General features: G+C 49.1%; 95 protein-coding genes and 3 pseudogenes (2 of these 98 cut by a window edge). 31 read left to right on the top strand and 67 right to left on the bottom strand.

Annotation, left to right across the window (positions count from 1 at the left end; all coding sequences use genetic code 11):
* From ACE3MQ_RS11725 to ACE3MQ_RS11705, 5 genes are all read right to left on the bottom strand, one after another.
* A protein-coding gene (locus ACE3MQ_RS11725; protein WP_379392792.1) for a glutamine--tRNA ligase/YqeY domain fusion protein crosses the window boundary here: on the bottom strand, nucleotides 1-912 show its 5' portion. The gene continues 795 nt to the left of window position 1, outside the view; 912 of the gene's 1,707 nt are visible here — the first part of the coding sequence; it begins with the start codon at nucleotides 910-912; its stop codon lies off the left edge, out of view.
* A 253-nt stretch (nucleotides 913-1,165) separates the two neighbouring features.
* Nucleotides 1,166-1,675, bottom strand: coding sequence for a GNAT family N-acetyltransferase (locus tag ACE3MQ_RS11720; RefSeq protein ID WP_379392791.1), 510 nt, complete (start codon nucleotides 1,673-1,675; stop codon nucleotides 1,166-1,168).
* Between the two features lie 198 nt (nucleotides 1,676-1,873).
* On the bottom strand, nucleotides 1,874-3,961 hold the full coding sequence (locus tag ACE3MQ_RS11715; RefSeq protein WP_379392790.1) for a molybdopterin-containing oxidoreductase family protein: 2,088 nt from the start codon (nucleotides 3,959-3,961) through the stop codon (nucleotides 1,874-1,876).
* A gap of 210 nt (nucleotides 3,962-4,171) precedes the next feature.
* The gene (locus tag ACE3MQ_RS11710; protein ID WP_379392789.1) at nucleotides 4,172-4,993 is read right to left on the bottom strand and encodes a formate/nitrite transporter family protein; all 822 of its coding nucleotides are present in this window, start codon (nucleotides 4,991-4,993) and stop codon (nucleotides 4,172-4,174) included.
* Nucleotides 4,994-5,192: 199 nt separating this feature from the next.
* Nucleotides 5,193-6,554, bottom strand: a complete 1,362-nt coding sequence (locus tag ACE3MQ_RS11705) for an FAD-dependent oxidoreductase (RefSeq protein ID WP_379392788.1) — start codon at nucleotides 6,552-6,554, stop codon at nucleotides 5,193-5,195.
* Between the two features lie 236 nt (nucleotides 6,555-6,790).
* Between ACE3MQ_RS11705 and ACE3MQ_RS11700 the strand changes: the two genes are divergently transcribed.
* The gene (locus ACE3MQ_RS11700; RefSeq protein ID WP_379392787.1) at nucleotides 6,791-7,423 is read left to right on the top strand and encodes an SDR family oxidoreductase; all 633 of its coding nucleotides are present in this window, start codon (nucleotides 6,791-6,793) and stop codon (nucleotides 7,421-7,423) included.
* Between the two features lie 90 nt (nucleotides 7,424-7,513).
* Here the strand turns inward: ACE3MQ_RS11700 and ACE3MQ_RS11695 are convergent, their stop codons facing one another.
* From ACE3MQ_RS11695 to ACE3MQ_RS11640, 12 genes are all read right to left on the bottom strand, one after another.
* Nucleotides 7,514-8,326, bottom strand: coding sequence for a hypothetical protein (locus tag ACE3MQ_RS11695; protein WP_379392786.1), 813 nt, complete (start codon nucleotides 8,324-8,326; stop codon nucleotides 7,514-7,516).
* Between the two features lie 46 nt (nucleotides 8,327-8,372).
* Nucleotides 8,373-9,227: an ABC transporter ATP-binding protein gene (locus ACE3MQ_RS11690; protein WP_379392785.1), complete on the bottom strand. Its 855-nt coding sequence runs from the start codon at nucleotides 9,225-9,227 to the stop codon at nucleotides 8,373-8,375.
* Between the two features lie 395 nt (nucleotides 9,228-9,622).
* A complete protein-coding gene (locus ACE3MQ_RS11685; protein ID WP_379392784.1) occupies nucleotides 9,623-10,516 on the bottom strand; it encodes a M15 family metallopeptidase in 894 nt (297 codons plus the stop codon).
* A 53-nt stretch (nucleotides 10,517-10,569) separates the two neighbouring features.
* Nucleotides 10,570-11,973 carry a DEAD/DEAH box helicase gene (locus tag ACE3MQ_RS11680; protein WP_379392783.1) on the bottom strand — a complete coding sequence of 468 codons (1,404 nt, stop codon included), beginning with the start codon at nucleotides 11,971-11,973 and terminating at the stop codon, nucleotides 10,570-10,572.
* A gap of 115 nt (nucleotides 11,974-12,088) precedes the next feature.
* The gene (locus ACE3MQ_RS11675) at nucleotides 12,089-12,727 is read right to left on the bottom strand and encodes a ThuA domain-containing protein (RefSeq protein ID WP_379392782.1); all 639 of its coding nucleotides are present in this window, start codon (nucleotides 12,725-12,727) and stop codon (nucleotides 12,089-12,091) included.
* 41 nt (nucleotides 12,728-12,768) lie between these two features.
* The gene (locus tag ACE3MQ_RS11670) at nucleotides 12,769-13,602 is read right to left on the bottom strand and encodes a uroporphyrinogen-III synthase (protein ID WP_379392781.1); all 834 of its coding nucleotides are present in this window, start codon (nucleotides 13,600-13,602) and stop codon (nucleotides 12,769-12,771) included.
* 267 nt (nucleotides 13,603-13,869) lie between these two features.
* A complete protein-coding gene (locus tag ACE3MQ_RS11665; RefSeq protein ID WP_379392780.1) occupies nucleotides 13,870-15,108 on the bottom strand; it encodes a methyl-accepting chemotaxis protein in 1,239 nt (412 codons plus the stop codon).
* A gap of 207 nt (nucleotides 15,109-15,315) precedes the next feature.
* A complete protein-coding gene (locus ACE3MQ_RS11660) occupies nucleotides 15,316-16,134 on the bottom strand; it encodes a winged helix-turn-helix domain-containing protein (protein ID WP_379392779.1) in 819 nt (272 codons plus the stop codon).
* Nucleotides 16,116-16,505 (bottom strand): Fur family transcriptional regulator, encoded by a 390-nt coding sequence (locus tag ACE3MQ_RS11655; RefSeq protein WP_379392778.1) that lies wholly within the window; start codon nucleotides 16,503-16,505, stop codon nucleotides 16,116-16,118. Before ACE3MQ_RS11655 ends, ACE3MQ_RS11660 begins: the two co-directional genes overlap by 19 nt.
* 400 nt (nucleotides 16,506-16,905) lie before the next feature.
* Complete coding sequence (locus tag ACE3MQ_RS11650) at nucleotides 16,906-18,192, bottom strand: GerAB/ArcD/ProY family transporter (protein ID WP_379392777.1); 1,287 nt, start codon at nucleotides 18,190-18,192, stop codon at nucleotides 16,906-16,908.
* Nucleotides 18,193-18,204: 12 nt separating this feature from the next.
* Nucleotides 18,205-19,416: a Ger(x)C family spore germination protein gene (locus ACE3MQ_RS11645; protein WP_379392776.1), complete on the bottom strand. Its 1,212-nt coding sequence runs from the start codon at nucleotides 19,414-19,416 to the stop codon at nucleotides 18,205-18,207.
* 90 nt (nucleotides 19,417-19,506) lie between these two features.
* Nucleotides 19,507-21,306: a spore germination protein gene (locus tag ACE3MQ_RS11640; protein WP_379392775.1), complete on the bottom strand. Its 1,800-nt coding sequence runs from the start codon at nucleotides 21,304-21,306 to the stop codon at nucleotides 19,507-19,509.
* A 512-nt stretch (nucleotides 21,307-21,818) separates the two neighbouring features.
* Between ACE3MQ_RS11640 and ACE3MQ_RS11635 the strand changes: the two genes are divergently transcribed.
* From ACE3MQ_RS11635 to ACE3MQ_RS11620, 4 genes are all read left to right on the top strand, one after another.
* Nucleotides 21,819-23,384 carry an FAD-dependent oxidoreductase gene (locus ACE3MQ_RS11635; RefSeq protein WP_379392774.1) on the top strand — a complete coding sequence of 522 codons (1,566 nt, stop codon included), beginning with the start codon at nucleotides 21,819-21,821 and terminating at the stop codon, nucleotides 23,382-23,384.
* A gap of 153 nt (nucleotides 23,385-23,537) precedes the next feature.
* A complete protein-coding gene (locus tag ACE3MQ_RS11630; RefSeq protein WP_379392773.1) occupies nucleotides 23,538-23,864 on the top strand; it encodes a PadR family transcriptional regulator in 327 nt (108 codons plus the stop codon).
* Nucleotides 23,861-24,466 carry a DUF1700 domain-containing protein gene (locus ACE3MQ_RS11625; RefSeq protein WP_379392772.1) on the top strand — a complete coding sequence of 202 codons (606 nt, stop codon included), beginning with the start codon at nucleotides 23,861-23,863 and terminating at the stop codon, nucleotides 24,464-24,466. Before ACE3MQ_RS11630 ends, ACE3MQ_RS11625 begins: the two co-directional genes overlap by 4 nt.
* On the top strand, nucleotides 24,459-25,412 hold the full coding sequence (locus tag ACE3MQ_RS11620; protein WP_379392771.1) for a DUF4097 family beta strand repeat-containing protein: 954 nt from the start codon (nucleotides 24,459-24,461) through the stop codon (nucleotides 25,410-25,412). The genes ACE3MQ_RS11625 and ACE3MQ_RS11620 overlap by 8 nt, the downstream gene beginning before the upstream one ends.
* Nucleotides 25,413-25,500: 88 nt before the next feature.
* On the opposite strand, the gene ACE3MQ_RS11615 is transcribed toward ACE3MQ_RS11620, so the two are convergent.
* The gene (locus tag ACE3MQ_RS11615; RefSeq protein ID WP_379392770.1) at nucleotides 25,501-25,950 is read right to left on the bottom strand and encodes a hypothetical protein; all 450 of its coding nucleotides are present in this window, start codon (nucleotides 25,948-25,950) and stop codon (nucleotides 25,501-25,503) included.
* A 267-nt stretch (nucleotides 25,951-26,217) separates the two neighbouring features.
* On the opposite strand from ACE3MQ_RS11615, the gene ACE3MQ_RS11610 reads away from it, so the two are divergent.
* From ACE3MQ_RS11610 to ACE3MQ_RS11580, 7 genes are all read left to right on the top strand, one after another.
* Entirely contained in the window at nucleotides 26,218-26,373 is a 156-nt protein-coding gene (locus ACE3MQ_RS11610; RefSeq protein WP_379392769.1) for an RAxF-45 family protein, read from the top strand.
* Between the two features lie 105 nt (nucleotides 26,374-26,478).
* On the top strand, nucleotides 26,479-28,548 hold the full coding sequence (abc-f, locus tag ACE3MQ_RS11605) for a ribosomal protection-like ABC-F family protein (RefSeq protein WP_379392768.1): 2,070 nt from the start codon (nucleotides 26,479-26,481) through the stop codon (nucleotides 28,546-28,548).
* Between the two features lie 36 nt (nucleotides 28,549-28,584).
* Entirely contained in the window at nucleotides 28,585-29,247 is a 663-nt protein-coding gene (locus ACE3MQ_RS11600; protein WP_379392767.1) for a DNA-3-methyladenine glycosylase family protein, read from the top strand.
* 142 nt (nucleotides 29,248-29,389) lie between these two features.
* Entirely contained in the window at nucleotides 29,390-30,682 is a 1,293-nt protein-coding gene (locus tag ACE3MQ_RS11595; RefSeq protein WP_379392766.1) for a glycosyltransferase family 39 protein, read from the top strand.
* Entirely contained in the window at nucleotides 30,679-31,383 is a 705-nt protein-coding gene (locus tag ACE3MQ_RS11590; protein ID WP_379392765.1) for a glycosyltransferase family 2 protein, read from the top strand. The genes ACE3MQ_RS11595 and ACE3MQ_RS11590 overlap by 4 nt, the downstream gene beginning before the upstream one ends.
* A complete protein-coding gene (locus tag ACE3MQ_RS11585; RefSeq protein WP_379392764.1) occupies nucleotides 31,384-31,731 on the top strand; it encodes a DUF2304 domain-containing protein in 348 nt (115 codons plus the stop codon). It abuts the gene before it with no gap.
* Nucleotides 31,715-32,059 carry an EamA family transporter gene (locus tag ACE3MQ_RS11580; protein WP_379392763.1) on the top strand — a complete coding sequence of 115 codons (345 nt, stop codon included), beginning with the start codon at nucleotides 31,715-31,717 and terminating at the stop codon, nucleotides 32,057-32,059. Before ACE3MQ_RS11585 ends, ACE3MQ_RS11580 begins: the two co-directional genes overlap by 17 nt.
* A gap of 474 nt (nucleotides 32,060-32,533) precedes the next feature.
* Here ACE3MQ_RS11580 and abc-f (ACE3MQ_RS11575) read toward each other — a convergent pair whose 3' ends face one another.
* The 7 genes from abc-f (ACE3MQ_RS11575) to cidR all read right to left on the bottom strand — a co-directional run bounded on the left by abc-f (ACE3MQ_RS11575) (nucleotide 32,534) and on the right by cidR (nucleotide 42,091).
* A complete protein-coding gene (gene abc-f / locus ACE3MQ_RS11575; RefSeq protein WP_379392762.1) occupies nucleotides 32,534-34,411 on the bottom strand; it encodes a ribosomal protection-like ABC-F family protein in 1,878 nt (625 codons plus the stop codon).
* Nucleotides 34,412-34,781: 370 nt separating this feature from the next.
* Nucleotides 34,782-36,680: an ABC transporter ATP-binding protein gene (locus tag ACE3MQ_RS11570; RefSeq protein WP_379392761.1), complete on the bottom strand. Its 1,899-nt coding sequence runs from the start codon at nucleotides 36,678-36,680 to the stop codon at nucleotides 34,782-34,784.
* The gene (locus ACE3MQ_RS11565; protein WP_379392760.1) at nucleotides 36,677-38,404 is read right to left on the bottom strand and encodes an ABC transporter ATP-binding protein; all 1,728 of its coding nucleotides are present in this window, start codon (nucleotides 38,402-38,404) and stop codon (nucleotides 36,677-36,679) included. The genes ACE3MQ_RS11570 and ACE3MQ_RS11565 overlap by 4 nt, the downstream gene beginning before the upstream one ends.
* Complete coding sequence (locus ACE3MQ_RS11560) at nucleotides 38,401-38,886, bottom strand: MarR family winged helix-turn-helix transcriptional regulator (RefSeq protein WP_379393090.1); 486 nt, start codon at nucleotides 38,884-38,886, stop codon at nucleotides 38,401-38,403. Before ACE3MQ_RS11560 ends, ACE3MQ_RS11565 begins: the two co-directional genes overlap by 4 nt.
* Nucleotides 38,887-39,080: 194 nt before the next feature.
* Nucleotides 39,081-39,878, bottom strand: a complete 798-nt coding sequence (gene pdaA, locus ACE3MQ_RS11555; protein ID WP_379392759.1) for a delta-lactam-biosynthetic de-N-acetylase — start codon at nucleotides 39,876-39,878, stop codon at nucleotides 39,081-39,083.
* A 146-nt stretch (nucleotides 39,879-40,024) separates the two neighbouring features.
* Entirely contained in the window at nucleotides 40,025-41,077 is a 1,053-nt protein-coding gene (locus ACE3MQ_RS11550) for an oxidoreductase (protein WP_379392758.1), read from the bottom strand.
* Between the two features lie 123 nt (nucleotides 41,078-41,200).
* On the bottom strand, nucleotides 41,201-42,091 hold the full coding sequence (gene cidR / locus ACE3MQ_RS11545; RefSeq protein WP_379392757.1) for a cidABC operon transcriptional activator CidR: 891 nt from the start codon (nucleotides 42,089-42,091) through the stop codon (nucleotides 41,201-41,203).
* 139 nt (nucleotides 42,092-42,230) lie between these two features.
* Between cidR and ACE3MQ_RS11540 the strand changes: the two genes are divergently transcribed.
* Entirely contained in the window at nucleotides 42,231-42,611 is a 381-nt protein-coding gene (locus tag ACE3MQ_RS11540; RefSeq protein WP_379392756.1) for a CidA/LrgA family holin-like protein, read from the top strand.
* Nucleotides 42,611-43,294: a CidB/LrgB family autolysis modulator gene (locus ACE3MQ_RS11535; protein WP_379393088.1), complete on the top strand. Its 684-nt coding sequence runs from the start codon at nucleotides 42,611-42,613 to the stop codon at nucleotides 43,292-43,294. Before ACE3MQ_RS11540 ends, ACE3MQ_RS11535 begins: the two co-directional genes overlap by 1 nt.
* Before the next feature lie 197 nt (nucleotides 43,295-43,491).
* On the opposite strand, the gene ACE3MQ_RS11530 is transcribed toward ACE3MQ_RS11535, so the two are convergent.
* On the bottom strand, nucleotides 43,492-43,908 hold the full coding sequence (locus ACE3MQ_RS11530) for an exosporium protein C (RefSeq protein WP_379392755.1): 417 nt from the start codon (nucleotides 43,906-43,908) through the stop codon (nucleotides 43,492-43,494).
* Between the two features lie 107 nt (nucleotides 43,909-44,015).
* Nucleotides 44,016-44,990 carry a Gfo/Idh/MocA family protein gene (locus tag ACE3MQ_RS11525; RefSeq protein ID WP_379392754.1) on the bottom strand — a complete coding sequence of 325 codons (975 nt, stop codon included), beginning with the start codon at nucleotides 44,988-44,990 and terminating at the stop codon, nucleotides 44,016-44,018.
* A gap of 413 nt (nucleotides 44,991-45,403) precedes the next feature.
* Between ACE3MQ_RS11525 and gdhA the strand changes: the two genes are divergently transcribed.
* A complete protein-coding gene (gene gdhA, locus ACE3MQ_RS11520; protein WP_379392753.1) occupies nucleotides 45,404-46,786 on the top strand; it encodes an NADP-specific glutamate dehydrogenase in 1,383 nt (460 codons plus the stop codon).
* Nucleotides 46,787-46,902: 116 nt separating this feature from the next.
* On the opposite strand, the gene ACE3MQ_RS11515 is transcribed toward gdhA, so the two are convergent.
* Nucleotides 46,903-47,799 carry a LysR family transcriptional regulator gene (locus ACE3MQ_RS11515; protein ID WP_379392752.1) on the bottom strand — a complete coding sequence of 299 codons (897 nt, stop codon included), beginning with the start codon at nucleotides 47,797-47,799 and terminating at the stop codon, nucleotides 46,903-46,905.
* A 364-nt stretch (nucleotides 47,800-48,163) separates the two neighbouring features.
* Here ACE3MQ_RS11515 and ACE3MQ_RS11510 point away from each other — a divergent pair, with 364 nt between their 5' ends.
* A complete protein-coding gene (locus tag ACE3MQ_RS11510; protein WP_379392751.1) occupies nucleotides 48,164-51,262 on the top strand; it encodes a X2-like carbohydrate binding domain-containing protein in 3,099 nt (1,032 codons plus the stop codon).
* Between the two features lie 104 nt (nucleotides 51,263-51,366).
* Here ACE3MQ_RS11510 and cydC read toward each other — a convergent pair whose 3' ends face one another.
* From cydC to ACE3MQ_RS11490, 4 genes are read right to left on the bottom strand one after another with little or no spacing between them, the layout of a single operon-like run.
* Nucleotides 51,367-53,268 (bottom strand): thiol reductant ABC exporter subunit CydC, encoded by a 1,902-nt coding sequence (cydC, locus tag ACE3MQ_RS11505; RefSeq protein WP_379393086.1) that lies wholly within the window; start codon nucleotides 53,266-53,268, stop codon nucleotides 51,367-51,369.
* Between the two features lie 2 nt (nucleotides 53,269-53,270).
* On the bottom strand, nucleotides 53,271-55,013 hold the full coding sequence (gene cydD / locus ACE3MQ_RS11500) for a thiol reductant ABC exporter subunit CydD (protein WP_379392750.1): 1,743 nt from the start codon (nucleotides 55,011-55,013) through the stop codon (nucleotides 53,271-53,273).
* A complete protein-coding gene (cydB, locus tag ACE3MQ_RS11495; protein WP_379392749.1) occupies nucleotides 55,013-56,029 on the bottom strand; it encodes a cytochrome d ubiquinol oxidase subunit II in 1,017 nt (338 codons plus the stop codon). Before cydB ends, cydD begins: the two co-directional genes overlap by 1 nt.
* On the bottom strand, nucleotides 56,016-57,419 hold the full coding sequence (locus ACE3MQ_RS11490; protein ID WP_379392748.1) for a cytochrome ubiquinol oxidase subunit I: 1,404 nt from the start codon (nucleotides 57,417-57,419) through the stop codon (nucleotides 56,016-56,018). Before ACE3MQ_RS11490 ends, cydB begins: the two co-directional genes overlap by 14 nt.
* 363 nt (nucleotides 57,420-57,782) lie before the next feature.
* Here ACE3MQ_RS11490 and ACE3MQ_RS11485 point away from each other — a divergent pair, with 363 nt between their 5' ends.
* Nucleotides 57,783-60,014: a copper amine oxidase N-terminal domain-containing protein gene (locus ACE3MQ_RS11485; protein WP_379392747.1), complete on the top strand. Its 2,232-nt coding sequence runs from the start codon at nucleotides 57,783-57,785 to the stop codon at nucleotides 60,012-60,014.
* Between the two features lie 99 nt (nucleotides 60,015-60,113).
* Here ACE3MQ_RS11485 and ACE3MQ_RS11480 read toward each other — a convergent pair whose 3' ends face one another.
* The 4 genes from ACE3MQ_RS11480 to ACE3MQ_RS11465 form a co-directional block, all read right to left on the bottom strand.
* On the bottom strand, nucleotides 60,114-60,485 hold the full coding sequence (locus tag ACE3MQ_RS11480) for a nitrous oxide-stimulated promoter family protein (protein WP_379392746.1): 372 nt from the start codon (nucleotides 60,483-60,485) through the stop codon (nucleotides 60,114-60,116).
* Between the two features lie 15 nt (nucleotides 60,486-60,500).
* Nucleotides 60,501-62,156 carry a hypothetical protein gene (locus tag ACE3MQ_RS11475; RefSeq protein WP_379392745.1) on the bottom strand — a complete coding sequence of 552 codons (1,656 nt, stop codon included), beginning with the start codon at nucleotides 62,154-62,156 and terminating at the stop codon, nucleotides 60,501-60,503.
* Between the two features lie 4 nt (nucleotides 62,157-62,160).
* Nucleotides 62,161-62,949: an ABC transporter ATP-binding protein gene (locus ACE3MQ_RS11470; protein ID WP_379392744.1), complete on the bottom strand. Its 789-nt coding sequence runs from the start codon at nucleotides 62,947-62,949 to the stop codon at nucleotides 62,161-62,163.
* A 251-nt stretch (nucleotides 62,950-63,200) separates the two neighbouring features.
* Nucleotides 63,201-64,658, bottom strand: a complete 1,458-nt coding sequence (locus ACE3MQ_RS11465) for a catalase (RefSeq protein WP_379392743.1) — start codon at nucleotides 64,656-64,658, stop codon at nucleotides 63,201-63,203.
* Nucleotides 64,659-64,907: 249 nt separating this feature from the next.
* On the opposite strand from ACE3MQ_RS11465, the gene ACE3MQ_RS11460 reads away from it, so the two are divergent.
* Nucleotides 64,908-65,684 carry an alpha/beta fold hydrolase gene (locus ACE3MQ_RS11460; RefSeq protein ID WP_379392742.1) on the top strand — a complete coding sequence of 259 codons (777 nt, stop codon included), beginning with the start codon at nucleotides 64,908-64,910 and terminating at the stop codon, nucleotides 65,682-65,684.
* A 131-nt stretch (nucleotides 65,685-65,815) separates the two neighbouring features.
* On the opposite strand, the gene ACE3MQ_RS11455 is transcribed toward ACE3MQ_RS11460, so the two are convergent.
* The 3 genes from ACE3MQ_RS11455 to ACE3MQ_RS11445 are packed head-to-tail and all read right to left on the bottom strand — an operon-like array spanning nucleotide 65,816 to nucleotide 68,981.
* On the bottom strand, nucleotides 65,816-66,661 hold the full coding sequence (locus tag ACE3MQ_RS11455) for a carbohydrate ABC transporter permease (RefSeq protein WP_379392741.1): 846 nt from the start codon (nucleotides 66,659-66,661) through the stop codon (nucleotides 65,816-65,818).
* Between the two features lie 3 nt (nucleotides 66,662-66,664).
* Nucleotides 66,665-67,606 (bottom strand): carbohydrate ABC transporter permease, encoded by a 942-nt coding sequence (locus ACE3MQ_RS11450; protein WP_379392740.1) that lies wholly within the window; start codon nucleotides 67,604-67,606, stop codon nucleotides 66,665-66,667.
* 37 nt (nucleotides 67,607-67,643) lie between these two features.
* Nucleotides 67,644-68,981 carry an ABC transporter substrate-binding protein gene (locus tag ACE3MQ_RS11445; protein WP_379392739.1) on the bottom strand — a complete coding sequence of 446 codons (1,338 nt, stop codon included), beginning with the start codon at nucleotides 68,979-68,981 and terminating at the stop codon, nucleotides 67,644-67,646.
* A gap of 259 nt (nucleotides 68,982-69,240) precedes the next feature.
* On the opposite strand from ACE3MQ_RS11445, the gene ACE3MQ_RS11440 reads away from it, so the two are divergent.
* Both ACE3MQ_RS11440 and ACE3MQ_RS11435 read left to right on the top strand, forming a co-directional pair.
* Nucleotides 69,241-69,993, top strand: coding sequence for a response regulator transcription factor (locus tag ACE3MQ_RS11440; protein ID WP_379392738.1), 753 nt, complete (start codon nucleotides 69,241-69,243; stop codon nucleotides 69,991-69,993).
* Nucleotides 69,990-71,750, top strand: coding sequence for a sensor histidine kinase (locus ACE3MQ_RS11435; RefSeq protein WP_379392737.1), 1,761 nt, complete (start codon nucleotides 69,990-69,992; stop codon nucleotides 71,748-71,750). Before ACE3MQ_RS11440 ends, ACE3MQ_RS11435 begins: the two co-directional genes overlap by 4 nt.
* Before the next feature lie 72 nt (nucleotides 71,751-71,822).
* Here the strand turns inward: ACE3MQ_RS11435 and ACE3MQ_RS11430 are convergent, their stop codons facing one another.
* Nucleotides 71,823-72,647, bottom strand: a complete 825-nt coding sequence (locus ACE3MQ_RS11430) for a helix-turn-helix transcriptional regulator (RefSeq protein ID WP_379392736.1) — start codon at nucleotides 72,645-72,647, stop codon at nucleotides 71,823-71,825.
* 130 nt (nucleotides 72,648-72,777) lie between these two features.
* Here ACE3MQ_RS11430 and ACE3MQ_RS11425 point away from each other — a divergent pair, with 130 nt between their 5' ends.
* Nucleotides 72,778-74,064 carry a Gfo/Idh/MocA family protein gene (locus tag ACE3MQ_RS11425; protein WP_379392735.1) on the top strand — a complete coding sequence of 429 codons (1,287 nt, stop codon included), beginning with the start codon at nucleotides 72,778-72,780 and terminating at the stop codon, nucleotides 74,062-74,064.
* A 512-nt stretch (nucleotides 74,065-74,576) separates the two neighbouring features.
* On the opposite strand, the pseudogene ACE3MQ_RS11420 reads toward ACE3MQ_RS11425, so the two are convergent.
* A pseudogene (locus ACE3MQ_RS11420) lies at nucleotides 74,577-74,906 on the bottom strand (ABC transporter substrate-binding protein); the annotation flags it as partial.
* A 138-nt stretch (nucleotides 74,907-75,044) separates the two neighbouring features.
* Nucleotides 75,045-76,049, bottom strand: coding sequence for a Gfo/Idh/MocA family protein (locus ACE3MQ_RS11415; protein WP_379392734.1), 1,005 nt, complete (start codon nucleotides 76,047-76,049; stop codon nucleotides 75,045-75,047).
* Nucleotides 76,050-76,198: 149 nt separating this feature from the next.
* Here ACE3MQ_RS11415 and ACE3MQ_RS11410 point away from each other — a divergent pair, with 149 nt between their 5' ends.
* Nucleotides 76,199-76,330 carry a DUF4023 domain-containing protein gene (locus ACE3MQ_RS11410; RefSeq protein ID WP_379392733.1) on the top strand — a complete coding sequence of 44 codons (132 nt, stop codon included), beginning with the start codon at nucleotides 76,199-76,201 and terminating at the stop codon, nucleotides 76,328-76,330.
* Between the two features lie 85 nt (nucleotides 76,331-76,415).
* On the opposite strand, the gene ACE3MQ_RS11405 is transcribed toward ACE3MQ_RS11410, so the two are convergent.
* The 3 genes from ACE3MQ_RS11405 to ACE3MQ_RS11395 form a co-directional block, all read right to left on the bottom strand.
* Nucleotides 76,416-76,598: a hypothetical protein gene (locus ACE3MQ_RS11405; protein WP_379392732.1), complete on the bottom strand. Its 183-nt coding sequence runs from the start codon at nucleotides 76,596-76,598 to the stop codon at nucleotides 76,416-76,418.
* A gap of 107 nt (nucleotides 76,599-76,705) precedes the next feature.
* Complete coding sequence (locus ACE3MQ_RS11400) at nucleotides 76,706-77,434, bottom strand: DUF6081 family protein (RefSeq protein WP_379392731.1); 729 nt, start codon at nucleotides 77,432-77,434, stop codon at nucleotides 76,706-76,708.
* A 48-nt stretch (nucleotides 77,435-77,482) separates the two neighbouring features.
* A complete protein-coding gene (locus ACE3MQ_RS11395) occupies nucleotides 77,483-78,403 on the bottom strand; it encodes a prenyltransferase (protein ID WP_379392730.1) in 921 nt (306 codons plus the stop codon).
* 201 nt (nucleotides 78,404-78,604) lie between these two features.
* On the opposite strand from ACE3MQ_RS11395, the pseudogene ACE3MQ_RS11390 reads away from it, so the two are divergent.
* Nucleotides 78,605-78,759, top strand: a pseudogene (locus tag ACE3MQ_RS11390) (IS4 family transposase); the annotation flags it as partial.
* Nucleotides 78,760-78,909: 150 nt separating this feature from the next.
* On the opposite strand, the gene ACE3MQ_RS11385 reads toward ACE3MQ_RS11390, so the two are convergent.
* The 5 genes and pseudogenes from ACE3MQ_RS11385 to ACE3MQ_RS11365 form a co-directional block, all read right to left on the bottom strand.
* Complete coding sequence (locus ACE3MQ_RS11385; RefSeq protein ID WP_379392729.1) at nucleotides 78,910-79,662, bottom strand: iron ABC transporter ATP-binding protein; 753 nt, start codon at nucleotides 79,660-79,662, stop codon at nucleotides 78,910-78,912.
* Entirely contained in the window at nucleotides 79,659-80,723 is a 1,065-nt protein-coding gene (locus tag ACE3MQ_RS11380) for an iron chelate uptake ABC transporter family permease subunit (RefSeq protein WP_379392728.1), read from the bottom strand. The genes ACE3MQ_RS11385 and ACE3MQ_RS11380 overlap by 4 nt, the downstream gene beginning before the upstream one ends.
* Nucleotides 80,720-81,721 carry an ABC transporter permease gene (locus ACE3MQ_RS11375; protein ID WP_379393084.1) on the bottom strand — a complete coding sequence of 334 codons (1,002 nt, stop codon included), beginning with the start codon at nucleotides 81,719-81,721 and terminating at the stop codon, nucleotides 80,720-80,722. The genes ACE3MQ_RS11380 and ACE3MQ_RS11375 overlap by 4 nt, the downstream gene beginning before the upstream one ends.
* A gap of 30 nt (nucleotides 81,722-81,751) precedes the next feature.
* Nucleotides 81,752-82,765 carry a siderophore ABC transporter substrate-binding protein gene (locus ACE3MQ_RS11370; protein ID WP_379392727.1) on the bottom strand — a complete coding sequence of 338 codons (1,014 nt, stop codon included), beginning with the start codon at nucleotides 82,763-82,765 and terminating at the stop codon, nucleotides 81,752-81,754.
* 407 nt (nucleotides 82,766-83,172) lie between these two features.
* A pseudogene (locus ACE3MQ_RS11365) lies at nucleotides 83,173-83,474 on the bottom strand (transposase); the annotation flags it as partial.
* Between the two features lie 146 nt (nucleotides 83,475-83,620).
* On the opposite strand from ACE3MQ_RS11365, the gene ACE3MQ_RS11360 reads away from it, so the two are divergent.
* The 4 genes from ACE3MQ_RS11360 (at nucleotide 83,621) to ACE3MQ_RS11345 (ending at nucleotide 86,380) form a co-directional block, all read left to right on the top strand.
* Nucleotides 83,621-84,127, top strand: a complete 507-nt coding sequence (locus ACE3MQ_RS11360; RefSeq protein WP_379392725.1) for a hypothetical protein — start codon at nucleotides 83,621-83,623, stop codon at nucleotides 84,125-84,127.
* A gap of 103 nt (nucleotides 84,128-84,230) precedes the next feature.
* The gene (locus tag ACE3MQ_RS11355) at nucleotides 84,231-84,773 is read left to right on the top strand and encodes a PadR family transcriptional regulator (RefSeq protein WP_379392724.1); all 543 of its coding nucleotides are present in this window, start codon (nucleotides 84,231-84,233) and stop codon (nucleotides 84,771-84,773) included.
* A 114-nt stretch (nucleotides 84,774-84,887) separates the two neighbouring features.
* Nucleotides 84,888-85,619 (top strand): ABC transporter ATP-binding protein, encoded by a 732-nt coding sequence (locus tag ACE3MQ_RS11350; RefSeq protein WP_379392723.1) that lies wholly within the window; start codon nucleotides 84,888-84,890, stop codon nucleotides 85,617-85,619.
* Nucleotides 85,616-86,380 carry an ABC transporter permease gene (locus ACE3MQ_RS11345; RefSeq protein ID WP_379392722.1) on the top strand — a complete coding sequence of 255 codons (765 nt, stop codon included), beginning with the start codon at nucleotides 85,616-85,618 and terminating at the stop codon, nucleotides 86,378-86,380. Before ACE3MQ_RS11350 ends, ACE3MQ_RS11345 begins: the two co-directional genes overlap by 4 nt.
* 34 nt (nucleotides 86,381-86,414) lie before the next feature.
* Here the strand turns inward: ACE3MQ_RS11345 and menA are convergent, their stop codons facing one another.
* Nucleotides 86,415-87,371, bottom strand: a complete 957-nt coding sequence (gene menA / locus ACE3MQ_RS11340; RefSeq protein WP_379392721.1) for a 1,4-dihydroxy-2-naphthoate polyprenyltransferase — start codon at nucleotides 87,369-87,371, stop codon at nucleotides 86,415-86,417.
* 240 nt (nucleotides 87,372-87,611) lie between these two features.
* Here menA and ACE3MQ_RS11335 point away from each other — a divergent pair, with 240 nt between their 5' ends.
* Entirely contained in the window at nucleotides 87,612-90,278 is a 2,667-nt protein-coding gene (locus ACE3MQ_RS11335; protein WP_379392720.1) for an EAL domain-containing protein, read from the top strand.
* Between the two features lie 101 nt (nucleotides 90,279-90,379).
* Here ACE3MQ_RS11335 and ACE3MQ_RS11330 read toward each other — a convergent pair whose 3' ends face one another.
* The 3 genes from ACE3MQ_RS11330 to ACE3MQ_RS11320 all read right to left on the bottom strand — a co-directional run bounded on the left by ACE3MQ_RS11330 (nucleotide 90,380) and on the right by ACE3MQ_RS11320 (nucleotide 94,153).
* On the bottom strand, nucleotides 90,380-91,780 hold the full coding sequence (locus tag ACE3MQ_RS11330) for a diguanylate cyclase (protein WP_379392719.1): 1,401 nt from the start codon (nucleotides 91,778-91,780) through the stop codon (nucleotides 90,380-90,382).
* Between the two features lie 254 nt (nucleotides 91,781-92,034).
* The gene (locus ACE3MQ_RS11325) at nucleotides 92,035-92,562 is read right to left on the bottom strand and encodes a hypothetical protein (RefSeq protein WP_379392718.1); all 528 of its coding nucleotides are present in this window, start codon (nucleotides 92,560-92,562) and stop codon (nucleotides 92,035-92,037) included.
* A 289-nt stretch (nucleotides 92,563-92,851) separates the two neighbouring features.
* The gene (locus ACE3MQ_RS11320; RefSeq protein WP_379392717.1) at nucleotides 92,852-94,153 is read right to left on the bottom strand and encodes an NCS2 family permease; all 1,302 of its coding nucleotides are present in this window, start codon (nucleotides 94,151-94,153) and stop codon (nucleotides 92,852-92,854) included.
* A 248-nt stretch (nucleotides 94,154-94,401) separates the two neighbouring features.
* On the opposite strand from ACE3MQ_RS11320, the gene ACE3MQ_RS11315 reads away from it, so the two are divergent.
* Nucleotides 94,402-95,157 carry an SDR family NAD(P)-dependent oxidoreductase gene (locus ACE3MQ_RS11315; RefSeq protein WP_379392716.1) on the top strand — a complete coding sequence of 252 codons (756 nt, stop codon included), beginning with the start codon at nucleotides 94,402-94,404 and terminating at the stop codon, nucleotides 95,155-95,157.
* Between the two features lie 85 nt (nucleotides 95,158-95,242).
* On the opposite strand, the gene ACE3MQ_RS11310 is transcribed toward ACE3MQ_RS11315, so the two are convergent.
* The 7 genes from ACE3MQ_RS11310 to ACE3MQ_RS11280 form a co-directional block, all read right to left on the bottom strand.
* A complete protein-coding gene (locus ACE3MQ_RS11310) occupies nucleotides 95,243-97,498 on the bottom strand; it encodes an FAD-dependent oxidoreductase (RefSeq protein WP_379392715.1) in 2,256 nt (751 codons plus the stop codon).
* Nucleotides 97,499-97,528: 30 nt separating this feature from the next.
* Nucleotides 97,529-98,356: a carbohydrate ABC transporter permease gene (locus ACE3MQ_RS11305; RefSeq protein WP_379392714.1), complete on the bottom strand. Its 828-nt coding sequence runs from the start codon at nucleotides 98,354-98,356 to the stop codon at nucleotides 97,529-97,531.
* Between the two features lie 16 nt (nucleotides 98,357-98,372).
* Nucleotides 98,373-99,254: a carbohydrate ABC transporter permease gene (locus ACE3MQ_RS11300; RefSeq protein ID WP_379392713.1), complete on the bottom strand. Its 882-nt coding sequence runs from the start codon at nucleotides 99,252-99,254 to the stop codon at nucleotides 98,373-98,375.
* A gap of 895 nt (nucleotides 99,255-100,149) precedes the next feature.
* A complete protein-coding gene (locus tag ACE3MQ_RS11295; RefSeq protein WP_379392712.1) occupies nucleotides 100,150-101,481 on the bottom strand; it encodes an ABC transporter substrate-binding protein in 1,332 nt (443 codons plus the stop codon).
* A gap of 133 nt (nucleotides 101,482-101,614) precedes the next feature.
* Entirely contained in the window at nucleotides 101,615-102,439 is an 825-nt protein-coding gene (locus tag ACE3MQ_RS11290; protein ID WP_379392711.1) for a response regulator, read from the bottom strand.
* 47 nt (nucleotides 102,440-102,486) lie between these two features.
* A complete protein-coding gene (locus ACE3MQ_RS11285) occupies nucleotides 102,487-104,088 on the bottom strand; it encodes a sensor histidine kinase (protein ID WP_379392710.1) in 1,602 nt (533 codons plus the stop codon).
* Between the two features lie 463 nt (nucleotides 104,089-104,551).
* On the bottom strand, nucleotides 104,552-105,601 hold the full coding sequence (locus ACE3MQ_RS11280; protein WP_379392709.1) for a YeiH family protein: 1,050 nt from the start codon (nucleotides 105,599-105,601) through the stop codon (nucleotides 104,552-104,554).
* Between the two features lie 223 nt (nucleotides 105,602-105,824).
* Between ACE3MQ_RS11280 and ACE3MQ_RS11275 the strand changes: the two genes are divergently transcribed.
* Nucleotides 105,825-106,757, top strand: a complete 933-nt coding sequence (locus tag ACE3MQ_RS11275; RefSeq protein WP_379393082.1) for a LysR family transcriptional regulator — start codon at nucleotides 105,825-105,827, stop codon at nucleotides 106,755-106,757.
* 41 nt (nucleotides 106,758-106,798) lie between these two features.
* On the opposite strand, the gene ACE3MQ_RS11270 is transcribed toward ACE3MQ_RS11275, so the two are convergent.
* The 6 genes from ACE3MQ_RS11270 to ACE3MQ_RS11245 form a co-directional block, all read right to left on the bottom strand.
* Nucleotides 106,799-107,119 (bottom strand): ArsR/SmtB family transcription factor, encoded by a 321-nt coding sequence (locus ACE3MQ_RS11270; protein WP_379392708.1) that lies wholly within the window; start codon nucleotides 107,117-107,119, stop codon nucleotides 106,799-106,801.
* Between the two features lie 2 nt (nucleotides 107,120-107,121).
* Nucleotides 107,122-107,556, bottom strand: a complete 435-nt coding sequence (locus ACE3MQ_RS11265) for an SRPBCC family protein (protein WP_379392707.1) — start codon at nucleotides 107,554-107,556, stop codon at nucleotides 107,122-107,124.
* Nucleotides 107,557-107,849: 293 nt separating this feature from the next.
* A complete protein-coding gene (locus ACE3MQ_RS11260) occupies nucleotides 107,850-109,964 on the bottom strand; it encodes an alpha-galactosidase (RefSeq protein WP_379392706.1) in 2,115 nt (704 codons plus the stop codon).
* 155 nt (nucleotides 109,965-110,119) lie between these two features.
* The gene (locus ACE3MQ_RS11255; RefSeq protein ID WP_379392705.1) at nucleotides 110,120-111,436 is read right to left on the bottom strand and encodes an ABC transporter substrate-binding protein; all 1,317 of its coding nucleotides are present in this window, start codon (nucleotides 111,434-111,436) and stop codon (nucleotides 110,120-110,122) included.
* Nucleotides 111,437-111,558: 122 nt separating this feature from the next.
* Nucleotides 111,559-113,205 (bottom strand): response regulator transcription factor, encoded by a 1,647-nt coding sequence (locus ACE3MQ_RS11250; RefSeq protein WP_379392704.1) that lies wholly within the window; start codon nucleotides 113,203-113,205, stop codon nucleotides 111,559-111,561.
* Nucleotides 113,198-115,021 (bottom strand): sensor histidine kinase, encoded by a 1,824-nt coding sequence (locus ACE3MQ_RS11245; RefSeq protein ID WP_379392703.1) that lies wholly within the window; start codon nucleotides 115,019-115,021, stop codon nucleotides 113,198-113,200. The genes ACE3MQ_RS11250 and ACE3MQ_RS11245 overlap by 8 nt, the downstream gene beginning before the upstream one ends.
* A 176-nt stretch (nucleotides 115,022-115,197) precedes the next feature.
* Between ACE3MQ_RS11245 and ACE3MQ_RS11240 the strand changes: the two genes are divergently transcribed.
* Nucleotides 115,198-115,343: the 5' end (the start) of a carbohydrate ABC transporter permease gene (locus ACE3MQ_RS11240; protein WP_379392702.1), read on the top strand. 742 nt of this gene lie beyond the right edge of the window; 146 of the gene's 888 nt are visible here — the first part of the coding sequence; it begins with the start codon at nucleotides 115,198-115,200; the stop codon falls past the right edge of the window.

Genomic DNA, 115,343 nt, shown 5'->3' with positions numbered 1-115,343 from the left:
AGTTACCCCCCGGCGGCGCAGGCCGGATATCGTCGGCATCCGCGGATCATCCCAGCCATCGACGATGCCTTCGTCGACCAGTAATTTCAGCTTGCGCTTACTCGTCACCGTCTGCGTCAGGTTCAGACGTCCAAACTCATATTGGCGCGGAATGCTCGGCATTTCCGTCTCCTCAATGACCCAATCGTAGAAAGGACGCTGATCCTCAAACTCCGTCGTACAAAGGGAATGCGTAATGCCCTCGATCGCATCCTCCAATGGATGTGCGTACGTATACATCGGATAAATACACCATTTATCCCCCGTGTTGTGATGCGAAGCATGAAGGATTCGGTAAATGACCGGATCTCTTAGATTAATGTTCGGTGAAGCCATATCGATTTTGGCACGCAGCACCTTCTCGCCATCCTTGAACTCTCCCGCGCGCATCCGGGTGAACAAATCCAGGTTCTCTTCCACAGAACGGTCGCGATATGGGCTGTTCTGACCCGGCTCCGTCAGCGTTCCCCGGGTTGCGCGAATTTCGTCCGGGCTTTGATCATCGACGTAGGCTTTGCCTTTCTTGATCAGCACGATCGCCCGCTCATACATTTCCTCGAAATAATCAGAGGCAAAATGCAGCTCTTCCCAGTCGAAACCAAGCCATTTCACGTCTTCTTTAATCGAATTGACGTATTCCACGTCTTCTTTGACCGGATTCGTATCGTCAAAGCGCAGATGGGTACGGCCCCCGAATTCATCCGCTATCGTGAAATTGATCCAGATTGCCTTGGCATGCCCGATATGCAAATAACCGTTAGGCTCTGGCGGAAAGCGAGTCACGACCTCTTTCACTTTGCCGTTCTTCAGATCCTCGGTAATAATATTTTTAATAAAGTTAGGAGGGGTGCTGTTACTGCTGTTATACTCCACGGATATCAACCTTTCCTTATTTGATGAACCTCGTTCTGGCCCGATTTTTCTTCTTATAAATATACCGATAACTCCGCAATAGTTCAATGGCATAGGCACTCGGGCTTCTAGCGCCCCGCCAATCGCCCTTGGGAAGCAATTCCCGAAGCAGATTGCTCCTTATGTATATGATCAGGGCTTATCGTTTGATGGCAGCTTGTGAATGCAAAAATGGCAACGATAGAAGGGGACAGCTATAACGCTTTATGCGCCGCTAAACGGGATACCACATCAATATATCGTCTACATATTGCCCATCAATACAATATTCCGAAATCAGCCTGCCCTGCATTATAAATCCACAGCTTTCATAGAACGCAACAGCGCAAGGGTTCGTGCTCAACACGCGCAGAGACAGCTTCCTGATTCCCTCCTCTGCCGCCAGCCCCTTCATCGCCGTCATCAGTTTGCTGCCGATTCCAAGCCGCCTCCAGGAAGGATGGATCGCCATATAAATCTCATACACGTGCTGATGGCACGCCATAGCTGACGGTGCGGCAAACCCCAAATACCCGCACAATTCGGCATCGATTCCGGCAACAAGCTGGCCGCCTGGCGGACATTTTTGCAAGTATTGCTCCCGAGAAGTCCACACGATGGGAGACGGACTTGTCTTATTATTCCACACCAACGCATCTAGCTTCATTAATTGGCTCGCGTCCCGCATTTCGGATCGCCTGATCCACAGATTAGAATCCTGAGACCGATTTGATTCATCCGGCATTGCATGCTGCCATCCCTTCTATCGTCCGTATGATTTACTAACTATTATACCACTACATAGAATTGGCTAAAAAATGCGTCATATGCCATGTTCCGAAGAGAAATGCGTCCGAAACGAGCAGCCACATTCTGTATGAAGAGGAAAAAGCCCTTTCGGGCTTTCCTGCACATAAAAATAATGATCTAGTATCGCGCAATCTTATTCCTCCGGCAAGCACTTCCGTTGACGCTTTACCTCGACAATAGTCGAGAAGAAAGTCGCTCCATTTCCCATATCGGCCAGACGTTCTGGGGTGAGGGCATTCACGCGCTGACGCTTCCCCTCCTGCTCCCACCACAGTCCCTGGCTAACGACGGTTCCGGGCAGCATTTTCTCTGTCACCTGGGCTGTGACATGGAACTGGCCGCGATCATTCCATACGAGCACCTCGTCCCCGTCCGATATCGCACGAGCCTCGGCGTCCAGCGAATGGATTTGCAGTACGGGCTCCTTCTCCAGCGCCGCCAGTTTCTCCACATTGGCAAAGGTGGAGTTCAAGAAGCTGTGGTTCGGCGGGGAGATGAACATGAGCGGGTAAAGGGAAGCCTTGCCCGGACGCCGTTCACCATCATAGCCTTCAATGAGCGGAACATAGGTTGGCAGTGGCGGAAGTCCAGCCTCGGCCATCCGCTGCGAATACAGTTCGATTTTGCCGGATGGGGTCGGGAGTGTATCCAGATAGCGTTTCTGATGCTCCATATTCAGCTTAAGGAAACGGTGCTCCTTCAAACCTTCCAGTGTGACATGCTCAATATACGGGTTAGCCGGATGATCCAGAGCCTGACGAACCATGTCCTCCTCTGTATCTTGGAAGGCTTCCTCCTGAAATCCCATCGCTTGCGCGAGCAGCTTGAATACCTCCATATTGCTCTTGCTTTCTCCTTGTGGAGGGATGACGGGCTCTTGAAGCTGGATATAGTGATGCCAATACGACTTATATAGATCCGTATTCTCGAAGGTCGAGGTGGACGGCAGGATAATATCCGCATATTTGGCCGTATCGGTCATAAACAGATCATGCACCACTGTAAACAAATCTTCACGCCGCAAGCCTCGTTCCACTTTCTCCGTATCCGGCGCTACCACGGCTGGATTGGAGCAGTAGACAAACATCCCGCGAATCGGCGGATCCAGAGTCAGCAGCGCCTCGCCGAGCTGGTTCATGCTGACGACCCGGGCATCCGGGTTCGGACGAAGGTCGGGACGCGCCAATGCCGTTCCATTGAACTTCGCATAATCCCCGTTCGATTTGATCGCTCCGCCTCCCTCTACGAGCCACTGCCCTGTTAATGCGGGGAGACAAGCGATCGTCCGGATGTTCATGCCCCCATTGTCATGATGCTGAATTCCGTTGCCGATTTGAATGAATGCCGGGGACGTTTCCCCGTACATCCGGGCCAGCTCCACAATATGCTCCGCAGGAACCCCCGTAATCGCCGAGACCTTGTCCGGCGTATATTGCTTAACATGCTCACGAAGCTCTTCATGGCCGATCGTATATTGGGCAAGAAACTCCTCGTTGACTAGCCCTCGCTCAAACAGAACATGCATCATGCCGAGCGCCAGAGCCGCATCTGTACCTGGATGCAGTGGGATGAACCAATCCGCACGATCACCAGTTCGATTCCGGTGTACGTCGATGACGACCAGCTTCGCTCCCTGCTTGCGGGCTTTTTCGATCAATGACCACGCATGCATATTCGTGCTCACTGTATTTTGTCCCCATACGATGAACAGCTTCGCCTTGGCGGCGTCCTCAGGACTCGTTCCTCCCATAAATCCCATTGTGTACTTCCAGCCTACATTGCCAGCAACGCTGCAAATGCCCTGATCCAGGCGGGCCGAACCAAGTCTGTGAAAAAAGCGGCGATCCATGCCGTCTACACTCAGCGCTCCCATATTTCCGTAGAAGCTATACGGCATAATGCTTTCAGATCCATGATCCTGGATCAATGCCGTAAATTTCCGGGCGATCTCCTCAATCGCTTCCTCCCAGGAAATCCGTTCGAATTTGCCCTCGCCCTTGGCTCCTGTACGCCGCAGCGGATAGAGAATGCGCTCCGGATGATACACCCGTTCCGTCATGTTGCGGACTTTATTACAAATGGCACCCTTGGTAATCGGGTGCTCTGGATTTCCCGTCACCTTGACGATTTTCCCATCTTCTTTATGCAGTAACAGGCCGCAGGTGTCGGGGCAATCCAAGGGACACACAGCCGGAAAAATTCCATTCTGTTCGTGAATCATGTCATATACACACCTTTCCAAGCAAACAGTAAACAGTAAGTTAAGGATTATAATCAGATCTATCATATAGCTCTTTACAAATCGATGTAAAGGAGCAATTCCGTTCACAGTCTACTAGCGCCTTTAAGGACGCCAAACAAAAAAGCCTTTCCCATCCGGATTTTTACCATGGATGAGAAAAGCCTTTAGCCAAGTGTGTATAGAACAGAATTAAGCCAGCTTTCGAGCGCTGGCAGCAGCGGTTTTGGAGCTAGCCTGTTGGCTCCGGTCTTTCAGGTAAGCCGTCCAGTAAGCCCCCGCGACAAACAGGGCGCCTCCGGTCAAATTGCCCAACCAGACAGGCACGAAATTTCTAATATAATCTCCCCAGGAGAAATATCCTTCAAAAATCGCGGCAGGAATCAAAAACATGTTGGCGACCACGTGCTGAAAGCCGATCGCAACAAAAGCCATGGTTGGAAACCAGATGCCGAGAATTTTGCCGCTCATATTGTCAGCGCCATAAGACAGCCACACGGCGAGAGCAACGAGCCAGTTGCAGCCGATTCCAGATACAAAGGCCTGCAAGAAGCTATCGTCCAGCTTATGCCCGGCCATCGCTACCAATTTATCAAGATAGGGGCCGCTGGCTGTTAAGCCGACAACATGCCCGAAGAAATAAGCCACAAAGAGGGCACCCAGGAAATTAGCAAGGGTAATGAGCACAATGTTTCTAAGCATTTCCATGGTAGTAATGCGTTTGGCCATCCGTGCGAGCGGTACGGCCATCATATTGCCCGTGAGCAGTTCGCCTCCGGCGAGAAGAACGAGAATAAGGCCGATCGGGAACACGGCAGCACCGATGAAGTTAACAATGCTCCCCCATTCCTGGGGCGCGTTGCTGATCACCCGAATATCGAGCAAAAAGCCGAGAGCGATAAAGGCCCCGCCGAGAAATCCTAATATCATCACAGTCAGAAGCGGATTGCGCGCCTTCTGAACTCCCGTATCTACCGTTATTTCCGCAATTTGCTGGGGTTTGTAATAAGCCATGGTCATCATCTCCTCTATAACTAGACACTACTCTATCTATATCTCTATCTCTGCCTCATCATTATTGTATCGTGCCTTGCTGCGCCCGCAATGTAACATAAGTCACGTCAGACGGGAAAGAAGCCACCGGGCAAGGGGCTATGCTCCCTCGGACGGTGGCCTTGTCAGTAATCATTGAAATGCGGCTTTACAGCAGCGCCTAAGCGTGCACGATTTCACGTGACGGCACTTCAGGGAGCGCCTGCAGGCCAGCACTGTTCAGGAAATTCCATGGCTTGTTAAAATGCGGCTGGAAGAAGAAATCCACGAAGGCCAGCTCCTCCATTTTCATATCGTTCTGTATGCAGACGGAAATGGTATTTATCGATTGCGTCAAGTCTACCTTAGACATAATTTGAGCGCCGAGGATGCGTCTTGTCCCTTGCTCATATACGAGCTTCAGCATGACAGGCTCATGGGTAGGCATAAATTCCGGACGATAGCTGTCATTCACAAGCACTGAATCCACTTGAAGCCCTGCTTCTTTGGCCGCCGTCTCCGTCAAGCCGGTACCCGCAATATTGTTCTCGTAAATTTTAATGCCGGAGGTTCCCTGTGTTCCCATATATTTTACAGTTGGAGACACGAGATTGCGGGCGGCAAGAGTACCCATGCGCACGGCGTTCGTAGCGAGAGGAATATACGCATGATTTTTAAGCGGGTTGTAGTAAATGGCACAGCTGTCGCCTGCCGCATAGATGTCCCGTTTACTCGTGCGCATATACTCATCCACGATAATGGCCCCATTGTCCAGCATATCGACCTGCCCTTTCAGCAGCTCCGTATTCGGCTTGAAGCCGATGCACAGAATAACGACGTCCGCAGCATACTGCCCATGATCCGTAACGACGGTATTCACTTTGCCACCGCTACCCTCAAAGCGAACAACCTTCTCGCCAAGAGCCAGCGTTATTCCATGCTCGCGGAGCGAATCCTCGATCATGTCCGTATACTCCGCATCAAGATATTTGCTCAAGATCCGTTGTTCCGCATCAATCAGGGTCACGTTTTTCCCATTCATTTGAAAGGCCTCAACCAGTTCAATGCCGATGTATCCAGCGCCGACTACAACGATATTTTGCGCTTCTTGCCCTTTTTCAATAATCATGTTGGAATGGTTAAAATTTTTGGACAAGATGATGTTGTCCAGCTCAATCCCTGGAAATTGAGGTACAACAGGCCATGATCCCGTCGTCACGATAAGCTTATCGAAATGATCTACAAACTCCTCTCCAGTCTGCAAATTACGGGCAGTTAACCCCTTCCGACCGGTATCCACGGAAATGACTTCATGAAGCATCTTCGTCTTTACACCTAGCTCCGCAAGCTGTTCGGGCGATGAATAGAATAATCCTTGGGGATCCTTGACTACGCCGCCGACATATAGGGCAATGCCGCACGACAGAAAAGAAATATTATCATTACGCTCATACACGGTAATCTCTGCCTCTGGATAAAGCTGAGCTGTATTTACAATAGCTGCCGTCCCTGCATGCGTACATCCAATAACTGCTACTCTCATTATTTCTTCCTCCTTATAATCGCCCGATGTTATATATTGTTCAAAAATCGGGATGTTTATTGTGAAATGTATCACTTATAAAAACAAATAGTTGTGAAATCATTCACCTTGTATCCCTTATTATAGTGTGATCTTTTTCACAATGCAAGGGGCGATCCATATTTTTTTATTAGGGTAATGATAAATAACCCTGAAAATTGGATGATCCAGACTATCTAGAGACCGGAGGGCTGCCCATGTATACCGTTTTTGTAGCGGGAGCGCACGGAAGAACAGGTCGGCATATCGTTAAGGCGCTGCAAAGGAAAAATTATAACGTTAGGGGGTTAATTCGCAGTGAAACACAACGGAATAAATTACTTGAATGGGGGGCCAAACCGTATATCGGTGATTTGAGCTCGGTATTCTCGGAAGGATTGGAAGGCGCAGATGCCGTCATTTGCGCCGTGGGTGCAGGAGATAAAGGCGATCCCGAGGAAATCGACCATCTTGGAACCGTCCGTTTAATCGAGCAATCGTCTTTGCTCGGAGTAAAGCGATTTATCCTGATCAGCTCGATGGGTACGCTGGAGCCGGAGCGTATGCCGAAAATTCTCAAGCCGTATTTATTAGCCAAACGCCGGGCCGAAAAAGTGCTGGAGGAGAGCACGCTATGCCATACCATTGTACGTCCGGGGGGGCTCACGGATGATTTACCTATCGGCAAAGTATCGGTACAACATGAATTCACCCATTCAGGGTTCATTTCACGAAGCGATGTGGCACAAGCAGCTGTCCTTGCCCTAATGCTGTCTGAGACGGAAAATACCGCCTTTAATTTGATCGCCGGGGATACCCCGACAGCTCAAGCTTTACAGTCGTTGAAGTAATTAGCAGCATGTCGCGTGCGCCGCAGCATGCTGGTTGAATGCTGCTGAATGAACAGAAATCCAAATGAAAGCCGCCCCATTCGAGGCGGCTTACTTACGGCTGGATTCCATCTGCCGCTGCAGCAGCTCGTCCCGCTTCTGCTCCCTCTGCTGCTTGTTCAGCTTCGGACAGCTATAGCAGTATCCCAGCCCTGTTTCCGTGCGATAGGCAAGACAGCATGTCGGCTTTAGGGGCACTTTCTCGCCAGGCGAATAGGGATTATCCACCAAGATTTCCTTTAATGCAAACGGATTTCGCTTGATGCCAAACCAATCCGCGGAAAACGTCTTCAAAGCTTCATGGTCTGACCAAAGCCGCTCACGCTGCTCCTCGGATTCCAGTTTATTCGCGAGTTGCTTGAGATAATAAGTAATCCCTAAGGGAAGCTGCCCCCACAACTGCGTTACTGGCAGCTTAGATACGTCTGCCGCAGCCTCCATCACCGGCCTCAGCGTCTCCTTGTAAAAGCTGCCCAGTTGCTCTTCCCGCCACTGGCTGGCCTCCCCTTCCGGCCATGCGGACTCTGTATCGTCGTGCAGCACGAAAAAGATCGTCGGAAATTGATTCACCGGAACGATCTGTAATGTTAAATTATCCAATTGAAAATTCAACCGCGAATGTGTTATTGAAACCATGTACTGCATTGCCGTACAAAGAACTCGCCAGCTTGCCGCATAATACGTCGCTGCAACCTGATTGTCGAGCCCTTTGATTTCGGCTTGATACATAGTCAAAAGCCTCTCCATCCACTGCCGATCCAGGAGGGTCTCTCCTTTGATCGTGTAAATAGCCTGCTCTCTATTGCCACGAACTACGTGACATTGCTGCTCTAGAAATTGATAGTCGATAGCCGATCGATCCATATTTCCCTCCTGCTCCGATCTATCCGCATTTACGCATCATCCGCTACTATTGATACACAGCTACCTTTTCGCCTGTAAGAACGCTGTTGTTCGGAAGCTGTCCCTTGCTTCCCGCCACCCGATACAGCTCATACGGCAGACACAGCGGCACTCCGCTGCGGGGATCGGTAACGATGTCTGCTTCAATGCCAAAAACCTCACGCAGAACTGAAGAAGTCACGACTTCCGCAGGCGCTCCTCCCGCAATCGCTTGCCCTTTTTTGATAGCAATCATGTGGTGAGCATACCTTGCCGCATGGTTTAAATCATGCACGACCATCACGATGGTTCGGCTGGATTCTGCGTTCAGCTGCTCAAGCAGCTGCAATACCTCAAGCTGATGCGCCATATCCAAGAAGGTCGTCGGTTCATCCAAAAATAGAATGTCCGTCTCCTGAGCCAGCGCCATAGCAATCCAGGCCCGCTGTCGCTGTCCCCCGGATAGCTGCTCCAACGCCCGATCCGTAAACTCATTCATCCCGGTGGCGTCAATGGCCCAATCCACAATTTTCCGATCCTCCGATTTCAAGCTGCCGAATCCTTTCTGGTGGGGGAAACGACCGTATGACACCAGCTCGTATACCGTAAGGCCGTCAGGCGCCGTCGGATTTTGGGGCAGAATAGCCAGCTGCTTCGCTACTTCGCGGGTCGATTGCTTATGAATGGATTTCCCGTTTAACAGCACAGTTCCGCCTTTAGGCTGCAATATTCGGGCCATTGTTTTCAGTACCGTCGATTTACCTGAGCCGTTGGCTCCGACAAGAGCCGTGATTTTACCTTTGGGTATGTTGATATTGAGGTCTTCCACAATGAGACGTTCTCCATATGCAATGCTCAAGTGGGATGTATTTAATGCCACCATAACAATCTCCCTTTCCAAATTACGACTTTTTGATCATTTATATGAACACAACCCGACTATGATCTAACTAAAATCAATCCTCTGCTCTAAAGATACTGATAATCATTATCAGTTGTCAACTGTTTTATGAGCGACATCCCCAATTCGCACGAAAAAAAGGGGGATTCCCTTAGGAACCCTCCCTTGTAATTACATGTTTATGGCGTCGATTGGGCAAGCTTGCAAGCTTGATCCAGCGCATCATCCACTTTATTCAGCGCCAGCTCGCCTTCCTTGTTCACCATATGGTTATGCTCGGACATGTCCATACGACTCCTTAAAGTTTTGTTGGAGTTCGTAACTACATAACCCGGGAAAAAGAACAATGAATCAGCTTTCCAACGAGCCTATGAACTTTAAGGCGTCCCGGAAACGGGAACGGCATCATAATACTCCTCTAACGTAATGTCGCGTGCAAAAATATCCGCTGCTATCTCTTTGCCGACATAACGCAAATGCCAAGGCTCATACTTATAGCCCGTAATCGATTCTTTGCCTTCGGGATAACGAATGATAAAGCCGTATTCAGCGGAGTGCTGTGCAAGCCATTCGGCCTCCTTCGTCCCCCCAAAGCAGTCCTCGGCCGCGCATTTCCCATCGCTTCCCGATACGTCGATAGCCAGCCCTGTCTCATGCTCGCTATGCCCGGGGACAGCACTGTACGTCTTGGCTTTGGCTTCTCCATCCCTCTCCACATATCGGTTAAACAAAGACCTTTGCGTGCTGTGGGAACGGTAGGCGGATACCCCAGCCAAATATATACCGTCCTGTTCTGCCCCGGCGAACATTTCCTCCAGCGCCTTGGCGGCTTCACTGCGCATCATCCGCTTCTCGATCTTCTCTTTGAACGTAAAACGGACATCCGGGTAGACCAGATCGGAAGGCTCATAATCTTCCGGAAGCGCCAACTCCTTATTTACGAGCACGGCAACGCTCTCGGGATCGGCAGCAGCTGCCTTGTCCGCTACATTAGTGCCTTCCCCCGAATTTTGATCGGAATCCTGGCCGGAGTCTTCCCCTGGTTCCTCTGCGGCAGCCTCCTTGTCTTCGTTGTTATCCGATGGATTCGCGTTAGCTCCTGTAACAGCCGAATTGTCCGGCTTTGGCGAGTCCTCCTTGCTGCATCCGGTCATGACGGCCACTGCCAATAAACAAACGAAAATCACGGATAACCATGTCATTCGGTAATTCACTTTTGCGCTCTCCCCTTTGCTCCCTTCCCCATTAAGAGGGGTGACTTGTCTATTCATTAGAACGTACTCTAAAACCATTAAGTTTCAATTCGTTTCATGCTCAGCTGAATTTAACGGCCACGGCGGCCTCCGCGTCTCCCTCCACCGTCTCCACGCGGGGAAGAACCGGCTCTTGTGTTTGCATTCTTGCCGCCCCGAGCCCTCCCCGATGAGGAGGCTGTTCGTCCCCGGCCACCAGTGCTTTCAATGCCCTGGCCTCGTCGTCCCTCATTCGTTTTTCCACTCGTCTGCTTCCTGCCCTCCGGCCTTCTTCCTCTTCCGGCCGCATCTTTTGACTGACGCCTTCCTGCGGTCTGCTCTTTCACGACGACTGCTTCCCCACTCTTGTCCTGACGCTGCCGTCCCAGCTTCAAACCAATGCCCCGCTCAATATTGCGCAGCGCATCGATATCTCTTGGAGAAGCAAAGGTTATGGCTACTCCCTTCTCGCCAGCCCGGCCCGTTCGGCCGATCCGGTGGATGTAGCTGTCCACATCCTGAGGGATATCATAGTTAAATACATGGGTTACGCCTTCTACGTCGATCCCGCGTGCTGCGACATCGGTCGCCACAAGCAGCTCCAGCTTCGCTTCGCGAAATGCGCGCATGACCTGCTCCCGTTTCGATTGGGACAAATCGCCGTGTAGCTCGTCCGAGGCAAAGCCCGCCTCTTGCAAAGCCTCGTTCAGCTTGCTGGCCCGGCGCTTCGTCCGGCAGAAAATGACCGCCAGATAAGGACGATGCGTTCGGATCATCTCGATCAGCGCGCCTTGCTTGCCCCGATCCGTGCATTCTACTACAATTTGCCGAATGCTGTCCAAAGTAACTCGGGAGGTTTCTGCAATCCGAATATCCCGTGGCCGATCCATGTAAGTCTTGGCAAGCCGCTTCACATTATCCGGCATGGTCGCGGAGAACAGCATCGTCTGACGGTTCCTCGGAACCAGGCGAATAATGGCCTCCACCTCGGCGAGGAACCCCATATGCAGCATCTGGTCCGCTTCATCAAGCACCAGCATGCGCACGGCTCCCAGCGTAAGCGAACCGCGGCGCAAGTGATCCAGCAGGCGGCCCGGAGTACCGATGACCAACTGAGTGCCATTTTGCAATTTGCGAAGCTGCCGCTCTACGTCCTGTCCTCCGTATGCAGCCAGAATCGATATTCCTTCACGAGCGGCTGCCAGCTTTCGTGCTTCTGCGGTGATTTGGATCGCCAGCTCCCGCGTCGGCGTAATAATCAGCGCCTGCGCATCAGGACGATCAGCTTTCAGCTTGTCCATAATGGGCAGCAGAAAAGCCAGCGTCTTACCCGTTCCCGTCTGCGCTTGAACGATCACGTCCTCCCCTGCCAGCAGCACGGGTATAGCCGCCTCCTGTACCGGCGTCGGACGGCTAATGCCGTGACTTTGTAAGGTATGAATCAGCCCAGGCGCAATGCCCCATTGTTCAAAAGTTGTCAAATATATCCACCCCATCGTTTGATCATCCCTGATTTAAAAAGACCGAACCCGCCATCCAATCAGCGTCCCGGCCTTTTTAGGATCTATAATCCGTTATTTAAACATACATGTCGTCTATTAAAAAGAAGCCTTACCCCGGCGATCTTGCCGCCCACTTCGCAGCCTGCAGCACGATCTTGCGATATTCCGGATGCTGAAATACGGCTTGATCGCGCCCGGGAAGAAGATAGACTACGCGGCCGAGCCCATAAGAGTGTGCCCATGCTGCCGGATGCCACTCCCCGTCCATCTCATATTCCAGTAAAATCGTCGTTTCACTAAACGGGTCGAATTCAAATTGATACGGCTCGTCCTCAATTTCAAAGGATGAGATATTCAGCATGATATCATGCTCTGGAGCCGCGACGCGCATTTCCAATTTGCGCAAGGAAGGATGCGTCGTGTTTCTGGCGCCGATGAGCTGAGCGAGCTCGTATTTTTTCTGCAAAACAATGCCGTTATGAAGAATAAGCAATCCCCGCCCGCCACTGATGCAAGACAGAAGACCTGCGGTCTGTTTAGAAGATAGCTTCTCTCTCCAGCTGTCATGATAGGAAATACACAGATCAAACGACTGCAAGTTACTTTCCTCAAGCATATGATTGTTCTCTGTACATTGTACCGAAAAATGGTCATTTAAAATATGGGTAATTTCCCGATCCACCCCCTGCAGGGGATAAAATTTAGGATGAGTGTAATCTCCGATCAGCAGCGCTCTCTTCTTATTCATGATTTGCTCCTCCTGTCTGTTAAGTTCCCTTCCCGAAGGGCTTATTTGCCTGCCAGCAGGGGATCGCTCTCACCGGCGTAATAGCGGGCTAGTTCGACAATCATGCTGCCCATTCGTTCTTCCTTTGGAGCGACTACACGCGGAATTCCTGCTTCATATAATCCCTGCGCCGTCACTTTCCCCACGGCAACGGCGATGACATCCCCCTGCAGCGCAGTTATAAGATCATCAAATCGTCCGCGCTTCTCTGCATATTCCAGCAGAAATCTCACCTGCGGACTGCTTGTGAAGGATACGGCATCAATCCGTTCCTCAAGGATGTCATATAATAAACGATCTAAGGCCTCCTCTGGCGGAGCAATATGGCGATAAGGCAATATCTCCGTGCAGGAAGCCCCCTGCTGCTCCAGCCAGGCTACAAGCTTCGGGGCAGTATCACCGTATAACTGAAGCAATACCGTGGCGTCCTTCAAATCATATGCGCCAAGCTCACGGATCAGTCCATCCGTACTGCCGTCATCGTCGCGGACATGAGGGGAAAGTCCCCGCTTCTTCAGCACATTTACCGTCTTATATCCCCGCGCTGCTATATTCGACCTGGAAAGGTTGTCAAGTATTGAACCCAGAAGCCCCATCTCCTCGGCCATTTCAAACAGTGCATTCAGTCCGATTCCCGTCGTAAAAATCGACCAGTCCGGCGGATGATTGACCCACATCTGTATTCCTTGGCGAAGCTCCTCATCATTCAAAAATACAGTCCCCTGCGCCGGGCGGTATAAAGGAATCCCCCCCATATTCTCGATCAGCTTACCTAATTCCTCCGCACGGCGGGGCCCGGTAAGCGCAATTCGCTTGCCCTCTAATCTTCTAGCCACAATTCTACCCCCGTCTTAAGCTATCTAAAAAACAGCCTCTTTTATCATAAGCTTAAACGACACCGGGGCCTAAGTAAATCGTTCTATTGCATCTTTCTCGTTAGAATGAATTCCTGCTGGAACATTTATGCATCCAACTTTAGAATCATGACCATCTGATTGTAGAGATCCCATCAATAGAAAAAGGCCGCCCAACCCGTCATCTTCATGACTTGCAGGGCAACCTTGCTTCTGCTAGGTATAGCTTCCTTCTTGCTTGCTGCTCAATTATGAACGTAATTTGAACTTGCTGACCTTTTCCTCCAACTGCTGAGCGATGGAAGACAACTGGTTTGTAGAGGATGCGATTTCCTGAATCGAGGCCAACTGCTCCTCGGCTGCTGCGGAAATCGTTCCTATGTTTTCCGTGCCTTCCTCCGTAATATTACGGATTTCGGATATCGTTTCCGATACTTTACCGGCCCCAACCGTCAATTCATTGGCCGCACCGGCTACCTCTTCGATTTTGGCAGCTGCTCCCCGGACAGCTCTGCGAATTCGCGAGAAGCTTCGACCGGAAATATCGACGGCAACAATGCCCTCCTCAACGCCCTTTTTCGCATTTTCCATCGATTTCAACGCTTGCACTACTTCCGACTGGATTCCGCCGATCAGTTCCTCGATCTGATGGGCGTAGCTCTCCGAGCCTTCGGCAAGCTTGCGAACCTCAGCCGCAACAACGGCAAATCCACGCCCTTCCTCGCCGGCTCTTGCTGCCTCAATAGAAGCGTTCAGAGCGAGTAAATTGGTCTGCTGGGCGATTCCTGTAATGACACCGACGATTCCGCCAATATTCTCGGTGTGCTCGCTCAAGGTTTGAATCACCTTGCCAAGCTCATCAACCGTTTGGTGGATATGTTCAATTTTCTCTACAACGCTAATTACGGACGTATTTCCTTCTTCGGCTACTGCCGTCGTCTGCTCCATCGTTTCGGTTACATCCTGAATATGAACGGAAATGGCCGCTGCCTGACGCGATATATCCTCGACTCCATCTACGCCCCGGCCCATATTCTGCATTTGGCGCTCGCTTCCGGACGCAACCTCTTGAATCGTTAAAGTCACATGCTCGATCGCTTTGTTCGTCTGGTCTGCACTCGCCGATAACTGATTCGCAGACGAGGAGACCTGCCTGGTCGTCTGCATCACGCCAGCCATCATAACATTCAGATGATCGACAACATCCTGAAGACGCCTTGCCGCTATGCCAATCTCATCGCTTCGTCCGGCATCGCTGACACGTTCCGAAATATCGCCCTGGCTGATTTTCAGAATGGAGTCGCTTAGACGATGGAGCGGCCCCACAATGCCCCGAGTAAGCAGCCAAGCGACGAGCAGAGCATAGGCAATGGATATAGCCCCAATGATCCACCCTGAAGAATCATTGAATAATAGCATCAGCACAATAGGAACGACAGCAACCGATACACTAGCAATGAATAAAGAGAAGGTTACGCGATTTTTCATTTGTACAATTCCTTTCCTAAAAAAATGGGGATCGGCCTTTGAGCTATGAATTATGTATATGTTCTGATATTCGACATAAACCGAACATTCCCCTCTTGGAAAAGCGTAAAAAACCGTTCACCCAATTTTGTGAACGGTTTGATAAATCATTGTAGTTGTCGAACTTGCCCTGGGTTCGGAATCCAGCCAAATACCCGCGTCAACCTATTAATCGGCCAAACGGTATCCCACACCACGAACGGTCGCAATATACGTTGGGCTCACAGCTCGGTCGCCAAGCTTCTTGCGCAAGCTCTTGATATGCACATCCACCACATTGCTGCCCCCCGTAAAGGTAGTTTCCCATACGTCTGCCAGCAGCTCTTCCCGGGACAGGACGCTTCCCTCTTGATCCAGCAGCTTCACCAGCAGCTCGTATTCCGTCTTGGTCAGCTCGATCGCTGTACCATTTCGATATACCTGCATCTTCTTGCGATCAATCCATAAGTCCTTGTAAATGACCGTATTCGCTGTCGGTAAAGCTCGGGAAACAGCAGGCCGATGACTGCTCGTGCGAATGATCCGCTGGACATGATACAGAATCTCGTTCGGCGAAGCCGGCCAGACAAGAAGCTCCAAATTCATCAAGCTCTGATCCATTTGCTGGAGCATAGTATCACTAACAAGCAGCAGGGACGGAACATTCTCCAAGTCCTGCAGCATCCGCGTCGTAATCATTGTCGCCTCATCCTGGCCGCGATATGCCGTAAGGTCAAAAATGACCAGATCGGCAGCGGATGCGTTGCGGATGCCTTGTTCCCAGTGATGGAATACAAGAACATCAAAGCAGCCCACGGACAAATCTCTGACCAGTTCATAAATCTCACTTGGAAATGGGCTGACGAGGATAACACGTTGCGTAGTTGGACATGCCACAGGAATACCGTTCCCTAACTGCTCCTCGCTGTAAGAATGCTCGCTGCCAGGACGTCTGAACGGGGATAATGCTCCCAGCTGCACTCTTTTTGTTATTTCTTCTGCCTGCATGATTGGCACACCCCCCCAAATACAACATGGGCATGATGCACGTCATACCCGGTCTCCTTGGCTACCGCAGCACTCCATTTCTCCGGAACCTTCGTCATGACTTCATCCACTCTCCCGCATACTTCGCACAGAATATGCTGGTGATCGTCAAGCTTGGCATCATAGCGGCTGGCAGCCTCGCCCAGCTTCAATTCACGAATCAGCTCTTTATCTGTTAAATACCTGAGTGAATTGTATACCGTGCCGTAAGCGAAATTATATCCCTGCTCCACGAGACGATTCATGACTTCTGCGGCAGTCGGATGATCATCTGCATTGCGGACAACGTCATAGACCGCTTTACGCTGCGTCGTTAAATTTAATGATTTCATATATAGGATCATTCCTTATGATTTATTTTTAGAATTAGTATAAGTCTTATTATATGATACGTCAAGCATAGTCCTCTGCTTTATATATTTTCCGAACAACGTAAGCCCTGCATGGAAACACAAGATTCTTTTCATAATAAGACTATTACTTCTATAGAGAGGTGAGCTGTCCGTGCTAATGAAAAAATATGCCCTTACGATTCTGTTCTTCCTGTTATGCGCATTATACGGCATGTGGGTGGATATTCGCGTCGGCTTCTCATGGAACACCATATTCATTAACTTGAAGCATTCCTTTTTTACGGGATCGGAGAAGTGGGCGGCCGGGATGCTGCTAGTGCTCTTGATTGTTCCTGATCTGTACCATGCCCTCAAAGCCCCAAAAAACTCCCCCGCCCACTCAGCCGGCCCCGCCTCCAGCGCCTCTAGTACTGGCTCCAGCTCCGGCAATTTCGCATCCGGTGCCGGAACCAGCTTCAGCTCCAGCCCCGGTACCGGATCCACCGGCACCACTGTTTCCGGTTCCAGCTCCGCCTGTGTTTCCGGCTCCTCCGCTAGTTCCGACGCTGGCTCCGCCTCCGGATCCAGTTCGGCCTCTCAATAACGAAATGAGCTTATAAAGCAATGCCGCTATAAGAATTATGAACGGCAGTACGATATAAAATATGGGGTCAACTAAATACAGCATTTTGCTTCCTTTCATTAAATGCTCGCTGTATGAGCGGGTTATCATTGTAGTGGATACCAGGATAATAAGGGTCATCGGGTAAATGAGCTTTTGATGCGGAATGTTAAAAATATTGGATATGCCAATCACAGCGGCATAAAAGTAAATGCTGATTTTGAAGAAAACACCGACGATCAGCGTCATGACGACAAAAATATCCGGCCGCTGGATAAAGTCAGAAATCGAGGCCTTCCCTATCGTCGTTAGTAAGGGAAACATCGATCGTTCGGCTATATCGACGCCTAGCACGGAGATGATAGTCGCAACAGTTAAGCTTAAAATAAGGCCGGCGAATAAAAGAGCCCAAAAGCCGGCCTTAACCCCTTTTTTAGAATCGTTAAGGAACGGCAGCAGCATATTAAACGCAATGGCCTCTGCAAAAGGAAATTGGTAATTTTTCCTAGGAACGGAGTGAAGCAGCGGCCCTATTCCCTCCCCCAAAACCGGCAGCAATCGATTAATATCGACAATACGCGCAAACCCGATCAGCAGCAGGCTCAGCATGCCAATCATGATAATAATAGCCATGAATATCAGCGCCGACCGTGCAAGCACCTCCAATCCTCTATGCAGTGTATAAGCAACAGTAATCATCATTAGCAAATTAATAATGAACAAGGGAGTTTCCCTCAGCGTGGAGGATATGACTAGAAGCCCGCCATCCATCAAATCCCTGGTTGCTTTGTTTAAGAAAAACACCATATAGACAATCCCAAGCAGGGTTCCTAGGTATTTTCCCAGCAATAGCTTGAAATATTCGGTGGGCAGCATGTTGGGGAACAACAGATAAAGCAGCGCGTAAGCAGCATACAGTAATAGGCCAATGACAAGGCCGAACAGAATCGCCAGCCACTCGTCTTTGTTGGCCTCCAAACCCAAGTTGACGACGAGGGCGGTTCCTAGCTGGAACAAAAGCATTAATGCAAAAATTTGCAGAGGAGTAATTTTGATTTTTTCCATGCTGCTTCCTCCTTAGGAGTCTTGATTGTATTTATGGGAGCGATCTCGCAGTTCCGTACCCCGAATGACTGAATTTACTTTGTATTCGACCTCTAGCTGAGGGAACAGATCCTCCCAGCGATCCTCGATCTTGTTCCAGACTCTGGGACTTTGGCGTTGAACAACGTCTCCGAAGCGAAAAACGTCGCTTTTGGCCGATTGGGCTTTTTGAACGACGGCCCGCAGATCCCTAGCGATCACCTCATTTATCTTTTGTTCAATCTGGTGAAGCACCTCGGGATTACGTAAATCAATCTCGGCGCCTACTTCCCTTACCGATAACTGAACGCTGACGTTAACTTGAATAACCGGATGGTACGGATCGTTTAACTGAGCCTTCAAAGCTGTTTTTGAGCGGTTAACGTCTACTGCAATATCCCCCGTTTCATCGTCAGATTCGATCACCAGCGCCGTCTTTTTCATCTTATTTCTAATCCACACCATCCCTCGGCTCTCATCGGGGGTTAGCCAATTCACCAGCTTATCGTCTTTAAAAATAGTCAAATCGCCAATCAGGACAACCCCTGGACTCTCCACGTTTTCCAAACTGCTTTTCTTCCCTGCCTCTTTCAAATTGCCAACGGGTTCTACGCTATTGATGACAGGCCCGCCTCCCGGTATTAGTAAATCACGCAAAATATCATCAATTTGTATCAAAAAGCTGGTTCCCGATTGCTGCGCCGTCAGCTCGGCCTTTTGCGAGATGGAATATGCCGTAATTTTGCCAATAGGCGTCAAGGAGGCCGCCACGTCGGCTGCCCTAATATCTCCCTTCGTGATTAAGACATCGGCCGTCAGCCGGATATCGGAGTCCCTGTCCAAAAAATCCATAATCTCCGAGATACCCTGGCGGGCAACGGACTCCGAAATAATTATAAGCCTGGCATGTGCGGTTGAAATCAAACGCGGTACCTTGCGGGAAGCACTGCGTATCGCTTCACTAATCGTATGCCCCGTGCCGCTGTATATAGATGTAGGCGTAGCTCCCCGACCCGTTTTGCCTGAAATCTCATCGGCAATAATGACCTGGAAGGAAACTAGATATTGGCCCTCCGCTTCAGGAGCATGGTCGATGCCGATCCCGGCCACGATTGCCCTCCGGTTCAATTCGAGAGCATCCCAGCATCCGGTCAACAGCATAACGCAGCATAGGGTCAACGCAATGGCTATAGTCCTTGTAATCATATCGACGGCACCCTCCTTACCAGGGTCTTAGTATGCTGTGAGAATATAGGAGCCAATCAAAAACATTGCAGACGCTTAAAGAGGAGCGCTTCACATTCCGTGATCCGAAGCACCTTGTTGGTCTTGTTGGTCTTGTTGGTTTTGTTGGTTTTGTTGTCCCTGCTGTCCTTGTTGTCCTTGTTGTCCTTGTTGCCCTTGTTGGTTTTGCTGGTTCTGCTGGTTCTGCTGGTTTTGCTGAACCTGCTGAACGAGTTGAGCTTGTTGACCTTGCTGCTGGTCTGCTCCTATGGAATGTTTATTTCGTCCCTCTCGAATCTGATGCTGCTCTTGGAGCCTGTCTGGTGATGTTTTTAATATCCAAGCTGGCATCCGCAGAATGGAATCCTTCTGATCCTTAGGAACAAACGGCGTAATCGGTGCTAGATACGGCACGCCAAAGGATCTAAGGCTATTCATATGGACTACCAACATAAGAATCCCCAAGGTAATGCCGTAGAGTCCAAACATGCCAGCCAGAATCATGAAAGCGAAACGAACCAAGCGGCCTGCCACTGCTATGTTATAAGCCGGAGGCGCAAAGCTCGCAATTCCAGTCAATGCAACGACAATAACCATCCCCGGAGTAATTAATCCTGCTTCAACAACGGCTTGCCCCAAAATGAGTGCGCCTACGATAGAAATTGTCTGACCGACTGCTCGCGGCATGCGCAGCCCCGCTTCCCGCAGTAGTTCGAAGGTAACCTCCATCAGCAAAGCCTCAACGAATGCCGGAAAAGGGACGCCTTCCCGCTGAGCTAAAAGACTTACCAACAGCAGGGAGGGAATCATCTCATAATGGAACGTCGTCAACGCAATGTATAGGGCTGGGCCAAGGATCAGTATGATAAAGCTGAGATAGCGAATCATGCGCATGAGGATACTGATATCAAAACGCTGAGCATAGTCTTCTGGAGATTGAAAGAAATGGCCGAATACGGTCGGCAGAATCAAGACGAACGGCGTTCCATCAACAATGATGATCACCCGTCCCTCCAGCAAGTGACCAGCCGCCGTATCCGGTCTCTCCGTGTTGTATATGGTAGGAAACGGGGTAAAGGTCTTATCCTGAATAAACTCCTCAATATACCCGGAGTCCAGCACCCCATTAAGCTGAATATTCTCAAGGCGCTGTCTGACTTCCTGAACAAGCTTGGGATCAGCCAGGCTCTTAATGTACATCATTGCCACATGAGTATGGGTAACCGAACCGATCTTCATCGTCTCCAGCCATAAATTCGTGTTCCTGATTCTCCGTCTAATCAGTGATATATTCGTTGCAATCGACTCAACAAAACTGTCCTTGGGCCCCCGAACGACCAATTCCGAGGTGGATTCCGTGACAGTTCTCCATTCCCCCCCTCGAGTTCCCGCAACGATTGCCCTGGTGCTTCCTTCTAGGAAAATTGCCGTATCACCGGATAAAATAGCTAGAATAACGTCATTCCAATCTGAAACTACAGTGGACTCTCCCAGGGACAGAAAGCTGGATTGCAATTGATCCAGCAGAGCCTCCGAATCCTTGCCCTTGCCCTCGCCCTGCTCCATGCTCGTTAAAGACTGCATAACAAAGGAATTGATCATCATCTGATCACTTAATCCATTTATATAAATGACAACCATCGGAACAGACTTGGAACCACTCAAACTCATTTTACGAACGACGATATCCGCGCTCTCCCCGGATTCCTGCTGAATTCGGTCGATCGTCTGCTGCAGATCCCCCGAAATAACTCTGTTACCGGACAACTGTCCATTCTGAGAACCAGTATTGTTCTGCGGGCTAGCATCATTCTGTGAACTAACACCACTCTGTGTGCTAGCTTGATTCTGAGAACTAACACTGTTCTGCATACTAGCTTCATTCTGTGAACTAACACTGCTCTGCATGCTAGCATCGTTCTGTGAACTAACACCGCTCTGTGTGCTAGCTTGATTCTGAGAACTAACACTGTTCTGCATGCTAGCTTCATTCTGAGAACTAACACTGCTCTGCATGCTAGCTTCATTCTGAGAACTAACACTGCTCTGCATGCTAGCTTCATTCTGAGAACTAACACTGCTCTGCATGCTAGCTTCATTCTGAGAACTAACACTGCTCTGTGTGCTAATATTCCTACCTTTATCTTGTTCATGGTTCCCAAGAGGTTGGCGTCTGCTTCTTCCGATAAATTGATTGCGTCTCATACCTGGCAGCTCCTGTCCCTAAACATACCTCCATTATTTGCTAATCGGCCCGTTTTCATGCGGATTCGCATACCGATTCGAGCAGCCTTGAGGAAAAAGGGCTGCTTGTGATCATCTTGCTTTATTTACCGGCCAACGTGGTAATAATGAACAATATGCGCGATCAAAGGAGGTAGCTGATGAATAATCGAGAATACAACCCGGGTGCATTGCCCCAGTTTCCCCAATCCATGTGGAGACAGACGACGGATTTGCCCGCTTTCCCTAGGCTGGAGGAGGATATCCAGACCGATGTGGCGATCGTCGGCGCTGGAATTACAGGCATTACCACCGCTTATCTGCTGTCCAAAGCAGGATTTAAAGTGGCCGTAGTAGATGCGGCTGAAATTCTCGACGGGACGACCGGATTCACGACGGCCAAGATCACTTCGCAGCACGGCCTGATTTACGACAAGCTGCGCAAGCATTTTGGAGATGAGGAGGCCAGATTGTATTATGAAGCGAATGAGGCCGCCCTCTCCTTCATTCGATCGACGGTGGAAGAACATCAAATCGACTGCCAATTGCAGCAGGAGGATGCCTATTTATATGCCGATTCCGAGGAACAGGCGGAGCAGCTTCGCAAGGAATGGGAGGCGTATGAACAGCTTGGAATACCGGGCGAATGGTGTGAAGCCTTACCGATCCCCGTTCAAGTCCATGGAGCGATCCGGCTGCAGAATCAGGCGCAATTCCATCCGCTTCATTACCTGCGCGTCCTTGTCGACTCCGTTACAGCTCATGGGGGAGTCTTTTATGAAAATACGACCATGAAGGATGCAGCCGACAATACCGGAGATGGACGGCGAAGGCTCACTTCAGAGGACGGACATACGATCACTTGCAAATATGCCATCTCTGCCTCCCACTTTCCATTCCATGACGGAAGAGGATTCTACTTTACGAGATTGCATGCCGAACGCTCGTATGTGGTTGCAATTGAGCCGGAAATCCCGTTAGAGCGCGGCATGTATATTAACTGCGGAGAACCTAAGCGTTCACTGAGATCGGCCCTGTTAGACGGGGAACAGGTTATTCTCGTCGGAGGAGAATCGCATAAAACGGGAAAAGGCGAGTGCACCTTCAAGCACTATGAAGAACTGGAGAAGTTTGGCGGCGAGCTTTTCGGAGCGAAACGCATTCCTTATCGCTGGTCTACCCAAGACCTCATCACACTGGACGAGGTTCCCTACATCGGAACCATTACCGCAGACGTGGATAACGTTTTTGTTGCAACCGGCTTTGCCAAATGGGGTATGACAAACAGCACGGTAGCTGCCTTAATGTTCCGCGATCTTATTATGGGACACGGCAACAAGTTTACGGAGCTGTACAAGCCTTCCCGCTTTAAGGCAAATCCCGGAATCAAGAACTTTACCGTCCAGAACGCGGATGTGGCCAAGGAATGGGTATCTGGAAAAGTCGAGCTGATCCATCGAACGGCAGAAGAGTTAAAAGCCGATGAAGGCGCAGTCGTGCGCCATCTCGGCAAAAGAGCCGGCGGCTATAAGGATGCCGAGGGCAGACTGTTTGTCGTTGATACGACATGCACGCATCTCGGCTGTGAAGTTGAATGGAACGACGCCGAGCGCTCCTGGGACTGCCCTTGTCATGGCTCAAGATTCAACTATAAAGGCGAAGTGCTGGAAGGGCCGGCCACAGAGAACCTGCCGCTGCTTAGCCAAGAATCTGGAAACAGGCATTAACCTGCCGAAGGATGACCACGCTGCATAAAGGCACCTGTCAGTGCCTTTTTCTTTTTTTATAGTACCTTGCTTTATTCAGTACTGGATGATAGTATGTAGATGGAAAGTCTGCTTAAGAATAACACTAATAATACGAAAAAGAGGCGATGGCACTTGGATATCAGTATCCAATTTAAAAAAGGCGCCTTGGAAATTTGCGTGCTAGTACTTATCCATGAGAAGGATCGCTATGGATATGAGTTAGCCCAGTCCGTCTCCGAGCATATCGAAGTGGCGGAAGGCGCCCTGTATCCTCTGTTGCGAAGGCTCGTGAACGAGGGGCATTGCACGACGTATTTACAGGAATCGAGCGAAGGCCCTCCCCGTAAATATTATAAACTAACCCCCCAGGGGGAAATTCACATGAAGAAGCTGGTGATTGAATGGAAACGGTTCGTCAGCAACGTATCCAATTTAATCGAGAGAGGAAGCCATTTATGAAAAAGAGAGAATTCATCTCGCTGCTCAGCTCCCATTTGTCGGTGCTGCCGCCGGAGGAGCAGAGAGAGCTGTTGGAGGACTATGAGGCCCATTTCGCTTTCGGCCTTCAGAACGGAAGAACCGAGGAAGATATCGTCCGTGAGTTGGGCGACCCGACCGAGCTGGCTCGGGAGGCCTTGGATAACCGGGTTAATCCCCAGCATCCATTGTATTGGTTCGGCGAGCCACCCGAGGGTCAGACTGCCTCGGTTCCGTGGGCGGAAGCGGGCAGCCGCCAACCAATCATGACTGCCGCAATCTACACCGGGCTGTTTTTCCTTAACCTGATCACGATGCCCTTGCTTATCGCATTATGGGCCTTGGGCCTGGCTATCGCCATGACGGCTGTCGCCGGCATACTAAGCCCTGTCGCCCTTCTCCTCGAATATATATTCAACGGCGCATTTTATCCCGCAAAAGCCTTTGCCGTGCTCGTAATGATCGGTATTGGCATCCTTTTTGCCATTGTTTCGCGTAATGTATATTCGAGCCTCATTAAATTAAGTGCGTCTTATTGGGCATGGAACGTCCGAGTCGCCAAAGGAGAAAAGATCAATGAATAAAAAAGGATGGACCCTTGTAGCGAGCATTTTCGTCATTCTTGGCATCAGCGGGATGATCTATCAAGGCTTCAATTTCGGAGAGGAGCAGCCTTCCTATACCCAGAAATGGACGTTCAGCGATAATGAGCTGAAGTCGCTCTCCATTAACAGTGATTATAATGTCGAATTTGAATTTATCGAAAGTCCAGATGGCACGAACTATGTGGAAGCCAGCGGAAACCTGCCGCAAAAGTCGATTGATAAATTGATGCAAACTAAGATCGCCAACCAAAGCTTGGCTCTCCAATTAAGCGAGGAGCACGTCTTTACTTTTCTCAGCTTCAACTTCCAATCGACAACTCAGCAAATTACGGTCGCTCTAGCCGATCCGCAGCAGACTCTGGATAAAATTGCTGTCGACCTGCACTCCAACAATGGAAATTTCCAGGCTTTGCGTGCCAAAGAAATATGGCTTGAAACGAAATCAGGAAATTTGTCAGGCAAGAATCTGACAGCCTATCATTTGCAAATAGGAGCTCTGTCCGGCAAAATATCCCTGGAGCAAATCGAGGCAGATACAGAGCTTAAAGTTACCTCAGGAAATGTGAGGATTGACCGCTTCAAAGGCTCTTTAACCTCCAAAATGACCTCTGGCGATTTTAAGGCCCAAGATCTTCAAGGCGATATTCAGGCTACGATAACTTCAGGGAATATTAAAATCAATGATTGGACGGGGAACGGTGCTTTTAAATCCACCTCCGGCAACATTACCATTAACGATCAGCGTTCGGATTCGCTGGATATATCCATTCATTCCGGAAACGTAAGCCTGTCCACCGACCCTGAATTTCAGGGCACGTACGACTTGAGAGCTTCTTCAGGAAATATCGAATCGCCGGATTCGCCTAATGTGAGCCAGGATATTATTAAGATTCGTTCTACTTCCGGGAATATTAAGATTAAATAATTTCCGTGCTTGCTACAACGTACAAAATAGCCCCTGGCTCTTAAGCCGGGGGCTATTTATGACTTAGTGAATACATATGGTTATCCCTCTAGGCAATTACGCCAGCAATGGCTTCACGATAGGACTTCAGTGAATAGTAGATGACCGTCTGCAGAATGCTTTGATCTTCCTCAGGCACGAGCGTCTTCGCATAGTCCCAGGCATTCTCTTCAATGCGCAATGCAATTCTCCGGCGCTCCTGCTCACTATCGCAATGATCGAGAAGATCCGATAGCTCCTGCAGGCTTGCATCCTCGGCATGCCCAAGCTCGTGGGCGAATACGATGCGCAGCACCTGCGGAAAAGCTTCCAGTGATCCAAAGAGACTTAAGCACTGCTTCTTGATTTCTCCTAAATACATCGTGACTTTATGATTAGCGATGCTGTATTTTCCACCCACATTCCGCCCCCCTGGAAACCGAGAGCGAACGTCAAGAGTAACCGTACTGCCGGATTGCGCCAACAATTGATCCAATATAAGCTGTGCTGTTCTTTCCAAGTTGACTCCCCTTATTTCTTATAGAATTGACACCTCTTATTCTGACTTGTATCGATCAGAACGTTTTTGCCTTCCCTATTATAATCCAACCGATTTCAGAAATGAATAACAGAGCAACCATTATTTTTTACAAAACCGTACTGAACAAGACAAGCCCTCTCCATCTTATGTTGCGTCAATACTTTTTACTAGAATGAAGACAGTGTTGAAATTGATCGCCAAAACGGATACAATTTGAATATTCAGTGTTCGAAGGAGGTGGGTAGAGTGGATCGCAAGTTCGTATGGAATCGAATCAGCCAATTGCCGATGGCATTATTCGGCATTTTTCATGCTGCAGCTATCAACGGGAGAAGTCTGTTCATTTTCAGCCATACGATATCCAAATTACACTTGCGAAATGCCGCTCCTACCTTAACCTAACGGATCGTTACGTGAAGAAGGCTGCAGAATTTCTGCAGCCTTTTTTCGTCTCCAAGGGAGCTTAGCTTCGATGGAAGCGGCATCGGCCGAAGGAGATTAATAAGAATGATTATCCAATGCAAAAATATCCAAAAATATTACGGCGCCGAGCTTGTGCTCAGCGATGTTACCTGTGAAATCAAATCCGGCGAGAAGGTCGGCTTGATCGGTCGCAACGGAAGCGGCAAGACGACGCTGATGCGCCTCTTGTCCAGTAATGAAATGCCAGATCGGGGCTCTCTCGCTATCCGTAAAGACACCACACTCGGCGTCCTCGCCCAAGTCCCTGACTTTCCTGACAGCATGACGGTATACGATGTGCTGCAGTCTGCCTTCGAGCCACTGCTGGCGATTGACGCGGAAATGCGACAACTTGAAGCGGAAATGTCCGTGCTATCCTCAGCGGGCACGAATCCGTCTGACCTTGATCGCCTGCTGAAGCAATACGGAAGCCTGCAGGAGGCCTTCGAGCGAAATGGCGGCTTTGAGATGGAGGCCTCCATTGAGCGCGTGGCTCACGGGCTCCGCATTCCTGCAAGCTATTACGCGCGAGCCTTCAGTTCCTTGTCCGGCGGAGAGAAGACGAAGCTCGGTCTAGCCGTCATTTTATTGCAGCAGCCGGATGTTCTGCTGCTCGACGAGCCGACCAACCATTTAGACATGGCCGCTATCCAATGGCTCGAGGAATTTCTCCGTGCTTTTGAAGGTACCGTCATCGTGATTTCTCATGACCGTTACTTTCTCGATAGGGTAGCCGATAAAATCATCGAAATCGAGGACGGCGAAGCATTTACCTACCCTTGCAACTACAGCGAGTACAAGAAGGAGAAGGAAAACAGGCTGCTGCAGCAATTTGCCGACTATCAGGAGCAGCAGAAGAAGATCAAGAAAATGCAGGAGGCCATTAAACAACTGATCGAATGGGGCAACCGCTCCAACCCGCCGAACGCCGGGTTCCACCGCAGAGCGGCCTCCATGCAAAAGGCGCTGGATCGCATGGTAAAATTGAAAAAGCCCGTGCTCGAACGCAAGCGCATCGATCTGCAGCTATCACAGACCGACCGTTCAGGAAATGATGTTATCGTACTGCGAGAGGTAGGTAAGTGCATCGGAGAACGCATACTGTACCGCGGAATAAATCATACACTTCGTTACGGGGAGAATGCTGCCTTGATCGGCGGAAACGGTGTGGGGAAAACCACGCTCATCAAGAGCATTTTAGGCTTGGAGCCTGTTCAGGAGGGGGAAATTCGGCTCGGCTCCCGGGTAGAAACCGGCTATCTTGCCCAGGAATCGGCACCTAAGGATTATCCCGACACGGTGCTGGATTATTTTCGAAATGAGCTTGGCATGGAAGCCGGGGAAGCCCGTAATCAGCTTGCGCGCTTTCTGTTCTACGGCAGTGACGTATTTAAGAAGGTTCACAGCCTGTCCGGCGGTGAATGGACGCGGCTGCGGCTGGCTATATTGATGTACCGCAGGCCGAATTTACTGCTGCTGGATGAGCCGACCAATCATCTGGATATCGATTCCCGGGAAGCTCTGGAGGAAGCGCTTGAGGAATACCCCGGCTCCGTGCTCGTCATCTCCCATGACCGATATTTCATCAACAAGATTGCAAGCCAGGTGTGGGAGCTCACTCAAGGCACGATGTTCGTAACCCAAGGCGACTATGAGGATTACCAGGCAGAGCTCAAGCGGCGGCTGTCAGGGGAACTGGGGCAGTCCGGGCAAGCTAAGGCATTCATGCAGCCCAAATCCTCCGAGCTATCTGCGGAATCCGCGCAGGCCGTCCCATCCGCACAGCCCGGTCGCGTCCCGCCAGATGAGAATCACATCGATAGTCCACCCGTTAGGGACGCTTTCCCTTCCGGGGAGGAGCGGTTCACGGGTCAGCCGCTAAGAAAACATCGAAACAATGGCGCCCCATCCGGTGCAAATCCTGCCACACTGCGCAAGCTGGAACAGGATATTTCGGCCTCTGAGCAGCGGATTGCAGACATCGATGAAGCTATGCTTGACCCGGACATCGCCCATGACGCAGAGAAACTGTCAGCGCTGCTGGTAGAACGGGAGGAAGCCCAGCAGCATCTCGACCAGATGATCGACAAATATATCGCTCTTTTGGAGCAATAGCCAAATAATAGCCAATACGTTAGGAGTGAACGACCGATGAAGCCGATTACCTTTCATCTTCAACTTGATGATGATCGTCTTGCTGCCTTGTCGGCAGCCGATGCCCGAATGGGGGCCTTGATCTCTCTGATCGGCGAAATAATGACGACACCGCAAGGCCCGCATTTCGCCTCCCTGGCCCGCTCGATCATCAGTCAGCAAATTTCCGTAAAAGCCGCAGCAACCATTCGCGGCCGGGTGCTAGAATTAGCCGGGGAGCTCTCCCCGGCTGCCTTATCTTCGGTAAGTGACGAGGCATTGCGGGGTGCCGGACTATCCGCCTCCAAAGTAGTGTATCTCCGAGACTTATCATGTAAAGTACTCGCAGGCGAGGTTGTGTTGGAACAACTGCACGACATGAGCGATAGTGAGGTCGTTCAAGCGTTAACCTCCATTAAAGGCATCGGCAAGTGGACGGCTGAAATGTTCCTGATCTTTGGCCTGGGGCGCGAAAATGTCGTATCCACCGGGGATGCCGGACTGCAGCGTGCCGCAAGATGGCTTTATAACCTGGAGGAGCGGGCTGACCGCAAGTATCTGCAGCAGGTGATGGGTTTATGGAGTCCGTATGGCTCCATAGCCTCGCTCTATTTGTGGGAGGGGATTAATGCGGGACATGTAGACTCAGGCCAGACGCTCGACCAGCTTCTATCCAAGTAACAAATATAAATTCCACCCTAGAGCACTTCATATTTATGGGATATTTTCCCATACTATATGATATATAAACGATACGTATTTAAATCTTCGTAATTTGTTTATATATATATTTGAACATTTTCTAGAGTGGAGTTGAAGCCTATTGTTCCGAATAACCGGGGTCAGCCGATCGGCCAAGCTGTATTTGTTTGCCTTAATGGCCTTCGTTGGCATTGTTTCTTCTATTATCGTTCTCGTCTACAATGATTACTTCTTTCTTGGCGATCCGCTCAAGCCTAACAACGATGACGTTAAATATATTCAGACTTCCCGCCTTCTGCTGAACGAAGGGGTGCTCGCCTATAATACGGGGGACAAGCCCTCGGCCTTCATCATGCCCGGACTGCCGCTTATTCTGTCCGGATTCATGGCCCTGTTTGGTCAAGAGGATGGCGGGGTTATTGCTTACAGGCTGTATCAATGCGTGCTGCAAGTGCTGTCGATCTATCTGATCTTCTGGCTGGGTCACCGCATCTTTAACACTCGCACTGCTATAATCGCCTGTACGATCAGCGCGATCTATTTGCCCGATTATTTTTCCTCCGGCGTCATCCTATCCGAAACGACCTTCAGAACGATACTTCTGCTCTTGCTATGCGTCACGATCATTGCCCTGGAACGGAACAAGGCACGCTATTACCTTCTGCTGGGAGCACTGACCGCTGCGGCCGCTTATTTCAAACCTCATGCTTCCCTGTATCCGGCCGTGTTCCTCGTTCTCTGGTGGAGACATCATATTCCGTGGCGGCTTATGCTAAAATATGCCCTGCTGATGGCCGGGGTTTATATTCTCCTGCTTACGCCCTGGTGGATTCGCAACTGGGTTACGTTTCATGAATTCATTTTATTCACCAGCTCCGGAGGCAGTCCTTTCCTCCTCGGAACACGAATACACGGACAACTGCCGCCGGCCGGCTTCTTTGAGGCGTATCCACAGTACGATCCGAAGACCCTGTTTCAAGGCTCTGATCGTTTGGCCGTACAAAAAGGGATCGACATCATCAAATACGGGTTTACGCATGAACCGTTTAAGTATCTCTACTGGTTTACCGCAGGCCGATGGATGGAGCTGTATTTTCATCCGTTCTACTCTCGTCCGATCTGGCCCATCACCAGGCCCGACATGAATGTCATCCAAAAGATCCTCATGATCATCAATATGCTGGGCATATGCTGGGCGTTGATAAAGCACCGTTCTAACCGGCTGCTGCCTTTAGCTGCCGCCTTGGGCTATTTCACCATCATTTATATTCCATTCGTCGCCTTTAACCGGTACGGCTATCCGAACATGATTCTGTTAATACTATTTGGGTCATATTTCATAGAACAGCTTCTCGGGTATTTCAGCAAGCTTTCCAGTAACGGTTTGAGAAAAAGGAGGACGGTGACTTCATGAAAACGCTCATCATCATCCCGGCATATAATGAGGAAGGCAGCATTTCCTCCGTCATTGCAGATATCCGCAGACATGTACCGGAAGCGGACATTATCGTCATCAACGACGGCTCCACCGATCGAACGGAAGAAGTCGCCAAAGCAAGCGGTGCCCGCGTCCTGACAATGCCCTACAACGTAGGGATCGGCGGTGGAATGCAGACGGGATATATGTATGCCCGCATGCATGGCTATGACGTGGCGGTGCAAATGGATGCCGATGGACAGCATCCTGCGAAGGAATTGCCCAAATTGATCGATCAGGTCGCCAGGTACGATCTCGTGGTCGGCTCCAGATACGTGGAATCCACCTCATATCGCTCATCTTATATGCGGCGCATCGGCATGATTTTCTTCTCCAACCTGGTCACGCTGATTACGAAGCAGCGCTTCACGGACACGACAAGCGGCTTCCGCGCGGCAGGACGGAAAGTGATTGACTTGTATGCCAGCTATTATCCGATCGATTACCCGGAGGTGGAATCTCTCGTCTATCTCAAACGCCATGGCTGCAAAATTACGGAGGTATCCACTGAAATGAAGCGGAGACAAGCAGGCAGATCCTCTATCACTCCCGTGAAATCCGTCTATTATATGATCAAAGTAACCTTTTCTGTAATTATGAGCGCGATGCGATATAATAGAACGGCGGTGATCAAATAGATGTTCATCAACATTCTATCGGTATCGATAGCCATTGTCTTTCTGATTACCGTTCTGGAGCTGGTGAGAAGGCAGCGGCTCAAGGAGCAGTACTCCCTGCTATGGATATTGTTTAGCATCGTACTGCTTATTGTTTCATTGAATGTATTCTTCATGGAATGGATTGCAGACCAGTTGGGCGTCAAATATGCTCCGGCCGTTCTTTTCTTGTTCGGCCTTCTGTTCTGCTTTTCGCTCATACTTCATCTTACGATTGTCATTACCAAGCTGACGAGCCAAGTGCTTCGCCTGACCCAGGAAGTGGCAATCCTTAAGGCTCGGGAGGCTTCTTATGGAAAAAACAATTAGTTATGTACTGCTGTTTGGAAACATTCTACTGCTAGTCACAGGTCAAGTTCTCTTTAAAATCGGGCTGACCCGCTCAGGCGGACTCGTGTGGAACAAATTGATTTTGTCTCCCATGATTCTCGGCGGCATAGCACTTTATGGTCTTGCTACCGTACTGTGGTTCGCCGTATTAACCCGCTTGCCCCTAAGCGTAGCTTATCCAATGCAGGCCTTTGCCTATGTTCTCGCTCTTATTCCTGCATACTTTCTGTTTGGCGAATCTATTTCGGCCACTAAATTAGCTGGCGTTGCCGTTATCCTATTTGGCGTCTACCTGCTGGCGAGATAAGCTGGGAAGAACAACAACGCTTACGGTATCCGTGGCCGCACTTAGACATCGATGGGCATCGACGCGGTCTTGCTTGGATGTGATCTTTGCTTTGACCTGATCGCTAAGTCATGGACGTGCTTAAACGTGATTCGTGCTAGCCCTATGAGCATCTAACATCTGAAGCAAGGGAAAAGGGTGCGGAGAGTCTATGTTCGCAAGAATTCTTTCGGTTCCCCGGATTAAGTGGATTTTCTGTATTTACTTAGGTGTAAAAGAAGCATTTGTGGAAATAAAAGGATTTCATGCCCTTAAAAACCGACGGACTACCTTTTATAGGAAGATCAGTCCTTTTAATAGCATGAAATCCAGTTCATTGAACAAATTTTACTCGAAGGCATTTTTTTAATACCAAGAATCCAATTATCCTTCGTATTCGAAAGTATATTTGAATCCATGAATTTACCAAAATGTTCCGATCTATCCGATTCGATCTTAAATCTCAGGAAGCTCCTCAATCTGCCGACGGATTTCAGCGATCGCCACCGTCAGCGCTTCCCGTTCCTCGGGAGTTTGCGGCTCCTCTCGGCCCATTAAGAACGTCAGCTCGAGCTCAAGCCGCTCCCGTTCATTCTCCGCCCATTGCTCCGCCGCATCTAGGCGATGGGTTCGATCCTTGGATTCATATTCCTCGACCGTCCCGGGGAACCATTCAGGTTCCTTTTGCCTATCCAGCAGCAGCAGCCGATTGCACACCTTGCGGGCCAAATACCTGTCGTGAGTTACGATCATTAATGCTCCAGGATAAGCACATAACGCCTCTTCAACGACCTCTCGCGTGTCGATATCCAAATAGTTCGTCGGTTCATCGAGGATCAGCAGATTAGCTTCGCCAAAAAATAACTTCAGAAACGCTACTCTGCATTTTTCCCCCATGCTCAGCTCCCCTATTTTCTTATATACCTCTTCCCTGGAAAATAAAAAGCAGCCCAGAATCGTCCTTGCATGCGACTCGGTCATATCCGGCAGTCCCAGCAGGCTGTCCAGAATCGTCTTGCTCTCCTCAAGGTTTTGAAGCTCCTGGGCAAAATACCCGATCGAACCTTGCGGATGCAGGATCACTGTCCCCGAGGAGGGAGTAAGCTGCCCAGTGATCAACTTCAATAGCGTAGATTTGCCTGAGCCATTCGGCCCCAGCACGCCGACTCGATCACCCCGTTCTATCTGCAGATTGAAGCGGTGGAACAAATGACTGCTCCCAAGCTCCCCTGCGGCAGCGTCTTTATAGCCAAATCCTACGTCATTCATGCGCAGCAAGGTAGACGCCGCAAACGCTCCTTCCCGTAAATTCATTTGGAGCACTTTGGCCTCGCGTGGCTTTTCCACCTGATCCCGTTCCAGCCGCTCCAGCTCCTTCTGCTTCGCGTGATAACGCGAAATATTCTTCTTCGCCTTCGCTTTATAGAAGCTGGCGGTAATCGCCACGTCCAAATTATCGGCGCGAGCGGCCCGATGAGCCTGGTGGAACCACTCCTGGTAGCGCCGAATGGACTGCTCCAGAGCTTGACGCGCTTGCTCCTGCTTCTTGTAGAGCGTCATTTGGGTTCGCCGTTCCACCTCCTTCTGCTGACGGTAATCGCTGTAGCCGCCAGCATAACGCCGGCATCCATCCGGCTGCAGCTCCAGAACCGATGTAGCCGTCCGATCCATGAATGTCCGGTCATGCGATACGTACAGAATAGTTCCCTCATAGCTGCTCACCCACTGCTCAAGCCAGTTCAACGACTCCGTATCCAGATGATTCGTCGGCTCATCGAGCAGGATGAACTTCGGCTCCCGAACCATGAGGGCAGCCAGCTGTGCTCTCGTCTTCTGTCCTCCGCTTAACTGAACAAACGGCAAACGCCACAGCTCCGGCGCCAAATTCATTTGGCTCAACCGCTTCTCTACCTTGACCTCCCAGTCATATCCACCCAACTGCATATACTGTTCATAGATCAAGCCGTATCTCTCCACGCTTGCCTCCGAAGCGCTGCCTGAACTCATTTCCGTCTGCAGCTGCTCCAGCTCCCGCTTCACCTCGTAGATTTTGCCAGATCTGAATTGAACGTATTCCAGCAGCGTAAGCGATGATTCGCGGTCTGCCTGCTGCTCCATCCAGCCCCATTCTTCTTGCGGCAGTATTCGGTGAATGCGTCCTTCGTCGAAGTTGAACTTGCCCAGCAAGCCTTTCAGCAAGGTCGTCTTACCGGAGCCGTTCCGGCCAAAAAGCGCCAGCCGCTCCCCCCTGCTAACCTCGAACGAGATATCCTCGAACAATACCGCACCATTCCATTCCTTCTTTAAGCCTTTGACCGATAAAATCATCGTCATTTCACATCATCCCCCGTTTCCGCAGTATAGCGACAAAAATAACCGTGGCCAGCGGCACACGGTCATATACGGGGAAATAGGGTAGAAAGCATGAACTAGCGGGAACGCCCTGAATACACATTCGCTCGCTCCGTTCATGATCATATCTCTCTTTTTGAGTATAAAAAAGAAGACCCTAAGTCGACACACGTATCCCTGACCGGCTCTTCCTGTTAGGAGAGCGCCGCTTGCCTGCTGACAAGTTGTCTTTGTGGGAACGTGTTCTTACTCCATCGTCAAAGGGTCCTCCGTATCGTTAAAATAATGAATTTTTGCGTTACACCTTATTATTACCACGAATTCCAATCCTGATCAAGTTCATGCTCAAAAATCATCCTACTTCAAGATCGAAGCCGCCCTTAGAAAACTGACTGTTGTACAGATCGGCATAAAATCCGCCCTGAGCCAGCAATTCCTCATGCGTGCCCTGTTCGATGACTGATCCGTGGTTCATCACCAGAATCAAATCCGCATCCTTGATCGTCGACAAACGGTGAGCAATGACGAAGCTTGTTCGTCCCTTCATCAGCTCATTCATCGCCTTCTGGATATAAATTTCCGTCCGCGTATCGACGCTGCTCGTCGCCTCATCAAGAATAAGAATGGCCGGATCGGCGAGCACCGCCCGGGCGATCGTCAGCAGCTGCTTCTGGCCTTGCGAGATGTTCGACGCCTCTTCATTCAAGATCGTATCGTAGCCGTCCGGCAGCGTACGAATGAAATGATCGGCATGCGCCGTCTTCGCAGCCCGGATGATCTCCTCCTCAGTCGCCCCTTCCCGTCCATAAGCGATATTGTCGCGAATCGTCCCATTGAACAGCCATGTATCCTGCAGCACCATTCCGAACATACTCCGCAGATCGCCGCGTCTCATTTCCGCGATATTCACGCCGTCGACCGTAATCGATCCGTCATTCACCTCATAGAACCGCATAAGCAGATTGATCAGCGTCGTCTTCCCCGCGCCTGTAGGCCCTACAATCGCAATCGTCTGTCCCTTTGAGGCGTGAATGTTCATATCCTCGATCAGCACTGCATGATCCTGGTAGCCAAAACGAACGTGATTGAAGGAAACCTCGCCCTTCGGCTCTTCAATCTTAACGGGATGGGCCGGATCCGGCGCTTCCTCTGCTTCGTCCAGCACCTCGAATACACGTTCCGAGGATGCAACGGTAGATTGTATAATATTCGCAATGTTAGCCGTTTGCGCGATCGGCTGGGACAGCTGTCTCGTATACTGGATAAACGCCTGCACGTCTCCGATCTTAATTTTCCCCTTCAAAACCAGTATTCCGCCTACCACAGCAACAAGCACATAACCGATGTTGCCAATGAAGCTCATAATCGGCATAATTACGCCGGAAATAAATTGTGCCTTCCAGCCCGCCTCATACAGGCGCTCGTTAATTTCATCGAATTGCTGCAGCGATTTTTGCTCGCGTCCGAATACTTTAATCACTTTGTGGCCGGTGTACATTTCTTCCACATGGCCATTCAGCATGCCAAGCTCCTTCTGCTGACGGACAAACTCGCGCTGAGAACGCTTGGCGATTGAGGTAATTGCCACAATGCTCAGCGGTATCGTCAATATGGCAATCAACGTCATTAACGGGCTGATCGTCAGCATCATCACAATGACCCCGATAATAGTCAGAATCGACGTGATAAGCTGGGTCATGCTCTGCTGCAAGGTCGAGCTGATATTGTCCATATCGTTCGTTACCCGGCTTAAAATTTCGCCGTGCGTTCTAGCATCATAGTATTTGAGCGGCAGACGCGACAGCTTGTCGTTCACTTGCTTCCGTAAATTGTAGACGGTCTTTTGGGAAACGTCCGCCATCAAATATTGCTGGAAGTAGCTGAATAATGAACTCAATAAGTACAGTCCGAGCAAATAAAGAATAATTTTCCCTATGGCGTCAAAATCGATCGCTGCTCCCGGGATGCCCTGCATTTTACCCATGATGCCTTCAAAGAGCACCGTCGTTGCTTCCCCCATGACCTTCGGACTGATAATGGCAAACACCGTACTAAGAATTGCCATGAGCACTACGGAGCCTAATTGCAGCTTGAACGGACGCATATAAGTTATCAAACGTTTGAGGGTGCCTTTGAAATCCTTCGCCTTCTCGGCCGGTGCTCCCATCCCAGGGCCGCCATGCCCCCGGCCTCCGCCCGGCCCGCCGAAACCGCCAGGCTTCCGTGCACTTCGATTTTGGCTCTGGCTCATGCGATCTCCTCCTCTGAAAGCTGGGACAAGACGATTTCTTTGTACACATCGCATGTCTCCATCAATTCCTGGTGCGTGCCAATCCCCGCAATTCTGCTCTCATCCATCACGATGATCTGGTCGGCATCCAATACGGTACTAACCCGCTGGGCAACAATAATTACAGTAGATTCCTGGGTCTCCTGCTTCAGCGCGGCGCGCAGCCTCGAGTCGGTCTTGAAATCAAGCGCCGAGAAGCTGTCGTCGAAAATATAGATTTCCGCCTGCCGCACCAATGCCCGAGCAATGGAGAGACGCTGCTTCTGTCCGCCGGAGACGTTCGAGCCGCCTTGCGCAATTGGAGAATTGTACCCTTCCTCCATCTTGGAGATAAAGTCAGCGGCCTGGGCAATTTGCGCCGCATGCATCACTTCCTCATCGCTGGCGTCCTCTTTGCCATATCGAATGTTGTCGCTTATCGTCCCGGTAAACAGAACGGCCTTCTGCGGAACAAAGCCGATCTTCGCACGCAGCTCCTGCTGCGACATATCCCTGACATCGGTGCCGTTAACAAGCACGCGCCCGCTTTCCACGTCATAAAATCTCGGAATAAGGTTGATCAGCGTGGATTTTCCGGAGCCTGTGCCGCCGATAATCGCCGTCACCTCGCCCGGACGGGCCGCAAAGCTGATATCCTGTATCGCCGGCTTCTCGGCTCCAGGATAGCTGAACGATACGTTCTGGAACTCGACGTATCCCTTCTGCCCGGTTGCTCTGGCCATAGTCGTCGCATCCTTGATCACCGGAGCCATGTCCAGCACCTCATTGATCCGGACGGCCGAAGCGGACGCCCGCGGGATCAACACGAACATCATCGATACCATGATCAGGGAGAACATGATCTGCATCGCATACTGCAGGAAGGCCATGAGGTCGCCGACTTGCATCGATTCAGCCTGAATGCGAAGTCCGCCGAACCAAATGATCGCTACCGACGATAAGTTCATCACCAGCATCATGATCGGCATCATGAATGCCATGATTTTATTCACTTTGATCGAGGTATCCGTCAAGTCGTAGTTTGCCTGATCAAACCGCATCTTCTCATGCTGAACGCGATTGAAGGAGCGGATGACGCGGATTCCCGTCAAGTTCTCCCGCATAACAAGATTCAACTTATCGATCTTCTTCTGAATCGCTTTGAATAAAGGAATTCCTTTTCTGGCGATCAGGAAAATAGCGAGCGCCAGCACGGGAAGAATTACGACAAAAATAAGCGACAGCGTCGCATCCTTGGAAACAGCCATAATGATTCCGCCGATGCAGAGCATCGGAGCCATGACCATCATTCGCAGGATCATGATGAGCACCTGCTGAATTTGCGTAATATCATTCGTAGTACGCGTAATCAGCGAGGCTGTCCCGACCTTGTCGAATTCCTCTAAGGAGAAATTCTCCACATGATTAAATACTTTGGCCCGCAGCAGCTTTCCGAATCCCGACGCCGCCCTGGAAGAGAAATAACTCGCTGCAATGGAGCAGAGCATTCCCCCGAGAGCCACGAGCAGCATAAAGGAGCCGATTTTCCATATATAAGGTGTGTCCCCTTTAACTACGCCAATATCGACGATATCCGCCATAAGCGTCGGCAAATAAAGCTCAGACAGCGATTGAAAAAACACGAGCACAAGCACGGCGAATATAGGCAGCCGGAACGGCTTCAAATAACGAAAGAGCTTGATCATCGTCCATCATCTCCACTTTCTCTATCAATCTTATGCTTGTCTTTTATGCTAGCATCCAAATACTCATAAACCTGTTCAAGCAGCGAGGCCAGCTGCTCCGTCTTCTCTTCTCCCAAATGCTCATATAAATCCTTGAATCTCCGGGCCACATCCTCCCGGGCTTGCTTCGTTACTTCCTTCCCCTTCTCCGTTAGCTTTACTCTGACAACGCGCCGATCCTCCTGATCGTTATATCTGGTGACTAACCCGCCGCGCTCCAGGCTTTTGATAAGTTGGGTAATGGTCGGTGAAGTGACTTCCATCATGGAGCTTAGGGAGGAGACAGATGATCCCCTCTCATCCTGAGTACATCCCCACTGAATGCACATCAGCATTTTGACTTCGCTATTGTTCCACCCGTCTATGGCCATCTTGTGCCATCCCGCACGGCGGAAGCGATGAACTGCCTCTATAAGTCGTTGGGCTACCGGATCGTCGCCCATAATCACGCTATCATCTCCCAAAAAATTATTTATACTATTTAATAATTAGCATTGCTATTTATTAGTCTACCTAATTATATTTCCGTCATTTTTCAAAGTCAAATGTGTACAAATCGGGGCGATCACCATGCTGAATTGACATGAAAACATACAAAAAAACCCCGCCGCTGGCGAGGCTCTTTGACCTATATGTTCTAAAACGGCAGCTTCATTCCCCCGAGCTCAGGAATCGCTCTGAATTCATAGCCTTGACGGCGCGCTTCATCGATAATTGCTCCTAGTGCCTCCATGTTGTCTTTGGATACCGAATGCAGCAATATCACGGCTCCGGGATGCAATTGCGCTACTACTTTTTTAAACGCATAGTCGCTCCCCTTTTGATCCTTCGTATCCCAGTCCTTGTAGGCTGCCGACCAGAAGACGTTCGTATAGCCAAGCTCCTTCGTCACACGCAGCGTCCGGTCATTAAAAATGCCGCGAGGGGGACGGAGGTATCCCATATCGCTCTGTCCGGTCAAAGCCACGATTTCCTTGTTCACCCGCTCCAGCTCTTCCTTTATTTGAGCATCAGATATCGTCGTCATGTCCGGGTGGCTCCACGAATGATTTCCGACGATATGCCCTTCCGACACCATCCGCTTCACAAGCGCAGGCTGATCCTTTACAAAATGCCCGGTCACAAAAAAGATAGCCGGCACCTTTTTCGCTTTAAGCGTGTCCAGAATAGGCGCCGTATACCCGTTCTCGTACCCGTTGTCAAATGTCAGATACAATTCCTTTCGCGAGGTATCGCCCAAAAAAATTGCGTTATGCTTATCAACGATCGGCTTAAACCCCTCTTCGTCAATCGAGGGAAGCTGTCCGTTCACGCTCCGCTTGAAACCGAAATGATAAGGTCCATCTGCTGCGGCCGAAGCTGCGGCGGCTGACCCGATCGGCAGGAGACCTAGGAGACAGCAGGCCGCCATCGCCGTCAACAACGCCATTCTCATCCTTCGTTCTCTCCTTTTTCATCATAGTAGGTCATTGTATTTTCAGCGGCAGAGGCAGAAAATATGCATCCCACGACAAAAAAGGCTATCCCGCAGAATCTGTGTGAAGACTCGCGGGATAGCCAGCGGTATTTGAATATATAAGCTTATGAATGGCGATGATCCACCGTAAGCACCCGCCCCTTGGAGTGGCTTTCCATAGCCAGCTCGATAATTCGGATCACATCACGGGCATCTTCAGCTAATACAGGCGAAGGCTGTCCATGGCTGATAGCATCGGCCAGCTTTCGGTAGAACATTTCATAGCTTCCGAGCAGTGTCTCCACCGTGCCGGTCACAGCCAGGCCGCCGATATCCGTCGTAAGCTGAGCATGGTTCGCCTCGAGATCAAGGCCCCAATTTTCGTCCCCGGGGCCAAACCCTTTTCTTAGCTGCGCTTCCTGTGGGTCGAACCCATGCTTGACGAAGCTGCCCCGATCCCCGTGAAGTACAAAGCGGGGGCCCGGCTCGCGCACTAATGATCCAGAGTGAAGCACGACCCGCAGGCTCGAATAGCCTAACACAAGGTGGAAATAATCATTGGCTTTGGCGCCTCTCCGTTCTTTACGCAAATCCGCCCATACGGTATTGGGCTTCCCGAACAGCGTCAACGCCTGATCGATCAGATGAGAGCCAAGATCGTAGAGGATGCCTGACCCCGGCAGATCCTGCTCGCGCCATCGGCCGGACACCTCGGGACGGAAACGGTCAAAATGAGCCTCATAATAGGAGACGTTACCGAGGACGCCCGTCTCCAGCAGACGCTTGATGGTTAAGAAATCATTATCCCAGCGGCGATTATGATATACCGTGAGCAGCAGCTTCTTCTCCCTGGCAAGCGCTATTAACCGCTCCGCTTCTTCCGAGCTGTTCGTAAAGGGCTTCTCCACAACGACATGCTTGCCCGCCTCCAGCGCCTGGGTCGCATATTCATAGTGCGTCAAATTTGGGCTGGATATAACCACAACCTGGATGTCCTGATCATTCAGCAGCGCCTCGACGTCCCGATATACCTTCGCGTCAGGGTAACTCTCATTAACTTTGTCCGGCTGAGAAGATACGACGGCTGCGAGCTTCAAGCCTTCCGTCCGATCAATCAGCGGAGCATGAAATACCGAGCCCGATAACCCAAATCCAATAAGCCCTACCTGAATAGCCATTCCTGTTCCTCCTCTGTCGCAAGTCGCCCAATGCTGTTTGTACAAATTGAATGCTCTTATTATACCATTGGAAGCCGGTTCAGCCCACGGTACAGAAATATGTTATCTGCAGCAGGATGACAATTATAACGCCTCCGCCAGCTCCGACTTGGCAAATGCAATCCACTCCCGGGTGGCGAACGACATATAACGATCATCCCGCCATATAATCCCTAGCTTCCACGGAATAATGGGCTTCACCAGAGGAATGATTTTGACCCGCTTATTATCGATTTCCCGGCAAATCGTTTCCGGAAGAAGCGTAATCCCCAAGCCAACGGCTACCATCTCGCTGATTAAATCCCACTGTGAGCTTTCATATATCACGTGCGGCTGGAATCCGAGCCTCGCGCATTCGCCGATGATGCGGTCATGCAATGTGAAATCCTCACGAAACAATACGAAATCATCCTGGGCCAGCTCCGCCAGCTCGACCTCCTTCCGTTCCGCCAGCGGGTGGGAAGGATGCACGACCAAATTCAGCTTCTCCTCCACAAACGGAAAGCTGCTTAATCCTTCTTGAGTTGTCGGCAGCACGACTACGCCTACTTCCAGCGTTCCGGCGGCGACCTCCAGCTCTACCTTTTTGGCACCGTCCTCATAGAGCTGGATCGTAATGTCCGGATATTTTTTGTGAAATTGCCCAATTACCTTTGGAAAAAAGCTGGCGCCAACCATCGGCGGCAAACCGATGCGAATATGGCCCTTCTTCAAATTGCGTAGATCATCCAGCTCCGAGGTCAGGTTCTGAAAGGAGGCAACGATCTGCTGGGCCTGCCCGGCAATGATTTCGCCGGCATCCGTCAATTCTACCCTCTTGCCAAGTCGGTCGAATAAAATGACGCCGAGCTCCTCCTCCATCGCTTTGATCGCCTTGCTAATCGCCGGCTGCGTAATATACAGGGTGTCCGCAGCTTTCGTAAAGCTTTTCAACCGTGCGACTTCGATTAAATACTGAAGCTGACGAATGTCCATTCTCTCCCGATCTCCTTCAGATACAGTTTATCGATAACTTTTAGGAATAGTATATATTATTTATATTCATTTTACTCATGAAAGTAACTGATGTAGTATTTTCATTAACAATTCAACGAATAGGAAAGGAACCTGCTGAATGGATAAATTACGTACGATTGCCTTGAGCGTACTGCAAGTCATTCTTCTGTTCTTCATCTCCATGGCGATGAACCAGCTTGCAGAGCTGCTCCATTTACCTATCCCAGGTTCTATCCTGGGCATTATCGTTATTTTTGCGCTGCTCAAAACGAATGTAATCAAGCTGACCTGGATCGAGCAGGGAGCCAATTTACTGCTGGCCGAGCTGCTATTATTCTTTATTCCTTCTGCGGTCGGCATCATAAAATATATTCCGCTGCTGGAGAGTGACGGCGTGCGTATTCTGGTTGTCGTTGTTTCCAGCACATTTATCGTGATGCTGAGCTCGGGGCTGATTGCCTCGCAAATCACGAAACGGAAGGAGAGCAAGGCCTCATGATGATCAGTCTATTCTGGCTAACGCTAACTCTCCTGGTTTATTCATTGTCCAAACGGTTATACCAGGCCAGACCACGCGTCTACTTGTCCCCGCTGCTGGTAACCCCCATCGTGCTTGTAGTCGGCCTGATGTGGGCGCATGTCCCTTACGAGTCGTACAACTCCGGCGGGAAATGGCTGAGCGATATGCTCCAGCCTGCTACGATCGCTTTTGCCGTACCGCTGTACAAATACTTTAACGTGCTTAAGAAGCATGCCGCAGTCATTATCGTCAGCGTGCTGTCCGGCTCAGTCGTCGCCATGTTCTCCTCCGCACTGCTGGCGGAATGGCTGCGCCTGGATCAGCAGCTCGTAAGCAGCCTGATCCCTCGATCCGTCACCGCGCCCATCGCAATGAGCGTATCCCAGGCTATCGGCGGAATTCCCAATATAACGGCTATCTTTGCCGTCATCACAGGCTTGCTCGGCAGTATCATCGGGCCTTATGTATTAAAGTGGTTTCGAATTGAGAACGAGGTTGCCCGCGGGGTGCTGCTCGGCACTGGGGCCCATGGCACAGGCACCTCCAAAGCGTTTGAGCTTAGCTCCCTGACCGGAACGATATCGAGCATTTCCATGATCCTTGCCGCCCTGTTTACGCTAGGCGTGGCTCCGATGCTCATCACGGTACTGTTCTATGGATGAGCGTTAATCTACGGGGTTCCTCCAAATTTAATATATATGTATTGGTATGGGCTTTGCCGGAGGGCAGGGCCTCTTTTTTTAGATACGGAAAAACTACCGTCCAACATAACAACCTAAGCTGAGAGCAAGCTCCCAACCTAGGTTGTCCGTTCTTGTGAATCTGACTACTCAGGAACTAAACGATTTGGTCCATGAAGTTACGGAGCCGTTGCAAGGGCACTGAATACGATTGGACCGATGACTCTAGCCGTATTCGCAGCGGCAGCAATTTGTTCTACAGATAAAATGTAATCATGCACTCCTGGTGCTACGTTCGAATCTACCGCCGTCAATGCCGTAAGGTTGATGGTCTCAAAATCCGCTTCTATGGCTTGCGCAGCGTAGTAGATTTCATGACCATCCCGGAAGATACGGAACAATACGCGAGGAATGCCCGTCAAGCCTTGTAATCCTACCGTTGCTGTCAATTCTACCGTATTTACCGGACGGTTGGCAGGAATAGATACCCGCACCAAAGCAATGCCCTGGCCTGCAGGCGTCTGCGGAACATTAATCGCGGCACCATTCGTAATAGGGGTTGGAACATTCGTAACATGCTGAAGAAGCTCTGCCATTTCTCTATCAACTCCTTTCAAGGATTACTTCATACTATGAAAGGGCGATAGGAATAGATTGGACGAGTAGACTAGGAGGTTCGCTTGTTTTTAAGAGATCACTAGACTTAAGGGACGCGAACTGGCTGCCCGGTCAGCGCAGATTCCAGAGCCGCGCAGGTTACCGCTTGGGTTCTGACGGCGTCCGCATAATCGGAACGAATTCGGGAAGCATCTCCCGTACGCACCGCATGAAGAAATGCTAACGTCTCTGCAGCATATGGATTATCCGTACTAGAATAGCTGGTAGATATACCGTTGCTTTTAACTTCTAACTTGTCTGGATCCCAGGCCAAAATACCTTGCTCGGTGTAGAAGCTCAGGCCGATTTCTCCTACCGGGTCCGGCAGCACGCAAGTATTTGAAATATTAGCCACCGCGCCGCTAGAGAGCTTCAGGGTTACTGTTCCGACATCCGGAACCGTGACGCCCTCATGCTGCTCATGTATGATCCTGCTGCCGTAGGCAGCATATACTTCCTCCACCTCTCCAGCGATGTAGCGAAGCAAATCTACTAAATGGGTCGTCTGCTCGATAAATTGTCCGCCCGAGCCCTTCTGTTTTCTCCACCAGCCGACTCTTGGCATACTGCCCATCCATGTGCCCAAGGCCATGCCCAAAGTCTGTCCGTGAAGGATCTCCTTAAGCTGTAAAACGGACTGCTTATAGCGAAAATGATAACCCACCGATGTAATAACCGGTTTACGGCGAAGCTGCTCCAAGATTTTATGGGGCCCGTCCAAATCAACGCCAAGCGGCTTTTCTACGAGAAAAGGAATTCCCCGAGCAATAAGCTCCGTCTCCATTCCCTCATGCGCCATCGGCGGTATGCATAAATACACAGCATCCAGCCGCTCGCTGTCAAGCATCGCCGTCAGATGATCATAACCCTTCGCGCCCGTGTAACGGGAAGCGAGTGAATTCGCCTTTTCCATACTCGTTCCGCATGCCGCGGCAACACGAACTCCCTCGATTTCTGCAAGAATATCCCCATGCACCTTACTGAACCAGCCCGTACCGACGATGCCAATATTCAAGGTCATTTCTAATCTCTCCTTTATGCGTTATCTGATTTTAAAAAGCATCCAGCTATTGCATATTGAATTTAGCGTAACCGCTCCCCCTTTAAAGCACAACGATAAATTTATACCTTCAAAATTAAGACAAGAGACCTTTTGGAGATAAAATTACACATTGGAGCACCTTGCAGCGATCATTTCAATAAAGGTTCTACATTTTCATCAGATTTCTGTCATGGTTTCGGCAATCTTTTCCACTAAAATTATGCCATTTTTCATATAATAAAGTGATGAAGTTCGTAGCTTGTACCCTAAAGTTGATCTCATTATGGCATGAAGTTCATCTAAATAAAGTTTTGTTTAGAACCAAAATACATACTACAATTGATTCAGACGAAGAGTACGAATATTATTTTAGTTCGAAAGGTGGAATAGCCATGGCTATCATACAACAACAATCTGGCAGTAACCTGGACGCGGCTAGGCAATATGTCAATGAGGTATATGAAACGGTCAAGAAACGAAATCCCGGAGAGACAGAGTTTCACCAAGCAGTTAAGGAAATTCTGGATTCCCTCGTGCCTGTCTTCGCTAAACATTCGAAATATCAGGATCATGCGATTCTGGAAAGAATCGTGGAGCCTGAGCGTCTGATTACGTTCCGCGTGCCTTGGGTTGATGATAACGGTAAAGTGCAAGTCAACCGCGGCTTCCGCGTACAATTCAACAGTGCCATCGGGCCTTACAAAGGCGGCCTTCGCTTCCATCCGTCCGTCAATGCCAGCATTATCAAGTTCCTCGGTTTTGAGCAAATCTTCAAAAATTCCCTTACCGGGCAGCCGATTGGCGGCGGTAAAGGCGGATCCGATTTCGATCCTAAAGGCAAATCCGATAATGAAATCATGCGATTCACGCAAAGCTTCATGACCGAATTGTCCAGATACGTCGGCCCGGATACGGACGTTCCGGCTGGTGATATCGGTGTAGGCGCAAGAGAAATCGGCTATATGTTCGGACAGTACAAACGCCTTGTCGGCGGCAACGAAGCCGGTGTACTAACAGGAAAGGGACTGCTGTACGGCGGCAGCCTGGGAAGAACCGAAGCGACGGGCTATGGCCTGGTTTACTTCACGAGAGAAATGTTGAAGACCAAGGGCGAGCGCCTGGAAGGCAAAACCGTGGTCGTATCCGGCTCCGGGAACGTCTCCATCTACGCCATTGAGAAGGCTCAGGAATTCGGCGCCAAGGTTGTCGCATGCAGCGATTCCAACGGCTATATTTATGATGAGAACGGGATCGATCTGGCTACAGTGAAACGCATCAAGGAAGTAGAAAGAAAACGAATCAAAGAATATGTCAACGATCATCCTTCCGCCCTGTACGTTGAAGGCTGCGAAAACATTTGGAGCATTCCTTGCGACATCGCCCTGCCTTGCGCGACGCAAAACGAAATCAACGAGGAGTCGGCGAAATTACTCGTAGCCAACGGCGTGAAATACGTAGCTGAAGGCGCTAATATGCCTTCGACGTTAGAAGCTATTGAAGTATATTTGAACAATGGGGTTTATTTCGGGCCAGCCAAAGCGGCGAATGCCGGCGGGGTAGCAGTATCCGCGCTGGAAATGGCTCAGAACAGCGCCAGACTTGCCTGGTCGTTCGAGAAAGTGGACAAAAAGCTGAAAGATATCATGAAGAACATTTACAGAAACAGTGTCAACGCAGCCGAGGAATACGGATACTCCGGCAACCTTCTGGTTGGCTCGAACATTGCCGGCTTCCTTAAAGTCGCTGATACGATGATCGTTCATGGCGTCGTATAAGATATAGAAGAATATTTCGACTGACATAAAAATGAAGGAGCTGCTCCTGAGTAGAATTTCTACTACAGGACAGCTCCTCTTTGCATTACTGCTGGTTTGTTAGGTTATGGTTATGGTTATAATCCGTAGCTCGGGGCCAACTCTTTCAAAAAGTCATAAAACAGCTTCTCAGTAGGCGGCAGCTCCCGGTTCGCCGGAATGATCACTCCGACATCGCGGGTAACAATCGGCTCGGTGATCGGCAAGGCTACGATAGAATCGGGCAAATATTCACTAAGTGCGATTTCCGGCAGCACCGTCAGGCCGAGTCCCGCGGAGACAAGCCCCTTGATCGCGTCCAGATCATCCCCTTCGAACGTCACCTTCGGCTTGAAGCCCAAATCACCGCAGGCACTCACGACGATTTCCCTCAGCACGAAGCCCTCGGGAAACAACACGAACAAATCATCCTTCAGATCGCTGAGCTTGACCGAGGATCGCTCCGCCAATTTATGCTTGGACGGGAGCAGCGCTTTGAATTTTTCCCGAAAAAGAACTTCCACCTTAATTTGCGATTCGTTCTTAGGCACGGGGCCCATGATGGCCAGGTTCATGTCCCCTTTGATCACCGAATCGACCAGTTCACGGTAAGAACCATGCTGTAATTGAAAATGAACGGAAGGATATCGCTCCCGAAATGCCGACACGACTCCAGGGATCATCTGAGCCGCCAAGCTGCTGGGAAAACCAATCCGTACCGTCCCCCGCTCGGGATCCAGAAATTCACTAATCTCCTGGCGCGCGTTATCAAGCACCTTCGTCAATTGCTCCATATGAGCGAGAAATAGCTTGCCGATGGGAGTAAGCTTTACCCTCCGCCCTTCATGGATGAACAAATCTACGCCAAGCTCGGATTCGAGCTTAAATATCTGCCTACTGACCGCGGACTGCGATACATGAAGAGCATAGGAAGCCTCCGTCACATGCTCCAATTTCGCAACCTCGATGAAATACAAAATTTGTCTTAATTCCATTCTGCCGCTCCACCTCCGGGTTCCCTAAATGTAGATAGCCCCATTATATAAGTTAAGCAAACAGAACAAAAGCGCTTATACTATTTATTGAATATTTTACAATTATAAGGTAATATTAACCTACCTATTCTAATATTTACACTACTTTTCATAGCTGAATCCGCTGCCTAGCGAAATCCAAGTAGCTAACCGCTTCATTCAGATTCCTGAAGAAAAGGAGGTGTTCTCCGCCCAGCCAATATGCGATCATTGTCGTTGCCTCAACGCACCTTAGATTACTAACGAATTAAATGTTAACGTGTGCATAAATTTAGCGTTATTGTCCGATCTGATTTAATCATCTAATAGTAGGGAGGTTTGTAAAGTGGAAAAAACAACTATTAAGAAGGGGACTCTTTTTAAAAGATTCCAGCTCGTTCTATTATCCATCCTCATTGCAGGATCGGCTTTTACTAGTTTGCTAGGTGCAGACAAAGCTCATGCAGCGGATAGTGAAAGCTATCAATGGCGCAAAGTGGTCACTGGCGGCGGTGGAGGCTTTGTACCCGGAATTATTTTTAATACGACCGAACCCGACTTGATATATGCTCGTACGGATATTGGCGGCGCCTACCGCTGGAACCCGGCTGACAACAGCTGGATTCAACTGCTGGACTGGGTTGGCATGGATGAATGGGGCAAGACTGGCGTTGATGCTTTAGCCACGGATCCGGTCGATCCGAATCGCCTCTACCTTGCCGTCGGTACCTATACGAACAGCTGGGATCCGAATAATGGCAGCATTTTACGCTCGACGGACAAGGGAAATACCTGGCAAGCGTCGAGTCTGCCTTTCAAAGTAGGCGGCAACATGCCCGGACGCTCGATGGGTGAACGGCTTGCCATTGACCCCAACAAGAATAACATCCTTTATTTCGGAGCACGCAGCGGCAACGGATTATGGAGAAGCACCGATTACGGGGCTACCTGGAGCAAGGTAACCAGCTTCCCTAACCCAGGCACCTATGTCGAAAACCCCGATTATGAATATCAGAGCGATATCGTCGGACTGGCTTGGATTACGTTCGACCCCTCCACTGGTTCGCCTGGACAAGCTACACAAACGATATATGTAGGCGTCGCGGACAAAAATGAAAGCGTATACCGGAGCACCGATGGCGGAGCTACCTGGTCTGCCGTTCCCGGTCAGCCTGTCGGCTATCTCCCGCATCACGGCGTCCTGGCCTCTAATGGCCAGCTATATATTCCGTATAGCGACGGGGTAGGCCCTTACGATGGAACGAAAGGCGATCTATGGAAATATGATACGGCCACCGGCGCTTGGACGAATATTAGTCCGATTCCATCCAGCAGCAGCGACAATTACTTCGGGTACGGCGGAATAGCCGTAGATGCCCAGCACCCGAATACGCTTGTCGTCGCTACACTCAACTCCTGGTGGCCGGACGCGATCCTTTTCCGCAGTACGGATGGGGGAGCAACCTGGAGCCGTATTTGGGATTGGGACGGATACCCGAACCGGACGCTCCGGTATACTCATGATATTTCCGGTGCCCCGTGGCTCGACTTCGGGAACAACCCTTCTCCGCCGGAGATTACGCCGAAGCTCGGCTGGATGATCGGGGATCTGGAGATTGACCCGTTCAACTCCGACCGGATGATGTACGGAACCGGAGCAACCATTTACGGCTCCAACAATCTTACGGCATGGGATACAGGCAGCAAAGTGAACATTAGCGTGATGGCCAAAGGCATTGAAGAGACTGCGGTCAGCGATCTCATCAGCCCGCCGTCCGGCGCGCATTTGATCAGCGGCCTGCTTGATGTTACGGGCTTCAGGCACGATGACCTGACCCAGCCTCCGGCAAAAATGATGACCCATCCGAACAGCACGACGGACATCGATTACGCAGAGTTTGATCCCAGCTTTATTGTGCGCGTTGGACAGGCGGACAAGTCTGCTGATCCCAACGCCAAATCCATCGGCTTCTCCCGGGACGGAGGATCGAATTGGTACGCTGGAAACGGAGAGCCTGCCGGTACTGCGGGCGGTGGCAAGGTTGCCCTTTCTGCGGATGGAAGCGCCATTCTATGGAGCACCTCGGATGTAGGCGTCTTTTACTCCAGCAATGGGGGCAATTCCTGGACAGCCAGTACTGGTGTGCCTAACGGAGCGAAAATCGCTTCTGACCGCGTCAATCCCAATAAATTTTACGCTTGGTCGGCTGGTGATTTCTATGTGAGCACCAATGGCGGAGCTGCGTTTACAAATACGGCAGCAACGGGACTTCCTGCCGAGGGTGATCTGGACTTCAAAGCTATGCCTGGCATAGAAGGCGATATCTGGCTCGCGGGAGGCAATACTACGGCAGGCAAATATGGCCTGTGGCACTCCACGGATTCCGGGGCTTCCTTCACAAAGCTCTCCAATGTTCAAGAGGCGAATGTGATCGGGTTCGGCAAGGCTGCGCCAGGCCAAAATTATATGGCACTCTATACTAGCGCGAAAATAGATGGTGTGCGTGGTATTTTCCGTTCCAATGATGCGGGTGCTACCTGGGTTCGAATCAATGACGACCAGCACCAATATGCCTCTACGAATTCGGCCATTACCGGGGATCCGCGAATCTACGGACGGGTCTATATAGGTACGAATGGACTTGGCATTGTATACGGGGATGCGCTAACAAACCCGCCAGAACCGGAAGTGCCTGCTACCGACTCTACGATCTCGCCCACTACCGCTGCCTTTGATAAGAACGTTAACAATCAGGCTGATATTCCGGTAACGCTTACGCTTAACGGAAATACCCTAACGGCTATTCGCAACGGGGCGACATCTTTAATGGAAGGCAGCGATTATACGATTTCCGGCTCAAATGTAACGATCCACAGCAGTTATTTGGCAGCGCAGCCAATTGGTCAATTGAATTTGTCGTTCCAGTTCAGCGCCGGGGCTTCCCCGGTGTTGAGCATCACGATCCAGGACACCAGCGTAACAGCACCTGCCGGGGACATTACGGTACAAATGTTCAATGGATCCGTTGCCGATGTGACGAATACGCTTAATCCCCGGATTAAACTGACAAATAACGGCAGCGAGGCTATTAATCTATCCGATGTCAAGCTGCGCTATTACTACACCATTGACGGAGAAAAACCGCAAACTCTGTTCTGCGACTGGACGCAGGTAGGCAGCTCCAACGTAACGGGCACCTTCGTCAAGCTTCCCGCTGCCGTAAGCGGCGCGGATTATTATGCAGAGGTCGGCTTTACGAGCGGAGCAGGCAGTCTAGCCGCTGGCCAGAGCATCGATCTGCAAATCCGCATTTCCAAATCCGACTGGAGCAATTACTCCCAAAGCGATGATTACTCCTTCGACTCAGCTTCAACGGCTTACACCGATGCCCCGCGAATGACCGGCTACGTATCCGGTGCACTGCAATGGGGAATTGAGCCTTAAAGTGCTTTTTCATTAAGAAAAACCTCGCTCTGAACTGATCCCCAATGGTTAGGCTACAACCTATCCATTGGGGTCATTTCATCTGCGAGGTTCTTTCTAAGAGATCAATCAATCATATCTTCCGGTCGATCCAGCGCATAGAGGCTGCGGTACCTTGGTTCGCGCTCAAGCAGCTCCTCGTGCGTACCGCGCATCAGGATCGCGCCGTGCTCCATGAAGATGATCTCGTCCATCTTCTCCGCGCCGACCAAATGGTGCGTGACCCATACGAGCGTCTTGCCCGCTGTCGTCCTGAAAATCGTCGACAGCAGCTCGCGCTCGGTGCGTGGGTCAAGCCCCACGGTCGGCTCGTCCAGGACGAGCACCGGCGCATCCTGGAGCAGGATGCGCGCTAAGGCTACGCGCTGCCGCTCTCCGCCGGAGAAGCGCTGCCCGGTCTCACGCATCGGCGTGCTCAGCCCCGCCGGCAGCGTAGCGACTAGCGCGTCAAGCTGCGCCTGCTGCACCGCCAGGTGAAGCTCCTCCTCCGAAGCGCTTTGACGCCCAAGCCGGATATTGTTCGCTACGGTCGTATCGAACAAATGCGGGCTTTGGTTCAATACCGAGATGACCTTGGAGATGTCATCCCCGAAATGCGCTGCCGGAACACCGTTGATCAGCACGCTGCCTTCACTTGGCGAGAGTGCGCCCTGAATCAGCTTCAGCAGCGTGGATTTGCCCGCACCGCTTCGGCCGATTACCATGACTCGCTTGCCCTGCGGAATATCGAGCGATACATCGGAAACAGAATAAGCACCAGGGTTCTTCTGTAAGCCTTGCTCAGCGTCATAAGCAAAGGAGACTCCGCGCAGCTCCAAATGGATTTCATGTGCAGCCGAATCCGTGAATCCCGCGAGCTCGCCCTTCTCGACACTCCTAACCAATTCTGCGGATTCCACGGACTTACCTCTCTCGCCGCGCACTGCCGATTCTCCAGCCTCGTTCGAGCTCTGCAACAGCTTCTGCCCCATGGCTGGCCCCGTTATCCGATCCAATCGGGTCAGCGATTCCTGATACTGTGGAATGCGCTCGACGGCCTCGGACAACGGCAGGAATGCATCCGCCAGCGGGAATACAACCAGCACGAAGGCAGCGATTAAGACGGGATCAATATGCCCCGCAGCAGCTTGGCCGCCCGACCAATAAATCATAGAAACGACGGCGATCCCGACGACGAGCTGGCCGATCAGGCTTCTCCATCTCGCCCAGGTCCGCAGTTTGCGCTCTTTACGGGCTACGATGTCTTCATCATGCTCATAGGACTCCAGGAACTCTGCGGGTCTGCCGCTAATGACCCAGTCGCCGATGCCCATCACAGCATCGGTAAGCTTCTGGTATAATCCATTGCGCTCCCGCTTCACCTCTGCATTCGTGCGTTTGGTCAGCATTAGTGAGATATAAGGCAGTACGGCGACGAGTATAAAGATATACCCTGCCATCAGCAAGGCAAACAACCAGTCGAACCGGCCCAGGGCAACGATGACGATCCCATAGACGATAACAGCGACAAGGCTCGGGAACACCGTGCGGATATAGACGTTCTGCAGCTGCTCTATATCGTCTGCCAGGACGCCGAGAATATCCCCTGCCCGGTAACGGGAACGGATAAACAGCGCTTGAGGCTCCAATATTTTATATAGGCGCACTCGCATTTTGGACAGAATCCGCAGGACTGCATCATGACCGACCAATCGTTCCACATAATGAATGACAGCCCGGCCGATCCCGAATGCCCGAATGCCGACAATAGGCACATAGACGAGCAATATGTTATACGGCTGCAGGGACGATTTGGAGATGAGGAAGCCCGAAGTGAACATAAGCATGCTAGCCGCTAATATCGTCAGCGTACCGAGGATCAGATACAGGGCGAAGCGGCCGCTGTAGGCGCGGAAATACGGAGCAATCCACTGCTCGTGCCGGACAACATCCACTTCACGATCCCGTCCCGCAGCACCCTCTTTCATACTCACAGTATCCCCTCCCGCTGAGATGTCAGTAAATGATAGTAGGCTCCCTTTCTTGCCACCAATTCGTCATGCGTGCCCGTCTCGACGATTCGTCCCTGCTCCATGACGATAATGCGATCCATATCCCGCATCCAGTGCAGGCGGTGGGTAGCCAGCAGCACGAGCCTACCCTCGAATAAGGGCAGCATCGTCGCCTTCAATTCATATTCCGTCTCGATGTCCAAATGAGCCGTCGGCTCATCCAGCAGCAGGATCGGCCGCTCGCTGAGCAAAGCGCGAGCCAGCGCCACTCGCTGCTCCTGGCCGCCGCTCAATGCCCGGCCTCCCCCGCCGATCGGCTCATCATACCCGGCGGGCAGTGAAGCCGCTAAAGCGCCGAGACCCGCGGCGGCAGCTGCCTGCTCGATGGCCGGACGGGAGGCTCCCGGCGAATAGAACGCAATATTATCAGCCAGCGTTCCGCTAAATATATATGGATTTTGCGGAATGTACGTAATCTGCTTCCGCCATTCCGGGCTAGCGAGATCTCCAAGCTTCACGCCGTTAATCCCGATCTCGCCTTCCGTCGGCCGCAGAAATCCTCCAAGCACATCGATCAGCGTCGATTTGCCGGCGCCGCTCTCTCCGATAATTCCGATTTTGCCAAAGCCGCTCAGCTCAAGTCCTGCCCGATCCAGCGAGGCCTGGCCTTCTTCCTCATGCCGCACCGTCACCGAAGACAGCTTCATAACGCTATCCGCCCGCCATTCCAGCGAAGCTGAAGCCGCTTCAGGCAATCGCGCCAAGGCCGCCTTCTCCGCCTCTCCTTCGGCGATGATCGCATCCATCGCTTGACCGGCCTCTTTGCCGTCCAGGGTCGCATGATAATCGGCCCCGACCATCCGCACGGGAAGGAAATACTCCGGGGCCAAGATGAGTATCGTCAGACCCGTTAGAAGCGTCATATTGCCATCGATCAAGCGCAGACCGAGACTAACCGCTACCGAAGCGACCGACAGCATCGTAAAGAAATCAAGGGCGAACGAGGACAAAAACGCCACGCGAAGCGTTCGCATCGTCGCGGAGCGGTAGGAATCGCTCACTCTTTCAATAGATTCGCTATGTCTCTTGCTGTGCCCTAGAAATTTCAATGTCTCCAGTCCACGCAGCGAATCTACGAAATGATTCGACAAGGTACGGTAGGATTTCCACTGGCGATCCATTTGCTTGCGTGCCGCAAGACCGACCAGAATCAAAAAGATGATTAAAATCGGCAGCGTGACAATTAAAATAACAGCTGCCGTAATATCCAGCGTAAACACATACAGCAGAATGAGAGCCGGCGTCAGCCCGGTCGCCAGCATACGAGGCAGGAACAGCTCCAGATAGTTGCGGAACTTCGTCACGCCGTCCAGAACGAGCGTCACCAGATTGCCGGTTCCCTCTCTTTTTGCAAAGCGGGGGCCCAGCTCGAACAGTTTTTCCATCACCTGCTTGCGCAGCTCTTTACCTGTCTGCTCGGCGAACCTGTAGGCGATCCTCTGCTGCAGCAGCGCAGAAATTTGCCTGACGATAAAAGCAAGCAGGAACAAGACGGCCCCGCCGAATTGCTCCTGCAGCTTAGCGCCGGCAAACAGGGCGGAGACGACCTCCGCCAGCCATTTGGCCTGCAATATGATAGCGATGCTCTGAATGAGGGTCAAGACGCCGATTCCGGCAAGAACCGGCTTGATTCCCTTGTACTTCATTAAATCGCGTCCCATTAGTACTCTAAATGCTCCTTCTCATTGATGCGTTTATGAAAGACGAAATAGCTCCAAATTTGATAACCAAGTACAAACGGCAGCAAAGTCAAAGCAACAATCGTCATAATCTTTAATGAATATGGACCTGATGCCGCGTTATGAATCGTCAGCGAGTAAGCTTCACTGATTGAGCTGACCATGACGCGCGGAAACAATCCAATAAACACGGAAGCGATGGAAAGTGCAATCAAGGTTCCCGTCATTCCGAATGCCCAGCCGTCTCTCTGTTTCATGATGAACCATCCGGCGAGCAGGAATGCACCAAGGCCAACAACGGCTATAAGCGTCAGCGGCAGGGCACGAACTTCAAACACATCGGTCTGGAAGAACGTCATCACACCAAAAACAACAAACAATGCCGCTAACGGAATCAATAGCTTATGCGCCAATTTGCGAGCCCGCTCCCGCAAGCTGCCCGTCGTCCGCAAGGATGTAAACAGCAGGCCGTGAACGAGACAAAGCACGACGACGGTAATCCCGCCAACAAGCGTGTACAGGTTGACCATATCGAATAGTCCGGCCTTCATCTCCATGTCGCCGTCAATCGGCAGTCCTTTGAGCATACCGGAGAAAACGACGCCGAACAGAAACGGAGGCAGCAGACTGCCTAGAAAAATGGCCAGATCCCAGGTGTTTTTCCAGCGTGTATTTTCGACTTTCCCCCGGAATTCGAACGCCACTCCCCGGCCGATCAGTGCCAGCAGCAATATGACAAACGGTGTATAATAACCGCTAAACAACGTCGCATACCAGTTTGGAAAAGCCGCGAACATCGCGCCGCCCGCCGTCAGAAGCCATACTTCGTTAGCATCCCAGAAGGGGCCGATCGAATTGATCAACACCCTTCTCTCCATATCATTTTTCGCTAGAAAACGAGTACTCATCCCCACCCCAAAGTCAAAGCCCTCAAGGAAGAAGAAGCCGATAAATAAAACTGCAACGAGGATAAACCAAAGCTCATTAAGAGATAGCATGGTATCCCTCCTTACCATATGGATCTGCCGATTGCCCATCATCTACATTCTCGGCATAAGGGCCTTTCTTAATCACCTTGACGAATAAATAAACCATCACTGCGGCTAATACTGCATAAATCGCCGTGAACGCAATGAGCGAGAACAGGATTTGTCCCGAGGTTACGCTCGGCGATATACTGTCCTCTGTCCGCATGTAGCCGAACACAGTCCATGGCTGCCGTCCGATCTCCGTCATAATCCAGCCCGCCGTATTCGCAATGAACGGCAAGGAAATCGCCCACAGCATGATGCGGTAATACCATTTATTCGGACGCTCCAGCTTTTTGCGCCAAGCCAGATATGCACCGTACAGCCCTAATACGATCATTAGAGATCCGGCTGCAACCATAATCCGGAAGCTCCAGAAGGTGGTTCGTACCGGTGGAATATAGTCGCCGGGCCCGTAGGCTTGTTCATATTCCGCCTGCAGCTCATTCATCCCTTTGACTTCTCCAGAGAATTCACTATAGGACAAGAAGCTAAGCAGGTAAGGAATTTTGATCTCGAAATTGTTCTTTCCGGTCTCCGGATCGATATGCGCATATACCGTCCAAGGAGCCGGGTCGCCGCTTTTGCCCCATAAGCTTTCGGCGGCCGCCATTTTCATCGGTTGGGTTTTCACCAAATATTGCGCCTGCTGGTGACCGTACAGAGCGGTACCGAGGGAGGCAATTAAGCCGATGACGACAGCGATGGTAAACGATTTTTTGAAGAACTCCACATCCTGGCGCTTCATCAGCTTGTAAGCACTAATACCTGTAATCATGAATGCCCCTGTGGCAAATGCGCCGAGCACCGTATGCGGGAATTCCACCCACAGCTGGCCGTTGCTGATCAGCGCGAAGAAGTCATTCATTTCCGCCCGGCCGTTATTGATCTCGAAGCCGACGGGACGCTGCATGAACGAGTTTGCTGCTAAAATCCAGAAGGCGGAAGCAATCGTACCAATGGACACGAGCCAAATGCTTAGCAAATGCACTCTCTTGGATAACCGATCCCATCCGAAAATCCACAATCCGATAAACGTCGATTCCATGAAGAAGGCGAATAACGCTTCAACCGCAAGCGGCGCACCGAAGACGTCACCCACAAAGCGCGAGTAGTCCGACCAGTTCATGCCGAACTGAAATTCCTGCAGAATCCCGGTTACGACCCCTACGGCAAAGTTAATGAGAAATAATTTTCCCCAAAACTTGGCCATGCGCTTATAAATTTCTTTCCCTTTTGTTACATACATGGTCTCCATGATCGCGATGAGCAACACCAGACCTATGGAGAGCGGCACAAAGAAGAAGTGAAATATCGTTGTTGCCGCAAATTGGATACGTGCAAGCATTACCGGATCCATAAATACACCCTTCTTTCATCTTTGGTTTAACTATTGTGAATTCTATCACGGATTTATGAAAACAAACGTGCAAAAAGTAATCGTTTTGTGACAAGAATCACATAATCTTGTGTCCAATATGTTAACACCTCCGCAAACCCGCTTCACGACAACGTTTTTCCAGGCCCTTGCATTTGTGGAGATATTGTGAATGAGCGTTTGTTGAGATTTTCTTGAATAATGTCAACTAGTATCTTTTATCTATGACCGTAACTTTTCACCCCTAAGAAGCGTCTAAACATGAGGTACAGGAAGCCTGAAACCGCTGCGTATCATTTATTTTTTAACTCAAATATTTTATTTAGAAGGAGTCATTCTATCAAGATGAAATTGAAAAGTATCTCCCTAGCTACTGCGCTCCTCGTCTCGCAGGCCGTATTGGCTGTACCTGCCGCCCTGGCGCAATCGCCCGTTTCCGGTTCAGTTGTCCATGAGGAGAACCTGCAAGATCACCAGGTACATACTTCAACGAATACGGTGGCAACTGGATCTGCAGACACGAACGAAACAAAAGGAAATGCTGCAGAAAGCCCGGCAGCAACGACTGTACCCGGCGAGGCAGACACGACGGCAACAGAGACAGAGGCTCCAGACGCTCCTAAGACGCCGGAAGAACCCGCGGGTAATACAGACAAGACCGATCCGTCCGGCAGCAATGCCAATAATGCGGCTAATCCTTCAGGCGGAGGAAGCCAGCTTATTCTTCATATGAACAGCACGCTTATGGAGCAGGACGGCCAGACCTACAACTCCTCCCAGCCCATGATTGTAAAAGACGGCGTATCCTATGTCAGTATTCGATCCTTGGTAGACCGGGTCGGCTATGAAATCGCCTATGACTCGAAAACGAAGGAAACGATTATCAAATACGGAGAAGATGAACTGCGGTTCAAGACGGACAGCAAGACTTACCGGGTAAACGGTAAATCGATGACGATGAAAGGCCCAAGCTACCAGGACAACAACGTGTTCATGGTGCCGCTCACCTCCATCACTCAAGCCCTGAACATTTCTTATAAAGTAGAAGGCAAAAAAGTCATTATGCAGCTATCGACCAAGCCGGTCGCTTCCTTTACTGTTTTGAATGAAAGAATTGTCGCCGGCGAAACGACAGTCCTTTATCAAACAGAGTCCTCTTCCCCTAGAGGTGTGCAAATCGTAAACGAGAGATGGGAAGGACGGCAGGATATCTTCGAAGCCGCTGGCACTTATACGGTTTCCTACTCCGTTCAGGACGCCAATGGAGAGTGGAGCGATCCTTATACCCGCACGATCGTCGTCGTCAATCCGAATATTCCTCCTGTAGCCGAGTTCAAGACGGACAAGGAAGAATACAAAATGGGCGAGCCGATCACGATTACCGATCTGAGCTACGATGAAGAGGATGCAATTGTCGACCGCCAATGGATGAACAACTACCCGGCATTCTTCACCCCCGGCCCGGTCACGATCCAGTTGATCGTCACAGACCAGCATGGAGCGTCCTCAATGGTAGAGCATACGATTAACATTACGACAGAAACACTGTATACGCAGGACGAGTTCTACAAGCTCTTTACTCCGGTCGGCAGCAACTTTATGATCAACGGCGGAGAAGCTCTCGGCTATGAGCGGCTGACATACACTTATTCGACAGAGCCGTATACCCTGTTCAAGGATAATGGCCCCGAGCCCGTATCCTCCGAAGGCGTTCTATACAGGGATACGATTACCGGCCTTACCCGTTTTATGACTCACCATGTCAATAAGACGGAGGAGAAGGCCAAAATTTACCTCATTGCCAAGAACAATAATGAGGTTCCGGCTAACCTGGAAATTATCACCTCAGGTATGGCTGGGCCGGATATCTATGCTGAAATTACCGGCACGAAATCCGTAGCCCGTTATTTCGAGAATTACCAGAACGATAGCAAGAAGAAAACGATCGTCCTTGCTCCCGGCGAGAGCACAATCATTTTTGAGGATATGAACAAGCTCGCCTTGAAGCCAGAGGAAACGATCTCTTTCCTAGGCGACCTTTACAGTGATTCACCGATCGAATATACCAGCGTCTTCGTGAAAGACGGTCAGGATCCCTTAGAGGTGGTTGACACGCTGCCGGTTCTCGATCCGATTCAATCGGTGATGCGCGGCACATTTACGGACTCTACGCGGATATTCGAGCATTTGGATACAATTGGCGGCGGTAAAAATTATCGCCTGTCCCTGACCGATAATACCGCAGATCCATTCCAGATCGGAATGGATACTACGCTTGGAATATCCAGCGTAAACGCCGGGAACTATGGCGTAATCTATAAAATCAAGCTACGTGTAGCTCCGCGTACCCTCATTACGTTCAACCCGCGCGGCGGCTTATATATGGGAGCGGCCTTGGTCAACGGAAATCTCGTCAGCTTCTCCCATACGGGCAAAGACAATATTTCCGGACAGACCAGCGTGCTGCACCGCACAGGTGATTCCGAAGAAATCGTAGACATTTGGACAACACCGTCCGCAGGAAGCAACTTGCCATTTTCTATTCTATTTATGCCTCTTCCTGCAATTAAACATTAATGAAGTACAAGGCATTACAAATCAACAGCCACCCCCGGCAGCATTTGCTGCAGGCCGATTTGGTTCCCGGACAGACGAACCCGACTGCAGCAGCAGCAACTAGCTGCTGCTGCGATTTCTGCCGTCGAGAATATGACGAAAGGCAAGCCATGGGTGTCTCAACAGCATTCGAGGCCCGGCATAACGCATCACCTGCTTGATGTTCTCTTTCTCCTGTGGTGCATAGCAATGCACCGGACAATCTGCACAGGTCGTCTTCTCTTCGCCAAAGCGGCAATAGGTCAGCCGCTTTTGGCTGTATTCGTACAAGGCATAGCAATCGTCGCATAAAAGGGATTCACCCATGGAATAACGCTTCTCCGCCTTCGGATGCAGTCCCTGACAGTAGATCACGATCATATGGGCTACAGTTACTTTTTCGCGGCGGATTCTCGGCCCCTCCCGCCTTGCTGTTCTAGCTTCAGATGTCATTTACGTATAAGCCTCCTATTTAGCTTTAGCTGCGGATGAAGAGAACACTCGGCTCCAAGTGATCATATTTACGATGATCAAAATAACCAAGTAAATATATACGCCATAGTTAACGAAGGTAGCCGCCAAGTGAATCACGCCGAACACGGCCAACAGCAGCATGAGCGGAATAATGCGCAGCCCCTCGCTTTGCTGAGCCGCCTCGAAGGGCTGGGAGAACGGCAATGCCTTGGATAGAAAGGCAAACGAAATGACCGAGTAAAGCATAATGGCAAAACCGAACACGATCAGATCCGGAATAATAACCACGCCGAACAATAGCGCAAAAATTATGCTTTCCAGCACATAAATCGGAAGCACGAGGCGAATTAGCGCGGCCATGATCGTTCCTCTATGGATGGCTGACCGCTCGGCAATCGGAACGGTATGATAAATCCAGGCTGCCTTATGCTTGCCCGAATAGCGCAGCATCATAATAATCGTTGGAACGAGCAGCGCGCAGAAATAAATGAACAGATAGAGCTTCGTTCCAGGCAGGCCTTTAAAGCCAATCTCTTTCAATTGCGCAAAAATAAATATAAACGGGAATATCAGCGAGAAGCCGAGTGAAGGGTAAACCTTCAGCTTGAAGTCCCGCTCATTGCCGATCATCGTCCAGGCAAATCGGAAGAACGCCTTCTCCTGCGGGCCTACCGGAAGCAGCCCCGATATGAATCGTTTCCAGCCTCGATCCCCCTTGTTGCTGCGTTCCCCCGGGTCGGCCAGCTTCTGGAGATTTCTCTCCAGCGACGGCATCAGCTTGATGTAAACTAAAATCGCCAGAACAGGCACCGCTATGGCAAGCAGCGTAAAACCGACATAAAACGGGTCACGATTTCCTTGCAGCAGCACCTCGAATGGAGCTCCGAACCAGACCGGGACAACAAAAATTTGCCACCATTTAGGCTGAAACACTACATCAAGATTCACGATGTCAAACAGTCGGATGAGCAGCTGATAGCCGATCGTGATCGCAATTGTAAAGCCGATCTGCACATAGTTGATCATGTCCTTCAGCTTTTCGCCGTCAAAGAACCGCAGTACCGCTAAGTACAACGTCGCCGTAAGCACGACAACCAGCAGATCCATTAAAATCAAAGCTAATAAAAAGATTAAAAAAAACAGCACACCGTGCTTCACCAATCCGACGATAAGCGGAATAATTCCGATAGCCCCCGTCAAAAACACCATGTAGATAAATACATGGACGGTCTTCGCCATCGAAATGGTTTTGCGGCTGACCGGCTTCGTTCCGAGAATATTCCGATCACGAATATCCAGCAGCACCGAGGAAAAGTCAGATATCAGCGCGGTAAGCGTCATAAACATAAAGATGCCGAAGAGCAGGCTCATCTGAAAAATGTAATTTTCGCCGAGCAGGATAAACGGTGTACTGAATGCGCCGAAAATACCGTAAATCCACAAGGAGCCGAGAAAGTTGTTGCTGTCCTTGGTTTCCTGCCGATCAGCGGATTTCCTACTGCTATTTTTGTTCATAAAGGAAGGTACTCTTCGGGCGTCCATCATGAGCTTCACCTGTAAAATATGACGCATGACGGCATAATCCACACCGGCCTTTTCAAATAAACCTCGGAAGCGATCCAATACGAGCAATGATTTGTAATTTTTCATCCACTTACACCTCTTGGACGATATTTACAAATTGCTCAGCGATCGCTCTATGTTCATTGAAGCCCGTGAGCTGGTTGAAAATTTGCTCCAGCGAGCCTTCCTGGCTGCGATCCTTCAGCTCCTCAAAGGTGCCGTCCGCCACAATCCTACCGCCATCCAGCAGGATAATCCGGCTGCTGATCTTCTCGACGACCTCCATAATGTGCGAGGAGTAAAAAATCGTTTTGCCGTTCGCCGCCAGAATTGCCAGCAGCTCTTTAACTACCATTACACTGTTGGCGTCCAAACCGCTCAACGGCTCGTCCAGGAACAAAATATCCGGATTATGCAGCAGGCTGGAGGTGATTAATACCTTTTGCTTCATGCCTTTAGAAAACGTCGCGATCCGGGTATCCAATACATGACCAAGGCCGAATTGCTCCAGCAATCTCCGGGCTTTGCTCTCCGCATCCTGGGCAGTCATCCCGTACAGCTCCCCGATGAACGTTAAATATTCCCTTGCCGTCAGCGTGTCGTATATTTCGGCGATTTCAGGAACATAGCCGATTCTCCGTTTATATTCCACGTCCCCGTCCTTTGGACTCTGGCCCAGGACTCTCACTTCCCCATCATAGCCATCCACCAAACCAAGCATAATTTTCACCGTTGTACTCTTGCCTGCCCCATTAGGCCCTATATATCCAATAATTTGTCCAGGATAAACCTCCAGATCGATTCCATTCAGCACATACTTCTCCTCGAATTTCATCCGCAAATCCCGGATCGAAATCAGAGGTTGCCTTGATTCGTTCATTTTCCCAGCCCCTTCTCGTCCAAACTAAACACGAAGCTTATCCCTCAGCCATTTGCCTGTTCCTTCTTAATCCATGTCCTAACGAAATTCTGCTTTATAGATATTATCCAGGATATGCACCATTTTCTCAATATTACTACGCATTGTTAGTATAATGTACATATCCGTTCGGAATACCGGGCTCCATCAAAAAAAGACTGACCCCAAGCTAACCTCTAGCATGGAGTCAATCTCGATAATTTTAAATAAAATTATGACTCTTTCGGCATGAAGCCGCTAATGTCTACGCCAAGTCCCTGTGCTAACCGCATACCGTATTCTGCGTCTGCGCGGAAGAAGTTGCATACTGCTCGAAGCTGGGTTTGCTCCGGTGTCTGACTCAAATCACTTACCAGGTTATGGATCAGACTGTCCTTCTCCTCTGCCGTAAAGCTGCGGTACAATTCGCCAGCCTGCGTGAAATCATCCGTCTTGGCGATGCGTTCGCAGCCTGCCTGGCCGGCTAACGGCATCACGCTATCGCGATAAGCAGGCGCTTCCTTTGGACTCTCATCGAAGCTGTTCGGCTCGTAATTGATCGGTGAAGGGTCTTGCTTCATGTTCATAAGGCCGTCTCTTTGATGGTTGCGCACCGGCGCATAAGGGCAATTGACCGGAATTTGCAGATAGTTCGCCCCCAAGCGGTAACGCTGGGTATCCGGGTAAGAGAACAGTCTGCCTTGCAGCAGCTTATCCTCGGACGGCTCAATGCCGGGAACGAGCACGCTCGGCGAGAATGCGGACTGTTCGACTTCGGCGAAGAAATTATCGGGGTTCCGATTCAGCGTCATCGTGCCGACTTTTACCAGCGGATAGCTGTCCTCCGGCCATACTTTGGTAGGGTCGAGCGGATCAAAGCCCCAACGATCCAAGTCCTCCACAGGCATCAACTGTGCATGCAGCTCCCATTGCGGGAATTGGCCCTGCTGGATATGGTCGTATAGATCGCGAGTAGCATGGTTGAAGTCGCGTCCCTGCACTTCGCCAACTTCTGCAGCGGAGAAGGTAGCGACGCCTTGCTTCGACTTCCACGTATACTTCACATAAGTAACCTTGCCCCCGGCATTGATCCATTTAAAGGCGTGTACGCCGAAGCCGTCCATTTGGCGGTAGTTCGCCGGTGTCCCGTTATCCGAGAACAGCCAGGTCATCATATGCGTGGATTCGGGCGATAACGTCATGAAATCCCAATACCGGGCAGGCTCCTGGATGTTCGTGGCTGGCGATGGCTTCAAGGAGTGAACCATGTCCGGAAATTTGATCGCGTCGCGAATGAAAAATACAGGAAGATGGTTGCCCACAAGATCATAGTTCCCTTCTTCAGTGTAAAATTTCACCGCAAAGCCTCTGGGGTCACGTGCCGTCTCCGGGGATCCCGTCCCATGAATAACCGTCGAGAAGCGGACGAACACCGGTGTTTCTTTACCGGCCTCCTGCAGGAAATGAGCTCGCGTATACGGGGCCATGCTGCTCTCCGTCACGAACACTCCATGTGCGCCAGCGCCCCGGGCGTGAACGACCCGTTCCGGAATACGCTCGCGATCGAAGTGAGCCAGCTTCTCCAGCAAATGATAGTCCTCCAGCAATGTTGGCCCGTTTTGTCCAGCCGTTCTTGAGTTTTGGTTATCTCCTACCGGAGCCCCCTGGTTCGTTGTCATCCAATTTGTCATCTATATCATCCCCTCAATTTGCTATTGTATTTAGACTTAATCTAAGTTCTGTATTAGATATTATCATGTTCTCACACCCGATTGCATGAAGTTTAAATGAGGGATTTATGAAGATGGAATGGGGAAATGAATAAGTACGCCAAGCCTTTGCGGGGATATCATTTTATTCCATGAATAGTTAAAAGATGATGGAGTAACATTAACCTCAAACTAATATTTGATCCAATCCTCGAGAAAAGGGGAGTACCTATGCCTGAATCCGTTATAAATGGATACAAGATGCACTACATTGATCGCGGAAAAGGAACAGCCATCGTATTCATCCATCCCCCGGTGTTAACAAGCAAGAATTTTAAATATCAAATTCAGCACTTGTCAGCCCGTTTTCGAACCGTCGCTTTTGATATCAGGGGTCATGGCCAAAGCCAACCTTCCGAGGAAAGCGTCACTTATCCCTTAATAGTCGAGGATATCAAGAAGCTGATGGATGAGTTGAAGATTGAAAAGACTTTTTTATGCGGCTATTCGACAGGTGGTTCCATCGTACTCGAATTCTTGTTAACGTATCCTGATCGTGCATTAGGCGGTGTTGTAATCGGTGGAATGTCAGAAGTAAGCGACAGGAAGTTAAGAAACAGAATACGGCTCGGCTCTGTCATTTCCCGTGTCGGCGCGGTCGGCACGCTCGCCCTATCGATCGCCTGGAGGCAGGCGAGAGCAAGGCTGTCCCTATGGCGGTTATTATATAACGATGCCAAAAAGGGAAACGCTAAAAATGCCGATCAGTATTATCAATATAGTTTGGGCTATAATTGCACGGCACGATTGGGGAGTATTGCCCATCCCGTTTTGTTGGTTTACGGAGAGAAGGACAAAGGATTCTATCGTTACGCCCAAATGCTTCATCAGCAATTGCCGAACAATGAGCTCGTTTTTATTAAAAAAATCAGCCATCAAATACCTACAAGGGCAGCGAAAACATTAAATGAGCTGATCCAGCAGTTCCTTGCCAGCCAGAACAGCTAAATCATTCTTGCTTCACAGGTCAAAACCCTCGCCAGACGGCGAGGGTTTTGATTTGGATTCATTCGATTGGGGTTCTTGAATCCGCATTGAAATTTTACGATGCAAATCAAGCTAATGTTGCCCTAGCATCCTTACCCCTTCAAGCCCGTCGTCGAAATGCCCTCAACAAAGTATTTCTGGGCGAAGAAGAACAACAGGATACAAGGCACGATGCTGACGACGGACATGGCCAGCACCTGGTTCCAGGATACGGCCGACGAAGCATCCAGCGACAGCCGGAGACCGAGCGATACGGTAAACTTTTTCACGCTGCTGATGTAGATAATCGAGTTGAAGAAGTCATTCCACGTCCACATAAACTGGAAGATACCCACGGAGAATATCGCCGGCTTGCACAGCGGCAGCAGTACCCGGGTCAGCACCGTAAACGAGTTGCAGCCGTCAATGGTCGCGGCTTCATCCAAGTCCCGGGGCAGGCCGCGCAGAAACTGGATCATCATGTAGACGAAGAAGGCGCCCGTGGCGAAAGCCGCCGGAATAATGAACGGTAAATACGTATCCAGCCAGTTCATTTTGTTAAACAAAATGTACCGCGGAATCATGATTGAAGCGTTCGGGAGCATCAAGGTCGCGATCATGATCGAGAACAACAACGTTTTCAAAGGAAACTCGAATCTCGCAAAGCCATACGCGACAATAATGCTCGAAATAATCGTGAACACCACCGTCGGTACGACCAGGATCAAGGTATTGATGAAGAAATCCTGAAAGCCATACTGTCCCGTTCCCTGCCAACCCAAAGCATAGGAATCCCACACATAAGTCGTGGGCAGCAGCTTGCTGGAGCCGAAGATATCAGCATTCGTCTTGAATGAAGACGCAAACAGCCAAATGAGCGGGTATACCATAATGAAGCCGAGAACGATCAGAAAACTATAATTGAGCATGGTGTTCGTCTTGCTGCTGGATTCTCTCATGATTTATCCTCTCCCGTCCTCGTAATATACCCAGCTGTTGGATGTTTTGAAAATAATAGCGGTAACCACCATAATGATTACGAACAAAATCCACGATAAAGCCGAGGCGTAGCCCATCTTAAAGAAGCTAAAAGCTTCTTCATATAGCTTCAAGGCGTACAGGAAGGTCGATTTCATCGGCCCTCCATTCGTAATGACGAATGCGCCGGTAAATTCCTGAAAGGCATTGACCATCTGCATGACCAGGTTGAACAATACGATCGGCGTAAGCAGCGGGACTGTGATTTTGAAGAACATGCGCGGCTTCGATGCTCCGTCAATCGCTCCGGCCTCGTACAAATCGTTAGGAATTTGCTGGATTCCCGCCAGGAACAGCACCATCGACGAGCCGAATTGCCATACCGTCAGCAGCCCCAGCGTATAGAGGGCCACATCCGGACTGCCGAGCCAATCGACCGGGCCGATATGAAGATAGCCCAGCATATTGTTGATGACCCCTTCCTTCATAAAAAGGAAGCGCCACAGCACAGAAATCGCTACACTTCCGCCCAGTATGGAGGGCAGATAATAAACGGTTCTGAAGAAGTTGATTCCTTTCAGCTTAGCGCTGAGCAGCATCGCAATGAAGAGGGCGAAGGCCAGCTTCACCGGCACTGCGAGCAGAACGTAAATCCCCGTGACCTTCAGTGATTGGTAGAAGTCAGGGTCGGCCGTAAAGATCTTTTTATAGTTTTCCAGGCCGATGAATTTAGGCGTGCTTACCATGTTATAATCCGTAAACGAATAATACAGGGATGACAGAAACGGATAGAACTGAAAGACGAGCAGGCCTATAATCCATGGTGCAATGTATAATAGTCCGATGTACTGATAGTTTTTCTTGGCTTTTACCTTTTGTCCCGTTTTATTTTGAGTCTTGGCCAATACCGAATGTGATACAGACATAGCGGACTCTCTCCCTTCCTATCCTCTAAAGCTCTATTTATTGTCTGGCTTTGACTTCGTCCAGCTTGGAGGTCAAGCTGGAAATGAGCTCATCTGCGGCTTGCTCCGGCGTCGCTTTGCCATAGCTTACTTTTTGAATCACGTCCTCCAATACCTTCTGTACTTCGGAGTTGTTCGCGATACTGTTGTCTACGATGCCTGCATGGCTCAAGCCAAGCTCCACCGCATTCGTAATGGCCGCATCGATCTTGCCTGCCGCCACGGCTGCCTCTTGTGCCGACTTGACCGGCGGAACCGAACGTACGTCGCCAAGAATAGCCGCTGCCTCCGAATCGTTCATGAACCAGTTCAAGAACTTGACAGCTTCATCCTGATGCTTGCTCTTATTGCTGACGGCGAACAGCTGCGATGGTCTTACCAGCACGCCCGTATCCTTGGCGTCCTTCGCGATGACCGGAAGACCCGTTACGATTTCAACATCCTCGGGCAGTACCGTTTTGAGCGACAGAAGCGTACTGCTCATCGATGGAGCCATCGGAATTTCTTGATTGATCCATTTAGGATTCTGGTCGATCTTGCCAAAGAAGAGATCACTTTCTCCGATCGGCTGATACACTCCAGCTTCCATCGCTTTGCGAAGCCACTCGAAGCTGGCCGCCGCATCCTCCTTGCTAAAGCCTACCGTGTAATCTTCATTGACCCATTGATTGCCTGTACGCTGCTTCAGCATCGTGACGATATCCTGACGCAGAGCTGCGTGGTCGGCGAGCAGTAAATATTTAGAGCTGTCCTCGGCATGCAGCTTCTTCCCTGCTTCGTAAATGGAATCCCAGTCCCACTGTGCATCGGATGGAAGGCCCAGCTTGTCTGCCAGCGTTTTATTAATGATCATGCAGTAAGCATTGACTCCCGTAGGAACTGCAACAAGCTTGCCGTCATACACGCCGAAATTGCTGAGGAAATTCTGGTCAAATCCGGAGGCATCAAAATCCGAATGACCCTTCAGATCAACAAAGAAGTCGCCTTTGCTCGTCAGCTCCTGCAGCCATGGCAGGTCAAGCTGGATAATATCCGCGGAGGTTCCTCCCGACAATTGAGTTTTGATCTTCTGTTCATAGCCGTCAAAGCCTTGGTATTCGGCTTCGATAGTTACGTTCGGCGCAATTTGCTTGTAGGCCTCGATCGCTGCCAAGGTAGCCGCATGGCGATCCTCTCCGCCCCACCAGCTGAAGCGCAAGGTGACTTTTTCATCGGCGGCCTTGTCCCCGGCTGTATTGCCTTTAGCAGAATCGCTATTCCCCGAGGAGCAGCCGCCAAGAATGGATAGAATGAGTGCAACAGCAATCAATAACGCCCCTACTTTTTTTCTCTTCATCGTGCATTCTCCTTTTGACCAATTGGTGTAAGCGCTTTTAATTATAGACCTCGCCCGCGGCTTTTTTAAGGTAGCTGATCTTAGAAAAAGGTATCATTTAACACGCTCTTTTCCTGGAAAGGTATCCTGTTGTTGTGAAATGAATCATTTTTACAGATGTTGAACTTGTCAATTAAATCGCTTACATAGGAAAGCAGCCAATCTGCTATAATTCAGATGAAAGCGATAACTTTACATCAATGCGTCGTGGGGTGGTATCATGTATAACCTGTTGATTGTAGACGATGAGGCTGAGACACGCGAAGCCTTATCGAGCTATTTTCCTTGGGGTGAGGTAGGATTTCATGTCGTCGGGCAAGTCAACAATGGACAAGAGGCGCTTCATTTCTTAACGGGAGAAGAGCGCGTCGATGTCGTCCTTACCGATATTAAAATGCCTGTCATGTCCGGCGTCGAGTTGGCGGAAAGACTGTATAACAGTCAGCGGCACATCAAAATCGTGTTTATCAGCGGATACCGTGACTTTGAATATGCCCAGAAGGCCCTGCACTACCGCGTAAAAAATTATGTGCTTAAGCCAGCCAAATACCATGTGCTTATGGATGTATTCCTTAAAATTAAAGAGGAGCTGGAAGCTGAAAAGGCCGGGTCAGAGCCTAAGCTGGACGTCGAGCACTTCAAAAACGACGAAAGTCTGGTTATTCATAAAATAAAATCCTATGTGCAGAAAAACTATAAGGATGCTTCTTTGGAAGAAGTCGCACGGCTGGTGCATATGAACGCCAACTATCTCAGCTTTTTTTTCAAGCAAAAGACGGGGCAAAATTTCTCCGATTATTTAATCCGAACAAAAATGGAGGTCGCGGTACATCTTCTGCAGGACGTCAGCTACAAGACGTATGAAATCAGCGAAATGGTCGGGTACAGCAATGCCAAAAATTTCACGCGAACCTTTAAAAGCTATTATGGAAAAACGCCAAGCGAATATAGAAATGGCACCGTCGCGCCATGAGAGAAAAGTATTTCATCAAGCATCTGGCCACCTTTCTCATTCCGCTGCTTGTGCCTATTATCATTCTTGGCTCTCTGTCGATGGTAACCTCGCAGCATGATATCCGAGCCGATATCAATCAGAACAGCAGCTTTTTGCTGAAGCAGTCGCAGACCCAGCTGGAAATGATTCTAAATGAACTGGACACGCTGTATCTGGCATTATATGACAATAAGGAGATTTTTAACGAGTTGTCTGCCGTATTAATTAACCCGTACTACACGTATGAGAGCTCTACCTCCAACCGAATCATTTCCAGCTTTTTAAATGCCTTCACCAGCTCCAAGCCTTATATCCAATCCTTCTATCTTTATGTCGATAACCCGCATCAGCGCTTTCTCTCCTCCGTCGACGGCCTGGTGACGCTGGATCATTATTACGATACGGCCTGGTACGAGCAGTTCATGAACTATGCCGGCCCGCCTAAAAAGTGGACAACGCGCAGGGATATCCGTTTTTATGATTTTGAGAAGAGCCCGACAGCGATCGTAACGTTCTACAATGTGCTGGTGCCACAAAAAATAGGCATCATCCTTAATATTCGCCCAAAATATATCGAAAATATTCTCGATGACATTACGACTTACGAGGGGCAGAAATTATTCGTATTGGATGAGGCGAACAACGTAATTTTCTCCAATCATCACGGGGATTTTTTTCAGGATCAAGACATAGATTGGATCGCCGATCAATCCTCGGCATTCTTTGATATGAAGACCTCGCAGGGCTTGGTCAATATCACTAAGGTAGAGTCGGAGCTCTACGGATGGAAATATGTATCGGCTATCCCTCATTCCGAGCTGTACAAGACGCCGACGCGTATTTTCAATTACACGCTGCTTTTTGTAGCGCTTGCGGTGGTTTGCGGCTTTATCCTAACTTATTTTGTCGTGAGCCGCAATTACAAGCAGCTGAGAATGATCCGCACACTGATCAAATCGGCTGAGGATCGCCATGTGCCGTTGAAGCCGCCGGGGAAAGTCAGGGACGAATACTCGTATATTCTTCATAATATGATTACGCACTTTATTGAGCATCGGTATATCCGCACACAGCTTCTGGAGAAAAAATACCGGCTGCAGGTAATGGAGCTGCTCGCGCTGCAATCGCAAATCAACCCGCACTTCCTCTATAACACGCTTCATTCCGTGTATTGGGAGTCGGTCGCATTGACGGGTAAGCCGAATAAGGCAAGCGAAATGATTGAGGATCTATCCGATATTCTCTCCTATTCCTTCAGCAATCCGACGAAATCGGTCACCTGGGGCGAGGAAATCGCCAATGCGGTCAGCTATATCAATATTCAGAAGAAAAGATATAAGGATAAATTCGACGTCATCTTCGAATATGAAGAGGAAGTTACAGAGCTGTATACGATGAAGCTGCTCCTGCAGCCGCTGCTGGAGAATAGCATTTACCACGGCATCAAGGAGAAGGAAGGGCCTGGACTGATTAAAGTGAAGCTCACCTGCAAAGAAGGGAGGCTGCGCGTTATCGTCATCGATAACGGTACCGGCATCGAGCCGGAAGCGCTGGATGAAATCAGACGCCGGCTTGATGCCGAGGAGGATCGGACGAAGCATGTCGGCATGTTTAATACGAACAAAAGACTGAAGCTGATGTACAACCACAAGTACAGCTTCCGCATTCGCAGCAAGCCGGGGCGCGGAACAATGGTTGAAATCATCATTCCTATACAGGAAGAGCAGCATGACTAGTCATGCTGCTCTTCAGCCTGCAAGCATTGGAAGCTTGGGGTTTACGAATAGCTCTGCTTGCGGCCTTTGGGTTCACATTTTGTTCTGCTTGCGATACTGCAGCGGCGAACGCTTGGCAATCTGCTTGAACACTCTGCCGAAGTGGGCAATGCTGTCAAAGCCCGTCTCCTCGGCGATGGAGGTGATTTTAAGATCCGTCTCTTTCAGGAGCGTCTGCGCTTCCCGGATTCGCACATAGTTCAAGTACTCAATCACCGTAAATCCAGTCGTTTGTTTGAAAATACGGCATAAATACGTCTCGCTGATGTAGAAATGCTCCGCAATGCCTTGCAGGGTCAGCCTCTCCGCGAAATGGGCATTCAAATACTCGAGAATCCGGTATACCCTGCGCTGCTTCTCGCTGGATTCGGGCAGGACAGGCTCCGGCGCCGCCTCCCGAATGCGGCCAAGCAGAATAAGCAGCTGAAGCAGCAGCGTCTGCAGGTACGGCGTATAGTCCGCCGCGGCTTCCTTTTGCTCGCCCAGCATGGCATAGAGGATATCCACGATCCGTCCCTGCTCATGAACATCCGGCCGCAGCAGGAAGCTCTCTCCCTGAAACAGCGGCAGTTCGCCTACGCCCAGCTCCAGCAGCGGCTGGATGAACAAATCGTCGAAATTGACTAATATTCGCTCATGGGTTGACCGTCCCTTGCTTGTCGTCCGGTGCAGTTGGTTTTTGTTGATGAACAGCAGGTCGCCAACCTGCAGGGCGTAAATCCGGTCGTTAATGTAATAATATCGCTCCCCGGCCAGCAAATAATAAATTTCATAGCTTTCATGAAAATGGTCAGAATCCATATTAAATGTGCCGGTTCGCTTAATCTGCTCGACGTCAAAAAATGGCGCTGTCTTCATGGAATTTCCCTCAAATCATGATTAGGATAATATATGCATAGTTTTTAATCCATTGACTAAGAAACGCTTAGATTTTTGCATTTCATATACTATAAAATAGAATCAAACCAATGTAAATGGAGTGATCACCTTGTCCAAGAAAAAATATGTCATCGTAGGTGTCGGAGGCCGGGCTGAATTTTTCTATAGTGAGCTGATTACAACGTATAAAGAAACCTCGGAGCTGGTCGCCATCTGCGATGTCAACCAAACGAGAATGAATTATGCGAACAAGCTGTTGAAAGACAAATACAATTACCATGAGGTCGCTACGTACAAGGCGGAGGATTTTGACCGGATGATCGAGGAAACGAAGCCGGATTATGTGCTGGTGTGTACGATTGACCGAACGCACCATAATTATATCGTTCGCGCGATGGAGCTGGGCTGTGACGTCATTTCCGAGAAGCCGATGACCGTGGACGAGGAGAAGTGCCAGGAAATTTTCGACGCGATCGAGCGTACGGGCCGCGATCTTCGCGTTACGTTCAACTATCGCTATGCTCCCCATAATACGAAAATCCGCGAAGTCATCATGGATGGGACGCTGGGCGAAATTCTATCCGTCAATTTCGAATGGCTGCTCAACACCCAGCACGGTGCCGACTATTTCCGTAGATGGCATCGCGATAAGCGGAACAGCGGCGGATTGCTCGTGCATAAATCTACGCACCACTTTGACCTGATGAATTTCTGGCTCGATTCCAAGCCGGATACTGTATTCGCGATGGGCGACCTGCGCTTCTACGGCAAGGAGAACGCCGAGAAACGCGGAGTTACCGAATTCTATCAACGCGCTTACGGCAGCAAGGCTGCGCAGAATGATCCTTTCGCTCTGCATCTCGACCAGAACGAGCATTTGAAGAGTATGTATTTGGACGCTGAGCATGAGGACGGCTATCAGCGCGACCAAAGCGTGTTCGGGGATAATATTAGCATTGAAGATACGATGAGCGTCATGGTGAAGTACAAGAACAAGACAGTCATGAACTATTCCCTTAACGCTTATATGCCATGGGAAGGCTTTATCATTGTGTTCAACGGGACGAAGGGACGCATGGAGGTACGGATCACCGAGCAATCCTACGTCAATTCCGGCGGCAAGAAAGAAAATGAAGGCGCGCTGGAGGGCATGGAGATCATGATCTATCCTCACTTTGCGGAGCCTTACAAAGTGGAGGTTGAGCAAGGCGCAGGCGGCCATGGCGGTGGCGACCCGGTCATGCTGCGCGATATCTTCGACAAGAAGCAGGAGGATCGCTTCAATCGCGCCGCCTCCCATGTCGATGGGGCACTGTCCATCATGACAGGCATTGCCGCCAACCGCTCGATCCGCACCGGACAACCGGTGAAGGTCGATGATTTGTTCGAGGTATAGAAGCTGAAGAGCCTTCGCTGCAGACCACTGCAACGAAGGCTTTTGTATTATTAGGCAAGATCACGCTTATATGCGATATTCCCTGTGTCCTAGTGCTAACCGAAAATCACTACTAGCAAAATGGAGATCCGGTATAGATTCATGCAATGTACTGATTTTGACTAGATGGTCAGGATAAGGCAACTGATGTATTTCATGCAGTTAGTTCATCGGTTTTGGCTGTTTTAGAGGGAACTAACTGCAAAACCTACATTTAGTTTTAAGCTATTTCGACGAACTAGCTCGATTCAGGCAAACTATGCATGTTTTACATTTAGCGCATGTATTTTTTTAAAGGGCTTTAACTAGCTGTATAAAATACATTCCGCTTTTAAAAATCAGCAAAGTCGCCCAACCCAGTAAACACAACTAGCCTCGGCAAAAAGCAAAAACCTCCAAACATCTGGAGGGCTCTGCATTATATTCTACGTTCGCTAACATTCAGCTTTCACTCAATTTATTTCCGTTCATTACTACTTAATGCCTTCTTGGACTTCCTTCGCCATCTCTGGCACGGAGATCAATCCGCCTCCGGAAAGGTACCAATAGCTTGCATCAAGGTAAATGATCTTTCCGTTCTTGTAGGCATTCGTTTTCTTCACCAGATCGTTCTCTACCAGCTTGGATGCTGGTTCTGCCTCCTGGCCTGCTGAGCTGACTACAGCGTCGCGGTCGATGACGAACAAGTAGTCCGGGTTCTTCTCCGCTACGAACTCGAAGGAGATGCTTTGTCCGTGAGTGGAGGATTCGATCGTTTCGTCAACAGGCGCAATCCCGAACTCATCATGAATAATACCAAAGCCCGTGGAATCCATCGTCCCCGCTGTCGTAGGAGAGACAGCGATTTCAACAAAAAAGCTTGTAATTCTCATCCTGCTTCAGGACGAGAAGTACAAGCTGTCATCAAACTATGGAAATTAGATTCCATGTCTCTCGAAAGCCTATTTCAAGCTGATCCGGGCGCGTTCACGGGCAGATGCCAATCCGGCCTCCAGGATGCGCATGCCTTGAACGGCATCATCGGGAGTGAAGCGCTGCGGCTCTATCCCGAATACGGCTCTGGCTAAATCATCGACTTCCATGGCATAGGGATCTGACTTATCTTCACGGCCTTCCACCCGGCTCTCGCCGCGGATCGTAACCGTATAAGAAGCATCCTCACGATCTCCTACAGTAAAAGCATGCGGAATATCGATTCGCCCCTCGCTGCCTACGATCTCCAGCAGCTGGCGAGGCTCGGTCCACATGCCGCAATCGAACGTTAAAGCCAAGCCATCAGCGAATTCTACGACCCCCGCCGCCATCATATCCACTCCGTGATGCTCTTGCGAGAACTGGGCATGCACAGTGATTGCCTCGGGCTCCTGTCCGAGAATAAACCGCGCTGCACTGATCGGGTAGCAGCCTACATCATAAAGGGAGCCCCCGCCCCATTCTGGACGCAGCCGAATGTTATCCAGATCCTCGGCGTTATTATAGGTGAATGCACCGCGAATTAAGCGCAGCTTGCCCAGTTCTCCGCTCTCAATAATTTCCCGGATTCTCATCCAGCGCGGATGATGCCGATACATAAATGCCTCGGCAAGGATAACGCCTTTCCGTTTGGCAACGGCAGCCATTTCTGCAGCTTCTTCGCTGGTAAGCGCAATCGGCTTCTCGCAGAGCACATGCTTGCCCGCCTCCATGGCACGGATGGCCCACTCCTTATGTAAATGATTCGGAAGCGGAATATATACAGCATCAATGCTTGTATCTTCAATAAGCTCCTCATAGCTGCCATAGGCTGCAGCTATGCCGAATTGCTCTGCTACCGACTTGCTCTTCTTCAAATTCCGACTTGCAACCGCTGCCAGAACGCCGTACTCCGACTTTTGAATCGCCGGCATAACCAAGTTGATGGCAATCCCTGCACAGCCGAGTATTCCAAATCGAAGCTTTTTATCCATTTTTCTGTTCCCCTTTCCTAGATGCGCCTTACTTCCCCATTGTACAATCGGATTGCATCCAAGTACAGCAGACAACGTCATGGGAAGCCCCCAACTTGGACATAGTAAAGGAAGCAGCATGACCTTGCCGCAAAGGAGGCTAGAGCAAGATGGACAATCTGCATGAATTCGTAGAAAAGGTACATGACAAGCAAGAAAAGGATCGCCGCAACAAAGAGCGCCACGGAAAGGGCAATCCCGCAGGCCAACTCGCGACCAAGCAGCATGGCACGCAAAAGTAAGCTCCATGGCAAAGGGCCATTCTCAGCTATTGTCTGAGGAATGGCCCTTTGGACTAATTCTCACCGATGCAGGTGTCAAAAGGAGCTATTTCCGCTTCTCACTGTCAATATACTCATTCGGAACGTCGCCGCCCTGCGCGCTGTGGTTCTTGAACTGGCTCAGGCGACCATTGCCGCCCTCTCCGCCGTTTCCCGTTGAGCGGTTCTGTCCATTGCTGCTGCCATTCCCTGCTTGCTTTTGAATTTCCAAATTGGGATCCGTCATCATCAAGCACCTCCTGCATGAAATGTCCTACCAGAACTGAAGACTAGATGTTCGGCTATCCTCAGTTAGGGTTCGACATCGGGGCTTGTTTTATGCGGTTCATGTGTCCGTTAGTCCTTGATCGTCACCTTGACCGGGGAGTACTCTGCGATCACCGTCTGTCCGTGTATGGATACGCTGCCTTCCGGCGTCAGATCCTTCTCCGTCATAATACCGAGAGCGATCGTGAATTTATTGAACTTAATCGGAACGCCTTTTTCCCGGCGAATCTCGTTGCCGTTCACATAGAAAACGACCTCATCCTCGCTGCGGTTATACGTAATTTTGTAGTTATTGAACTCCCGCGGCTTGAAGTCGGTATCCTCCTTAAACACGCAGAAGAACCGCGTCTTATCGCTCGGCGGCACCTCGACTCCTGGAAAAGGAAGCACTGCATATACACTCGCATACTTATCGTTTCCGGCAAAGAAATCCAGCGCCGCCCCTGTAGTGAAATCCAGAAGATTCAGGGATACGTAGCCGTCGTATAGATCGCCTGGCACCGTGTTTTGCGTACGTGCCCGAATATCCAATTCGAAGCTGATTTCACCATTTTCCGGCACCGTAAATTCTTCCACGGAATAATACATGTGCTTGGCATTGTCCAAGATTTGCACATGGTCATGCTGCCGGCTGAGCGGAGCGCGTACATACAGTATGCCGTTTCGCACGATGACAACCGCATCCGGCTCGCGGTATTCCCAGAACGTACCGTCCGGCAGCGGGAATCCGCCTATTTTCCAAACCTGTCCCTCGTTAAGTATCGTATGAAAATCGCCAATTACACGTTGCTTGTCCATCTTTATCGTCTCGCTTTCCTGATGTTCTTCTGTACTTCTTATTCTGCATTATTGCAAAATCCCCTGAATCAAAAGAGCAGCCATCATCACAATACCACAGCGTATGGAGGCCTGTAATGAAGCTCCCATGAGCGGTAAATAAGCCGCTGGAGCGTTATGCTCCTTCAATCGGCCATAGACCTGGTAGAGCGGAATAGCCGTCAGAAGTGCGACTAATGCATATATGGGCAGTATCCCCAATACGATGCATAGCAATAAAAAGCCATAAGCCAGCAAGAGCAGCATCTTGGAAAATTGCAGCGCCCGCTTCTCGCCCCAAACGACGACCAGCGTATTTTTACCCGCCTGCTTGTCCGCCTGCCAGTGCAGAAAATGATGATTAAACAGCAGCAGCGTCGTCAGCAATCCGATGGGCAGCGACAGCAGCACAGAACGAAGGCTTAAGTCCCCTGTCTGCACATAATAAGAGCCCATAATGGGCAGCACGCCGAAGGACAGAAGAATCGCCACCTCGCTAAAGCCCTTGCCGCGGTATCCGAACTGAATCGGAGGCGCTACATAGAAATAAGCGATTAGTCCGCCGAGACCCCCGAATACTAGAACCGGCCAGCCGCTATACAAGCTGAGAACGAAGCCACAGAGCACGCCCAATCCTAGCAAAGACCAGGTCAGCCGGGCAAAGGTCTGCTCGGACATGATTCCACCGGCGAGAAATCCGGAATTGGTTGAAATCACCTCAGGGGTATTTTTCGCCGCCGTATCCGTCCCGTTCCGGTAATCCCATAAATCATTGATCATGTTGGAAAACAGATGTGCCGCTCCCGCACCGATCAGTGTAATAATGAAAAGCACCGGATGAAATTCCCCTTTCCATACAAAAGCGCCCAGCGCTCCAAGAAAAACAGGAATAAGCATGACGGGAATGACCTGAAACCGGGATGCCTTTCTGAACAAAGTCCATTTATTCACCCGCCACCTCACGCTCCTTCACATAAAATAACTCAACTTTCGCACTTAGAATAGTGACTTAAATCCTTATGGCCGTAAGAAGAATTCAAATGATTTATTCATATTGACAAAAAACACCTCGCTTGTTTGGTATCATGGAAGTGCGAACAACCATGTCAACAAGAAAGGTGTGTAACCCTTCCCAAATCGAATGCAAACGACATCAAAGGCTCCGTCATCGTACACACAGGTTGTGGTCTGCCTGTGAAGCTTGTTTTTGTACGCAATCGGAATAAAAAACGGGAATGGCTTGCGATCTTAAGTATAACGTAACGCTAGATGCAGCTGAAATCGTACGAATCTACGACATGCGCTGGATACAAACGGCGTCAATCGAATGATGACCGGACGCGGGGAGGACTCTTTTTTCTCTTTGCGGATATAGTCCGTGATCTGGAGGATTTCCACCTGCTAAACTTCACAACCTAGGCTTGGTCGCACCGAAAGTTGAGTTAATTATAATAATCCTAATAAATAGCTATTGGCCCATAAGGACCATCGAGAATTTCTATTTTCGTTTCAAATATATTTGTCAAGACTTCTGGGTTCATAACCTCTTCTACTGTTCCAAAAGCGGCAATTTGTCCATCTTTCATAGCACAAATTCTATCAGAATATTTGGCTGCAAAATTGATATCATGCATGACAGTCAGAATTGTTCTTCCAAATTCATTAGCAGCATGCCTCAAATGTTCCATCATTTGAACAGAGCGAGCAACATCAAGATTGTTCAGAGGCTCGTCCAAAAGTACATATTCAGTCTCTTGACACAAAACCATTGCTACATATGCCCTTTGCCTTTGACCACCAGAAAGCTCATCTAAATATCTATTTTCCAGATTAGTCAAATCTAAAAAATCGATATATTTAGAAATAATAGCCTCATCCTCTTTAGTTAATCTTCCCTTTGAATAAGGAAAACGTCCAAATCCAGCTAGTTGCCTAACCGTAAGCTTCGTTACAAAATGGTTTTCTTGACGCAAAATAGTCAAGACTTTTGCTAAGTCTTCTGATTTAGTTTTAGAAACATCCATATTGGCCACCGTAATTTGGCCTTCATCCATATTCAAAAGTCTTCCGATCATCATAAGTGTCGTGGACTTTCCAGCGCCATTTGGCCCAATTAAAGAAGTAAGACCAGCTTTTGGTATTGTAATATCCAAAGGTCCTATTTTTACCTCATCAGTATACAACTTTCTAACATTATCAATCTTTATCATAGAGCCCTCTTCCTTAAGATTACAATTAAAAATGTTATTCCACCAAACAGTTCGATAATAATTGAAACAACACCTTGAGCATTGAATACATGATACATAAAAAAGTATGCACCCGTTATTATCAAAAATCCGATAGCAAAAGCCATTGGAAAAATATATTTGTGATCATAAGTTGGCGCTGCTAGATAACTCAAAGTTGCAACTAAAAATCCATAGAATGTAAGTGGTCCAACTAAAGCCGTTGAAATGGACATCAATATAGAAACTAATACAAGAGCATAAATTACACTAAATTTATGATTAACTCCTAAAGAAGGGGAGACATTCTTCCCAAGTGACAATACATTTAATTTCTTGGAATAAGCAAAAAGAAGGAATGCTACAATTATTACAATTGGAATTGCAATAGGAAAATAGCCAGCATCCGCATTATTGACAGAAGCAAATAATCTTGCCTGTAAAATATCAAACTCAGACGGCGCAAGAAGTCTTCTCATAAAAGATGATAGAGACCTCAGCCCAACTCCAATAATAATCCCCACCAAAAGCATAATTTGTAAATTTCCATACTTTCCAGAAAGCAGCCATCCATAAAGGATCAAACACAGCAAAACCATAAGGACAACTTGAAATACGAATGATCCAACACCAGTAAAACTTATAAATGCACCAACACCAAAGAAAAACATGGTACTCGTATGAATTGCTGAGTAAAGTGCTTCAAAACCTAAAAGTGAAGGAGTTATAATCCTATTATTCGTAATCGATTGGAAAGCGACGGTCGCCAAACTCTGACAAATTGCTGCAATAATCATCGCACCAAGAGCTACCAGCCTTCTTTTAACAACCGGGATAAAAGAAGGAGAATCTACTGGAACCGGATTGTTATAAACTAAAAGTCCATACGAAGAAAAAATGCCCAGTGCAATCAATGCTATCAGCAAAATCCAATAACGTTTTTCTTCTTTCTTAGAACGAAAAGCTCTGGCTGATCTATTTTTATTATGAAGGCTAGGATCGATTTTGACATTTTCTTTATTACTATATTCTAATGCGTTCATCGTAGCCTCCTCTGTCTCAATAAAATAACAATAAATACGACTGCTCCTACTGTTCCAAGTATTAAAGAGACAGGTACTTCAAAAGGCATTATAATTGTTCGAGAAATGATGTCACAAACAGTTATCGTGCCCATTCCTATCACACATACCCAGGGCAAATTACTCCTCAGATCATCTCCTCTATACATGGAAACAATATTCGGTACGATTAAACCTAAAAAAGGTAAATTTCCAATAACAGCTGCAACAATTCCAACGGCAAAAGAAATAAGACCAGTACCAATAAGAATGATCCTATTATAATTTACTCCAAGACTTGTTGAAACATCTTCCCCTAGTCCAGCTAAAGTCAATCGATTAGCATAAATAAAAATAAATAAAGTAACAACAACAATGATCCATAGATACTCATATCTTCCAACCTGAACCGCAGCAAAAGAACCTACAAACCAGCTTTCAATATTTTGTGTCATTTGAAAAACGAGTCCAATAAATGTGGAAATCGCGGATATGATTGCTCCAAGCATCATCCCGATAATCGGAACAATTAAAGACGAGCGTAGTTTAACTCTTCTTAGAAACAAAAAGAAAATCATTGTTCCTATAAAAGAAAAAATGATTGCCCCCGTCATTCTTAGGACTAAAGTTGGCGCTGGAAATAACAGATAAACAAAAAGAAGCCCCAAACCTGCCCATTCAATCGTTCCTGTTGTAGTAGGTTCAACTAAACGATTCTGTGTAATAAGCTGCATGACAAGTCCCGCCATTGACATTGCAGCTCCAGTCAGCATTAGTGCAGTTGTTCTTGGAACACGAGTGATGAAAAACATTTCCATTCCATCGTCTTGCCCTCGTATATCATAAACTCCAGTAAACAGTGATATAATACCTAAAATAAAAACAACTATAATCGCTAATATAAAGGGTTTTGTCCATATCTTATTGTGATTATAACGCTGGGGTTGAGCGTTCCCAACCCCAGCATTTTTTTGTATTATATTCGGCACTACCTCATACTCCTTTATACACTACTTAGCTAAAGTACTTGCAAGATTCTCAAATAACTCTAGATAAGTTTGTATTGATTCATTTGTATAAGTGTCGTCTGGTGCATACACAATCTTTCCTTCAGAAACAGCCGTTGTGTTTTTAAGGGCAGGCGAATTATCAATAACGTCTTGAGCAGGAGTAGCACCCTCTGTAGAAGATACTGCAGCATCACGATCTAGTACAAAAATCCAATCAGGATTACTTTGTGCAATCGCTTCAACAGAAACTTCATCACCTTGATGATCTGAAGAAGATTTGTCAACTTCTAATGCTGGAACCCATCCAAAAATTTCATACATTGGGCCCCAAACACGTCCAGAATGAGGAGCTGAAAAACCAATATTTCCACCAGAAACGATGACACTCATAACTGTATCTGTTCCATTATAGGCAGACTTAGCCTTTTCGATCGCTTGATCAAAATCAGCTGTTAATTTTTCAGCTTCTGCATTTTTATCAAAAATTTGACCTAATGCGAGTGTAGAATTCTTAAGTCCGTTTACTAAGTTTTCTCCAGGTGTAGCAGCTGCCTCAGAAACATCAAAATTAAGATCAATAACAACTGCATTTGGCACTATTTTCTTTATATCTTCATAAAAACCAGCAAATCTTTGGCCGACAATTACAAGTTCAGGATCTGCGGCTGCTAGAATTTCAAGATTTGGTTCACGATGATTTCCAATATCCTGAACTGAATTATCAGCTACATATAGTGAGTCCGCAGGCATTACAGGCTTTGGAGCAGCTGCTAATTCAATTCCCCAATCAGCTAAAGTTTCAAAAGTTCTGCTATCTAAAGCAACTACATTCTTCGGATTTACAGGAACAGTAACCGTTCCATGGGCATCAGTGATTTCAACCGTTGCAACTTCAGTAGAATCGTTTGCTTTTCCATTCGTTTCTGTTTTACCAGCTTCATTACTTGAATTTGAACAAGCTGCCAGCATCAAAACCAAAATTGCCATAAAGACCGTAACTTTAAACTTCCTCATTTCTTGTACCTCTCCCTTTATATATATGCTTATAGTCAAACAGATTATTGAATTGATGAAATTAATATCTATGTTATACTTTTGTGCCGACTTAAATAATAATTATCTCTATTTCACATAGTGCACAGCAACAACACAATAATGATATTGATAATGATTATCAATTTCAATAACCTAATCAAGTATACCAAATCAAAAAAACATTATCAACTATTTTTTGCTGTCTGCCTCAAATCTTGAATCTTCTCTATCCCCTGAAGCTAATGGTGCATTTCTGGCTCTTCGCCGCTAGCAGTAATTTGATCGAATAGCCCTAGTATTGTTTAATAGAATCTTTGAAAATCGGTCAAGGGAATTGGTTTCAGGTGTGAGTGATGCGTGGCTCCAGGCTGTAGCCAGTTCTTTTCTTACTTCAAGGCGAAGTTTAATTTGCCCACAAGAACGTACACCATGGCGATGAGGCCAGAGGTGACGGTCATCCTCTGTTCTTCTCAGACCGGTACCCGCGGGCCTTCCGCTTGGCGGCCTGGAACAAGCTGTTTCCCCCTTCGAGAAGGCCATTCGTCAGCTTGGATGAGAACCAGCGAATAACATCGTCGTAGTAGCTTTGCAGCATTTTAGCAACTTCAATCATGGGTGTTAAGCGGCAACGCAGTCCCCACTGGATCCAGTCTTTCAAGACCATCGGCGCGATCACTGCTGGATATTTCCTGCACTGCTTACGGTAAAATTTTGTGCTTCCTCCTAAACGGCTAGACCAAAGTCTAGTTTTTTTCTTCCCCAGAGACCGAAGATGACATTAAATGAATATAGTATGCTAAACGTAATTCAATACATATGTAAAGGAGAAACAATATGAATCGTATGTCTTGGCTTGGACCGTTAATGATCTTAGCGGGTATTTACCTATTTTTCTTCCATAAGGAAGCCGTGTCGATGGGCAGCCTGTTTGGCAACTTCTGGCCTACCTTGTTCGTTATACCGCTAGGGCTTTTCTTTCACTGGATGTACTTTTCCCTAACCGCCCGCCGCGGAATCGGCCTGCTCATTCCAGGAGGCATCCTGTTCACGGTCGGCATCGTCTGCCAGCTCTCCACTTTATTCGATAGCTGGGAATATCTGTGGCCCGGGTTCATTCTCGCTCCGGCAGTCGGATTGTTTGAATTTTACTGGTTCGGGAACCGGAACAAGTGGCTGCTGATCCCGATCAATATTCTAGGCGTGCTGTCGTTGCTCTTCTTTGCCGTGATCTCCTTCGGGGCGCTTTATAATCGTGTAGTATTTGGACAGCCTGTCCTCGCAGTTGCCTTGATTGCCATCGGTGCGGGAATCATGTTTGCCCCGAAAAAAAATAAATTCTAGAACCGTTTGACAACAGGTTAGCCTCCCTTATATAATCAGCTTAAGATATACCCAACGTTGGATATTTTAATTTCATCTCTAGATCACAAAGGATGATGGTAAGGTGACTAACCTGATCTTGCTGGCCCTGCTGCGCGAACGACCGATGCACGGCTACGAGCTCCAGCAGCTTATCCAGAACAGCCGCATGGATACCTGGACGAATCTATTATCGGGCTCGATTTACTACGCGCTCAACAAAATGGAACAGGACGGTCTCCTGCGAACGGAAGCGGAGGAGCGGACGGGCGCACGCCTGCGCAAAATATATGCGATAACCGAGGCCGGCGAGGAAATGTTTCAGCAAATGCTGCGGCAATCCCTGACCTTATCGCCCCACTCCGTCAAATCGGATTTCTCCCTCGGTCTGATGTGGATCGAGCAGCTTCCGCCGGAAGAAGCCATTGTCCTCCTGCAGCAAAATCTGCAGCAGCTGGAGGAAACGCTGGATCTATGGCGCGTCGGCAAAGAAATTAAAGGGCAATACGGCCTTTCTCCTTTTGCCGTGGCCTCCTTCGATAATGCGATGGCTTTACTGGAGCTGGATATTCAATATGTGAAACGCATTATTCAGCTTGTAGAGCAAAAGCCGACAGAGATCTCCTGAACGTCATAAGCAAGAAGCCTGCTCTGGCCTCATGATGAGCACAGCATAGCAGGCTATTTTTTCACCCTTATATCCAACGTTGGATATATAATATTGAATAAGGAAGTGAGTTCAATGAGCTTTTTAATTCAAGCGCAGGGGCTAACCAAAATTTATCGAAAACAACGCGTCGTCCACGACATCAGCCTAAGCATTCATCCAGGAGAAGTCATAGGGATCATCGGGCCAAATGGGGCTGGCAAGTCGACGACACTTGATTTGCTGCTGGGGCTCCGCTCCCCAGACAAGGGCACCGTAGAGTATTGGTGTCATGAGCCGTATCGACATATCGGCGTGCAGCTGCAATCCACTCCGTTCTTCCCCGGTTATAGCGCCCTGGAAAATATGCGCCTATTCGCCGCCTTCTACGGAGTACGGCTAAAAACAGACGCCATACTGGACATTCTCGAACGCTGCGGGCTCAAGGACGCCGCCAAAACGGATGCAAACCGTCTATCCGGCGGACAGCAGAAGAGGCTCGCCATCGCCATGACCCTCGTTCATAATCCCAGCCTCGTATTCCTCGATGAGCCGACGGCCGCGCTTGATCCTCGGGCACGCCGCGAAATACGGGAGCTTATTGCGAAGCTTGCGGATAATGGAACGTCCATCGTATTCACATCGCATGATATGGAAGAAGTGTTCAAGCTGGCTACGCGAATCGTAATGATTGATCGAGGTGTATTAAGGGCAGACGGGCACCCTGAGGAGCTCTTTAAGGAATATGGAGCCGCCAGCTTGGAGGAGCTGTATGTCCAACTATCAGAACCTGTACGTGAAAGCATCATAAAGGAGGAATTGGCATGATTACTGTTTTTACAACCATGCTGCGGGGAATGGTACGTGATATGCATACTTTGTTCTGGACGATCGCCTTCCCGATTGCACTGCTGCTTGGCTTAGGCCTCTATCATCAGCAGCCGGCTTATTCAGAAAGACTGCTCAGCGGCGTATTGACAATGAACGTGTTATTCGGCTCCACAATAGTTACCGCCTTCAACGTCATGTCGCATCGCAACCGCGGCGTATATAAGCTGCTGCGAGCTACTCCCTTCTCGACTACGGCTTTTGTAGCCGCTATGACCGGGGCAAGAACAGCGCTAGCTCTTATTGTTAACGCTGTTATCATTGCAGCTGGTAGGCTGGTGCTCGGAGTCAGCCTCAGTCCCCTCAGTCTGCTGCTGATGCTGATCGTTCTTCTGATCGGAACGGTGTGCTTCACCGCACTCGGATTCATCGCCGCCAACCTCTCCAGGGACGAGAACAACGTCAACATGATATCTAATCTGATCAGCTTTCCGCTGCTGTTCACAAGCGAAGCCTTCTACAGCCTGCAGCAAGCTCCAGAATGGATCAGAATCTTCGGTTCCCTCCAGCCCTTTTATTATCTCGTCAAGGCGATGAACCTCGCCTCGGCACAGGCTGGCTCATTAGCGGGCTTCGGGTTTTCCTTGCTGATTTTGGCAGGCTTTACCGTTATCTGCCTGGGGGCTGCCGTTATGACCTTCCGCTGGGACAACGAAGCGCCGGCACGCCGAAAGAGGATGACGCGAGCTAGCCTATTCTAGCTGCAATATTGCTGAGAGATGCCGCTCCATCTCATTACAGGCTCCAGTGCAGCATGAGCGCCGCGACACCAAGGGCAATGATGCGGGCGGCATTGGTCAGCATGAAATTTTGCACCGCAAGACCGAAGGTAAACTGCTTTGTCGGCTGATCGGAGAACCGTTTCATATTTTTCCGAACAGGAATGAGCGTCAGGAGAACCAGCGCAACTATAATCGGATGGACGCGAAGCACACACAGCACGATCAGATCGAGGTATGCGGCATAATATAATATTCGGAACAGAACAATAGCATTCGAGCGGCCAATGTAGACGGGGAGCGTATATCTTTTGTTCTCGATATCGTCCTCCATATCACAAATGTTATTTGCCAGCATAATGTTGGCGATGCCAAGAATCGCCGGAATCGAAACGAGGAAGACCAATATGACCTCGACAAGCTGGATCTGCAGCGTGGCAGCGCCTCCTGCCAGCGTCAAGGAAGCAAAGCGATCCCCCACATGAATGTATGCCGAAATAAAGATAATGACAAAGCCCATGAACAGTCCCGAGAATATTTCCCCCAGCGGCATCCGCGATATCGGGATGGGCCCAAAGGAATACAAAATGCCTACGGCAAATGACAAGCCCCCTAACAGCAGCAGCAGTAAACCAACCTCTAGAAATAAAGCGATGCCAGCGCCTACAGCCAAAGTAAGCAAGACCGCAATGATCGCGACCACAACGGACGGCCTGATATTGTATTGCACAATCGCATTATGAATTTCATAGCCATAGCCATGCTTCTTGACCGCCTTCCGGTAGTCGTAATAGTTATTGATCGCCGTAGTCGCCATATCGAAGCTTAGCAGGGAAATCAGCATCAACGCGAAGTGATAGACATTGAATTGCTGGAATCGGAATAAGGCATAGACTGTGCCAAATAAAAAAGGAATCATGCTTGCGGCTTTCGTTTGAATTTCCACCAGCTTCAGGAATTTTTTAATCGCCATAGGTACCACCCTTTAGACCATCTATAATTTGCTTTCAAAGCTTTCCAGTCTTTAAAAAGATGATATCTCACATTTTAAATATTTACTGTTCCATAAGTCATTGACATGTACATTTTTCATTCCATAGCCCTAAATTTCCGAGCGCGGTTTCCGCTATTTTCCTCTAAAAAAGAGGGTTTTTCTCAAACCGTGCCGAAATATAGGTACTACGGATTATAATTCCTCCGGGGGAGGATCAACATGACCATAAGAAGATATTTCTCTTACACAGCAGGTATTATCTTTCTAGCGGGGCTCGGGCTGGCTCTCGCCAGTGAGTATCATCCCCTTCACTTGATCTTTGGCATCTCGCTCGTCTTCACGAATCTAGTGCTGCTCCTGCTTACCCGCGTGTACGGAACGGGTTTAGGACTGTGTGCGGCGACGCTAGTATATGCCATGTCCATCTTTGTTTGGGGCAATCCGCTTTTTCAAGGGGTTCTTTGGTTAGAGATCGTCTTTCTTTGCCTATCCTGGCACTGGGGAAAGCGCTTTAGGACAACGATTGGGGCAGACTTCATTTTCTGGGTGGCCGTCGGCATTCCGATCTTCTTCCTGCTATACTATTTATCCTATCGCGCCATTTCGATGGAGATGTGGCTGATGGCAGCTGTTTATATATCGAACGGTTTGTTCAACGTACTGCTGTCCGATGCCATCTGGGAGTATCTTCCGAGTAAATATTTTCACATACATAAGGCCGCCCGGGAACAACCTGTTTACCTGAATAAATTGCTTTACCATATCATATTTTTGGCTATTGCCCTACCGTTCGTGTTCTATCTTCTCATTAACAGCAGGAATACATATGATTCTGTACGCTATAACTCTTTGCAGGTCGCCCTGCACGCATCCAACAGCATCTCCAACGAGCTCGATCGCTGGAGCCGGGATGAAATCCGCCGGCTAGAGCATCCTGGAAGGAACCAGCTCGTGGAGCTGCAGAAAATCGTAGACTTCTTCGCGGCAAACCGGAGCTATCATATCGTTATGCTCGATTCGCGGGGTGGACAGATCGTTGCGGATAGCGAGTATGATTTCGATCAGCAGTCCATAAGAAAGCTTTTGCCGCTGCTAGACAAATCGACCATACAAGGCGATTTCTACTTGCATATTCCCGAGAAACGGCTGCGACTGCTGCCGAACCAGGAATGGCAAGAGGCCAGCTATATTTACGGGACGACGCTGAAGCAGGCTCCCTTGATCCTATATGTCATGGTGCCCTTGCAACCATACCAGGAACAGGTCTACGGCCAATATTTAACGCAATTCATTTATTTGCTTCTGCTTATGATCGTGGCGGCGATTGCCAGCAGGTGGATCACCCGTCGGCTGGTTCGCGGACTATCCGAGCTCGCTGACGTTACGACCGGACTGCCGGGCAAAGTATATCATCTGCATAGCCTGGAGTGGCCGGAGAGCCGGATATATGAAATCCGTTCGCTGACTGTGAACTTCAAGCAGATGACCAATAAATTACTGAGTATGTTCCAAGAGTCGTTAAGGAACAACCAGCTCCTTCAGGAACAGACCTTCCAGCTCCAGCAATCCGAGAAGAAGCTGCAAAATCTGGCTTACTACGACGGCCTGACCGGACTGCCGAACCGCCTGCATTTTACGGAATATATCGGCTCCCTTGGCGTTCACTATGGACCGGATCATTCCTTTGCCGTCATGTTCGCCGATTTAAACCGCTTTAAGCAGGTCAACGATACTTTAGGTCATGAGACAGGCGATATTCTGCTGCAAAAGGTCGCCTCTCGCTTCTCTCTGCTAGTGAACGACCAGCTGCGGGTATTCAGGCTCAGCGGGGACGAATTCGTCTTCGTCTTCCATTACAACGATACGGCCTCCGTCCAGCAGGCGGCTCAGGCGATCTGCGATGCTTTGAATGAGCCGATCATGATCAACGATGTCGTTCTGTACGTCTCGGTGAGCATCGGAATCAGCATATATCCTTACGATGGCGATAACCTTGACCTGATCATGCGCAATGCGGATATCGCAATGTACGTAGCCAAGGAGCAAGGAGACAGCATCTACCATTTCTATGATCGGATTATCGAGAACCAACGATCTGAAAATATGAAGCTGGAGAACAGCTTGCGCAGCGCCCTCTTAACAGGACAGTTCTCATTGAATTATCAGCCTAAAGTCGATGCCCAAACGGGCCTTATCAGCGGTGCGGAAGCATTGATCCGTTGGCTTCATCCGGACTACGGCTTCGTGCCTCCCGACAAGTTCATCCCATTGGCGGAGACGTCAGGGATTATTATGGAAATCGATGAATGGGTTGTAACGGAAGCATGCCGTCAGAACAAAGCCTGGCAGGAGCAGGGGCTGCCGCGGTTTCCGATCGCGGTCAATCTTTCGGCAAGGCATTTCTATCAAGGGAATCTGATCGGCATGATTTCCCGCGTGCTTAAGAAGACCCGGCTTGATCCTCGCGATCTCATTCTTGAAATCACCGAGGGCTCGTTGATTAAGAGCGCGGAATATGTCATTAAAGTCATGACCGATTTACGCTCGATGGGCATCACCATTTCATTGGACGACTTCGGCACCGGTTATTCGTCCCTTAGCCAGCTTCAGCGTCTCCCGATCCATGAGATGAAACTGGATCGATCCTTTATTCAGGGACTTGCCCATGATCCGAAGAAATCGGCCATCGTTCGTGCCGTTATTGAGCTCGGCCATCACATGGAGCTTGATATTGTAGCCGAAGGGATCGAATCGGAAGAGGAGCTTCACTACCTGCGAAGCTTGAAATGCGATCAATTCCAAGGATATCTGTTCAGCAGGCCTTTGCCGGAGAAGGAGTTCACCCGGTTCGTAAGGCGTTGGGACGGAAGTAAGTTAAACCATTGATGGGATGGCGGCTTGATACATAATAGAAAAACCTCGCCGTCCTGGCGAGGTTTTTAATTTGCATTTTAACTTGCTTGCTGCAAGACATCCTTAAACCACACTTACACTTCATGAGAGGCCACCTTCTCCTGATGCGACAAATACTGGCGTACCCTGCTCTTCTTCGCGCCATACATCGCTTCATCCGCTTGCCGGATCATGTCCTCCAGATCTCCTGTACCGCTTGGAGCCACACAGTAGCCAATGCTCGCCCCAGCCGTCAGCCGATACCCCTGATACAAGTATCCTTCAGACAGACTCGCTTTGATCCGATCGGCCACTTTAACAACACGGCTCTCGTCGATATCCACGAGCAGCACCAGAAACTCATCGCCGCCAAGTCGGCATACCATATCCTGCTCGCGCACAATGCCGGTCAATCTTCCCGCAATGTCCTTCAGCAGCAAATCTCCGGCATCATGACCAAAGGTGTCATTCACTTCCTTGAAGTCATTCAAGTCAATAAACAGAATCGCAAGTGAAAACTTTCCCTTGTTAGCGTATTCTTCAAATCTCTTACTAAACAGCGTACGATTAGGCAAGCCTGTCAGCTCGTCATGGTAAGCAAGATGCTCAATCTTCTCTTCCATCTGCTTCCGGTCGGTAATATCAATCATGACGCCTTCCAACCGAACCATATGATTTAAATGGTTAAAGTAAGGCGTGCCGCGATTCTGCACCCATTTTACCGCACCATTGCTGCATACAATGCGATACTCGCTCACTGCGCTGCTGCGGCCAAGAATCATCTCCTGCTGGAACTTTTGATAAAGCTCCTCGTCCTCAGGATAGATCAGCTCATTCATCCGGTTAATATCATTTTGAAATGACTTCGCGGAGAAGCCCGTCAATTGCTCAAATCCCTCGGATACTTCCATCTGCATCGTACTTAGATCAAATGTCCAAATTCCGATGGAGACGCTGTCCAGAATCGTTCTCAACCGTTCTTCGCTTTGCCCTGTACGACGCCATAAGCTCTGTGTCAGCTTTGTATGAATAATAGAAAAGGCGGTAATAAATACACCGAAAGAAATTAAGTAGGATACTTCTCTTCCCTGAAAACCCGGAAAAAGCGTCTCTTGGTAAGCAAAGAAAAAATAGACCGAAGAAATGATAAACAAAATCCCAGATAGGAGTACTGCCCGGAAGTCATGGTAGAATAAGCTTAGAAGAGGAGCAAGGGCCATAAATATAAAATTTGGCAGATAAGGATCTCCCGCAATCAGAAAGTAGAAAAACACAAAGAAGAAGCATACGGTCAGCATCATCGTAAAGGTAGGCCAGCGCTTTTGCATGACCATAACGGTGAGGAGCGTCAGCAGAATCAATCCGACTAATGGATAAACCGGGGCCAGCTTTCCCTCTACAAGCAAGTTAATGATATTGGCGACCGTAAAAAATCCCCATAATATTTTTAGCATCAATATATTTTTTTGATGGATTAGTTCAGCTTCTTTATGCATTCACTTCACTCTTTCCTTGAATAGGCATAATGAACTACGTGTTAAATTATAGTATACCTGATCAGCATTTTTTTGCTAGACGATTCTTAAGAATTGGGTCTTGGATATGATAGTTATTTACCAACAGAATGATGAATAAGAGATGATCGAGGATCGAGCAAATATATAGCAACGCCCCATCCGTTTCGGCCTGGATGGGGCGTTATCTTATTAATTCTATGAGTGGTTCGGTCATTTGCCATTGATGCGCAGGTTCACGGAATGTACTGCTGTACAATTTGCACGATAGTGCCATCCTTCACGGTAATATGGAAAGGAAAATCCCGAACATCGATCCATTCGGCGTTCTCAAGAATGCTCTTGAACTGCTCCAACGTTACCTGCTCATCCCATTGGATATCCATATCCTCTATATCTCCCGTACGATCATAAATCTGCATAAGAATTTTGGCATTCTCGGCGATCGGATAGCTCATCAGCTCATGATCCTCATTCACGATGTAATAACCGTCCGGAGGGCCATCGATTCCTGCATCCGGCTCATGCTTCAGAAAGGCCTGCTCGGCAGCCTCCCCTTCGTACCACTGGATTTCATCCACGGTCAGCTCATTTTTTCCATCCGCTAGAGAGTTCAATTGTTCAATATATACGACCTTGGTATCAGGCGTCTGCTCTACGGGGATATATCCCGGCTCCGCAGCCCCCGAACTGGACGTACTAAACGAAGACATAACAACTATAAGGACTAAAGGGATCAATACGGCCAACCATTTTCTCATCATTGTGTGCTCCCGCCTTTCAGGTCTTCGAGATGAAATTCCATCTATCTATAAGTATAAAGACTTATAAGCCTATACCCTTCTATAACCATTTTCAGTTCATTTAAACTTAAAATAAATGATTTCATCTTAATTATATGTTTTGGCGGCAGCAAAAGGGTCTCAATTATGTTAAAAGGGGTGACAATATTTTTTTATTTATTAAGAAAAATGTCTATCGACGTACTTTCTAGGTAAACAGACAGACCGCATTTAGAGGCAGCATTACCCCTATCCCCGATAAAGCTATGCCTTAGTGTGCTGGGAAAAACGTCAATTGAACAATGAAGATTACTCCAAAAATATAAAGCAGCGGGTGTACCTCCCTGCCCTTCCCGCTGACGAGCTTCATCACCGGATAAGTAATGAAGCCGACCGCTATTCCTGTGGCGATGCTTGCGGTGAGCGGCATCATGAGCAGGATGGCAAAAGCCGGGAAGGCCTCGTCGAATTTTTTCCATTGAATTCTCGCCAGCCCTTCCATCATAAAGCAGCCAACGATAATGAGTGCCGGAGCTGTAATCGCCGGAAGTGAGGAAATCGCCCCGACCAGCGGCGAAATGAACATGGACAAAATCATCAGTCCAGCCACGACGAGAGAGGTTAAGCCCGTTCGTCCCCCTGCGGCTACGCCTGTCGTCGATTCGATGTAAGCCGTCGTGGGGCTCGTTCCAAACAGCGAACCTACCGTCGTTGCAGTAGCATCGGCCAGAAGCGCCGACTTGACCCGCGGAAATTCGCCGTTCTTCATCGCCCCCGTCTGCTCGGCTACCCCAATCAGCGTGCCGGTCGTATCAAAGAGCGTAACGAGCAAAAAGGCAAATACCGTTACGTACAGCCCCTGGCTGAACACGCCGGGCACATCCATATCGAAAAACACAGGGGCCGGCGGAGCGGATACAATGCCGTCGAAAGATAGCTGGCCCGTAAAATAGCCAACCAGTGCAGTGAGAGCCATCCCGATGAACAGTGCTCCAGTAATTCGCCGCGCCAATAAAATCAATGTCACGAACAGACCGAAGATCGTCAGCAGCGTAACGGATCGGTGTAAATCGCCGAAGGTCACCAAATTATCCGGATTCGCTACAACGATGCCGGACATCCGCAATCCAAGAAAAGCAATAAACAGGCCTATTCCGGCCGTAATTCCGAATTTGAGCGAATCGGGAATGGCGCGAATCAGCGCCTCCCGCAGCGGTGTCAGACTGAGCAATAAGAACAAAATACCGGCAAGAAAGACGGTTCCGAGTACCGTCTGATAAGTTAAACCGGTCGAAGCGACTACGCTCGTAAAGTAAGCATTAAGTCCCATGCCCGGCGCGATCGCTATCGGATGCTTGGCAAACAACGCCATAAAGAGAGTACCGACAACCGCCGAAATCACGGTGGCCATAAAAACCTGCTCAAACGGAATCCCTGCCGCAGAGAGGATCGCCGGATTAACTACTAAAATATACGCCATAGCTAAAAAGGTCGTAATGCCGGCCAGCACCTCGGTCTTCACATTCGTCCCGTGCTCCTCCAGCTTGAAATACTTATTCAGAACCTGGTTCATATAAATGATTATTCTCCCTTCCTGTTAAAACGCCTTATCCATAGTATTAACCAATTCGAACATCCCTTATTTTCCTGCGAACTCACATGCTCGTCAAGCCTTCCGATCACTCCTTCAACAAATTGTTCTCCAATTCACAAATTATATAGTATAATTTCATAGATCTGTTTTATAGGTCGTTCGATCTAGGTACACACAAGATACAGTCATTCATCACAACAACAAAGTTAATCAAAAGGAGCCCAATTATGATGACAAGCAGCGGTAAACAGCAAAAAATTGCCCTCATTACGGGTGGAAGCCGGGGGATTGGCAAAGCGATCACACTGGAGCTAGCTAAATCAGGCATCCATGTCATGATTAATTATTATGGCGATGACAAGGAAGCAGCCGACGTCAAAAGGCAGGCGGAATCCCACGGAGTCCGCGCGGAAGTGTTCCATGCCGACGTCAGCGACTCGTACCAAGTCAAGGATATGTTCGCGGCGATGGACGAGCAGTTCGGCAGACTAGATATCCTGGTGAACAATGCAGGAATTGCCCAGGCTGTAAAAATCACCGAGATGACCGACGAGCAGTGGGATCGGATGCTAAAAATTCACCTTTATGGCGCATTCTATACTTCACGCGAGGCAGCGACACGCATGCTGGCCCAAAAGGCAGGCAAAATCATTAATGTCACTTCCGATTTAGCCAGTCAAGGCGGAGCGGAGCTGGCTCATTATTCCGCAGCCAAAGGCGGCGTTACTTCCCTGACCAAATCATTGGCAAGGGAGCTTGCTCCTTATGTGCTCGTGAACGCGGTCGCTCCGGGCGGAACCTTCTCTGACGTTCGTTCTTCGCTGGAGGAAGGCGAGCACAAAAAAGATTCACGACATTTGCTCGGCCGATTAGCGTTCCCTCAGGAAATCGCCAGATCCGTCATGTTCCTCGCTTCGGACGACGCTAATATTTACACGGGCCAAGTGCTTGGAGCTAACGGCGGCAGCGTGATGAACGGTTGATGGATTGAACTCAAAAAGTCGAGCAAAGGCAGCATCATACCGTTGCTCGACTTTTTATAGTCTGTAAAAATGAACAAGAAATGTACTAAGCGTAAACTCTTACTTCAATGACTTCCGCATAAGCTGATCCGTTCGTTGAATCCACGATTAGTTTGATCGAAGAAGCGTAAATACTCTGATCCAGCCGATGAACAGTCTTTCTCCGGTGGTTATCCTGACCCGCCGCAAGTACGATCCACTTCCCATCAACGTACGCTTCAATCCGATAATCCTTTACCAGTTCAGGTATGATCTCAAACGGAGTACGATGGCGATGAAGATTGATCAGATCCTCGTTCACATTATCATTAAAAACAAGATGTATTTCCCGAATTTCCTTTACTTCATCCCATGACAACTGAACCCATTCCGCCTGCTTATCCTTCATCGGCTCGGATAGCCACATATGCGGGCCGCCGTACGGCCTTAGATAGCCGTCAATGATATGTTCCGGATCATAGCATCCGCTTGGAAATAACGCCCGGAAGCAGAATGCGCGACGCACGAGATTTCGCATGCTCCATTCGATGACCGGCTGGCTGTCGTCATGATCCTCCAAATCCTTGGATACGTGTGCGGGAGCCCCCCGCTCAAAGGCCAGAATACCACTAATCGAAGCATTTGACATATGCAGGCGGATAGCCTCATTATGCCTTAATATGATGAAAGCATTTTGCGGCTCGGACGGATTCCAATCCAGCATAACTGGGATCCATTGTTCCCCCCCCTGCTCTACAGTTACCATCGTTTCATACTCCAGCTTAACAGGTACATAATTTTCCGCTCGCCCCGTGCTCCATACTTCAACCTTCAGCTCAGTCTTTGTTGCTGCATCGACCAGCCACTGTATAATGCCCATACCGGTTTGAACCGGCATAATCATGCCGACATCCCGAACTAAATGATATGCTGCAAGCTCCCCGGCAGGTTCGACCCTAAGCTGTGATAAGGCAGACGATGCGGTTACTTTCGCCTCTCTTGCTATGTCCTCCGGATCTTTGTTCTGCAAGCCGAGTACCGCGGCATCCTGCTTAAGCAACGTTTGCTGCAGCAGCTCGATATGATTCTGCGATAGCTCTCTTGGAGATATGTCATGCTCTACACATAAGGCGGCCCCCGTTCCCGCCGCTTCTCCCATCAGAGCGCAGGTCGCCATGACTCGAGTAGTTCCAAAGGCGACATGAGTAGCGCTAATATTTCTTCCGGCAAATAGCAGATTAGCCACGTTAACTGAATATAAGGAACGGAAAGGAATATGGTAGTTGCCATCGGCATGCGTATGCTTCGAGCCGCTCTCAGTAGCATACATGCCTTGCGGTGGATGAAGATCAATCGACCACCCTCCATAGGCTACACGATCATGAAAAAGCCTCTGGGAAAGAATATCGTTCTGTGTCAGTACATAATCGCCAACAAATCTACGGTATTCCCGCTTGCCAGGAACCCCACCTACCCATTCCAGGGTCATGTTATCTGCATCAAATTGACCAGAGTTTTTGATATAATCCCAAATACCGTAAATAACAGAGGACAGCTCGTCCCGAATCTTTTCATTATCATGAACCGTATCATGCTCCCCGCCCCATTCAATCCACCAGTAGTGACATCCGGAATCCCCGCTCCGTATGACACGCTTTAGCGGGATTGGCGTCTTCGTAATATCCTTGGCAAATGCAGGAGGGATAAACTTAACAGGATGACCCACATCCTTTGTATAAAACAGCAGTGTGCTGCCGAGTGTGACATCATCAGCAATTTCCGGCGCCCACTCCTCATTGTACTCATCTCTGGCTTCCCGTCCCAGCCGGTACTGTGCTCCGGCCAGAAAGCCGATCAGCCCGTCGCCTGAGCAGTCCAGATATACCGGGCTTTCAAAGCGAATCCGCCGCTCCGAACCCTGCATCCAGCCCGTGACAGAACGGATCATCCGATTCTCTTCCTTCCCGTCCGCTTCAACCTCATGAACATCTGTATTTAAATAAAGTGCGATATTGGGCTCTGCCTTAACCTTCTCCAATACAACCAGATCCCAAATGTACGGGTTGCCGTCGGGATTACGGTACTGATTTTCAAGAAACAGCTCGCCCATAATACCCGTTTCCCGTGCGTATCGGTTGATCCCGTGAGCAGTTGCTCCGCATACCCACACTCGAACCTCACTGCTGGAATTACCTCCAAGTACCGGACGGTTCTGAACAAGCGCTACCTTCCTTCCGAGCCTTGCTGCCGCAATGGCAGCACATACCCCAGCAAGCCCTCCGCCAACAACCGTAATATCACTTTGTATCGATTCGTATCTCATGAATAGTCTCCTTTCTCCTCTCTTCTTTGGCTATCCTTTGACCGCCGCACTGGATACGCCCTGAATAATATATTTCTGTCCGATCAGGAAGACGATGATCATCGGAATAATACCAGCGGTAGCCGCAGCCATCATACCGTTATAATCCACGTTGTTCTCAAGAATAAAGTTCTGTAAGCCTAACGGAACGGTATACAAATTTTGGTTGATCAGAAACACGAGCGCATTCTCGTAATCGTTCCAATGCCAGGAAAAATCGATAATCGCCAGCGTGGCTAGAGCCGGCTTGGCCAGCGGGAGAATCAAACGGAAAAATATTCGAAAATGTCCAGCGCCATCAATAAAGGCAGCCTCTGAAATTTCCGCTGGTACGGACATGAAAAACTGTCTCATCATGAACACTCCGAAGATGGTAAACATGCCAGGAAGAATGAGTGCCCAATGCGTGTTATATATGCCTGCCCACTCAAACATGATAAATTTCGGAACGAATAACACCTGCGGCGGCACCATCATCATGGACAGGTACACCAAGAACATTGCGTTACGTCCCTTGAACTCGATCCGCGAGAATCCATAGGCGGCCAAAGATGACAGCAACACCGCTCCAATGACACTGATGGATGATATTTTCAAAGAGTTTAAATAATACTGTGCGAAGCTATCTTTGCCTGACCATACTTTGACATGGTGCTCCCAATTTAAAGTAGAAGGAACCCACTCGACTGGATATTTAAATACATCCGCCGGCGATTTAAATGAAGTGCTGATCATCCATATAAAGGGAACTACCATCACTACCCCGAAGAATAGCATGATGAACGTCAGGATAAGTTTGCGAATATTTATTTGTGTCATCTGCCAATCCTCCCCTCTAGTAATGAACCCAGCGCTTCTGACCGATCCATTGCAGAACGGTGAACACCATAATAATCAAGAATAATGCCCAGGAGATAGCTGATGCATAACCCATCTCGTAGTAACGGAATGCGTTCTGATAAATATACAGCGACATCACCGTCGTACTGTTGCCAGGGCCCCCCTGCGTGATGGCCTGAATAATCCCAAATTGCTTAATCGTCATAATTAATCCAGTAATAAGCAGCAAGAAGGTTGTAGGGCTAACGAGCGGCCAAATGACACTGCGAACTGTCTGCCATGTCCGGGCCCCATCGATCTTCGCGGCCTCCAGCAGTTCTCCCGAAATTTCCTGCAATGCAGCCAAATAAATAATCATGTTATAGCCAAGCATGAACCAGATCCAAATGATATCTATCGCATACATGGAAGAATCCATGGTGGACAACCAGCCCGGAGGATTCGCAATCCCGATAGCTCTTAGCATGCCATTAATCGGTCCATTGGTCGGCTGGAACAGCAGCATCCAGACGAAAGCGATCGCTACACCGCTAGTAATGTAAGGCATAAAATATAATGCCCTAAGCAGCTTCTTTAAGTGGACGGAGCGATTTAGCACTACCGCCACGACAAAAGCCAATCCGATGGAAATAGGAACCGCCAGCAGGAAGATCATCGTGTTTTTTAAGGCGACATAGAACACCTCATCTCCCAACATTCTTTGAATGTTCTCAAATCCAATAAAATTAGTGTTTGGATTCATAAACTTATAGTCCGTGAACATGAGATAAAAAGAATAAATGGCCGGTAAAATAAAGAACAGAAGCACCCCGAGCATATTGGGCCCGATAAACACATACCCCAGCAGTTGCTGCCGTTTCATCCAGGAACTTCTCATACGCAACACTCCCCAGTCTTGAATTACATGTTAAGCATAGCAGGCGGATCGAGGCCTTTTTAATGAACAAAACGACGAATCCCATACTACAAAAATACGCATTTTCGCTAGTGCTTGCGCAGGGGTGAACTGATTCGTTCTATACCCCGGTATGTTCATCCCCATTTCCAGGAAATTAGAGGGGATGTCCAATAAGTCCCTAAAATAAAAAGGTTGGAGGGAAAACGTAAAGTTTCCACTCCAACCTTTTTATGGCCAATGCTTTTGTAGGAAAGCAGCGAGGCGGATGCCTGCTATTTTCAGAGATTGTAGGTTAAGGCAACAAGCCCAAACTGCCCATGAACCTTGTCCAAGCCTCGCAGGGAAAACCTGCAAAACGATCGGTTCCCCTTTGGCCACACACGCCCTCTGCCTCGGGTTACCCCTAATGTGACCAATCAGGCTCCCTGCCGGGTTACCCCTGATGTGACCAATCACGCTCTCTGCCTCCCTTTTACGCCAAGCATAAATCGCGGATTTCACATTCTAAATGGATTTATAGTAGTTAGTTTCTGCTGCAAAGAAAGAAAAGTAGATTTAAATGGATTTCATGTCGTTAGAAGAAGGGAGATCGCTATCACAGGCTGAATGCTTGATTTTAGATGCATGAAATCCATCTAATCCCCCGAAACATTCGTTTAGAGCATAATTAGATACATGAATTCCATTTAGGGTTTGTGTTCGATAGATATGTTCGAGTTCGACAGCTTATATAAGATGAGCTAAAGAAGGGGATGCGGGCAAGGGAGAAATTGATTCCGGCAAAAATTATCCCGCAAAAACAGATAGCTTTCTAAAAGAAAGGGGCGTCCCTCAGTCATCTATGATGACTTCTGAGACAGCCCCCCCCCCAATTTTACTTTTGCTGGTTCAACCAATCATTATGACGCTTCATCATCGCCTGCACCGTCTGCTGCACAGTCTGGTTATCCAAGAAGAACTTCTCGTATTCCTGCGCGCGCATATCCACCATTTCCTGCGGGAAGCTCCGAACGAAAGTTGGCGTCTTGTCACTATACAGTACATACTCCAGTGATTCCTTATCATAAGTGTCCTCATGCTCGCCAAGCAGATTCGTAATAGCCGTTGTCTGATCTACCGCACTTGAAGCCGGTAGACGTCCGCCTGCCGCCATAGGTGCCATCCCTCCGTCAGCATACCACTTCAGAAATTCCCAGGCAGCCTCCTTGTTCTTGGAGTTGGCATTGATAGAGATCAAATCGCCCAGACCCCCGCGGCCTATAAAATCCTCCTCATCTGCAGACAATCTGGGTACAGGGGCAAAAGCTATTTTAAAATCACGCGGAAAATCCTTCATATTATTAGAGCTGCGAATCAGCCATTCTCCAATATTAATCATGGCCGATTCACCACCAAGGAACATGTTTTCGACCGGCATTTTGGACGTAAGCTGTTCGCCAAGCGGTGGCGTCGTCTTATCTTCCTTCATCATCGCATTCATCGTCTCGAGCCAAGTTGTGACGAGTGGATGATCTAGGTTCGAGCTCCCGTCCTCTTTGACATAGCCTTCTTTAACGAGCACGGAATCAATTGGATCTACAAATGGCTCAATGTGCTGCACAAGTCCGTATTGGAAGCCAGCTTCCTTCAGCGTCCTGGCATATTGTCTTGCCTCATCCCATGTCCATGTCTTTGGCACCTTAAGCCCCGTTTGCTCCAGCGCATCCTTGTTCAGAGCAAAGAAGAAAACATTTTTCTTGGTGGGCACACCGTAGTACTTGTCTCCAATTTTCCACTCCGCTGCATCGCTGCCCATTTTCTCATCAATGTTATAATCCGTAAATTCGCTCAAATCAAGGGCTACCCCGGCATTAACCCGTTTCTCTACTTGGGTCAGCGTATAATTGACAAACAAATCGACATCCTGACCTGTTGCCAGTGCCGTATCCAGCTTCAAATTCCCGTCGTCATCATTAACAAAGCGCACATATTCCACATGAATATCGGGGTGCTCTGCATTCCAAGCGTCTACCACCGCCTGCGGCCCCGTCTCCGGCGGCACGCCTCCCCACATCGTCAGCTTGATCGACTTCCCTGCGGACTCCTGTTTGGAACCGCTTGCAGCATTTGCCGGACTACCTTCTTTATTGCCTCCGCCGCATCCAGCGAGCAGTCCGAAGAGCATTGTCGCTGCAAGGAGTATGGACATTCTTTTTTTGTTTTTCAATGGAAGACCTCCCTATTTCGGTAATATAACTGATTCCCTCTCATCGTAGCAGGGATCGGGAGTGTTTTTTAATATACAAAACCATTCAGTTTACCAAACAAAATGATGCAAATCGCCAGACAGTAGAACAAATTTACTGCATAGATTTGTTAGACTGCGCAGACTTGTTAAGCTGCCTGTATTTACTGGGCGTATGTTGGGTCAGTCGCTTGAATATCTTGATAAAATAATTGTCATTCAGGAAACCAACCTGATGACCGATCTCATGCACCGGGAGTTCGGTATGAATCAAATAATGCTTCGCCTTCTCGACTCGAACTTGATGTAAGTAATGAATCAGCGTCTGTCCGGTCTTCTTCTTGAATAGTGCGCTGACGTAGTTCTCGCCCATCATGACATACTGTGACATAAATTTAACAGTAATATCCCGGTTATAATGCTGCTGGATATAATGCAATATTTTGAGCACTTCGGGATGTGAAGTAATTGCTTCAGGCTCCACGGTCTGAAGGACGATGGAAGTCATTTCCTCCTGTTTTCCAACCCCTTTGGAGCGTGTCATTACCTGTTGCTCCTCATCTTTGATTAGCTCCGAGCTAAGCTTGCGAAGCGTGTCACGAAGTGAATTCACGCTCATTGACAGCTTGAGAATATAATTGGAAGCCCCGTATTCCATCGCCTGCCGCATATACTCAAAATCACTCATGCAAGTAAGCATAATAAATTTCGAGCCGTATCCCTCTTCCCGCGTTCTTCTCAGCAATTCCACGCCATCCATTTCCGGCATCACGATATCAGCGAGTACGAGATCGGGTGGATCCAGCCGGATCATATCCAGCGCCTCTGCTCCGTTGCCGGCTTCCCCTGTTACCGTAAATCCAAGCTCCTCCCATGCAATAATTTCGCGGACGGATTCCCGGACGAACACTTCATCCTCTACAAGCAGCACCTTCCACATGAGCTGTTCTCCTCCTGCCGTTGGCTTTGTTGACTTGGTAAGCTAGCTTAAATAGTATGATGCTCCTTCCCTGGCTCTGACACGTATGGCGTAGATAACAAGAACGGAATCGTATAACGAATTAAGGTGCCCTCGTCGGAGGAAATGATCTCCATGGAGCCCTGCTCCTTAAAAAGTAACTTCAGTCTCTCCCGCACATTGCTTAAACCGATTCCCGGCCGTTTCCTGCCGATTGCTTGCCGCTGCAAACGTCTTGATTGATCCATGCCAATCCCATTGTCCTCGACTTCAACCGCCAATTTGTCATTGCCTATTCGATATATTCGAATTTCAATCCATCCTTGAGCCTCGAGGCCCCCAACACCATGCATAATAGAATTCTCAATCAGCGGCTGCAGACTGAGCTTAGGAACAAGAGCATACTGAATTTGTTCCTCATAATGATAAGTAACTTTAAATTGATAATTATGACGTATTTGCTGAATATGAACGTAAGCCTGAACGAGCTCCAGTTCATCCTTTAAATAAACCAGATCCTTCTCTGTGCTAAGACTAGCTTCAAGCAGCTTCCCGAGCGACAACGTCATATTCGTAATATCCTCGTTTTTCTCACGGATCGCAATCCATTTAATCGTATTCAAAGTATTCAGGAGAAAATGCGGATTCATCTGAGCTAGCAGCATCTGAAAATGAACCGCCTCCTTCTGCCGCTCCTCTGCTTTAAGCTGTCGGATCAATTCGTTCGTGTCATCGAGCATCGTATTAAAGGTTCGAGTCAGCTCTAAAATCTCTCCTCTAAATTTTTGTTCTGGCAGCCGAACTTTTAAATTTTTTCGGACAACCTCCCTCATCTTATTTTGTAAATGAGAGAGCGGACGCGTTATAGTCGAAGCAATGATGAAAGTCATCAGGATGAAAGCTCCCATCAGAACAAAGAAGGTCACAAAATATTGCCGTTTCAATTCCTCAATCTCGGTGAACAGAATACTGAGCGGAATTCGGTTCACAATATACCAGTCCAAGGATTCAACGTAAATATAATTAATCAGCGTATCTGAAGTCTTATCCGTAAAATATTCGCTATCCTCCTGACTAACAATCTGCTTCTTGATCGCTGCTGACAGAGAGCTGTCCTGTACGGACTGTGAAATATTTTCCCCCTGGCTCGTAATAAGGAAATATTCCTGTCGCAGTGTGGATTGCTTCAGCACGGACTGAAACCAAAACGAGTAGTCAATACTAATCCGGGCCATGCCATAGGGCTCGTTGTATCGATCCTTCATATACGCGTAAAGAGACAATAAATAGGGGCTCGTCGATACGTCCCGGAATACGTAATTGTCATCACTAGATACCCAGTGATAGGAAGCCGTCTCCATCCGCTCCAGATTAAAGCCGGAGTTATTTCTAAGCCTCTCGTAGTTTAGCGCCTCCTTAGGCGGGTAGGACGTATATACGCTATGATTGAAATCGAGAATTGTAAAATAAACCGAAGGATTATATAGAAAAAAACTGTTGTTCAGCGTCTTGAATTTTTCCTCCATCAATCTCTTGTTCTCAAGCCCTGGCCGAAGTTCAGGGTTTTGCAAAATGGATCGCACAGTAGAGTCCTGCTCCAGAAAGATCAGCGTTTTGAACGCGATGCTCATTTGATCCTCTAAAGTACGGTACATTTGCTCGAGTTGGGAGTGACTTTGCTGACTGATCTTTTTCTGAACTAAAGTTTCAATATTTTGATAGTTGTAAATATTTAGCGCGCAAAACGGCAAAAGGATCAGTATCACAAAGGCAGAAAACAGCCTGTACTTTAGGCTTTGCGGGATCAGGGTACGCCGTCGATTCACCATCTCGCGGGAAACCTCACTTTATATATCATCTGTCCTTCGATTATAGCACCAAGGCTTCTGCTATTAATGAGGTTAGTCTAAATTGCATCGATTTGTTGTATGTTAGAGGGGGAGAAAGGTGGACACTACGTAGATTTGTTCTATTGTGGCGGACAGACGTAGACTGATATGGAGCCTGCAGACAAAAAAACTCCCCTAAAAAAGAAGGTCCTCTCATCCGAAGCTTAAAAAGCTGCTTGCTGATGAGTTGACCTTTAATGTTATTTTATCCATTCAATCCGAACAGATATAAATTGCCATAACCAAGCAGCGACAATGCGATAGACCCGATGAGCCCCGCCCAGAAAGGCCTGATCCCCAGTCGGCGGAATACGGCAAGATCAACTCCAAGGCCGAGCCCAGCCATTGCTACGGCAATCAGCAAGTAAGCCGCTGCGACGATCATTCCTGTAGCACGCTCTGGAATAATTCCTAACGTATTTACTCCGCTCATCAATAGAAACCCGAGGATAAACCACGGAATCTGAATAGAACGTTTACGAGAAATTCGCGGCCCTGTCCGCTTCTTGCGATTCATCCACATTCCCAGCAATAACGACACAGGCACAAGCATCGCTACACGCGCCAGCTTGACGACAATGGCGATATCTTCAGCCTGGCTTCCAGCTGGTGCCGCCGCTGCGATAACATGGGCAATTTCGTGTAACGTAGCTCCCGCGAAAATTCCGTAGCTATGGGCGGACAGCCCGAATACCGGATACAGAAGGCTGTAAACTAAAGTAAACCCTGTCCCCAGGATGGCGACAACGGCTGCGCCAATGGCCGTCTCCTCGTCCTTGGCCTCCACTTGCGGCGCTATCGCAACTACTGCTGCGGCCCCGCAAATGGCGGTTCCACAAGCCGTGAGAACACCGAGCTTGCCGGGAATCTTAAACCATTTGGCCAAGCCGGCTACGACCGCAATCGTAAATGCAATATGGATAACGGCCATAGCAAGCACCTTTGGGCCTGCTTGAATAATGCTTTGTAAATTCAGCCTCATGCCGAGCATAATAATCCCGAGGCGAAGCAGCTTTTTACTGGAGAAGGAAATGCCGCCAACGATATGCTCTGGCACACCGATGGCAGCCCTCCAAATTAACCCAAGCATAATGGCAATCACGAGATGTCCCATTACGCTTAATAGCGGTAGATAAGACAAAAATTTAGCCGCTATGGCCAGCAGCACGGTTAATCCGATGCCCTGCACAAAACCGAAGCTCTGTCTCCGTTTGAACGGTGCAACCTTTGTCTGTGACTGTACAGTTTGTGCCATGAAGATCACTCCAAGATCGTATTTGTGGAATCCAGCGCTGGTTTATGTTAACTATAAATCCCGGCAGGCCAGATGTGAAATACGGATCTGCTATTTCGATCATAAGCAAAACTGATGATTAAAGTGTTATGATATATCAATTGAAATAAAATGAACTGACGCGGACAGATTGAGAGTCGTCTCGAAGAAGGCTACAATGAGATTATTGAAAGGGGAAGTGAATATGATCGTCGACACCCTACGTGTCTTTGTTACGGTTGCGGAACAACGTCATTTCTCAAAGGCCGCAGAACTTCTGAACATGTCCCAGCCTGGCGTAAGCCAGCACATCCGAAATATGGAGAACGAGCTCGGCACGAAATTAATGCTGCGTTCGCCCAAGCAAGTGAAGCTGACAGAGGAAGGAACAATATTATATCGTAAAGCCAAGCAAATTCTAGGTTTGTATGAGGAAGCCAAGGAGCAAATCCACCTACTGCATGAAGTGGTAACCGGCTCAATCCAGATCGGCGCTAGCTTTACGATTGGAGAATATATTTTGCCCCGGCTCCTTGCCAAATTTGCCGCGCAATATCCCGAGGTCGATCTGGAATTGACCATTGGCAATACGGAGGAGATTGTGGCGGGAATTCGTTCCAATGAGCTTGACCTAGCGCTCGTGGAGGGCAGTGTAGACGATCATCCGGATTTGATCATCACTCCATACATGCAGGATGAAATGATTGTTGTCGCTGCTCCGAAGCATCCCTTGGCTTCTGCTTCAGCATTAAATCCGGCTGATTTAACCGATCAAAATTGGATTATTCGCGAGAATGGCTCAGGCACCCGCGCGTTTAGCGATCATTTCCTGCAAGCGAACGGATTGACCGTCAAGCGTTCATATGTATTCAACAGCAGCCAAGGTGTCAAAGAGGCTGTGTCTGCGGGTTTGGGGATTGCCGTGCTTTCCCGCCTGGCCGTCCGCAAAGAGCTTGAGAACGGTGAACTCTGCGAACTTGCGGTTAGCGGGCCGGCTATGAAGCGGGAGCTGTCCGTTATACGCAACAGACAGGGCTCCCTCACCTTAGCGGCGGAAATGTTCCAGCGGAAGGTACAAGAGCAGCGGAAAGCAGCGGAAATGCCTCGCGATATGCTTGAGCTGCCCGATCCGCTTTAAGGCAATATGCCATACGCAGACCGAGCATCCATCCTCCTGTCCTACTCCTCGTTCTCCACATAGTGTTTGAGCATGGAGAGCTTGTTGTCCCAGAACTGCTCAAAGTAATTCAGCCAGTGCTGCAGCTCTTGCAGGGGATCCGGGTCTAGGCGATATCTCGTCTCTCGGCCTACCTTCCGTTCCCGGACAAGCCTAGCTGAGGACAGGACATGCAAATGCTTGGATACAGCGGTACGGCTCATGGGAAAATGCCCACTGATTTCTTTAACAGGCATTTCCCCCCTGCTAAGCAAATTCAGCAATTGCCGGCGGGTCGGATCAGCTATGGCTTGGAACACGTCATACTTCGGGGCTGCAGACATCTCTAGCCTTCCACGTAAGAGGCCAATTTCTCCACCAGTCCACCCCAGCCTTGATCCATGCGGGGACGTACAATCCCATGAGCCTCTCCAAACTCGGTTATCTGATCAGCACTCCACCCGCCATGGATTAGAGTGAATTCCGTCTGCACGCCTACTTCTACAAGCTCAAAAGACAACGTCCAATCCTTCCCCCATGTAAAAGAAAGTCGATGCGGAGGGCTAATTTCCATCACCTTGCAGGGCGAATTGCCGAATGGCCCCGCATTCAGAACAAACTCGAACCCTTCCTTCGGTTCAAAATTGTTGGGCATAAACCAAGCTGCGATTCCTTCCGAGGTAGCCACCGCCTCCCATACCTTTCCAATTGGTGCATTCAATAAGAGCGTACGCCGAATATCAGGAAGCGAGCCGCCGTTGTCGTGGTTTGCTGGACTCATTTTCAAAATCTCTCCTTATATAGTAGATCTGTTTCGGAAGAATATGAAACCATTTAGTTTCGCATTTCATAGTATGACACCAAAAGGTTTCATGTCAAGATGCAGATTTTTCTTCTTTAGCATGCTCCGAAAGTAATCGTATAATGAAGGCGATACCGTGAGGAACCTTAAAATGCCGCATCCCCTTTATAATTAAGCGGATGCGGCATTCGAATACAAGCAGATACCTGTATCACCTATAGCAGCTATATACTGTTTTCTACATTCAAAATGCCTTCTTGCATCCTACTAATTTACTTTAGCTTGATTTCCAGCAGTCTTGCTGTCTCCGTTTTCGGCAGAGCAACCTTCAGTACGCCCTCTGCCTCGCTCCAGCTCCAGCTGCAATCAAATCCTTGCGGATAGGCGCAGCGAACATCAAGCGACCGGCCCTGGAGCTGGGAAAGGGGCAGGCCGACCTCGGCCGACTCTCCGCGAATGCGCCAGACCGCCAGGTAGACATTGTCTTCGTGGCGCAGGCCCAGACAGATCCAATCGTCCTGCTGCGTCGGTAGACCGAGCGGCCAGAATGGCAGCGCCTGCGGAATATGATGGCGAATCGATTTGTAATAATCGAGCGCTTCTTTGACCAGCTCGCGGCGACGCGGGCTCAGCTCAGCCAGATGACCGCTCTGATGCACCCGCAGCAGCAAGGCGTTCACCATGTTGAATACGACCTCTTCATCGTCGCCTTCACGCAGCGGATACGACCAGATCGCGGATTGCTCCGGCGTAAGCGCAGAAGGTGAAGCCGCGGCGATTGCGGCGTAGTTCACGTAATTTTCCTGATCGCTTGTCGATTGAATGCTATGACGACTAAGCATCGCGTAATCCATCCGCATTCCGCCGCTGGAGCAATTCTCGATGACCAGATCCGGATACCGCGCAAAAATACGATCCAGCCAGCTCAAATAAGCGCGATTATGCTGCAGCAGTCCATCTCCCACACTATCGGCATCCTTCTCCGTCCCGATCCCGGCATTGATGTTGTAGTCCATCTTGATGTATCCTACGCCGTAATCCTCTACGAGCCGCCGAATCACCTCGTCGGCGTGAGCAATGACATCCGGATTCCGATAATCCAGCTGGTACCGGCTGCGATCCTTCACTCGTTGCCCGTGACGCTGGAAGAACCAGCTGTCGTCCGCATCCTTTAGCTTTGGACTGTTAATGCCCATCACTTCAAGCTCCAGCCATAACCCGGGAACCATTCCTTTGCTGCGAATGTAATCCAGCACATACTTGATGCCTTCAGGGAACCGCTCCTTCGACGGAAGCCACTCGCCAACGCCGTCCCACCATTCACCGGAGGCATACCACCCGGCATCGATACAAAAATATTCGCAGCCTACATCGGCTGCCGCATCGATCAGCGGGAGCAGCTTCTCCGTCGTAGGGTCACCCCATAGACAATTCATATAATCATTGAAGATGACCAGGAGCTTGCGATTATCCTCGTTCGGTCTCCGAATCAGACGTCGGTAACGCGTCAATTGCCCAACCGCCTCATCGATAGAGCCTTGTACAGCGCCAACCGCAGCAGGCACTGAAACAAATTCTTCTCCCGGCTGAAGCGAAATCCACCAATGGTTGTCATGCTCTGTCGGCCCACTGATCAGCAGCGTCAGAAGATCGGACTGGTCAATGATTTCCCAATGCCATGAGCCATTATGCTCGATTTGCCAGAACAAGCTCGTCCCAGTCTCTTGATTTTCCAGAATAGCCATAGGGACATGCTCCGCTGCTGACCAGGAGCCTGTATTGCTGCAGGATATCCGCTTGGAGCCCCTGTCAATCAAATGAGACATGCCAAGCTCGGGCAGCAGGTACGTTCGCCACTGCAGCTCGCTTTGCCAGCCGTGGTGCGGAATCGACAGCTTCATTTTGCTGTCCCGATCCTCTATGCCTTCCTTATCAAGTCCGGTTAGGGCGAAGCTGGATACATATTCCACCGCTACCGGCTGCGAGCCTTTATTGATCAGCTCTACCCAGCAGCGGACAATAGCAGTGCGGTCGTAGAACTGAAAATGCTGTACAGCCTGTAGGGAGGTAGCGGGATCGTTCAGAACAATCTCTAGCTTCCGGCCATGATCGTTGCGAGTGTCCTGATGCGTCTCATATTGCAGGCGCAAGCCCGGATAGGTAGCCCGGTGCGTTCTGCCGTGGTACTCCTCCCGATCCTCTCCCGTCAGCTGAAGCTCAAGCAAACGAAAGCCTTTTTTATACGTATCTGATAATCCGCTTATTCTACCCTTTACATCCTGCCAAGGCGTCTGCCCAAAATGCAGCAATAAAATATCCCGTTTGTCCGTTACCTCGAATACGAGATTTAACCCGTTCTCCTCAATTATGATCATCTGACTCACCATTGCAGCACTTCCTTTCAGTTTGTAGCCCGTCCGTTAATCCTCAACGTTCGCTCATTCCATTTATGGTTCATCTTACATTTATAAGCACTTATATATAACTTAACTCAGCACCGGGGAGTGCTGAGTTAAGGAAGGGTATTTCAGGATTCGTTAAGTTATTCTGCGGATCCAAGTTGAATCCAAGCTTTTTGAATTTCGTTGATTGTTTGCTCTTTCGATTGGCTTCCACCAATGTAAGCTTGCATCAACTCACCAAATTTTTGGTGGAATGTATCCAATGAGTAGTTAATGGCCAAGTCGCCGGATGGCTGCACTTGAAGAATTTCTTCCATTTGTTTCGGCATATCCAGATCTGGCAGCGGAGCATCCTTGATTGGAGGAATAACCTTCGCTACGCCAGAGAACCAGTTCTTACCATAATCCGAAGTATACAGCCAGTTAAAGAACTCAATGGTTTCTTTAGCTACTTTAGAGTCTTTGTTAATACGCAGAGCTTGGTCGGCTCCAGTAATAATCAGAGCTTGCTCCGCTTTGTCGCTTACGGGGTAGCCCGCGATTCCGATGTTGATGTCCGGGTTGATTTTCTTGATGGCTTCCTCGTCCCAAGCGCCTTTACCTGTCATAAATGCAGCTTTGCCGGAAGCAAAATCACTGACCTGTGCGTTACTGTCACGCTCTAGTGGCTTGTCTGTTCCGTGTTTGATCGTCAGATCCACAAAATTAAAGAAGTTGTCGGCGAGAACCGGATGCTGCTCGAAAGTCGCATTCCCATCGATAAAGCTCTCAACCAAATCCTTCGCGCTCATGTTGGCATCCTGGGCTGCCGCATCCACGAAATGCTGGAATACGTGCTTCCATACCCACCATTCTTTATAAGCATTGGCAAAAGGAGTGATGCCTTTCGCTTCGAGCTTGGCGATAGCGTCTTCCAGCTCAGCTATGGTAGCAGGCACTTGCGTGATCCCGGCTTCCTCAAGCAAATCCTTGTTGTAAATCATCATGAACAGGTTACCTTTAATCGGAAGTCCAAGAACCTTACCTTCCGAAGAAGACATATTCGAGCGAACAGCATCCGTCATCGCTGCAGCGAGCGGCTCACCCGTCAAATCAGCACTGTACTCCGCAAAGGTATCGATATCTCCACCTGCAGTCGTCTGGAATACGTCAGGCGTGCTGCCAGCCGCGATTCTGGATTTAAGCACCGTATTATAGTCGGCCTGCATAATTTCCAGGTTGATCGTTACGTTCGGTTTAACTTTTTTGTACTCTTCAATATAAGCATTAAATGCATCTGTGTATTCTGGAGAAGCCGTAAACATGTTAATCGTTACCGGTTTGGAGGAATCAGCGTTACCACCTTCGCCTGCCGTACCGTTTGCCCCATTGTTGGCTGCATTATTGCCGCCGCATGCCGACAGAAGTCCCATTAACAGCACTAGACTGAAGGACATGGCCAGAAATTTCTTCTTCATAAGTTTTTGCCCCCACTTTCTTTGGTTAGTATGTCTATGAGACTATTCTAAAGAAATGGACTCTTGATAAAAATGTAGATAAGTGGCACATTGAGGGTAAAAAAGTGTAGTTCTCCCTCTGTTCACTTTTTATCCTCCCTTGGCTGGGCGCGGTATTCCGATGGCGATAAACCATAGTAGTTGCGGAACGCTTTACTGAAGTAGTTCTTGTCCTTATATCCCAGCATCTCCGAGATATCCTGGATTTTCAAAGAGGAATCGTCAAGCAAAATGCAGGCCTTATCCATTCTCACCTTCTGCATGTACTCATGAATCCCGAATCCAAACTGCTGCTTAAACAGCTTCATCAAGTACTCCCGGCTCAGGAAATATTTTTCGGTAAACATGGAAATTTTGATGTCCTCAAAATAATGCTGGTCGATATAATCCTTGATATCTTCGACGTTAAACGGGCGGTTAACGACCATCGATTGGCGAATCTGCTCACTATAATATTCTAGGATGCGATGGAGCAGCTGCTCGTATTCATCCGTTGTGCTAAAATCTCTGGATAATTCCACCCCAACCAGCGAGCTATGCGAGCCGGAGGCGGGCAGCTTGTCCGGGGCTACGCCCAAATCCAGCGCCATATCGTTGAACAAGACAATAATATCCCGAATCATCCGCTCTGCTTCTCCGATCGTGAAGCTGTCCGCCTCTTTTATTTTTTGCGTAAATTCCCCAAAAGCGATCCTCGCATGATTCGTATTTCCGGATTCCAAGGCACTGCGAAGAATCGGCATTCGGCTCGTAAAGGAAAGAACCTCCGGTGTGCTCACTCTTCCTTTAACGCCAAATACAGTGGCCCCATTCATCCTGTGCAAATCGATGGCAAAAATCGACGCCCGCGCTTCCTCGTAGGAATCGGCTAACTGCGAAACCTCCTCATACACTTGCCCGATCCCCGCCGCCGATACAATGCCAAATAGATCGCTTAACGTATACCCGACCTTTTTCAACAAATAATCCGCCCGGAAGGCGTGATCCTCCGGATAGCCGCCCTGCATCGTAAAGATCGCGATAATTTCCCCATCCTGCTTCGGATTAGGAAAGCTGAAGCAAGTGACGTCTTCCATAGCCACTTCGTTAATGACATTCGCCACGGCAAAATATAACAGCTCTGTGTCCCGGTTAAAGCGATGATCCCGGACATGCTGCAGATTCATAATTTTCAATACGAGCGCACCAAAGCGATTATCCTCTTTATCCGCGCCAATGAGCGGCAAAAACGCCTGATTGCTTTGTTTTTTGAAGCCGCGCTCAATGATGGATAGGTAAATTTTCTCCTTCAATTTAGGAAGAGACATGTTGAACGCAATATTCTTTGTAATCAGCTCGCTATGGGTCTGCCGCTTGGCTTCGAGCAAATCGACAGCCTTCCGCAGGGCTTGATTCAGATCCTGCCGATTGATCGGCTTCAGCAAGTAGTCCACTACCTTCGAGTGGATCGCCTGCCTTGTAAACTCAAAATCGTTATAACCGCTGATCACGATCGTGAGCAGCTCGGGATAGTCAGTTTCGACAATCCGCAGAAACTCTACCCCGTTCATTTCCGGCATTTTCATATCCACCATCACGAGATCCGGCCGGTGCTTCTTTAGCATGTCCAGTCCAGTCACGCCGTTCGTGGCCTCCAATACTTCTTCGACCTGCAGTCCGTCCCAGTCGCCCAAAATTTTAATGGCTTCGCGCAGCGGCTCTTCGTCGTCTATAATCAGTACTTTATACATGTCCTGCGCCTCCCCGTGGTATCATCATCGTCATTTCCGTTCCCGATACATCGCTTTGAATCGCTAGTCCCGACTGATCTCCATACAGCAGCTTCAGGCGGGTATTCAAATTTTTCAATCCAATATTCTCCCCTTCTTGCTCCTCCCAATCCACTTCAAAGGTATGCAATATCTGCTCCAGCCTGGCCGGGGCAATGCCTGGCCCGTTGTCATAGACCGATATGATAGCATGGCTCTCGCTCACCATGGCCCGAACGACAATATTAATCGGTGTGGATACTTTCTCCACCGCATGCTTGATCGAATTTTCCACCAAGGACTGGATGGACAGCTTCGGAATTTGCAGCTCCATCAGCGACTCGTCCCAATCGATTTCTACCTGGAGCCGGCTGCCGAATCTTGCGCTTTGCAGCGCTAAGTAACGCTCAATATGCTTCAGCTCTTCCCTAGCGTATACGATATCTTTGCCGCTGATGCAGTACCGCAGCGTGAGGGCTAGGGCATCCACCATATCGGCCACATCATCGTTTCCGCTCTTCAAAGCTTTTGTCGATATAGCCTGCAGCGCATTATAAAGAAAATGGGGATTGATCTCCGCTTCCAGCGCCTTGAGAATCGCATTTTTCTCCACCAGCTTCATACGGTAGCGTTCATTGATCAAGTCATTTGTCCGCCGCACCATCTGGTTGAAGTGCCTTGTCAAGTAGGCAATTTCATCCCTGCCCTGCACGGGAGCTTCCTCATCGAACGTTCCTTCACTGAACCGCCGCATATGGCGAGAGAGCCGATTTAGCGGCCTCGTAATGGCATTGGAGGTTAAGGTTACGAGAAATACTGATATTACCAGAAAAATAAGTCCGATCAAATAACTCAAATTTCTCGCCTTCGTTGCCGCTTCATATATGCTGCTGTAAGGAATCGGTTTAACCAGCTTCCAGCCGTCCTCCTGTCCGACATCGTAAACGACAAGGTAACGCTTGTCCTCATTTGACCACGTGACAGGGCTCCCCGTATCATCGCTGCTGCTCTGAAGCCAATCGGCAGAGCTGATCGCCTCATAAACTTTTGGGTCATCCAAATGGAAGGGAACATTATTCGGATCCAGGAACAGCAAGTGCTCCCCTTCTTCGAACGGAATATCGCTCATAATGCTGTCCTTCACCGTCGGCTTCAAGTAAAACGATAGGACGGCCTTCGGCTCTCGCGAAGCAATCGAGCGCAGCACGCGGTGGTAGCCCATGAATTCCGGCTCGGTAATCATGGGATAGCCGCTAACCGCATCCGGCATAACAAAAGACTGAAATGACCGGTTCTGCGGGCTGTTCATAGCCTCCTGATACCACGGCTGCTCATCAATTCCACCCTGGTAGCCGACTCTGATGCTAATATTGTAAGCCTCCTTGGAAATCGAATAATATTTCTGCTGATCGATCAAATACAAATAAATGCTCTCCAGGTCTTTGCGGCTGTAGAACATATCCCTTAAATAATCTTCAAGATACATTCGGGCTGCATAATCATTCCCTTCTTGCATGACCGCCCGAATAATCTCGTCATATTTGTTATGCGGGAGCGAGAATTGCTCAATTCCGTCCAAATAATCCTCCAGTTTCTGGTTCACAAGCATCAAGTTGTTCGTCGTGCTGGCAATGCTATTATTGACCGACTCCTTCTGGAGCATCTGATAAGATATCACCGTAAGCGAGCCCACGATAAGTATAATTATTGACGTAAAAAGCAAATTAAGCTTATTGACCAGTCTGCGAGACATCCGTTCAATAAGCAATTTCATAGCAGCTGTTAATCTTTTCATCATGCTGTGCTATCCCCCCCACAGTGCTACAGTTTACCTTTTTACCCTTAACTGTTTTCTTATGTCCATTTAGCCGGGTTTGCGGCTGAATTATAATTATTATAGCCGAAAACGACAGAGTGTATAGAAAGGGCTGCTCTCTTGTCTGTAGAAAAAACGTTGCGAAAAAGAGGTGCGATATGTTCAAACTCGGGAGAAAATGGGCTGAAAGATTGGAATTCGGCGCTTTTACGTTGCCCGTTCTAATCAGCATTGTAGCCGTATTCTATTATCCATTTATGATGACGATTCGCTATTCCTTAACCAAATGGAACGGTATATCTAA

This window comes from Paenibacillus lentus, from assembly GCF_042714055.1.
GTDB classification, from domain to species: domain Bacteria; phylum Bacillota; class Bacilli; order Paenibacillales; family Paenibacillaceae; genus Fontibacillus; species Fontibacillus lentus_A.
Note: the sequence above shows the minus strand (reverse complement) of the source record. Positions and strands in the feature narration are given on the sequence as shown.

What these genes read in the sequence shown, in the direction of transcription:
- ACE3MQ_RS11720 (WP_379392791.1), bottom strand. Translation starts at nt 1,675, where the DNA reads ATGCCGGATGAATCAAATCGGTCTCAGGATTCTAATCTGTGGATCAGG.
- ACE3MQ_RS11715 (WP_379392790.1), bottom strand. Translation starts at nt 3,961, where the DNA reads ATGATTCACGAACAGAATGGAATTTTTCCGGCTGTGTGTCCCTTGGAT.
- ACE3MQ_RS11710 (WP_379392789.1), bottom strand. Translation starts at nt 4,993, where the DNA reads ATGGCTTATTACAAACCCCAGCAAATTGCGGAAATAACGGTAGATACG.
- ACE3MQ_RS11705 (WP_379392788.1), bottom strand. Translation starts at nt 6,554, where the DNA reads ATGAGAGTAGCAGTTATTGGATGTACGCATGCAGGGACGGCAGCTATT.
- ACE3MQ_RS11700 (WP_379392787.1), top strand. Translation starts at nt 6,791, where the DNA reads ATGTATACCGTTTTTGTAGCGGGAGCGCACGGAAGAACAGGTCGGCAT.
- ACE3MQ_RS11695 (WP_379392786.1), bottom strand. Translation starts at nt 8,326, where the DNA reads ATGGATCGATCGGCTATCGACTATCAATTTCTAGAGCAGCAATGTCAC.
- ACE3MQ_RS11690 (WP_379392785.1), bottom strand. Translation starts at nt 9,227, where the DNA reads ATGGTGGCATTAAATACATCCCACTTGAGCATTGCATATGGAGAACGT.
- ACE3MQ_RS11685 (WP_379392784.1), bottom strand. Translation starts at nt 10,516, where the DNA reads ATGAATAGACAAGTCACCCCTCTTAATGGGGAAGGGAGCAAAGGGGAG.
- ACE3MQ_RS11680 (WP_379392783.1), bottom strand. Translation starts at nt 11,973, where the DNA reads ATGGGGTGGATATATTTGACAACTTTTGAACAATGGGGCATTGCGCCT.
- ACE3MQ_RS11675 (WP_379392782.1), bottom strand. Translation starts at nt 12,727, where the DNA reads ATGAATAAGAAGAGAGCGCTGCTGATCGGAGATTACACTCATCCTAAA.
- ACE3MQ_RS11665 (WP_379392780.1), bottom strand. Translation starts at nt 15,108, where the DNA reads ATGAAAAATCGCGTAACCTTCTCTTTATTCATTGCTAGTGTATCGGTT.
- ACE3MQ_RS11660 (WP_379392779.1), bottom strand. Translation starts at nt 16,134, where the DNA reads ATGCAGGCAGAAGAAATAACAAAAAGAGTGCAGCTGGGAGCATTATCC.
- ACE3MQ_RS11655 (WP_379392778.1), bottom strand. Translation starts at nt 16,505, where the DNA reads ATGAAATCATTAAATTTAACGACGCAGCGTAAAGCGGTCTATGACGTT.
- ACE3MQ_RS11650 (WP_379392777.1), bottom strand. Translation starts at nt 18,192, where the DNA reads ATGGAAAAAATCAAAATTACTCCTCTGCAAATTTTTGCATTAATGCTT.
- ACE3MQ_RS11645 (WP_379392776.1), bottom strand. Translation starts at nt 19,416, where the DNA reads ATGATTACAAGGACTATAGCCATTGCGTTGACCCTATGCTGCGTTATG.
- ACE3MQ_RS11640 (WP_379392775.1), bottom strand. Translation starts at nt 21,306, where the DNA reads ATGCAGAACAGTGTTAGTTCTCAGAATCAAGCTAGCACACAGAGTGGT.
- ACE3MQ_RS11635 (WP_379392774.1), top strand. Translation starts at nt 21,819, where the DNA reads ATGAATAATCGAGAATACAACCCGGGTGCATTGCCCCAGTTTCCCCAA.
- ACE3MQ_RS11625 (WP_379392772.1), top strand. Translation starts at nt 23,861, where the DNA reads ATGAAAAAGAGAGAATTCATCTCGCTGCTCAGCTCCCATTTGTCGGTG.
- ACE3MQ_RS11620 (WP_379392771.1), top strand. Translation starts at nt 24,459, where the DNA reads ATGAATAAAAAAGGATGGACCCTTGTAGCGAGCATTTTCGTCATTCTT.
- abc-f (WP_379392768.1), top strand. Translation starts at nt 26,479, where the DNA reads ATGATTATCCAATGCAAAAATATCCAAAAATATTACGGCGCCGAGCTT.
- ACE3MQ_RS11600 (WP_379392767.1), top strand. Translation starts at nt 28,585, where the DNA reads ATGAAGCCGATTACCTTTCATCTTCAACTTGATGATGATCGTCTTGCT.
- ACE3MQ_RS11590 (WP_379392765.1), top strand. Translation starts at nt 30,679, where the DNA reads ATGAAAACGCTCATCATCATCCCGGCATATAATGAGGAAGGCAGCATT.
- ACE3MQ_RS11585 (WP_379392764.1), top strand. Translation starts at nt 31,384, where the DNA reads ATGTTCATCAACATTCTATCGGTATCGATAGCCATTGTCTTTCTGATT.
- ACE3MQ_RS11580 (WP_379392763.1), top strand. Translation starts at nt 31,715, where the DNA reads ATGGAAAAAACAATTAGTTATGTACTGCTGTTTGGAAACATTCTACTG.
- abc-f (WP_379392762.1), bottom strand. Translation starts at nt 34,411, where the DNA reads ATGACGATGATTTTATCGGTCAAAGGCTTAAAGAAGGAATGGAATGGT.
- ACE3MQ_RS11570 (WP_379392761.1), bottom strand. Translation starts at nt 36,680, where the DNA reads ATGAGCCAGAGCCAAAATCGAAGTGCACGGAAGCCTGGCGGTTTCGGC.
- ACE3MQ_RS11565 (WP_379392760.1), bottom strand. Translation starts at nt 38,404, where the DNA reads ATGATCAAGCTCTTTCGTTATTTGAAGCCGTTCCGGCTGCCTATATTC.
- ACE3MQ_RS11560 (WP_379393090.1), bottom strand. Translation starts at nt 38,886, where the DNA reads ATGGGCGACGATCCGGTAGCCCAACGACTTATAGAGGCAGTTCATCGC.
- pdaA (WP_379392759.1), bottom strand. Translation starts at nt 39,878, where the DNA reads ATGAGAATGGCGTTGTTGACGGCGATGGCGGCCTGCTGTCTCCTAGGT.
- ACE3MQ_RS11550 (WP_379392758.1), bottom strand. Translation starts at nt 41,077, where the DNA reads ATGGCTATTCAGGTAGGGCTTATTGGATTTGGGTTATCGGGCTCGGTA.
- cidR (WP_379392757.1), bottom strand. Translation starts at nt 42,091, where the DNA reads ATGGACATTCGTCAGCTTCAGTATTTAATCGAAGTCGCACGGTTGAAA.
- ACE3MQ_RS11540 (WP_379392756.1), top strand. Translation starts at nt 42,231, where the DNA reads ATGGATAAATTACGTACGATTGCCTTGAGCGTACTGCAAGTCATTCTT.
- ACE3MQ_RS11535 (WP_379393088.1), top strand. Translation starts at nt 42,611, where the DNA reads ATGATCAGTCTATTCTGGCTAACGCTAACTCTCCTGGTTTATTCATTG.
- ACE3MQ_RS11530 (WP_379392755.1), bottom strand. Translation starts at nt 43,908, where the DNA reads ATGGCAGAGCTTCTTCAGCATGTTACGAATGTTCCAACCCCTATTACG.
- ACE3MQ_RS11525 (WP_379392754.1), bottom strand. Translation starts at nt 44,990, where the DNA reads ATGACCTTGAATATTGGCATCGTCGGTACGGGCTGGTTCAGTAAGGTG.
- gdhA (WP_379392753.1), top strand. Translation starts at nt 45,404, where the DNA reads ATGGCTATCATACAACAACAATCTGGCAGTAACCTGGACGCGGCTAGG.
- ACE3MQ_RS11515 (WP_379392752.1), bottom strand. Translation starts at nt 47,799, where the DNA reads ATGGAATTAAGACAAATTTTGTATTTCATCGAGGTTGCGAAATTGGAG.
- cydC (WP_379393086.1), bottom strand. Translation starts at nt 53,268, where the DNA reads ATGAAAGAGGGTGCTGCGGGACGGGATCGTGAAGTGGATGTTGTCCGG.
- cydD (WP_379392750.1), bottom strand. Translation starts at nt 55,013, where the DNA reads ATGGGACGCGATTTAATGAAGTACAAGGGAATCAAGCCGGTTCTTGCC.
- cydB (WP_379392749.1), bottom strand. Translation starts at nt 56,029, where the DNA reads ATGCTATCTCTTAATGAGCTTTGGTTTATCCTCGTTGCAGTTTTATTT.
- ACE3MQ_RS11490 (WP_379392748.1), bottom strand. Translation starts at nt 57,419, where the DNA reads ATGGATCCGGTAATGCTTGCACGTATCCAATTTGCGGCAACAACGATA.
- ACE3MQ_RS11485 (WP_379392747.1), top strand. Translation starts at nt 57,783, where the DNA reads ATGAAATTGAAAAGTATCTCCCTAGCTACTGCGCTCCTCGTCTCGCAG.
- ACE3MQ_RS11480 (WP_379392746.1), bottom strand. Translation starts at nt 60,485, where the DNA reads ATGACATCTGAAGCTAGAACAGCAAGGCGGGAGGGGCCGAGAATCCGC.
- ACE3MQ_RS11475 (WP_379392745.1), bottom strand. Translation starts at nt 62,156, where the DNA reads ATGAAAAATTACAAATCATTGCTCGTATTGGATCGCTTCCGAGGTTTA.
- ACE3MQ_RS11470 (WP_379392744.1), bottom strand. Translation starts at nt 62,949, where the DNA reads ATGAACGAATCAAGGCAACCTCTGATTTCGATCCGGGATTTGCGGATG.
- ACE3MQ_RS11465 (WP_379392743.1), bottom strand. Translation starts at nt 64,658, where the DNA reads ATGACAAATTGGATGACAACGAACCAGGGGGCTCCGGTAGGAGATAAC.
- ACE3MQ_RS11460 (WP_379392742.1), top strand. Translation starts at nt 64,908, where the DNA reads ATGCCTGAATCCGTTATAAATGGATACAAGATGCACTACATTGATCGC.
- ACE3MQ_RS11455 (WP_379392741.1), bottom strand. Translation starts at nt 66,661, where the DNA reads ATGAGAGAATCCAGCAGCAAGACGAACACCATGCTCAATTATAGTTTT.
- ACE3MQ_RS11450 (WP_379392740.1), bottom strand. Translation starts at nt 67,606, where the DNA reads ATGTCTGTATCACATTCGGTATTGGCCAAGACTCAAAATAAAACGGGA.
- ACE3MQ_RS11445 (WP_379392739.1), bottom strand. Translation starts at nt 68,981, where the DNA reads ATGAAGAGAAAAAAAGTAGGGGCGTTATTGATTGCTGTTGCACTCATT.
- ACE3MQ_RS11440 (WP_379392738.1), top strand. Translation starts at nt 69,241, where the DNA reads ATGTATAACCTGTTGATTGTAGACGATGAGGCTGAGACACGCGAAGCC.
- ACE3MQ_RS11435 (WP_379392737.1), top strand. Translation starts at nt 69,990, where the DNA reads ATGAGAGAAAAGTATTTCATCAAGCATCTGGCCACCTTTCTCATTCCG.
- ACE3MQ_RS11430 (WP_379392736.1), bottom strand. Translation starts at nt 72,647, where the DNA reads ATGAAGACAGCGCCATTTTTTGACGTCGAGCAGATTAAGCGAACCGGC.
- ACE3MQ_RS11415 (WP_379392734.1), bottom strand. Translation starts at nt 76,049, where the DNA reads ATGGATAAAAAGCTTCGATTTGGAATACTCGGCTGTGCAGGGATTGCC.
- ACE3MQ_RS11410 (WP_379392733.1), top strand. Translation starts at nt 76,199, where the DNA reads ATGGACAATCTGCATGAATTCGTAGAAAAGGTACATGACAAGCAAGAA.
- ACE3MQ_RS11405 (WP_379392732.1), bottom strand. Translation starts at nt 76,598, where the DNA reads ATGATGACGGATCCCAATTTGGAAATTCAAAAGCAAGCAGGGAATGGC.
- ACE3MQ_RS11400 (WP_379392731.1), bottom strand. Translation starts at nt 77,434, where the DNA reads ATGGACAAGCAACGTGTAATTGGCGATTTTCATACGATACTTAACGAG.
- ACE3MQ_RS11385 (WP_379392729.1), bottom strand. Translation starts at nt 79,662, where the DNA reads ATGATAAAGATTGATAATGTTAGAAAGTTGTATACTGATGAGGTAAAA.
- ACE3MQ_RS11380 (WP_379392728.1), bottom strand. Translation starts at nt 80,723, where the DNA reads ATGAACGCATTAGAATATAGTAATAAAGAAAATGTCAAAATCGATCCT.
- ACE3MQ_RS11370 (WP_379392727.1), bottom strand. Translation starts at nt 82,765, where the DNA reads ATGAGGAAGTTTAAAGTTACGGTCTTTATGGCAATTTTGGTTTTGATG.
- ACE3MQ_RS11360 (WP_379392725.1), top strand. Translation starts at nt 83,621, where the DNA reads ATGAATCGTATGTCTTGGCTTGGACCGTTAATGATCTTAGCGGGTATT.
- ACE3MQ_RS11350 (WP_379392723.1), top strand. Translation starts at nt 84,888, where the DNA reads ATGAGCTTTTTAATTCAAGCGCAGGGGCTAACCAAAATTTATCGAAAA.
- ACE3MQ_RS11345 (WP_379392722.1), top strand. Translation starts at nt 85,616, where the DNA reads ATGATTACTGTTTTTACAACCATGCTGCGGGGAATGGTACGTGATATG.
- menA (WP_379392721.1), bottom strand. Translation starts at nt 87,371, where the DNA reads ATGGCGATTAAAAAATTCCTGAAGCTGGTGGAAATTCAAACGAAAGCC.
- ACE3MQ_RS11335 (WP_379392720.1), top strand. Translation starts at nt 87,612, where the DNA reads ATGACCATAAGAAGATATTTCTCTTACACAGCAGGTATTATCTTTCTA.
- ACE3MQ_RS11330 (WP_379392719.1), bottom strand. Translation starts at nt 91,780, where the DNA reads ATGCATAAAGAAGCTGAACTAATCCATCAAAAAAATATATTGATGCTA.
- ACE3MQ_RS11325 (WP_379392718.1), bottom strand. Translation starts at nt 92,562, where the DNA reads ATGATGAGAAAATGGTTGGCCGTATTGATCCCTTTAGTCCTTATAGTT.
- ACE3MQ_RS11320 (WP_379392717.1), bottom strand. Translation starts at nt 94,153, where the DNA reads ATGAACCAGGTTCTGAATAAGTATTTCAAGCTGGAGGAGCACGGGACG.
- ACE3MQ_RS11315 (WP_379392716.1), top strand. Translation starts at nt 94,402, where the DNA reads ATGATGACAAGCAGCGGTAAACAGCAAAAAATTGCCCTCATTACGGGT.
- ACE3MQ_RS11310 (WP_379392715.1), bottom strand. Translation starts at nt 97,498, where the DNA reads ATGAGATACGAATCGATACAAAGTGATATTACGGTTGTTGGCGGAGGG.
- ACE3MQ_RS11305 (WP_379392714.1), bottom strand. Translation starts at nt 98,356, where the DNA reads ATGACACAAATAAATATTCGCAAACTTATCCTGACGTTCATCATGCTA.
- ACE3MQ_RS11300 (WP_379392713.1), bottom strand. Translation starts at nt 99,254, where the DNA reads ATGAGAAGTTCCTGGATGAAACGGCAGCAACTGCTGGGGTATGTGTTT.
- ACE3MQ_RS11290 (WP_379392711.1), bottom strand. Translation starts at nt 102,439, where the DNA reads ATGTGGAAGGTGCTGCTTGTAGAGGATGAAGTGTTCGTCCGGGAATCC.
- ACE3MQ_RS11285 (WP_379392710.1), bottom strand. Translation starts at nt 104,088, where the DNA reads ATGAGCATCGCGTTCAAAACGCTGATCTTTCTGGAGCAGGACTCTACT.
- ACE3MQ_RS11280 (WP_379392709.1), bottom strand. Translation starts at nt 105,601, where the DNA reads ATGGCACAAACTGTACAGTCACAGACAAAGGTTGCACCGTTCAAACGG.
- ACE3MQ_RS11275 (WP_379393082.1), top strand. Translation starts at nt 105,825, where the DNA reads ATGATCGTCGACACCCTACGTGTCTTTGTTACGGTTGCGGAACAACGT.
- ACE3MQ_RS11270 (WP_379392708.1), bottom strand. Translation starts at nt 107,119, where the DNA reads ATGTCTGCAGCCCCGAAGTATGACGTGTTCCAAGCCATAGCTGATCCG.
- ACE3MQ_RS11265 (WP_379392707.1), bottom strand. Translation starts at nt 107,556, where the DNA reads ATGAGTCCAGCAAACCACGACAACGGCGGCTCGCTTCCTGATATTCGG.
- ACE3MQ_RS11260 (WP_379392706.1), bottom strand. Translation starts at nt 109,964, where the DNA reads ATGGTGAGTCAGATGATCATAATTGAGGAGAACGGGTTAAATCTCGTA.
- ACE3MQ_RS11255 (WP_379392705.1), bottom strand. Translation starts at nt 111,436, where the DNA reads ATGAAGAAGAAATTTCTGGCCATGTCCTTCAGTCTAGTGCTGTTAATG.
- ACE3MQ_RS11250 (WP_379392704.1), bottom strand. Translation starts at nt 113,205, where the DNA reads ATGTATAAAGTACTGATTATAGACGACGAAGAGCCGCTGCGCGAAGCC.
- ACE3MQ_RS11245 (WP_379392703.1), bottom strand. Translation starts at nt 115,021, where the DNA reads ATGATGAAAAGATTAACAGCTGCTATGAAATTGCTTATTGAACGGATG.